Annotated in this window: 76 protein-coding genes, 1 tRNA gene, 1 rRNA gene and 1 riboswitch (2 of these 79 running past the window's edge); of the genes, 16 read left to right on the forward strand and 62 right to left on the reverse strand. The window is 51.6% G+C overall.

Going from position 1 to position 86,301, the window contains the following annotated elements:
- Nucleotides 1–880 carry the 5' portion of a 4-hydroxy-tetrahydrodipicolinate synthase gene (dapA, locus tag CXIVA_RS02780; protein ID WP_013976503.1) on the reverse strand. The gene continues 5 nt to the left of window position 1, outside the view, so the window shows 880 of its 885 coding nt (coding positions 1–880); its start codon is at nt 878–880; its stop codon lies beyond the left edge, outside the window.
- A gap of 102 nt (nt 881–982) precedes the next feature.
- Nucleotides 983–1,156: riboswitch (Lysine riboswitch) on the reverse strand.
- A 54-nt stretch (nt 1,157–1,210) separates the two neighbouring features.
- Nucleotides 1,211–1,711, reverse strand: coding sequence for an ATP--corrinoid adenosyltransferase (locus CXIVA_RS02785; protein WP_013976504.1), 501 nt, complete (start codon nt 1,709–1,711; stop codon nt 1,211–1,213).
- Nucleotides 1,712–1,961: 250 nt separating this feature from the next.
- Between CXIVA_RS02785 and typA the strand changes: the two genes are divergently transcribed.
- Complete coding sequence (typA, locus tag CXIVA_RS02790; RefSeq protein WP_013976505.1) at nt 1,962–3,800, forward strand: translational GTPase TypA; 1,839 nt, start codon at nt 1,962–1,964, stop codon at nt 3,798–3,800.
- Nucleotides 3,801–3,948: 148 nt separating this feature from the next.
- Here typA and CXIVA_RS02795 read toward each other — a convergent pair whose 3' ends face one another.
- Together CXIVA_RS02795 and hisA are read right to left on the reverse strand one after the other, a co-directional pair.
- Nucleotides 3,949–5,166 carry an LL-diaminopimelate aminotransferase gene (locus CXIVA_RS02795; protein WP_013976506.1) on the reverse strand — a complete coding sequence of 406 codons (1,218 nt, stop codon included), beginning with the start codon at nt 5,164–5,166 and terminating at the stop codon, nt 3,949–3,951.
- A 130-nt stretch (nt 5,167–5,296) separates the two neighbouring features.
- Complete coding sequence (gene hisA, locus CXIVA_RS02800) at nt 5,297–6,088, reverse strand: phosphoribosylformimino-5-aminoimidazole carboxamide ribotide isomerase (RefSeq protein WP_041728261.1); 792 nt, start codon at nt 6,086–6,088, stop codon at nt 5,297–5,299.
- 336 nt (nt 6,089–6,424) lie between these two features.
- Between hisA and guaB the strand changes: the two genes are divergently transcribed.
- The gene (guaB, locus tag CXIVA_RS02805; RefSeq protein WP_013976508.1) at nt 6,425–7,882 is read left to right on the forward strand and encodes an IMP dehydrogenase; all 1,458 of its coding nucleotides are present in this window, start codon (nt 6,425–6,427) and stop codon (nt 7,880–7,882) included.
- A gap of 155 nt (nt 7,883–8,037) precedes the next feature.
- On the opposite strand, the gene CXIVA_RS02810 is transcribed toward guaB, so the two are convergent.
- Both CXIVA_RS02810 and CXIVA_RS02815 read right to left on the reverse strand, forming a co-directional pair.
- Entirely contained in the window at nt 8,038–8,673 is a 636-nt protein-coding gene (locus CXIVA_RS02810; RefSeq protein ID WP_013976509.1) for a hypothetical protein, read from the reverse strand.
- A 148-nt stretch (nt 8,674–8,821) separates the two neighbouring features.
- Entirely contained in the window at nt 8,822–9,787 is a 966-nt protein-coding gene (locus CXIVA_RS02815) for an AraC family transcriptional regulator (RefSeq protein ID WP_013976510.1), read from the reverse strand.
- A gap of 134 nt (nt 9,788–9,921) precedes the next feature.
- Between CXIVA_RS02815 and CXIVA_RS02820 the strand changes: the two genes are divergently transcribed.
- Nucleotides 9,922–11,196: an ArsB/NhaD family transporter gene (locus CXIVA_RS02820; protein ID WP_013976511.1), complete on the forward strand. Its 1,275-nt coding sequence runs from the start codon at nt 9,922–9,924 to the stop codon at nt 11,194–11,196.
- A 113-nt stretch (nt 11,197–11,309) separates the two neighbouring features.
- The gene (locus CXIVA_RS02825; RefSeq protein WP_013976512.1) at nt 11,310–11,861 is read left to right on the forward strand and encodes a hypothetical protein; all 552 of its coding nucleotides are present in this window, start codon (nt 11,310–11,312) and stop codon (nt 11,859–11,861) included.
- 181 nt (nt 11,862–12,042) lie between these two features.
- On the opposite strand, the gene CXIVA_RS02830 is transcribed toward CXIVA_RS02825, so the two are convergent.
- The 12 genes from CXIVA_RS02830 to CXIVA_RS02885 form a co-directional block, all read right to left on the reverse strand.
- Entirely contained in the window at nt 12,043–13,041 is a 999-nt protein-coding gene (locus CXIVA_RS02830; protein WP_013976513.1) for a branched-chain amino acid ABC transporter permease, read from the reverse strand.
- Nucleotides 13,042–13,053: 12 nt separating this feature from the next.
- Nucleotides 13,054–13,920, reverse strand: a complete 867-nt coding sequence (locus CXIVA_RS02835) for a branched-chain amino acid ABC transporter permease (RefSeq protein WP_013976514.1) — start codon at nt 13,918–13,920, stop codon at nt 13,054–13,056.
- 64 nt (nt 13,921–13,984) lie between these two features.
- Complete coding sequence (locus CXIVA_RS02840) at nt 13,985–14,707, reverse strand: ABC transporter ATP-binding protein (protein WP_013976515.1); 723 nt, start codon at nt 14,705–14,707, stop codon at nt 13,985–13,987.
- Complete coding sequence (locus tag CXIVA_RS02845) at nt 14,700–15,431, reverse strand: ATP-binding cassette domain-containing protein (RefSeq protein WP_013976516.1); 732 nt, start codon at nt 15,429–15,431, stop codon at nt 14,700–14,702. Before CXIVA_RS02845 ends, CXIVA_RS02840 begins: the two co-directional genes overlap by 8 nt.
- Before the next feature lie 170 nt (nt 15,432–15,601).
- Nucleotides 15,602–16,870 carry an ABC transporter substrate-binding protein gene (locus tag CXIVA_RS02850; RefSeq protein ID WP_013976517.1) on the reverse strand — a complete coding sequence of 423 codons (1,269 nt, stop codon included), beginning with the start codon at nt 16,868–16,870 and terminating at the stop codon, nt 15,602–15,604.
- Between the two features lie 254 nt (nt 16,871–17,124).
- Entirely contained in the window at nt 17,125–17,844 is a 720-nt protein-coding gene (locus CXIVA_RS02855) for a hypothetical protein (protein ID WP_013976518.1), read from the reverse strand.
- 3 nt (nt 17,845–17,847) lie between these two features.
- The gene (locus CXIVA_RS02860; protein ID WP_013976519.1) at nt 17,848–18,495 is read right to left on the reverse strand and encodes a GntR family transcriptional regulator; all 648 of its coding nucleotides are present in this window, start codon (nt 18,493–18,495) and stop codon (nt 17,848–17,850) included.
- A gap of 46 nt (nt 18,496–18,541) precedes the next feature.
- A complete protein-coding gene (locus CXIVA_RS02865; RefSeq protein ID WP_013976520.1) occupies nt 18,542–19,105 on the reverse strand; it encodes a flavodoxin family protein in 564 nt (187 codons plus the stop codon).
- A 392-nt stretch (nt 19,106–19,497) separates the two neighbouring features.
- Nucleotides 19,498–21,255, reverse strand: coding sequence for an IS1182 family transposase (locus CXIVA_RS02870; RefSeq protein ID WP_347475636.1), 1,758 nt, complete (start codon nt 21,253–21,255; stop codon nt 19,498–19,500).
- Nucleotides 21,256–21,591: 336 nt separating this feature from the next.
- Nucleotides 21,592–22,422: a 4Fe-4S dicluster domain-containing protein gene (locus CXIVA_RS02875; protein WP_013976522.1), complete on the reverse strand. Its 831-nt coding sequence runs from the start codon at nt 22,420–22,422 to the stop codon at nt 21,592–21,594.
- Nucleotides 22,423–22,455: 33 nt separating this feature from the next.
- Nucleotides 22,456–25,056 carry a molybdopterin-dependent oxidoreductase gene (locus CXIVA_RS02880; protein WP_013976523.1) on the reverse strand — a complete coding sequence of 867 codons (2,601 nt, stop codon included), beginning with the start codon at nt 25,054–25,056 and terminating at the stop codon, nt 22,456–22,458.
- 660 nt (nt 25,057–25,716) lie between these two features.
- Entirely contained in the window at nt 25,717–27,285 is a 1,569-nt protein-coding gene (locus CXIVA_RS02885) for a sodium:solute symporter family protein (RefSeq protein WP_013976525.1), read from the reverse strand.
- A 419-nt stretch (nt 27,286–27,704) separates the two neighbouring features.
- On the opposite strand from CXIVA_RS02885, the gene CXIVA_RS13280 reads away from it, so the two are divergent.
- Nucleotides 27,705–28,622: a LysR family transcriptional regulator gene (locus CXIVA_RS13280; protein ID WP_013976526.1), complete on the forward strand. Its 918-nt coding sequence runs from the start codon at nt 27,705–27,707 to the stop codon at nt 28,620–28,622.
- Between the two features lie 105 nt (nt 28,623–28,727).
- On the opposite strand, the gene CXIVA_RS02895 is transcribed toward CXIVA_RS13280, so the two are convergent.
- Nucleotides 28,728–29,162, reverse strand: a complete 435-nt coding sequence (locus CXIVA_RS02895) for an MOSC domain-containing protein (protein WP_013976527.1) — start codon at nt 29,160–29,162, stop codon at nt 28,728–28,730.
- A 41-nt stretch (nt 29,163–29,203) separates the two neighbouring features.
- Nucleotides 29,204–30,241 carry a GTP 3',8-cyclase MoaA gene (gene moaA, locus CXIVA_RS02900; RefSeq protein WP_013976528.1) on the reverse strand — a complete coding sequence of 346 codons (1,038 nt, stop codon included), beginning with the start codon at nt 30,239–30,241 and terminating at the stop codon, nt 29,204–29,206.
- Between the two features lie 262 nt (nt 30,242–30,503).
- Between moaA and CXIVA_RS02905 the strand changes: the two genes are divergently transcribed.
- From CXIVA_RS02905 to CXIVA_RS02925, 5 genes are all read left to right on the forward strand, one after another.
- Nucleotides 30,504–30,995, forward strand: coding sequence for a MogA/MoaB family molybdenum cofactor biosynthesis protein (locus CXIVA_RS02905; protein WP_013976529.1), 492 nt, complete (start codon nt 30,504–30,506; stop codon nt 30,993–30,995).
- Between the two features lie 63 nt (nt 30,996–31,058).
- The gene (locus CXIVA_RS02910; RefSeq protein ID WP_013976530.1) at nt 31,059–32,087 is read left to right on the forward strand and encodes a molybdopterin-binding protein; all 1,029 of its coding nucleotides are present in this window, start codon (nt 31,059–31,061) and stop codon (nt 32,085–32,087) included.
- A 36-nt stretch (nt 32,088–32,123) separates the two neighbouring features.
- Nucleotides 32,124–32,471, forward strand: a complete 348-nt coding sequence (locus CXIVA_RS02915; RefSeq protein ID WP_013976531.1) for a hypothetical protein — start codon at nt 32,124–32,126, stop codon at nt 32,469–32,471.
- Between the two features lie 22 nt (nt 32,472–32,493).
- Nucleotides 32,494–32,976 carry a cyclic pyranopterin monophosphate synthase MoaC gene (moaC, locus tag CXIVA_RS02920; protein ID WP_013976532.1) on the forward strand — a complete coding sequence of 161 codons (483 nt, stop codon included), beginning with the start codon at nt 32,494–32,496 and terminating at the stop codon, nt 32,974–32,976.
- Nucleotides 32,977–33,029: 53 nt separating this feature from the next.
- Nucleotides 33,030–33,692, forward strand: a complete 663-nt coding sequence (locus CXIVA_RS02925; protein WP_013976533.1) for a 4Fe-4S dicluster domain-containing protein — start codon at nt 33,030–33,032, stop codon at nt 33,690–33,692.
- 47 nt (nt 33,693–33,739) lie between these two features.
- Here the strand turns inward: CXIVA_RS02925 and CXIVA_RS02930 are convergent, their stop codons facing one another.
- The 5 genes from CXIVA_RS02930 to CXIVA_RS02950 all read right to left on the reverse strand — a co-directional run bounded on the left by CXIVA_RS02930 (nt 33,740) and on the right by CXIVA_RS02950 (nt 39,709).
- Nucleotides 33,740–34,786 carry an ATP-binding cassette domain-containing protein gene (locus CXIVA_RS02930; protein ID WP_013976534.1) on the reverse strand — a complete coding sequence of 349 codons (1,047 nt, stop codon included), beginning with the start codon at nt 34,784–34,786 and terminating at the stop codon, nt 33,740–33,742.
- A gap of 4 nt (nt 34,787–34,790) precedes the next feature.
- Nucleotides 34,791–35,495 carry a molybdate ABC transporter permease subunit gene (modB, locus tag CXIVA_RS02935; RefSeq protein ID WP_013976535.1) on the reverse strand — a complete coding sequence of 235 codons (705 nt, stop codon included), beginning with the start codon at nt 35,493–35,495 and terminating at the stop codon, nt 34,791–34,793.
- A 78-nt stretch (nt 35,496–35,573) separates the two neighbouring features.
- Nucleotides 35,574–36,494, reverse strand: coding sequence for a molybdate ABC transporter substrate-binding protein (gene modA, locus CXIVA_RS02940; RefSeq protein WP_347475637.1), 921 nt, complete (start codon nt 36,492–36,494; stop codon nt 35,574–35,576).
- 206 nt (nt 36,495–36,700) lie between these two features.
- Nucleotides 36,701–38,134 carry an SLC13 family permease gene (locus tag CXIVA_RS02945; RefSeq protein ID WP_013976537.1) on the reverse strand — a complete coding sequence of 478 codons (1,434 nt, stop codon included), beginning with the start codon at nt 38,132–38,134 and terminating at the stop codon, nt 36,701–36,703.
- Between the two features lie 81 nt (nt 38,135–38,215).
- Complete coding sequence (locus CXIVA_RS02950) at nt 38,216–39,709, reverse strand: UbiD family decarboxylase (RefSeq protein WP_013976538.1); 1,494 nt, start codon at nt 39,707–39,709, stop codon at nt 38,216–38,218.
- A 456-nt stretch (nt 39,710–40,165) separates the two neighbouring features.
- On the opposite strand from CXIVA_RS02950, the gene CXIVA_RS02955 reads away from it, so the two are divergent.
- Both CXIVA_RS02955 and CXIVA_RS02960 read left to right on the forward strand, forming a co-directional pair.
- On the forward strand, nt 40,166–41,044 hold the full coding sequence (locus CXIVA_RS02955) for a MerR family transcriptional regulator (protein WP_013976539.1): 879 nt from the start codon (nt 40,166–40,168) through the stop codon (nt 41,042–41,044).
- A 31-nt stretch (nt 41,045–41,075) separates the two neighbouring features.
- The gene (locus CXIVA_RS02960; protein WP_013976540.1) at nt 41,076–41,633 is read left to right on the forward strand and encodes a UbiX family flavin prenyltransferase; all 558 of its coding nucleotides are present in this window, start codon (nt 41,076–41,078) and stop codon (nt 41,631–41,633) included.
- Here CXIVA_RS02960 and CXIVA_RS02965 read toward each other — a convergent pair.
- Complete coding sequence (locus CXIVA_RS02965) at nt 41,630–42,226, reverse strand: GDSL-type esterase/lipase family protein (RefSeq protein ID WP_013976541.1); 597 nt, start codon at nt 42,224–42,226, stop codon at nt 41,630–41,632. The genes CXIVA_RS02960 and CXIVA_RS02965 overlap by 4 nt on opposite strands.
- A 137-nt stretch (nt 42,227–42,363) precedes the next feature.
- Between CXIVA_RS02965 and CXIVA_RS02970 the strand changes: the two genes are divergently transcribed.
- Nucleotides 42,364–43,743: an MATE family efflux transporter gene (locus CXIVA_RS02970; protein ID WP_013976542.1), complete on the forward strand. Its 1,380-nt coding sequence runs from the start codon at nt 42,364–42,366 to the stop codon at nt 43,741–43,743.
- On the opposite strand, the gene CXIVA_RS02975 is transcribed toward CXIVA_RS02970, so the two are convergent.
- Nucleotides 43,740–44,165 (reverse strand): hypothetical protein, encoded by a 426-nt coding sequence (locus CXIVA_RS02975; protein ID WP_013976543.1) that lies wholly within the window; start codon nt 44,163–44,165, stop codon nt 43,740–43,742. The genes CXIVA_RS02970 and CXIVA_RS02975 overlap by 4 nt on opposite strands.
- Before the next feature lie 224 nt (nt 44,166–44,389).
- Here CXIVA_RS02975 and CXIVA_RS02980 point away from each other — a divergent pair, with 224 nt between their 5' ends.
- Nucleotides 44,390–45,040: a GDSL-type esterase/lipase family protein gene (locus CXIVA_RS02980; RefSeq protein WP_013976544.1), complete on the forward strand. Its 651-nt coding sequence runs from the start codon at nt 44,390–44,392 to the stop codon at nt 45,038–45,040.
- Nucleotides 45,041–45,197: 157 nt separating this feature from the next.
- On the opposite strand, the gene CXIVA_RS02985 is transcribed toward CXIVA_RS02980, so the two are convergent.
- Entirely contained in the window at nt 45,198–46,208 is a 1,011-nt protein-coding gene (locus CXIVA_RS02985; protein WP_013976545.1) for a uroporphyrinogen decarboxylase family protein, read from the reverse strand.
- A 227-nt stretch (nt 46,209–46,435) separates the two neighbouring features.
- On the opposite strand from CXIVA_RS02985, the gene CXIVA_RS02990 reads away from it, so the two are divergent.
- The gene (locus tag CXIVA_RS02990; protein WP_013976546.1) at nt 46,436–47,347 is read left to right on the forward strand and encodes a LysR family transcriptional regulator; all 912 of its coding nucleotides are present in this window, start codon (nt 46,436–46,438) and stop codon (nt 47,345–47,347) included.
- A gap of 5 nt (nt 47,348–47,352) precedes the next feature.
- Here CXIVA_RS02990 and CXIVA_RS02995 read toward each other — a convergent pair whose 3' ends face one another.
- The 10 genes from CXIVA_RS02995 to CXIVA_RS03040 form a co-directional block, all read right to left on the reverse strand.
- The gene (locus CXIVA_RS02995) at nt 47,353–49,113 is read right to left on the reverse strand and encodes an FMN-binding protein (protein ID WP_013976547.1); all 1,761 of its coding nucleotides are present in this window, start codon (nt 49,111–49,113) and stop codon (nt 47,353–47,355) included.
- 17 nt (nt 49,114–49,130) lie between these two features.
- Nucleotides 49,131–50,096 (reverse strand): FAD:protein FMN transferase, encoded by a 966-nt coding sequence (locus CXIVA_RS03000; protein WP_050979210.1) that lies wholly within the window; start codon nt 50,094–50,096, stop codon nt 49,131–49,133.
- Between the two features lie 212 nt (nt 50,097–50,308).
- Nucleotides 50,309–51,244 (reverse strand): LysR family transcriptional regulator, encoded by a 936-nt coding sequence (locus CXIVA_RS03005; RefSeq protein ID WP_013976549.1) that lies wholly within the window; start codon nt 51,242–51,244, stop codon nt 50,309–50,311.
- An 84-nt stretch (nt 51,245–51,328) separates the two neighbouring features.
- The gene (locus CXIVA_RS13285; protein ID WP_013976550.1) at nt 51,329–52,363 is read right to left on the reverse strand and encodes an alcohol dehydrogenase catalytic domain-containing protein; all 1,035 of its coding nucleotides are present in this window, start codon (nt 52,361–52,363) and stop codon (nt 51,329–51,331) included.
- A gap of 14 nt (nt 52,364–52,377) precedes the next feature.
- The gene (locus CXIVA_RS03015) at nt 52,378–53,721 is read right to left on the reverse strand and encodes a GntP family permease (RefSeq protein ID WP_013976551.1); all 1,344 of its coding nucleotides are present in this window, start codon (nt 53,719–53,721) and stop codon (nt 52,378–52,380) included.
- A gap of 15 nt (nt 53,722–53,736) precedes the next feature.
- A complete protein-coding gene (locus tag CXIVA_RS03020; RefSeq protein WP_013976552.1) occupies nt 53,737–55,194 on the reverse strand; it encodes a hypothetical protein in 1,458 nt (485 codons plus the stop codon).
- A gap of 268 nt (nt 55,195–55,462) precedes the next feature.
- A tRNA-Gly gene (locus CXIVA_RS03025) sits at nt 55,463–55,533 on the reverse strand.
- Between the two features lie 110 nt (nt 55,534–55,643).
- Nucleotides 55,644–56,432, reverse strand: a complete 789-nt coding sequence (locus tag CXIVA_RS03030) for a hypothetical protein (protein ID WP_013976553.1) — start codon at nt 56,430–56,432, stop codon at nt 55,644–55,646.
- A 151-nt stretch (nt 56,433–56,583) separates the two neighbouring features.
- Nucleotides 56,584–57,480 (reverse strand): LysR family transcriptional regulator, encoded by an 897-nt coding sequence (locus CXIVA_RS03035; RefSeq protein WP_013976554.1) that lies wholly within the window; start codon nt 57,478–57,480, stop codon nt 56,584–56,586.
- Nucleotides 57,481–57,493: 13 nt separating this feature from the next.
- Nucleotides 57,494–58,783 carry a M18 family aminopeptidase gene (locus CXIVA_RS03040; RefSeq protein WP_013976555.1) on the reverse strand — a complete coding sequence of 430 codons (1,290 nt, stop codon included), beginning with the start codon at nt 58,781–58,783 and terminating at the stop codon, nt 57,494–57,496.
- A gap of 206 nt (nt 58,784–58,989) precedes the next feature.
- On the opposite strand from CXIVA_RS03040, the gene CXIVA_RS03045 reads away from it, so the two are divergent.
- Entirely contained in the window at nt 58,990–61,026 is a 2,037-nt protein-coding gene (locus tag CXIVA_RS03045; protein WP_013976556.1) for a molybdopterin-dependent oxidoreductase, read from the forward strand.
- Nucleotides 61,027–61,166: 140 nt separating this feature from the next.
- On the opposite strand, the gene CXIVA_RS03050 is transcribed toward CXIVA_RS03045, so the two are convergent.
- The 24 genes from CXIVA_RS03050 to CXIVA_RS03160 form a co-directional block, all read right to left on the reverse strand.
- Nucleotides 61,167–62,228 (reverse strand): lysylphosphatidylglycerol synthase transmembrane domain-containing protein, encoded by a 1,062-nt coding sequence (locus tag CXIVA_RS03050; protein WP_013976557.1) that lies wholly within the window; start codon nt 62,226–62,228, stop codon nt 61,167–61,169.
- A 107-nt stretch (nt 62,229–62,335) separates the two neighbouring features.
- Entirely contained in the window at nt 62,336–63,262 is a 927-nt protein-coding gene (locus tag CXIVA_RS03055; protein ID WP_013976558.1) for an AEC family transporter, read from the reverse strand.
- 327 nt (nt 63,263–63,589) lie between these two features.
- Nucleotides 63,590–64,771 (reverse strand): iron-containing alcohol dehydrogenase, encoded by a 1,182-nt coding sequence (locus tag CXIVA_RS03060; RefSeq protein ID WP_013976559.1) that lies wholly within the window; start codon nt 64,769–64,771, stop codon nt 63,590–63,592.
- Nucleotides 64,772–65,005: 234 nt separating this feature from the next.
- A complete protein-coding gene (locus CXIVA_RS03065) occupies nt 65,006–66,502 on the reverse strand; it encodes an aldehyde dehydrogenase family protein (RefSeq protein ID WP_041727578.1) in 1,497 nt (498 codons plus the stop codon).
- A 343-nt stretch (nt 66,503–66,845) separates the two neighbouring features.
- Nucleotides 66,846–67,748, reverse strand: a complete 903-nt coding sequence (locus tag CXIVA_RS03070) for an ABC transporter permease (RefSeq protein WP_013976562.1) — start codon at nt 67,746–67,748, stop codon at nt 66,846–66,848.
- Nucleotides 67,741–68,757 (reverse strand): ABC transporter permease, encoded by a 1,017-nt coding sequence (locus CXIVA_RS03075; RefSeq protein WP_013976563.1) that lies wholly within the window; start codon nt 68,755–68,757, stop codon nt 67,741–67,743. Before CXIVA_RS03075 ends, CXIVA_RS03070 begins: the two co-directional genes overlap by 8 nt.
- Nucleotides 68,758–68,775: 18 nt before the next feature.
- Complete coding sequence (locus CXIVA_RS03080) at nt 68,776–70,815, reverse strand: ABC transporter ATP-binding protein (protein ID WP_013976564.1); 2,040 nt, start codon at nt 70,813–70,815, stop codon at nt 68,776–68,778.
- 10 nt (nt 70,816–70,825) lie between these two features.
- Complete coding sequence (locus CXIVA_RS03085) at nt 70,826–72,409, reverse strand: ABC transporter substrate-binding protein (RefSeq protein WP_013976565.1); 1,584 nt, start codon at nt 72,407–72,409, stop codon at nt 70,826–70,828.
- 82 nt (nt 72,410–72,491) lie between these two features.
- Entirely contained in the window at nt 72,492–72,917 is a 426-nt protein-coding gene (locus CXIVA_RS03090) for a C-GCAxxG-C-C family protein (protein WP_013976566.1), read from the reverse strand.
- A 55-nt stretch (nt 72,918–72,972) separates the two neighbouring features.
- Nucleotides 72,973–73,299 (reverse strand): metal-sensing transcriptional repressor, encoded by a 327-nt coding sequence (locus CXIVA_RS03095; RefSeq protein ID WP_013976567.1) that lies wholly within the window; start codon nt 73,297–73,299, stop codon nt 72,973–72,975.
- A gap of 78 nt (nt 73,300–73,377) precedes the next feature.
- Nucleotides 73,378–73,908, reverse strand: a complete 531-nt coding sequence (locus CXIVA_RS03100) for an FmdE family protein (protein WP_013976568.1) — start codon at nt 73,906–73,908, stop codon at nt 73,378–73,380.
- Nucleotides 73,898–74,743: a glycerophosphodiester phosphodiesterase family protein gene (locus CXIVA_RS03105; protein WP_013976569.1), complete on the reverse strand. Its 846-nt coding sequence runs from the start codon at nt 74,741–74,743 to the stop codon at nt 73,898–73,900. The genes CXIVA_RS03100 and CXIVA_RS03105 overlap by 11 nt, the downstream gene beginning before the upstream one ends.
- A gap of 12 nt (nt 74,744–74,755) precedes the next feature.
- Nucleotides 74,756–75,349, reverse strand: a complete 594-nt coding sequence (gene yfbR, locus CXIVA_RS03110) for a 5'-deoxynucleotidase (RefSeq protein WP_013976570.1) — start codon at nt 75,347–75,349, stop codon at nt 74,756–74,758.
- A gap of 19 nt (nt 75,350–75,368) precedes the next feature.
- Nucleotides 75,369–75,977, reverse strand: coding sequence for a bifunctional phosphoserine phosphatase/homoserine phosphotransferase ThrH (thrH, locus tag CXIVA_RS03115; protein ID WP_013976571.1), 609 nt, complete (start codon nt 75,975–75,977; stop codon nt 75,369–75,371).
- Between the two features lie 161 nt (nt 75,978–76,138).
- The gene (locus CXIVA_RS03120; RefSeq protein ID WP_013976572.1) at nt 76,139–76,807 is read right to left on the reverse strand and encodes an MBL fold metallo-hydrolase; all 669 of its coding nucleotides are present in this window, start codon (nt 76,805–76,807) and stop codon (nt 76,139–76,141) included.
- A gap of 4 nt (nt 76,808–76,811) precedes the next feature.
- Nucleotides 76,812–77,735: an alpha/beta hydrolase gene (locus CXIVA_RS03125; RefSeq protein WP_013976573.1), complete on the reverse strand. Its 924-nt coding sequence runs from the start codon at nt 77,733–77,735 to the stop codon at nt 76,812–76,814.
- Nucleotides 77,736–77,744: 9 nt separating this feature from the next.
- Nucleotides 77,745–78,476 (reverse strand): alpha/beta fold hydrolase, encoded by a 732-nt coding sequence (locus CXIVA_RS03130; protein ID WP_013976574.1) that lies wholly within the window; start codon nt 78,474–78,476, stop codon nt 77,745–77,747.
- Between the two features lie 5 nt (nt 78,477–78,481).
- Complete coding sequence (locus tag CXIVA_RS03135; protein ID WP_013976575.1) at nt 78,482–78,709, reverse strand: phosphopantetheine-binding protein; 228 nt, start codon at nt 78,707–78,709, stop codon at nt 78,482–78,484.
- Nucleotides 78,710–78,799: 90 nt separating this feature from the next.
- Nucleotides 78,800–80,395 carry a sodium:solute symporter family protein gene (locus CXIVA_RS03140; RefSeq protein ID WP_013976576.1) on the reverse strand — a complete coding sequence of 532 codons (1,596 nt, stop codon included), beginning with the start codon at nt 80,393–80,395 and terminating at the stop codon, nt 78,800–78,802.
- Nucleotides 80,392–80,514 carry a hypothetical protein gene (locus CXIVA_RS14460; protein ID WP_013976577.1) on the reverse strand — a complete coding sequence of 41 codons (123 nt, stop codon included), beginning with the start codon at nt 80,512–80,514 and terminating at the stop codon, nt 80,392–80,394. The genes CXIVA_RS03140 and CXIVA_RS14460 overlap by 4 nt, the downstream gene beginning before the upstream one ends.
- 37 nt (nt 80,515–80,551) lie before the next feature.
- Nucleotides 80,552–82,078, reverse strand: a complete 1,527-nt coding sequence (locus CXIVA_RS03145; protein ID WP_013976578.1) for an amino acid adenylation domain-containing protein — start codon at nt 82,076–82,078, stop codon at nt 80,552–80,554.
- A 20-nt stretch (nt 82,079–82,098) separates the two neighbouring features.
- On the reverse strand, nt 82,099–83,448 hold the full coding sequence (locus tag CXIVA_RS03150) for a hypothetical protein (protein WP_013976579.1): 1,350 nt from the start codon (nt 83,446–83,448) through the stop codon (nt 82,099–82,101).
- Nucleotides 83,435–85,036, reverse strand: coding sequence for an MBOAT family O-acyltransferase (locus CXIVA_RS03155; RefSeq protein WP_013976580.1), 1,602 nt, complete (start codon nt 85,034–85,036; stop codon nt 83,435–83,437). Before CXIVA_RS03155 ends, CXIVA_RS03150 begins: the two co-directional genes overlap by 14 nt.
- A 219-nt stretch (nt 85,037–85,255) precedes the next feature.
- Nucleotides 85,256–86,301, reverse strand: a 23S ribosomal RNA gene (locus CXIVA_RS03160) (it continues 1,848 nt past the right edge of the window).

Here is an 86,301-nt window from a genome sequence, read left to right on the forward strand (position 1 = left end):
GCAGGCCGAATCTGGTCATTTCTGTTTTTAACTGTTCTCTGTGTTCTGCAGACAGCTCATACAGGGGCGCCCGCAGCGGGCCTGCCTTCATGCCCATGAGATCCATGGCGGATTTCACCGGGATCGGATTTACCTCACAGAACAGCGCGTTGATCAGCGGGATGGCATCCAGCTGCATTTTCGCGGATTTTTTTACATTTCCCTGCAGAAATTCGGTAACCATATCATGGGTGTACTGAGGCGCGATATTGCACAGCACGGAGATCACGCCGAGGCCGCCCAGGGAAAGCAGCGGAACCACCTGGTCATCATTGCCGGAATACAGTTCCAGATTGCCGTCACACAGGTTCATCATCTGAGCCGCCTGGGACAGATTGCCGGTGGCGTCTTTGATTCCCACAATCGCGTCGTTTCTCTTTACCAGCTCGGCCACTGTCTCCGGCTGGATGTTGCATCCGGTTCTGGACGGTACATTATACAGAATGATCGGTGTTTTGACTTCCTCCGCAATCGCCGAATAGTGGCGGATCAGTCCGTTCTGTGTGGCTTTATTATAATAGGGGGTCACAATCAGCAGACCGTCCACACCGTCCGCTTCCGCCTGTCTGGACAGTTCGATGGCTGTCCGGGTGCAGTTGGAACCGGTTCCTGCCACAACGGGAATTCTGTGTCTGGTGAAATCCACGGCGGCTTTCACTACTTTCATGTGTTCTTCTTCGCTTAACGTGGAGCCCTCGCCGGTGGTACCAGCGATGACGATGCAGTCACACCCGTGCTCCACCTGGTAGTCAATGTTCTCCTGCAGACCGTCATAGTCCACCTCATAATTGTCTTTCATCGGTGTGACAATTGCGACTGCTGCTCCTGTAAAAATAGGCATTATTTTCTCCTCCTCCGGAAATATTTACATAAAAAAAACGGCACATCCATGTGCCTATCTATCAGAATATGACACCGCCTGCAAATGGCGGTATTTCCATAATCCTGCGATAGCGCTCCATCGATCTCGATGACAGTCACTGAATTATTCATCCAGTGCCCAAGGAATCCCATGACAGGCTGTTATCCTTTCGGCGCTTTCCCCTTTCGAAGAGCTTCTCCTGCACCTGCTGCATCCGCTCCCCTACTCTTGAATCGCGCGACCTCTATCCGTTTCTATTAATAAGATATAGTACAGAATATCACCAGGCCGCGCGGCTGTCAACCCGGATTATTCCACATCCTGTCCGTCCTGCCGGCAGGTTTTCAGTTCATAGACACAGGGGATGCGGGATTTTAACGCCTCATCCAGCTTCTGCCCCGTCACAATCACCTGCATGTGCTCTTCACCGGAACCGGCCAGTTCCAGCAGCTCATCCGCCGTAATGATTCCATGGTCCACCAGTCCCAGCACTTCATCCAGGATCAGGATGTCGCACTCGCCGATCTGAAGCACTTTTTTGGCATAATTCAGGCCGTTCTTCATATTCATTACTTCATCGTTCCGGCATTCCGGCGGAAGCTCTTCAAACAGTTCCTTTGATTTCTGAAAACGAAAACAGCGGATCTCCGGCTCCAGACGGGTCAGATAGTCGAACACTTCGTCATCTCTCTGTTTCAGAAAACCGATGATGATCACAGACGCGCCCCTGGCAGCCTGCGTCACGGCATAGCCAAGCGCGGCGGCGGTTTTTCCTCTGCCATTGCCGAAATAAGCTCTGATATTGCTCATGGTTCCTGCCCCCCATATCTCTCCTGCATTCACTGCTCCGGCTAAAGTATCACATTTTGCGCAAAAAGGCAACCGGAAATAAACATTGCCTTTCTGCAGTTGCGTGATATAATAAACCAGTTAGGCAACTGTCTGTCCGGAACTTCCGTCAGGGAGGCACAGCGCTTTTCTGTTCCGGCCCGGACCCGGCAGCCGCCTGGATTCCAATTGATCAACAATTCCTCAGCAGTCAGGAAAGAAGGTTAACGATATGATTCAGAAAAGAGAAGATGTAAGGAACATCGCCATCATCGCCCATGTCGACCACGGCAAAACCACCCTGGTGGACGAACTGCTCAAGCAGTCCGGCGTGTTCCGTGAAAACCAGGAAGTACAGGAGCGTGTCATGGATTCCAATGATATCGAGCGGGAGCGCGGTATCACCATTCTCTCCAAAAACACCGCCGTATTTTATAAAGGCACCAAAATCAACATCATCGACACCCCGGGCCATGCCGATTTCGGCGGTGAAGTGGAGCGTGTCCTGAAAATGGTCAACGGTGTCGTCCTGGTGGTGGACGCGTTCGAAGGCGCCATGCCCCAGACCAAATTTGTACTGATGAAAGCACTGGCCCTGGATCTGCCGGTTATCGTCTGCATCAACAAAATCGACCGTCCGGAAGCCCGCCCCACCGAAGTCGTGGACGAAGTCCTGGAGCTTTTAATGGATCTGGATGCTTCTGACGAACAGCTGGACTGCCCGTTCCTGTTTGCTTCCGCCAAAAACGGCTACGCAATGCGCAGTCCGGAAGATGAGCCTAAGGATATGGTTCCTCTTTTTGAAACCATCATTGACCATATCCCGGCACCGGAGGGTGATCCGGATGCCAGCACCCAGGTGCTGATTTCCACCATTGACTACAATGAATACGTCGGACGGATCGGCGTCGGCAAAGTAGACAACGGATGCCTCCGGATCAATCAGGACGCTGTCCTGGTCAACCACCACGATCCGGACAAACAGAAGAAAGTCCGCATCAGCAAACTGTATGAATTCGACGGATTAAATAAGGTAGAAGTCAAAGAAGCACGGATCGGATCCATTGTGGCAATCTCCGGAATTGCCGATATCCACATCGGCGATACCATCTGTGATCCGGAAAACCCGACGGCTATTCCCTTCCAGAAGATTTCGGAACCCACGATTTCCATGAATTTCATCGTCAACGACAGTCCCCTGGCCGGCCAGGAGGGAAAATATATTACCTCCCGCCATATCCGCGACCGTCTCTTCCGGGAGCTGAACACCGATGTTTCGCTCCGGGTGGAGGAAACCGACAGCCCGGACAGCTTCAAAGTATCCGGCCGCGGGGAACTGCATCTGTCTGTCCTGATTGAAAACATGCGGCGGGAAGGATTTGAATTTGCCGTCAGCAAAGCAGAAGTTCTCTACCACACCGATGAAAACGGCAAAAAAACCGAACCCATGGAGCTGGCGTATGTGGATGTCCCGGATGAATTCACCGGCGCGGTCATCGAAAAACTCAGCCAGCGCAAAGGCGAGCTTCTGAACATGGGCAGCATTTCCGGCGGATATACCCGTCTGGAGTTCCGGATTCCTTCCCGGGGACTCATCGGCTACCGGGGAGAATTCATGACCGACACCAAAGGAAACGGCATCATCAATACTATCTTTGACGGTTACGCCCCCTACCGCGGCGATATTTCCTACCGCAAGCAGGGTTCCCTGATTGCGTTTGAACCGGGAGAATCCGTCACCTACGGTCTGTTCTCCGCCCAGGACCGCGGTACACTGTTCATCGGACCGGGTGAAAAAGTGTACTCCGGTATGGTCATCGGCCAGTGCTCCCGCCAGGAGGATATCGAGTTAAATGTCTGCAAGAAGAAACATCTGACCAACACCAGAACTTCCAGCTCCGACGAAGCCCTGACGCTGACTCCTCCGAAAATCCTGAGTCTGGAACAGGCGCTGGATTTCATCGACACCGACGAGCTGCTGGAAGTCACACCGCAGAGCCTCCGGATCCGCAAGAAAATCCTGGATCCCACCCTGCGCAAACGTGCCTCTTTCAGCAAAAAGAACTCCTGACGCATGTACGTCTGTCCATCCAGTCTGTCCGGCTGATGCGGACAGAGCCGGAAACAGCAGAAAACCGGCGGCGCCGCTTCCTTCTGGAAGCCGGCGCCGCCGGTTTTCTGCTGTCTGAAATCATGTTCCATGATTCCGGACGGTTGATTTATTTCATTGCTTTGAACCGTTCCAGGGCTGCCAGCGTATTCTCATACGTACCAAACGCGGTCAGCCGGAAGTATCCTTCTCCGCTGGGGCCGAATCCGGATCCCGGTGTACCCACGATGTTTACCTCATTCAGCAGGTAATCGAAGAACTCCCAGGAAGTCATCTGATCCGGTGTCTTCATCCAGATATACGGCGCGTTGATTCCGCCATAGACCTCAAAGCCCGCATCTGCCAGACCTTTGCGGATGGTGGCGGCATTCTTCATGTAATAGCCCACCTGTTCTCTGATCTGTGCCTTTCCTTCCGGTGTGTAGACAGCCTCGCCGGCACGCTGTACGATGTACGGCGCTCCGTTGAATTTAGTCCCGTGGCGGCGTGCCCACATAGCATTCAGAGAAGCGTCGCCGCATTTTAAGTCTTTCGGCACTACCGTGAAGCCAAGACGCACGCCGGTAAATCCTGCGTTTTTGGAAAAACTGCGGATCTCGATGGCGCAGGTTCTGGCGCCTTCACACTCATAGATCGAATGGGGAACATTTTCTTCTGTAATATAAGCCTCATAGGCCGCGTCAAAGATAATCACAGCGCCCACGCGGTTGGCGTAATCCACCCAGTCCTGCAGCTGGTCTTTGGTCAGTGTGGTTCCTGTCGGGTTGTTCGGCAGGCACAGATAGATCAGGTCCGGTGTTTCCTTCGGGAATTCCGGAACAAAGCCGTTTTCTCTGGTGGTCGGCATGTAAATCACATTGCTCCAGGTCTCGGTCTCCGCATTGTATACCCCGGTTCTGCCTGCCATTACGTTGGAATCCACATAAACCGGATAAACCGGATCGCATACCGCGATACGGCTGTCTTCGCTGAAGAGTTCCTGAATATTGCCGGAATCGCTCTTGGCGCCGTCTGATACGAATACTTCGTCTTCGTATACTTCACAGCCTCTGGCTTTATAGTCATTGGCCACGATCGCGCTTCTCAGGAAATCATAGCCGAGATCCGGCGCGTATCCCCGGAATGTCTCCGCTTTGCCCATCTCATCTACCGCGCCGTGCAGTGCCTGGATAATCGCGGGCACCAGCGGCTGTGTCACATCGCCGATTCCCAGGCGGATCAGCTCTTTCTCCGGATGCGCCTCCTGATATTCCGCAACTTTTTTCGCAATTGTACTGAACAGATAGCTTCCCGGAAGCTTCAGATAGTTTTCATTTACCTTGAACATACGATTCTCCTTTACTCCGTCCTATTCGTATTTATACGCCACACATCTTAACACAGCTGTTCTGTGAAAAAAAGGCATACCGAAAATGTCTACCGGTATACAATTATACAATCCCGGCCTTTCCCCTGCCTCACGGTCTGACCACCGGCTCCCTGACTGCCCGAAGCACCTCGTCATAACGCATATTCCCGCCGAAGAGATCCAGGGCGCTGCCAATTGTCACATTGACATGGTTCTGTCCCAGTTCCTTCAGCCGGGCCAGGTCCCGGAAACTGCCGACACCGCCCGCGTAGGTAACCGGTATCCGGTTCCAGGCGCCAAGCATGGCTGCCAGGTCTTCTTCGATCCCGGATGCCCTGCCTTCCACATCCACCGCGTGGATCAGGAATTCATCCGCATATTCTGCCAGCCGGTCCAGAAGCTCTGCCGTCACCTTTTCCCTGGTAAACTTCTGCCAGCGGTCCGTCACGATATAATAGGCGCCGTCTCTTTTCCTGCAGCTTAAATCCAGCACCAGATGCTCTCTGCCTGTGACTGCCAGCAGTTTTTCCAGGTTTTCATAATTTACGGTTCCGTCATGAAATACATAGGAAGTGACGATCACATGGCTGGCGCCTGCCTCCAGGAATTCCCGGGCATTCTCCGGATTGATTCCCCCGCCCGCCTGCAGTCCGCCGGGATAAGCCCGGAGTGCTGCCAGGGCCTGCTGCTTCGTCGCTTCATAATATTCGGAATCCTTTCCATTCAGCAGAATAACATGTCCGCCACGGATACCGTCTTTTTTGTAAAAATCCGCAAAAAACACACTGTCCTGCTCCGCGACAAAATTCTCTGCCGCCCGGTCCCCTTCATCCCGCAGACTGCCGCCTACGATCTGTTTTACTTTCCCATTGTGAATATCAATGCATGGTCGAAATTCCACATCTGTCTCCTGTTCGTTTTCTGTTTGTTTTTCTCCCATTCTACCGTACCGCCGCGGCATGCGCAAGAGTTCCGTTCCCCGCCGTCTGTCCGCCTGCCGCGGACAGGGTGCCTCCTTCATGGACTTTTGGAAGATTGCATTATTTTCATAGGAAATGCAAAAAAAGCTTGTCCGATTTTTCCAATTGTTTTCAATAAAAAAACACAGTATACTAGAAGTAATACGAAGCGGACGGATTTTACCTGAATATTCACACAGCCGGACACGAATCATCGTTCCGGCAGAATAAAAAGCCGTCCTTCACTGACTGACAGGAGAATTTAGGAGGAATATAACATGGCAAAAATCATTGGCGAGGGAATTACTTTTGATGACGTTCTTTTAGTTCCGGCATACTCAGAAGTGACACCAAATATGGTAGACATCTCTACTTATCTCACCAAAAAGATCAAATTAAACATCCCTATGATGAGTGCGAGTATGGATACTGTTACGGAGCATCGTATGGCAATTGCCATGGCGCGCCAGGGCGGCATCGGCATCATCCACAAAAACATGTCCATCACTGCCCAGGCAGAAGAAGTGGACAAAGTAAAACGCTCCGAAAACGGCGTCATTACCGATCCTTTTTCCCTTTCCGCGGATCATACCCTGCAGGACGCAGATGATCTGATGGCCAAATTCCGTATATCCGGCGTTCCGATTACTGATAACGAAGGCAAGCTGGTGGGAATCATCACCAACCGTGACTTAAAGTTCGAAACCGACTTCTCCAAAAAAATCAGTGAATCCATGACCAGCGAAGGTCTGATCACCGCGCAGGAAGGCATCACCCTGGACGAAGCCAAAAAGATCCTCGCCAAAGCCAGAAAAGAAAAACTTCCCATCGTTGATGTAAACTTCCACTTAAAGGGCCTGATCACCATCAAAGACATCGAAAAACAGATCAAATATCCCCTTTCCGCCAAGGATGACCAGGGAAGACTGCTCTGCGGTGCCGGCGTAGGCATCACCCATGATATGATGGACCGTGTGGACGCCCTGGTGGGCGCCAATGTAGACGCCATTGTCGTGGATTCCGCCCACGGACATTCCAAGAATATCCTGGACGCTGTATCCCGGATCAAAAACAAATATCCGGATCTTCAGATTATCGCCGGCAACGTTGCCACCGGCGAGGCAACGGAAGCCCTGATCCAGGCAGGCGCTGACTGTGTCAAAGTCGGCATCGGCCCCGGCTCCATCTGCACGACCCGTGTGGTTGCCGGTATCGGTGTGCCGCAGATTTCTGCCATTATGGACTGCTACGCCGTAGCCAAAAAATACGATATCCCGATCATCGCGGACGGCGGCATCAAATACTCCGGCGATCTGACCAAAGCCCTGGCAGCAGGCGCCAGCGTATGCATGATGGGTTCCCTCTTCGCAGGCTGCGACGAGGCTCCCGGCGAATTCGAACTGTATCAGGGACGGAAATACAAAGTATACCGCGGTATGGGTTCCCTGGCTGCCATGGAAAACGGCTCCAAAGACCGGTATTTCCAGGAAGACGCCCGCAAGCTGGTTCCGGAAGGCGTCGAAGGCCGTGTCGCTGCCAAAGGCAGTGTGGAAGATACCATCTTCCAGATGATCGGCGGTATCCGTTCCGGTATGGGCTACTGCGGAGCCAAAGATATTCCTACTCTGACAAAGACCAGCCACTTCGTCAAGATCTCCGCGGCTGCGCTTCGTGAATCTCATCCTCATGACATTCACATTACGAAAGAAGCACCGAACTACAGCATCGAAGAGTAATCAGCCGCTGTGCCGATTCCTTCCCGGATCATAGACAGGGGCTGTGAGAAATCACAGCCCCCAAAAATAAAGGGCATGGGAAAAATGATTTTTCCCATGCCCTTCGTTATTATTTTATTTACCTTCGAAATCTTCCGGCCGCCAGAACTGTCGCATTATGAACCGCTGCTGTCTGAGCTGCTGCCCGAACTGCTCCCACTGCCGGAGCTGCTTCCGCTGCCGGAACTGTTTCCGCTGTCAGGGGCAGTCGGTGCTTTTCCCGATGGTTTTTCCATCTGAATCCCTTCTTTTACCGATTTTACATCATCGCCGTCCATGGTAATCGTAACATAATCGCCCCTGGCAATATCACTGATATCAACGCTGTCACCCACCGTCACTTTCATCGTTTCATCCGACAGTGTCACCATGTCGCTGGGATCCATCGTTCCCGGCGCTTTTCCATCTGTGTTTTTTCCTGATTTTCCGGTATCTGAACTGCTGCTGTCCGAGCTGCTTCCGCTGCCGGAGCTGTTACTGCTGTCCAAGCTGCCTTCCTTTGCTCCGTTCGGGGCGTCTTTCGGTTTGTTCAGTTTCGCCACCTGGATGGTAATGGTACTGCCGTCAACTTTTGTGACTTTTCCATACACGGTATCAGAATCCGATGTCTTCTCTGAAGAAGTTTCGCCGGAAGAGGAAGCGGATGTGCCTCCGGATGAGCCGGAAGAGGACGAGGCCGTTCCACAGCCTGCGGCCAGTATTCCCACCAAAGCGGTACATCCGATGAGAGCAAATGCTTTTTTTAACTTCATAGGTATCTCCTTTCCTCACAGGAATGTATAATTCCTTCCTGTAATCATGAAATCTATCGGGTGAATGCCTACAAAGTACTACCGGAATATGGAGCAGAAGTGATAAAAGTGTGAGGATTCTGAGAACGCTCCTTTCCGGTTCCGCCGTTTACTGCCCGGCTGACCCGGTCCTTATGGCTGTACGCTCCGGTTCCGGCCGTTGATTGCCCGGCTGATCCGATCTTCCGGCTGTACACTCCGGTTCCGGCCGGTCTTCCGCCGGCCGACCGTCTGTGCGGTTCCCGGAAGGATCCTCCGGTAACGGATCTGTTTCCGGCTGATTTTCTTTCAGAAGATTCCGGTATTCCCTGGGAGACCGGTGATAGACCTCCTGAAAGGCGCGGTTAAACGTCCGCTGGCTGCCGAATCCTGACCGCATACAGATATCCGTAACGGAATCATCGGTATAGGCCAGCAGGCTCAGCGCGTATTCCAGACGGATCTCATTGACATACTGTTTGAAATTCTTGCAGATCACCTTGGAAAATACCCGGGACAGGGTATAGGGGCTGACGCCCAGCTCATGTCCGATGCTTTCCAGGGACAGATTGCTCTGAAAATGATCCAGAACATACGCAATCACCTGACAGAGCAGGCTGTTGTCCTCATTCTGCCCCCGTTTCCGAAGGCCAAGGGAATCCACGCTGCGCTCGATGATAATCGATACAAATGCCTGACCGATAACGGAATCTTCCTGTTTCAGCGGATACTCCCGCATGCTGTTCATTGCGTAGCGGATGTCCGGATGCAGGTCCCGGGCCCGGATCACCGGGCCGACGGTCTCATAAGCCTGTATCATCGGCAGAAACCGCTGCAGGGAAGAGGGAGATGCCCATACAAAAATACCGGAACCGTTCTCCAGTTCAAAGTTCTGGAACGAATGGATCTGGCCCGGAAACAGGATTGCGAAATCTCCTGCTTCCATATGATAAATCTGCCTGCTGACCGCCAGTTCAAAAGAGCCGCTTTCCACCAGAAAGCACTCCAGGGAATCGTGCAGATGAGGCGGCGCCTGATGCGGATGCCGGGCCACAACCTCAACTCCCCTTCCTTTTTTTCTGAAAAATGGAATCATATCTTCTTCATCTCCCGCAATTTTTGTCTACTTATTCCCGCCTTTTGGCACGAATTATAGCAATAACAAGCGTAGAATACAACAAGATTTTGATAAAACACTTCGTTTATACGATAAGGAAAGGACGTGATCCTATGACTCAGGAAATCATTGCCCTCGTGATTTTCATCGTTGTAATCACGCTGATCATCTCAGGCAAAGTCCATGAGACGACCGCGGCTTTGGCCGGCGCTGCCGCGCTTCTGATTACACACATCTTTACCATCACAAAGGCAATCTCTTATGTGGACTTTGATACCATCTGTGTCCTTGTGGGCATGATGATGTTCGTATCTGTAGTCAAGCACTCCGGATTATTTGAATATGTAGCCATTAAATGCGCCAAAATGGCAAAAGGCGATCCCTGGAAAATCATGGTTGCCTTCATGATTCTCACCGCAGTCTGCTCTGCGTTTCTGGACAACGTGACTACGGTCCTGCTGGTGGGACCCATGGCAATCATTATTGCCAAAATCCTGAAAATCAACCCCATCCCCATGCTGCTGGGACAGATCTTTGCCTCCAACATCGGCGGTACCATGACCATGATCGGCGATCCGCCAAATATCATGATCGGCAGCGCTGCCCATTTAAGCTTCCTGGACTTCATTGAAAACACCGGCGTTGCCTGCGTTATCGGACTGATCGCAGTCATCTTCGCCATGAAGATCGCCTATAAGAAAAAACTCAAGGCTGACGCCAAGGCGATTAAGAAAGTCATGGAGCTGGATGAAAACAAAGCCATCTCTGACAAACGCCTCTTAAAGATCAGCGTAGTAATGATCCTTCTGATTATCATTGCCTTTTTCTTCCATGACAAACTGGGCATCGAAAGCGGTACTGTAGCGCTGACCGCCGGTGTGGTGATGCTGCTCATCGGCCGGCAGGATGTGGAAGAAACGATTCATGATGTGGAATGGCCGACCATCCTGTTTTTCATCGGACTCTTTGTCTGTGTCGGCGGTCTGGAGGCCACCGGATTCATTTCACAGCTTGGCAGCCTGATCATGAAAGTATCCGGCGGTCATCTGGTAGCCACCATGCTGATTCTTCTGTGGGCTTCCGCGCTGATTTCCGCAATTCTGAACAATGTGCCGTTTATCGCCACACTGATTCCGCTGGTTCTCGCCCTCGGACATCAGGGAATGAACATTACCCCTCTGTGGTGGGCAATCTCCCTGGGCGCTTGTCTGGGCGGCAACGGTACCCAGATCGGAGCTTCCGCAAATGTGGTCTTAAGCGGTATCGCCGGCAAAAACGGCTATCCCATCTCCTTCTCGCGCTATACCAAAGTCGGAATGCCCGTCATGCTGATCACGATCCTCATTGCCACCGGATTCCTGCTTTTAAAATTCGGTCATTTAAGCTGATTTCTGCCGGAAGGCAGAACCGCGGCGGCAGGCCCGGAGGGTCTGCTGCCGGTTCTCCTTGCGGATCCCGGCCAATTGTCCTATAGTTTATAATAACAGGGAGGAATACAACCATGAAATATACGATAAACCCCATATCCGATGATCTTGTCAATACGGTGGTGCGTCAGCTGGGAGCCATTTCCGTCAAAACAAAAAGCGCCAATGTAAATGTCGCCACCTTTCAGCTGTCCGAAAATATACGAATCAAATATAAATACGAAATGAAGGAAGATGAGCCATTCTATCTGCAGCGGATCTCTCCGTATCCCCTGCTGATCGGCACATGCGAAACCACCGACCAGCTTCTGGCGATGCTGCGCAAAGATCTGAAAATGTTTCAGCGCGCTTACAAAAGCAGCAATTTTCCTGAGTTTCTGGCCATTATGACCAAACTGACGGAAGCGCGCCGCCGGACAGAAGATCTGTTCCTTCACTACAATATCCCCGCGGAAAGCCTGACACAGATCGACCAGGATCTTCTGGCGATCTTCCATGGTCTGCGGGACGCCAAACGCAGCGCCGCCCCCATCGCCGAGCCTGTTTTTCCGGATGACGATTTTCTGATGGAAGCCCCGGATCCTGCGGATACCGGTGATTCCGTCAGAGAAAGGGAATCAAACTGAATCTCGCTGCTGCATATCTGCAGAGAAGCTGCCTGATTTCTCTGCTGCCGCATATCTGCAGGAAAGCACCTGATTTTCCTGCTGCCGCATACCTGTACAGAAAGCCCCCGGGAAAATCCCGGGGGCTTTCTGCAAGGAATTGTATGTCAATCACCTGATTGATATCTGTGATTGGAGGGCTTTATTTGGATGCCTCCCCCTTTGCCGGAGCGGAAGGCTCAAAGTCCGGGATACTTCGTCTGGGCGACAGAAGCAGGAACCCGGTGTGCTCGTAGATGAATCCCATGATTCCCTGAGGAGCTGCCATAATAACTACAATGGCAATGATACCAAGCACGATATTGGACATACCCGGATAGTTATACATGATCTGGGTGATGATAACATAGAGAATCGATCCGATGATGGGGCCCTCCATGTATCCCAGTCCGCCGATAATTACCGCGAAGGTCATGGCAATGGTCCAGTTGATGGAAAATCCTGTGGACGGATTGATGTAAGCGGTCTTCATATACTGAGCGCCGCCGATCAGTCCCATCATGGTGCAGGCGATGACGTAGCATTTCAGCTTGGTTTTGTACAGCTCTACACCCATAACCTCTGCCGCGGATGTGCTGTCACGCATAGCCATCAGCGCAAGTCCTGTCTTGGAACGAAGCAGGCCGTATACCACCAGGGTGGCCAGCACCGCCACCACCAGAGCCGTCAGATACAGCACGGTGGGGGACATCAGGAATACGGATCCGATGGACCAGTCCTGGGCATATCCCACAAACTTCCAGTTTGAGAAGAAGATCGTCAGCGCTTCCGCTACAATCCAGGTACCGATGGCAAAATACACACCGCTCATTTTAAAGACTGCCGGTGACACCGCCAGGGCAAACAGTCCGCAGATCACCGCGCCGATAATGATGGACAGGTACACATTCATGGTATATTTCACGGACAGGATGGTCAGACTGTATCCGCCGATACCGATAAATGCCTGCATACCAAGGGACAGCATGCCGGCGTAACCGCCCAGCAGATTCCACATCTGACTCATGGCCAGATACAGACAGATCAGTGTCAGTACATCAATCAGTTTTGCATTGCCCGTTACCGGCACTGCGACAAACAGCAGCAGCAGAACAATGACCAGTATAATCAGACTGGATTTCGAATGGCTTTTTGCTTTCATTTTCACCCCTCCTTATTTACGTACTGCAGAAGCTGCAAACAGACCGTTTGGACGGGTTGCGAGGATGACCAGAAGCACGATATAAGCCACCAGCATCTGAACGCCGGATCCGAAGATATGGCCGCCTACCAGCTGTGCCACACCAAGGATAATACCGCCAACCAGCGTACCGAAGAGACTTCCCATACCGCCGATAACTACCACACCGAAGGCGATGATCAGGTACTGTGTACCGGAGGAGGGATAGAATGTAAAGGTAGAGCCTACCAGCGTGCCTGCGACTGCCGTGATGCCCATGCAGATTACCATAGCTACCGCGAATGCCAGTTTGGTGTTTACACCCATCAGCTCGGCTGCCATCGTGTCATCTGATGTGGCACGGATCGCACGTCCGTAATTGGTATACTTCATAAACAGCGACAGACCGATGATGATTACACAGGCAATGATAAATGCCATCAGATAGCTGGCGGATACCGTCAGATACTCTGTGGTAATCACGTTCTTTGAAGTCAGCGCATTGTTGATGGACTGGTTGTCCGCTGAAAAAATCTTCAGCATCAGGTTGGACAGGAAGATGGACAGGCCGAAGGTTACCAGCAGCGCCGGCGCCTCTCCTTTATCCATAACCTGGTTCACCAGGAACTGCTGAATCACGAATCCCAGCACGCACATAACGATGACGGAAATAATGGTTGCCAGAACCAGCGGGAGGCCCGCTGCCCGCGTAATAACAAGTGTAATGTATGTACCCAGGATCATCAGATCACCATGGGCCAGGTTGGTCAGCCCCATGATACCGAATACCAGAGACATGCCGACACCGATCATAGAATACAGACCTCCCAGGAGGATACCTGTAATGATAACTTGCAGCATACGAATCTACTCCTTTTCTTTTTAATTTTCATAACTGTCTGCGCGAAACATTCCGCTGCAGCCGTCAGGACGCGAAATCATTCATACCAAAGTATGCGTCATTTACATCATCTACATTCAGTTCCGATGTCTTGCCCTGCATCACCACACGGCCTTCCAGGATCACATACGCGTAATCCGCCACGGAAAGGGAGCGGTTTACGTTCTGCTCCACCACCAGCATGGTCAGGCCGGTTGCCGCGATCTCCTGCAGTCTGTCATAAATATCATTGATGACTACCGGTGCAAGTCCCAGGGAAATCTCATCCAGCAGCAGGATCTTCGGCTGGGTCATAATTCCCCTTCCGATGGCCAGCATCTGTCTCTGTCCGCCGGACAGGTAGGTCGCTGTCTGATTTTTCTTTTCTTTCAGAACCGGAAACAGGGTATAGACCTGCTCCAGCCGGCTGCTGCGTTCAGAGCCTTTGGCCAGATACGCGCCCATCAGCAGGTTGTCCTGTACCGTCATTTTCTCAAAGCAGTGGCTTCCTTCCGGGGACATGGACAGCCCCAGGCGGGCGATCTGATTGGTTTTTTTATGGGAAATGTCTGTTCCGTCGAAAACAATGGTTCCGTTTTTCGGGTGATTGATTCCGCAGATGGTATTCATGATTGTGGATTTGCCTGCGCCGTTTGCCCCGATCAGGGATACGATCTGGCCGGGTTCCACATGAATGCTTACATCTTTGATCGCATGGAAGTCACCATAGAACACGTCGATATTATTTACTTCCAACAGCTTACTCATCGTCGTCTCCACCTCCCATGTATACGCGTTTTACTTCCGGAGAATTCATGACATCCAGCGGTTTGCCGGTGATGACATCCACGCCGTCTGCCAGCAGCATCACCCGGTCGGTTCCTTCCAGCATCGTGCGGATGATATGCTCGATCCAGATCACGCTTACGCCCCGCTGTTTGATCTCCTTTACCAGATTGATGATCAGTCCTACTTCCGATTCTGTCAGGCCGCCGCCTACTTCATCCAGAAGCAGCACTTTTGGTTCTGTCGCAAGGGCCCGGCCGATTTCCAGACGTTTCCGGTCCAGCAGGGCCAGTTTGCCTGCGAACAAATCCAGTTTGTCATCTAACTTTATGATTTTCGATACTTCGATTGCTTTCTGTTTTGCCTGTGATTCTGACATTCCCGCGCCGAATACGCCGCCGACCATGATATTCTCAAATACGGTCATCTGTTCAAAGGGTCTCGGAACCTGGAATGTACGTCCGATGCCATCCCGGCACCGCTGCGTCACACCCTCATCACCGATGGGTTTGCCGTTAAAGACCACCTGTCCTTTGGTGGGTTTCAGCAGTCCGGTGAGGATGTTCAGCAGTACTGTTTTGCCTGCACCATTCGGGCCGATTACACCAAGCACCTCATTCTCACCCAGCTCGAAGTTGATATCCTTCAGTACGTGGTTGCTTCCGAATGAGATTCCCAGCCCGCTGGCTGATAAGATTGCACTCAATATGATACCTCCCTGAAAAGCGTAAAAAAGGCCGCTGCCGCCCCGGTGCCCGGTACTTCAGACACCGAGGGGGTCACAGCGGCATTTCTTGTATCTCTCTTTGTGTCAACGCCATTGGCAGTCTGCCTTGCGGAACCATTCTGCCGATGGTATCACTGCCGCTTTCTGTATTATTTCAGAAGCTGGATATCAGCAGTTGTCTTTGCATCCGGGATCTGGCTGTTGGCGATAATGTTCTGTGTCCATTTACCGTCTTTGTAGATCCACTGTCCTGTGGTCAGAGCCTGTACGGAATAGTGCTTGTCATTGTATTTGATCTTGCCGATTACGGTATCCAGATCAAGATCAGCGGCTGCGGCTGCCAGTTTGTCTTTATCCATGGAACCGGCTTTGTTGATGACAGCGGCAAGGATCTCAATATTGGCGTAGTCATAACCTGCGGTCGGCACTGCATAGGAATCACCGGTTACTTCGATGTATTTCTTGCCCAGATCCTTGCAGTTCATGCCGTCCAGAGAAGATTTGTAAGGATAATCATCTCTCCACCATACTTCGGAGCACAGGCCGCTTGCCAATCCGTTTGCTCCGATGGAGTCCACATCGGCCTTGAACAGGGTAGCCTTTGCTACGGTAATTACTTTCGGCATATAGCCGGAAGATTTCAGCTGTTTAAAGAATGTACCGTAGTCAGAGGTAAGCATAACGCCGGCAACTACTTCACATTTCTGGCTCTTGATGTTGCTGATGATGGAAGAGTAATCCGTTGCGCCGGAAGTATAAGCGCCCGGGTCATAAGCGGTGTAGCCATTGGATTTAGCGAAATCCGAGAACGCGTTGATCATGGTCTGACCTTCTGTATCGGTTGCGTGCATAACGGCTACCTTCTTATTGGTATCGCCAAGATCCCAGGCATCCTTGAATGCGGACAGCTCGTTCTTGGTATTGAATCCTGCGTGGAACGCATATTTGTAATCTGAGGTTGCCCATGCTTCATCCGGTGTATCTACGGACAGACATACCACGCCGGCACGTTCGCAGGCTGCCGCAACAGGTACGGTGGTATCTGCCGTCTTGGATGTGATCATGATATCCACTTTCTTGGCATTGATCAGGTTGTTTGCTGCCTCAGAAGCCTTTGTCGCACTGGATTCTGAATCCGCAGCCACCAGCTGTAATTTCACATCTTTGCCGTCTACCTTAATGCCCTTCTTGTTGGCTACGTCAATGGCGTATTTGGTCCAGTCTTCCGAATGGGCACCGAAGGCTGCCAGGGCGCCTGTCTTCGGATATACGAAACCTACGGTAATCGTGTCGCCGGAAGATCCGCCTTCCTTCGCTGCAGATCCGCCGCCTTTGCTTCCGCTGCCGCAGGCCGCCAACCCTACTACCATGACACCTGCCAGAGACAGTGCCGCCAACTGTGAGATTCTCTTTTTCATGTTGCTTCCCTCCATTTGTTTTTTATTTGCTGCAGGCAAATGTATCAAAGATTTCCCGGGAATTTCCAGGCGTCCGTATACATTTTGCACAACAGCCACGCTCCTTTGAACAATTGTATTGTACCATTCGCATATTCTGTACGCAAATAAAAACGAAGGTTTTACCGTTCTGCTGTAAAACCTTCGTATGATTACCCCATAGTTTTGTATTTTTCATATAGTTACTTGAAAGTAACCTGTTTATAAAATCTTTCTTAACTTTTTGAAATCTCTTCCGTTCTTTCCTGTCGATTTTCCTCGCAGAGATCCATTGTGCGCGCAATTAACGCCACCGTACTGGCCACCGGATAGCCGAACAGCAGCCCCACCGTGGCAAATTCCTCACTGCCGGTGCAGAAATGGATGGGAATCGGACATTCTTCCCTGCCGAACCAGTTCAGTTCCCTGGAAAAATATTCTTCCATCTGTCCCCGGTCCAGCGCAATCCCGCAGTCGCTGTAGATCTGCAGCAGGCGGTCCAGGTCGAAATAATCCCTCAGGGTGCCGGTCCGGCTTAAATACAGCAGATAGCGGTATTCCTGCGGATGATAGGGATAGCAGTAATACCGGTCCGGCTTCTGCTCCACTTCTGCAAGAATACTCATATATTCCTGGGCAGATGCCGGGTAAATCGTGGCCGCCACCTTGCGTCCCTTCTGCACTGCGCGGTTCATATACGGAACCACCGGAACCGGTCCGTAATTGTTGCTGCAGCAGATCAGATTATACCAGCTTAAATACGGGCTTTCGTAATCCTCTGCCCGCAGGGGATAAAAGATCTTTCTGCAGGTGATCTCTTCCGGTCCCTGGGAAGGGAACCTGTACTTCAGGGACACCGTGACGCGTTCTTCCTGCTGCTGCCGGTACAGGGCGAAAATCACCGGTTCCCCCACATCGTATTCCTGCGCAAACAGCTGTGTTTCCTTCTGGGTCATGGGTTATATGTTGTACCTTCCTGTAATCAGCTTCTCAATATAATACTGTTTGATGTATGCTTCATGGGCGCGGACCGCGGCAATGGCCCCCTCCATATCCCTGGCTTTCAGAGCCGCAAAGATCTGCTCGTGCTGGTCATTGGTCTTTTTTCCATGCTCCACATCGTGAAAGGAAGTGATGTCAAACCTTCGTTTCTGATTGACCAGTGTTTCAAATATGGAATTCAGCCGCCGGTTGTGCACATTGTGAATGATACAGTCATGAAAGCGGATATCCCACTGCATCCGCACATCCAGCCTGTCTTCTGAAGTGTTTTTCCGCGTTTCCTCAAGGATTCTGCTCATTTCCTCGTCAATCGCTTCGTCATAATTCTTCAGGGACATCTGGATCGCGTAAATCTGCAGCACTTCCAGCAGATCATAGACTTCCAGTATATCTTCCAGCGTATAGACCGGCACCATGATGCCCTTGCCCGGTTCCCCGGTCAGAAGTCCGTCCTTTACCAGAAGCCGCAGCGCATAGCGCACCGGCGACCGGCTTACCTGATATCTTTCTGTCAGTTTTCTCTCTACCAGAACAGTGCCTGCCGGAAATTCATTATTCAGAATGTCCTGCTTGATCTGCTCATAGATCATATCTTCTTTTGTCATTATACGATCTCTTTCCCATGTGTTTTTGTGTATCCGCAGGCTGCCGTCAGGCATTTGCGATCTCACGGCCCACATTGTAAGCCTGCTGCATCAGCTCTCTGTTATCATCGGCTGACTGCGGATTGTTGGCATTGGTGCATACGATCCGCTTTTCGTTGACAAATCCGAACCCCGGAAACATTGTCCCCGCCAGGAAATCAAAATAGGAGTCATGCATATGCGGATCATCCATTTCCTGTGTGTACACGGTTACAATCTGCTTCTCCCCGCAGCGGGGCCGGCCGTCATTGCCCAGCAGCGGAAACATCCGGTCATACAGATTTTTTACCATGCCATTAATCTGCATAAAATAAATCGGGGATCCGATCACAACCGCGTCCGCTTCCTTGACCTGCTCGATGGCCTTTGTCAGCTCATCGTTCAGAGAACACTTCCCGTCGTTGATCCGGCAGCCGAAGCAGCCCTGACAGGCGGACATTTTCAGTTTAAACAGGGTATAACTGTTTACCTGCGCATTGTGTTCTTTTGCGCCGCGCTCAATCATATTGCAGATTGTGGCAGTATTTCCGTCAAACCGCGGACTGCCGTTAAAAATTACGACTTTTTTCATGAATCTTATCCTCCGTTCTTCCTGCTGTGTGGTACGGATTCCTGTCCGGCCGCCATCCCCTGTGACCGGATCCTCGCCTGTGATACGCCGGCAGACGGGGAATCCATCAGTCAGATTCATTTTAACGGAGGACTCTGTATGGTGTTATTCTATTTAAGCTACCATTTATGCGGAAATCGGTCAACCCTTTGTATTCCATTGGTATTCTTTTTAAAAAAGGGGTTATCGGATAATACCGATTTCAGCCCCTTATCACTGAAACAGACAGGATCCCTGATATATTCAGCACTTCTTAAGAAGCTGCATTATAGCAGGGATCCTCTTTCTTTGATATCATCCGGATTTTGGCGCAGACTATCCCCATAATCCTTCTTTTTGCGGGGGCTTTTCTTTTACGCTGCAGAACTCTCTGTTTTTGGCTCGAATTCCTTCAGCTGCCCTGTCTGGAACCTGTGGTATTTATTGATGTTCCGTCCGATCACAAACAGCATGAATTCCTTATACACTTTTTTGGATGATCGGTAGTTGAACCGGCGGAATCCCTCGTTTTCCTTAATGTCGCCAAAATGGCCTTCCGTCTGGATCGATCGGACCTGACGGTTATAGATGCCGTGATCACTCTGGATGTTCCTGTGGCTCTCTGCTTTCAGCTCCTCCCAGGACTCATTGATCTTCATCATCTTGTTTTTGTCAGCATCCTGACCGGCATCATATTTATACAGGCATCTTCCTTTATGCGCGCATCCGCTGCAGTCCGCACATCCGTACACTTCCATGGTTTGTGTATAACCGTCCCGTTTATGTCTCTCTGTCCGGATATGCCGGAGGCTGCGGCCGTCATGGCAGCGGTAGTAAACCCCCTCATCATCTGCGCATTTCTCCATGTTGTAATGCCTGCCGATGTCGTTTTTATATGCGCGTGTTTTCATCTTCTCGTGTTCCTGCAGCTTGATGTAGCTGGTGATCCCGTTTTCTTTCAGATACAGGAGGTTCTTTTCGCTGCAGTATCCGCTGTCCGCAGTGAACTCTTCTGGATATCTCCCAAAGGCTGCTTTGTGTTTTTCCGCCACCGGGATCAAAGTATCATAGTCTGTCCGGTCGTTACTGACATAACTGTGGATAATGAAGTAGTTTTCCACTGCGATCTGTACATTATATGCCGGCTTTAACTGGCCGTTGAGCATGTGGTCTTCTTTCATCCGCATGAATGTTGCTTCCAGGTCTGTCTTGGAATAGCTGTTCCTGTCATCACCCATGATCTCAAAGCATTCCTTGTATTTCATCAAACGCCTTCCGCAGTCTTCCAGTTCCTCGTATAGCTTCTGGAGCTCCGTCCTGCGTTTCCCTTTTCCATTGGCAAAGATGATGTCCTCACCGTCTGCGATCTGCTTTAAGTTCTTCTGGAGCGTCAGCATCTCCAGCGGGGAGCAGTTGCTGATCCGGATCCGTGTATTGTTGGGAAGCTTTTTGTGTTTTGTGAGCTTTCTCTTCCTGTTCTTTTCAATGACTTCACGGACTTTGCCCATCCCTTCGATGGCAAACATCTTTACATTGTCTAATCCGTACTTTTCCTTATATCCTTCCTGATCCAGCAGCGTATTGTACCTTGCATAGAGCATATCAATCGTATCGAGCAGGCCGGCCAGATGGTAATTGATACTCCCCCTCCAGACGAACGTATACCGGTTGGCATTCGCCTCCAGCTTTGTCCCGTCCAGGAACAGGGTATCCAGGCTGATCAGGCCTTCCTTATGCAGGCGCAGGATGAACTGATAATGCAGATCATCCAGGATATCACCCGTCAGCTTCTTTCCGATGAAGTCGTAAAAGGCATCACGTTTCGGCTTCTCGCCTTTTGTCAGCCAGATGAAAGCGACATCCCGTTCACAGAGTTCAACGATCCGGTCCACGGAACGTATGCCCCGCATGTTCGCGTAGGTGACGACAGCAAACATCATGATCGGATTATACCCGGTTCTTCCCTTGGCAGAATAACGGCCGAGCAGACCGGAATAATCAAGATCCTCCATCACTTTTTTAAGGGTATAGACGGGGTCGTCGGCGGGTATGCCGATCTGATATAAGCTGAAGTTAATCTTCAGTTGCCCTTTTTCGAAAAAATCGTTATAATAATGATGTTTTTTTAGCATAGTTACATTATACAATGTAACGGGAGAAAGGTGGTCAGAAACGGCCATCTTTTTTCTTTTATTTCAAAGATGTCAGTCCTATCTGCGGACGCCAGCCCTGACAGCCGCTTTCGCGGTGGCTGTTTGCCAGAGTCAATATGATCAGTTCGGGGAGAACTTGGGATATCAGCCTTGCGGGATCCATCCTCTGGTGATGTCATACATTCGGCACGCAAGGTTTATGAGCCAGATCATATGAACAGAAAAGGATCCGACCAAACTCATTTCGAGTCTGGACGGATCCCGTTTTTAGCCGTCTATTTCCCGACAGCCCCTTCCGCTTATTTCCGCAAGGAATTAATTCATTTCTGTGTATTCCAGATTCAGGGACTCCCCTGCGATTTCGAATTCCAGATCCTTCTTTCTTCCGTCCGCATTGATGCTGATGACATATTTGCCGTCATCCAGGCCGTCGAACTTGAAATCTCCGAAGAAATTCGTCTTCTGTACTTCCAGAACCTTATCGTCCTGTTTCAGTTCGCAGACCGCATTTTCAAAGCAGTCTCCGTCCACGAGAATTCCGCCTGCGGCGAAGTTCTTGGTAAACCGGTACAGGTTCTTGTAATATACATGGGGCTTGGTGCCCAGTTCCGGCCGGTAAACTTCCAGGCCTTCTGCCTCGATCATCGCCTGCATCTCATCCGGCTCCAGGTTAAACGCCTTCAGCGCTTTGGTCGGACAGTTGTGCGCGCAGCGCGGGATTCCAGGAATCCAGTCCGGATCATCCAGCAGATGTGCGCACATGGTGCATTTCTGCGGTACATCCGCGTCTTCATTGTAATAAATCGCGCCGTACGGACAGGAATCTACCAGGGCCTTGTTGCCTTTTGCCTTCTCCATATCGATCATCACAATACCGTCTTCCCGGCGTGTCACCGCACCGTTGCCTGCCGCGATACAGGGCGCGTTTTCACAGTGCTGACATGGCATCGGCAGATAGCTGTAATCATTCCGCGCGTATTTGCCGCGCTCTCTCCGCTGAATGTTCATCCAGCGATGGCCGTGGCGGGGCTGCGCGTTGGTATATCCGGGCCACTCATTTCCCACGTGTTCATCTTTGCAACCCATAAAGCAGTTGTTGCAGTCATGACACCATCTGACATCTATCACTAAATACCACTGTTTCATCTCGATTCTCCTTTCAGGCCGTATCCGCGAGACTTAGTAAATCTCGTAAATACCTCCATCCCATTTTTCTACTTCTACCTGAGCACTGTTCGGTGCCATACCGCATGCATATTTGGACATGTAGCGGTCCGGTGTAAGGATATTGACGCAGCCGCCCCGGTCAGCCGAGCAGCCTGGTTTGCCAAGAGGAGCATACTCTGCGCTGGACTCATAGGAATGAACCGTACCCGGCTGGACACGTTCTCCCACCTGGGCGCAGAGGATGACAGAACCTCTGTCGTTGAAGGCGCGTACCAGGTCGCCGTCCTTGATGCCGCGGGCCTCGGCGTCTACTGTATTCATACGGATGATCCAGTAATACCAGCCGTCTACCAGCACGCGGTGATCCTTGATATCCAGCATGAAGGAGTCTTTTGCGTCACCCATGGTATGCATGGAAAATCTGGGATGAGGGGAAAGCATACCCAGAGGGTATTTCTTAGCCACTTCCGCATGCCAGCTTTCCCATGCCGGCACATATTTATGCATGGACGGACGGTACTCGTCCACAAATCCCTGTTCCTCGAAACGTTTCAGTGAAGTTGAGATGAATTCCACCTTGCCGGTGGTCGTCTGCAGCCCCTTCAGGCCTACGGTCTGGTTCGGAGCCGGACCCCAGTCAGGTGTATCACGCACACGGTCCTCTGCAAACCAGCGGAGCGCAGGTGTTTTCTTTCTGTTCGGATTGTCCGGAACAACCAGATAGCCCTTCTTGAAGAATTCTTCCCATGGCATTACTTTCGGGCAGTCGGTTGCGTTGTAGTACTGCTCTACCCATGCCAGTTCATCTTTGCCTTCGGTAAAGATATCGTAAATTCCCAGTTTCTTGGCCATCAATGCGTAAATTTCGTAATCCGACTTGGATTCTCCCAGGGGTTCGATACATTTTGCCTGCAGGGAGATGACACGGTTATTGGCCATCTGGAAGTTGTCCGGAATATAACCGGAGCAGTTGGCAAACTCGGAAATATCCCATCTCTCATAGTTGGTGCAGGCCGGAAGGATCACATCCGCGAAGGGAACCTCTCCCTCGAACCAGATGGACTGAGATACCACGAACTCCAGGCTTTCCGATGTGTACATCTTCGCGTAACGGTTTGTGCCTGTCATGGTTCCGATATGCGGTCCGCCGTATTTCCAGTACATCTTGATCTTGCCGTAGCCGGGAGCCGGATACTGGTACGGATGCATCTGCGCCTCAATGGTGGGTCCGCAGAAGCCCTTGCCATACCACTCAAACTTGCCGTTCATGATGCACTCCGGAATCTTCAGACGCGGAATATGCTGGCCTGCTTCCCAGTTTACCTTAACCGGAGCCGGGAATGTGGTCTTGCCGTCAAACATTCTCCAGGCAAACTTGAAACCGGCCGCGGAGTTTGCGCAGTCACCGGAAATGCCACCTTCTGCATAACCCGGGAAGTAGAATTCATAATCCGTAGGAACGCCCTGTGTGGTGGACCAGATGTTGGAACCCGGTTTGCCAAGACCCTGCATGGTTGCGAGGGCGATCATGCCGCGTGTCCACTCAATTCCGTGAGTCGCACGGCAGGCTCCGCCCCAGCCGCCCATACCGCCGGCTGCAAGGTAGGTGTTTTTCTTTGCCCATTCACGGGCAAGCGCGCGAATTTCGCAGGCAGGAACACCGGATTCCTTCTCTGCCCATTCGCAGGTCTTCGGAATGCCGTCTTCGCCGTTGCCCAGTACATATTCTGCCCACTCTTCAAATCCGTACGCGTGGGTCTTTACATATTCTTTGTCATATGTGCCTTCGGTCAGCCAGGTGTATGCAATCGCAAAGGAGATAGCATGGTCGGTGCCGACTTTCGGTGAGAACCATTTCATTCCCCACATATTGGCGGAATGGTTGAAGAACGGGTCAATGAAGACCATCTTTACGCCCAGCTCATCCAGCCAACGGCGTCTGATGTGTGATTCATAGGCTGCGTAGATTCCGCTGTTTACTTCCGGATCCGAGGACCAGAACACGATCATCTCCGCGTATTTCAGGCCGTCCTCCAGCAGATCATACTGCTCCGGACATCCGAGTCTCCAGGAGAAGCCCCACATATGCATGCCGCCCCAGTGCCATCCTTCCCAGCTGTCCGGGTTGTGATCCGCATAGGTGAATCCCATCAGGTTCATAAAACGGAAGTAGGTGGAATGACGGTAGCCTACATTTCCCCATAAATGATGAGAGGAAGGCGTGGACATGATGGATGCCGGACCACTCTCTCTCTTAATTCTGTTGATTTCCTTTACAACGATATCTGTCGCCTCATCCCAGCTGATTCTCTCATAGCCGGAAATACCACGGTTCTGAATATTTCTTTCCCCGTCCGGATCGAAATCCACACGTTTCATCGGATACAGAATCCGGCGATCCGAGTAGATCATGGATTTCTGACCTGCGGTAAACGGTGCAATCGTTGTATAGCGCGGCGCCTTGAATTCTCTGCCACGTGCTTTGATTGTCCAGCCTTCCGGATCTGTCTCGTCGAAGTCCATGGGTGTGATACGAACGATCTTTCCATCTTTCACATAAACGAACACCGGACCTCCGGTACTGGAGTTTGTCAAACGAATTTCGCCTTTCATGGCTAAACCTCCTTTTTACTAGTGATTCATGACCATCCTGCCTGCTGTGCCTCCTCCGCGCTCTGTGCCCTGAGTAGAGGGAAAGGCCTTCGCCCGTCAGAAACTGCGCAGACTTTGAGAGAGACATCCCCGCCTCTCACATACCTGAATTATAAAGTGTAGTCTAACAACACACTCAAGCACTTTTTTTTATTTTTCCTGTTTTCTTCTGCCCGTTCTGTTCGTTTTTATCTGTCTGCCCACTGCACTCTCATTGTTTTTATGCAGAATGTACAATGATTTTCCCTGTGGGCGGAAAATGACTCTGGTGATTTTGCACACCGGGCCGTTTCGCCCCATTCCCGCTGCCCCAGTTTCCGTATCAGACAGAATGAGCCGCGGCACCCGGACAGATCCGGAGCCGCGGCTCGCTCATGCTTTTTTATTTCTTATCTTCGATCTGATTCTTCTTTCCGCCGACAAAGCAGATAATCAGAAGTACAAATGCTACACACAGAAGATAAACCGAGACAATTGTAATTGCCATAATCCGTACTCCTCCTTACAGTTTTTCGCCTTTGTGCGTCAGTTTCCAGATAATCGTAATAATCGCGCACAGAACAATTCCGATTACATACTGTGTTACAATATCCTGTAAAATCCACATAATCCTGCCTCCTTTTATACTTCTGCCTTCGGAGCGATATTTGCCGCGATGCGGTCCGCATGGGTCTTCTTCCATGCAGGCTCACCCTTGAAGATGAGATGGAACACAATACCGCATACCAGAGATACTATCATAGTGGCATACATATTCATGCTCCATACGCCTGGGATAATCTTTCCCATCGGGCAGAAGGTCCAGATGCAGTCCACTGCGTAGGATACAATAATGGTCGCCCATGCCGCTTTTTTGCTTACTTTGAAATTGTAGCCCGCTACCAGCACAATAAATACCGGCATACCGAAGGAGAATACCCACAGGAACAGATTAAACACAAACTCATGGGCCATAATAAGTGCTCCCGGGAGCAGAAGTCCGGCTGCGATGATAATGCAGAGCTTGTTGATGCGGAGTTTTTTCTTTGGTTCCGCGTTTGGCATGCAGCATCCGATGATAATATCATTGGCAATGACATTTGAGTTCGCCAGTACGACGCCGCCGCCGGTGGACAGAGTTGCCGCCAGCAGTGCCACCATTAAAAGACCGATGGCCGGTACCGGCAGGCCTGCCTGGGCGATGGTAGGTACCGCTTCCAGACCGTTGGGTCCCACCACTTTTGAAATAGCCGGAATTGCCATAGCCGCAATTCCGAGAAAAATCCAGGGCAGGGACGACATGATATTAAAGGAGCATCCCAGGAATACGCCCTTCCGGCAGGCATGTTCATCCTTTGCCGCAAAGAAGGGCTGCATCATGGTCTGAGATACCGCGCCGGCAGTGGTATGAAGGACAATAACCGGAATAATCACTCCCAGCCATACGCCCGGGATTCCCAGAGTACCGAACTGTGTCAGATTCTGCTCCAGCTGAGCTGCCTTGTATGTTTCAAACACACCCGTCCATCCGCCGATGGTGGTGCCCAGATAATTTACCGCAATGATGGCGATCGCGCTGTAAGATGCCGCTATCATAACCACTGCGTTAATGCAGTTAAGCCATGCCATCTGCAACATGCCGCCGAAAAATACATAAAATACAATGAGTACAAATCCCAGAATAATGGATTGATAGATATTCAGCGGAATTCCGCTGGCGTTGCAGAGTGTAAAGATCGCTGTTCCCGTTGCCACCAATTCGGAACATCCGATTCCGGTCCAGGTCATCGTCTGGAAAGCCGCATGGAACCATCCCATTTCCTTTCCGTATATCTCAGACAACGCGCCCGGCGCTGTCGGCGCGCCGATTTTTTTATACAGTGGCCCGATCCACAGCATCGCAATCGGTAGGAACACTGCACCGGCACCAATCGCCCACCACATCGCTCCGGCGCCGATACCGGTATACTGCTGATGGGTCACCGCTTCAATTAATGAAGTAAAACCGCCGCCGCCGGCCGCCTTCTCCCAGAGAGACATGGTGTGACCGGATCCCAATGGAGCCAGGACAAAGGAAAACGTAACCATTACCCAACCGAGGCCGCCGCCCGCATTGGAGAAATCTTCCGCAGACGTAATTTTCTTTCTTGAGTACAGGCTGGCCGCGATAATCAGCACAGCAAAGTACACAATCGCAATGACAAGAGCCATGAAAAAACCCTCCTTAAAAAAACACTTTCACCTGTTTTTCAGCTACCATTTCGCTTGATACAACCCTCTACTCGGGTTTAACTGTAAGGTGTATGGCCGCTATACAGTCAAGGCAAATATAAAAATATCGGGAATTTTCTCTAAATATTTTATGTATTTCTTATAAGATATCTGATTCTCTCTTGTTCTATTTCTCCAATTACTTCTGTTTATTCTCTGTTTTCTTGTGTATTTCCTCCATATCACCCGCTGTTTTCGCCGCGATCTCCTTGACATCCGGGCGGTTCCTTCGGTACAATGCAAGACAAAGAACAAGTAATTCATCTGTTTTTCAGCACCGGCCGCAGTTTCTGCCGCCCTGCCTGCTGTGATACCAGACCCTCAGTATTTCATTCAGCAGAGAATACAGAGGATTACTTATGACAGATTTACAATTGAAATGTTTTATCGAAGTAGCACACAGTTTAAGTTTTACCAAAGCCGCGAAGAGCCTGTTTATCTCTCAGTCCAACATCAGCCGCCAGATCGCCTCACTGGAAGAAGAGTGGGGTCTGGTTCTCTTTGACCGCAACACCAAGGGCGTAAAGCTCACCCGCCAGGGGGAGATGCTGGTAGAGACTCTGGAAGAGCTGCTCCCGAAATGGAACGTGGCCATGGAGCAGGCGCGCAATTCCGTGAAAAAATACGCCGGATGCATCAGCCTCGGCTGTCAGACCCACATCAAGGCCAACAGTTACTTATCCCAGCTCCTCTTCGGCTTTCACGAGAGCCGGCCGGAAATCAAGATCACCAAGGAACGGGTCAACCAGAAACAGCTGGTGGAAGGTCTGATGAACGACTACTATGACGCGATTCTCATCGCGGACCACGATGTGAAAAAAGCCGAAAAGATCGAAAAACTCACCCTGTTTTACTCCCGGGTGGGAATCGTCCTGCATAAAAAGAACCCCTTTTTCTATAAAAAGGATGTCTCACTGGCCGACTTCAAGGACAGCGTATTCCTGCGGTATAAACCGACGGATATTCTGCCGGCGGATGATTATCTGATCAATATCTGCGCCGCCTATGGTTTTTACCCGAAGATTTCCGCGGAATTTGAGGATTTTGATGAATTTCTCTTTAACCTGGAAATGGGAGAAGGCATCTCCCTGGTTTTCGAAGAAGCGGAAGTCACTTCCAACCTGAACCTGCGGTTTATCCCGATCGAAGAGGATGTCCCCCAGAAATACCTGCCGATGCAGCTGGTGCGCAAGTCCAAAAACAAGTCCACCCTGTTAAACGACCTGTTCAGTTTCGCCAAAAAATATTCCAGCCTGCATGTCAAAAAAGATTTCTGATAACAGACAGCGCCCCTGTCCGGCCCGGCTCTGCAGCCGAAGGCTTCGGACAGGGACGCTGTCTGTTTTACTGATTCTTCCGGGACTGTTCTGTCCCATGCTTTTTCAGTCCACCTTTTCGATGGAATCCCCTACTTTGATTTTTCCGCCTTTTAAGACTTTGGCAAATACGCCTTCCCGGGGCATAATGCAGTCTCCCATGACTTTATAGATTTCGCAGTGGCTGTGACATTCCTTGCCGATCTGTGTCATTTCCAGCAGCACATCCTCGCCGATGCGAAAACGGGTTCCTACCGGAAGCTCCTTCATATGGTAGCCTTCCACGATCAGGTTTTCACCGAAGGCGCCAAATTCCACTTCTGCGCCCCGGGCGCGGAATGCCTCGATTTCCCCCAGGCCCAGCAGGCTGATCTGCCGGTGCCATTTGCCGGCATGGGCGTCTCCCTCGATGCCCCAGTCTTCAATCAGTGTCGCTTCCCCTACTTCTGTTTTCTGGATTCCTTTGCGGTCACTTGTGCAAATTCCTCTGATTACTCCCATAGTACTGCTCCTTCTCTTGTTTGTTTTCTTTTTACCTGCAGTTATCCGCCGATGGATACCATCCGTTTGTCTTCCGAAATTTCATCCGGTTCCTCAAAACAGTGGGAGGACGGCTTCCGGTAAATCGCCTCCGACAGGATCCGCCGGACTTCTTCCTTTTCCCGGCGGCGCAGCGCCGGCTTCAAATCAAACGTGTCCGCATAGCACAGACAGGGTTTGATCTTTCCGGTGGCACTCATGCGGATGCGGTTGCAGCCTGCGCAGAACTTGCCGTGCAGCGCCTGGATCATACCCACCGTGCCCGCAAATCCGGGGATTTTATAATACACGGCGGGTCCGCTGCCATGCACGGTATGATCCTCCCGAAGCTCCGGATACCGGTCTTTCAGCATCTGCAGCGCATCCGCTCCGCTGATCTGGTAATACTGCCTGCCTTCCCCGATGGGCATCAGTTCAATAAAGCGCAGGTCCACCGGAAGTGTCCGGGCCAGCTCCAGCATGGACCACCAGTTTTCCGCGGCCGTCTCCGCGCCCCTGTCTCTTTCCGGACATTCCCCGGCTTTGCAGAACGCTTCTCTGGGAGCGAAGAAATCATCCGGAATCAGCACGGTGTTCACCTTCGTCTGCAGCCCCCGGTCCAGACAGGCATGGATGCTGTCCAGCACCTGATCCAGCGCGTCCACTCCCGTAATGTTCCGGAACCGTTCCGGATCCAGGGTGTCCAGGCTGATGTTTACTCCGCTAAGCCCAGCCTCCAGCAGTTCATCCAGATGCTGCTTCAGCAGGATGCCGTTGGTCGTCATGGTCACACTGTCAATTCCGTCAATCTGCCGAAGCATACGGACCAGCTTCGCCACTTCCAGCCGCACCAGAGGCTCCCCGCCGGTGAGCCGGATTTTGCGGATCCCCATATCCGCCGCGATCCGGCAGACGGTTTCGATCTCTTCATAGGACAGCAGTTCTTCCATCGGAATGGTCGAAATCCCGCCCTCCGGCATGCAGTATCTGCACCGCAGGTTGCAGCGGTCCGTCACTGAGATTCTCATATATTCGATTTCACGCCCGTACTGATCCTTCATAATGCCTTCCCCTTCTGTATGTCTGTTGCCGTCTCTGCACCCCTCGCAGCGTAATTATAACACATGCTCCTATTATAGATAAATTCCCTCTGCAGATTTATCCATATTCTGCCGGACACCATTCCTATCGCGCATAACCCGAAGATGTTGTATACTTATTCCGATACCTGATTAACCACTCTCAAATTCTGATGAACAAACCTCTTAACAGATGATAAAATAATACCATCGATTGCAACGATCGGAAAGGACAATATCCATCATGATAAAAGCAGGAGTAATCACAGCCAGCGACAAAGGCTACGCCGGGCAGCGGGAAGACCTCAGCGGCGCCCGCATTGTTTCCATACTGGAAGAGTCCGGCTACGAAGTGGCCCGCAGGGTAATCCTGCCGGATGACCGGCAGATGCTTGCAGATGAAATGATCGCCATGTGCGATGCGGGAATTTCACTGATTCTAACAACCGGAGGCACCGGATTTTCCAAACGGGACGTGACGCCGGAAGCCACACGCATGGTAATCGAACGGGAAGCCCCGGGCATCCCCGGCGCGATCCTTCATTATTCACTTTCCATCACCCCCAGGGCTATGCTTTCCCGCGCCGTAGCCGGCCTGCGGGGCAATACCCTGATTGTCAATCTTCCCGGCAGTCCGAAGGCCGTACAGGAGGCGCTGGATTATATCCTCCCGTCGCTGAAGCACGGACTGGAGATTCTGCTGGGGCTGGACAGTGAATGCGCCCGCCGAGACTGAACAGAAAGCAAACGAAACAGGCAGACCTTTCTGCCGCTATCATACAACTAGGAGAAGACTATTATGAAACTGATCAAAACAGAAGACGCAGTAGGACAGGTTCTGTGCCAGGATATTACCCAGATTATCCGTGGTGTGACCAAAGACGCCGTGTTCCGCAAAGGGCACATCGTCCGCGAAGAAGATATCCCTGTTCTGCTTTCCGTAGGCAAAGAGCACCTTTATGTCTGGGAAAACGACGACTCCATGCTCCACGAAAATGAAGCCGCGCAGATTCTCTATGAAATCTGCGCCGGCGCAAACATGCACGGCTCCGAGGTAAAAGAGGGAAAAATCGAACTGATCGCCGACATGGACGGTCTGCTGAAAATCGACCGGGAACATCTCCTGGCAGTCAACCGGCTGGGAGAAATGATGATCGCGTCCATCCACGGCGATTTTCCTGTCAGAAAGGGGGACAAACTGGCCGGCACACGCATCATCCCTCTCGTCATTGAAAAGGAAAAAATGGAACGTGCCCGCCGGACAGCCGGCAGCACTCCCCTGTTTCAGGTGCTCCCTTTCCGCCACAAAAAAATCGGCATCGTCACCACCGGCAGTGAAGTGTTCAAGGGGAGGATCAAAGACACCTTCGGCCCCGTGATCCGCGACAAAGTGGCGGAATTCCCCACAGAAGTCATCCGCCAGATCTATGTGGACGATGACAAAGAGGGCATCCGCGAAGCCATCCTGCAGCAGATCAGCGACGGCGCGGACTGCGTGATCTGCACCGGCGGCATGAGCGTGGATCCGGACGACTGCACGCCGGGCGCTATCCAGGCCACCGGCGCCGAAGTGATTACATACGGCGCGCCGGTTCTCCCCGGTGCCATGCTCTGCGTCGCGTATTACCGGGCGGCGGACCGCACGGTTCCGATTCTCGGACTCCCCGGCTGCGTTATGTACGCGAAACGCACCGTATTTGACCTGGTTCTTCCACGCATCATGGCCGACGATCCCATCTCGGCAGAAGATATTGCCTCCATGGGAGAAGGCGGTCTGTGCCTAAACTGCGCCGTATGCACTTTTCCAAACTGCGGATTCGGCAAATAACCGCCGACACCGCTTTGCCGCAACAAGGAGACTGTTATGTCAGAATTAAAACCCGTTACCTTCCACTGGGAAGAAATCGAGAAATACAGCGTATTTAAAATCATGCGCTTCGAAGTCAGAAACAACGGCAGCCTCATCGGCTACTACCGTATCTGGCACGATCCGGACACCGAAAACATCGCCTTTTACAGCGAACACGACAAACACGGTGTCCTGCCGCCGGGCACCTACAAATCCATCCCAAAGAATCACAAACTGATCCAGTATATCGAGGATGATTTAAACCGGATGGGTTATACGATTCCGGATGCCCATTCCCGCATTACCGACGGCATGCTGATCGGCACCGAACGGTTTCCGTCCGACTGGGAAGCCATCTATTAATACAGACCGGAGGTAGAATTCCATGGAATTAACACATATGAACGAACAGGGACGCGCCCGTATGGTGGATGTATCCGCCAAGGCAGACACCCGGCGCATCGGGGTGGCGTCCGGACGCATTTCCATGCAGCCGGAGACATTCCGTCTCATTACAGACGGCAAAATCAAAAAAGGCGATGTGCTGGCAGTGGCCCAGGTAGCCGGTATCATGGCTGCCAAAAAGACGTTCGACGCCATACCCATGTGCCACCCGCTGCTGATCACCGGTGTGGATATCCATTTTGAACTGCATCCCGAATGCTCGGAAATCGAGGCCGTGGCATCCGTAAAGACCACAGGAAAAACAGGCATCGAAATGGAGGCACTGCACGCGACAGCCGTTGCCCTGCTGACCATCTATGACATGTGCAAGGCAGTGGACCGGGGCATGGTCATCAAAGATATCCTTCTGCTGGAAAAAGACGGCGGAAAATCCGGCCATTTTATCCGCAGCAGAGAACAGTAGCACCGTTTCCGCCCGCGCCGGGCGAAGCGACAGAAAAGGAGTCACCGTTTGCCATGAAACAATACGCTTTTGTTGTGGAACTGGACCGCTGCATCGGCTGTATGCAGTGTGAAACCGCCTGTGAAATGGAAGGTTCTTCCCTGCTGGATGCCTCACGCATCCACGTCTGCCAGGTACTGCCGGATTCCGACGGCGCATCGCAGGAACGGTATTTTCTTCCGGTGATGTGCCAGCAATGCGCCAATCCGGCCTGTGTCTATGTATGCCCCTCCGCCTCCCTCACAAAAGACCCGGAGGACGGAATCATACGTTTCGACCCCTTTACCTGTATCGGCTGCCTGGAGTGCACAAAAGCCTGCCCGTATCACGCCATGAATACCAGCCAGGACAAGCCCCGGGTAGACAAGTGTACCCTCTGCATGCAGGCCGTGCAAAAAGGCGAAGTCCCTCCCTGTGTCACTGCCTGTGCGGGAGAAGCACTGTCCATCGGCAACATCAGCGATCCGGACAGCGAAGTATCCCGCCGACTCACCCGGGCCGGGGGAAGCGCAGTGTTTACGCTTCCGAACCGCCGGGACTGCCGGCCGTCCACCCGCTATATCCTGAGCGAAAGCGAATGGCAGGACCGGCTGCCGGAAGATCTTCTCCGCGGTTCCCGCACCCTTCCGGCAGACACGCCGGAGGACTGCAGCAAGGCATCGCCTGCCGGCAGCTGACACCTCCGGCCGTCCGCTGTGTACACAAAAAATACTGCGGGGTATGTTTACCCCCGCAGCATCATCAGCGCATGTTCCGGAATATGAATATGCAGATATTCCCTGGCAGCCAGTTCGGCTGCCTTTTTTTTATCCATCAGCAGACGCATCCGCGCCGGCGTCCCGTCCTGGCAGTCCAGGATCAGCTCCGACTCAAACTGCTGCTCGATCAGCCGGTCCACCTTCATAGTTCCGTAATTCGGCTGATTCCGCGCTTCTTCCATCACTTCCACATAGTGGGCACGGATTCCCACATATTTCAGATCTTCGGGCACCTTCTGGGTGAGACGAAATTCCATGCCCCATCCTTTGGCATACAGGCAGTGTTCGGATTTTCTTTCTGCTTTGGTAATATTGCGGCACCCTGACAGGCGGGCCGCCACTACTGTCTGCGGATTGTCAAAGAAATCCATTTTTTCCTGTACGGTTTCCATATGACCCTGATCCAGCACACAGACCCGGTCACAGAGATGATAGACCTCATCCCGACTGTGGGAGACAAACAGAACAGGCTTTTTCACCTCCGCCAGAAGCTCCATCAGCTCCTCCTCCACCTGCCACTTCAGATACGTATCCAGGGCAGACAGCGGCTCATCCAGCAGCAGCACATCCGGATCCGAGGCCATCATCCTGGCCAGCGCCACCCGCTGTTTCTGTCCGCCGGACAGCTGCCTGGGCAGATGGTTTTCCAGTCCCTGCAGCTGAAATCTGGCCATATAGTCACGGACCACTTCCATGGAAGGATGCCTCCCCATCCCTGCCATGATGTTCTTCTCGACGGTCATATTCGGAAAAAGCGCATAATCCTGAAACATATATCCGGTGTGACGCTTCTGGGGAATCAGATTGATTTTTTTCTCCGAATCAAAGAGCACCCGGCCGTCCACCGCAATCCTGCCTTCATCCGGCCGTTCAATTCCCGCAATACATTTTAACGTCATGCTTTTTCCGCAGCCCGAGGCCCCCAGCAGGGCAAAAATCTCATTTTCCGCCCGAAAACAGACATCCAGATGGAAATTTCCTATTTTTTTTCTGATATCAACTTCAACTGCCATAGGTCTACCAACGTTCAATATTCTTCATGTTCTTTCCTGCAATCAGATTCATGGCCACAATAATGCCAAAGGCTATGATCAGAATAATGATCACCCAGATTCCCGCCGTGAGATAATCCCCGTCCTGAATCACCATGGCGATCCGCTGGGAAATCGTCGCCGTCTTATGGGGAATATTGCCGGCCAGCATGGATGTGGCGCCGTATTCTCCCAGTGCCCGGGCAAACGTGAGAATCGTGCCGGAGATAATCCCGGGGCCTGCGTTTGGTACCGCCACCCGCCAGAAAATCTGCGCCTCTGACATGCCGAGGGTTCTGCCTGCGTAAATCAGGTTCGTATCCAGCTGTTCAAAGGCGGCCCTGGCATTGCGGTACATCAGCGGAAAGGCAATCACGGCTGCCGCCAGAATACATCCCAGCCAGGTCTGCACCACTTTAATATTCAGTTCGGCATATAAAAAGGATCCCAGCGGCCTGCGCAGGCTGAACAGCAGCAGGAGGAAAAAGCCTGCCACAGTCGGCGGCAGCACCATGGGAAGCGTCAGTACGCCATCCGCCACCGCCCGGACTTTCGGTCCGGCATGCACAATTTTCCCGGCTGCGAATATGCCAAGAAAAAAGGAAACAACGGTTGCCACCACACCGGTTTTCAATGAAATAAACAAAGGGCTCCAGTCAAGCCCTGCCAGAATCTCATGCAAACTGTTCATTGATTCTGTCCTTTCCGGGCAGCAGCAGACAAGCCGCACACCTTGATGCACGGCCTGTCTGCTGCTGCCGTCTGTAAATCAGTCTTTTACGTCTGTATCAAAGTAATACTTCTGGAATACTTTCTTTGCCTGGTCCGAGCTGACATATTTCACAAAGTCCGCAGCTGCCGAGGATTCCGCCTCGTCCGCTTCTTTGTTCTGTACCTGGGCGATCGGATAGATCACGTCGCCGGTCAGATCATAGCTCACCACTTCCAGAATCTTCAGTTTATCTTCCAGACCGTAAGTATCGGATTTGTATACCGTGCCCACTTCGTTGGAGCCTTCCGCAACGGCGGAAGTAACGGCGCTTACATTCTTGCACTCGTTGATTTCCACACCGCCCAGGGCTTTGGATACCTGCTCCGTGGTAATCGCGGATACATCATCCGCCTTTTTCAGGATACCTGCATTTACCAGTGCCTGCCGCGTATATTTGCCCACCGGAACGGAACCGTCTGCCAGTGCAATGCTTTTTGCGTCTTTCAGGGTCCTAAGCCCGGTGACTTTTGTCTTGCTGTCTTTCTGCGTTACTACACACACCTGGTTGTTTACCACGTTATGGCGCGTGCCTTCTACTACCATTTTATCTTTGTCCTGCAGCTGATCCATCTGCTTCTGAGCCGCCGAGAAAAACACATCACAGGCAGCCCCTTCTTCAATCTGGGTCAGGAGCGTGCCTGAGCTGTCATAGCTGGCCTGTACCTTTACATCCGGCTGGGTCTTATTATAGTCCGCAATCAGTTCATCCAGCACTTTATTCAGGCTGGCTGCCGCAAATACATTGATCGTAGCCGACTGCTTCTGATCTCCGGACTCTCCGGAGGCTGATGTGTCTGCTGCCGCAGCGGATCCTGCAGAGGTCTGCTGACTGTCGGTTTTGCTGCTTCCGCACCCCGCAAGTATCGCTGCCCCCATTACAGCAACAAGCGCAATGCTTAATACCTTCATTTTCATCATTTTTCTCCTTGTTTTGTTTATTTATAAAATGTTTTGTACTACTTTGAACATTTTATTATAACGACATATCGCTGTCAACTTTTTTCCCATGCAGCTTCCCCCCCATTCATGCAGGATCCGCATGAATGAAAAAAGGAGGTTCCCGCCAGCGGAAACCTCCTGAACATAAACATATTTCTGATACATCACTGCAAAAGAGCCGTCGCTTATCCGATGATCGCAGTTGCCAGCGGAACACCGATGAATGCGCAGACCACAAAGCAGATAACCACGAATGCCAGGTTTGGCTTGATGGTCGTCTTCATGGTAACGTGCCCCGGGCCAAAGAAGAACGGGGACGGAACCGCTGCAGAAGGTGTTACGGTAGCCATACCGGACGCGATACCGATGATTAAGCAGAACGCCGCGATACTGTAGTTGGATCCGGCCAGCAGCACAGCGCCGATATTAAAGAACAGCACCTGTGTTACGGTATTGGACAGGAAGTTGGTCATCAGAATTGCCAGCGCAATCAGCACGACAACGATTGCGGCAGTAGGCAGCTGTCCGATGGACGGACGCAGCACGTTGCCCAGCCATACGGTGATTCCTGTGTTTTTCGCGGAAAGAGGAACCGCGAAGCAGGAAACGGTACCGGCGAAGATAACCGGAGGAAGCGGAACCTGTTTCATTGCCGCAGGCACATTCAGGACTGCCTTTCCGTCAAAGCGAACCAGAGCCAGTACCACAATGCCCAACAGTGCGGGAACCACTACGCCCCAGGTATTCAGTGTGCTGAAGAACGGTACTGTTTTCAGGATGGACGGAGCCAGCACGAAGAAAATAACCACGACAAAGATAAAAGCTGAGAATTTTCCGTCTTTGCCAAGGGGTTTTGCTTCTGCTTTTACTTTTTCCACATCATAGTTCTGGAAAGCAGATGTATCCGGATTCCAGATACGGATGATAATCATCATAGCCACAAAGATAATTGCCGCGTAGATCACACCAAAACCAAGCCACTGGGCGTAGGTAATGGTCAGGTGGCACTGGGTTTCCAGCAGACCCATCAGGATATTCGGCAGCGCGTGAGCGATTGGCGAACAGATGGAAAGCAGCACATTGCCCCACATAACGCCGGTAAAGATTACGGTGTACATCGGATCGCCCTTTTTCAGCCCCATGTGTTTGCAGAGCACTTCGGCAATACCGATGTAAATAACTGCCAGGGACAGGTTGTCCATAAAGAGGCCGATGATTACGTTTGACGCGAAGAACATGGTCATAAACGCATACGGTTTTCCCTGTACAAACGGCCGGGTAACAAACCACATGGCGATCTTGTCAATGACACCCGTTTCTTTCAGGCATACATTCAGGATCATGTAAGTAATAACCGTGATAACTACGAAATGACCCATGGAACCGGCCCATACTTCATTCGGCTTCATGGCGCCGGTCATAACCAACAGGGCCAGCGCAAGCAGGCAGGTCCAGTGTGTATTTGTAGTCAGCCACAGATACAGCACAGGAATCAGAATCGCGATGACACGGACGCCGATAGCCGTCAGCCCGTTTCCGGGATGCAGCACCAGGGCAATCACCACGCCGATAATCAAGGCAATCAAATAATGGATATATTGTCTGTATTCAGCTTTCATTTCATTTACCTCATTTCCATATCTGTCCCGTGCACCGACTTTCCTCCCCAAAAGCCGATGCAGCGAAACATTTACTCAATCTCATTTTTTGTTGTAGTCCTCATCAAACAGTTCCGGCACCCAGTGTCTCGGATCCACATCCAGGAACTTGGAGCGTTCAAAATGCTTTTTCTGTGTGAAGGGCATCGTACAGTCAAAGATTGTCTTGCAGGAAATTCCATTGTCCCGAATCATGGGATTATATCCCGGCTCCTGCGTATGATCCAGCGGATGACACCGAACCCCCGGAATAAATACCGTATCAATATCTCCCTGATATCTGGTGTTCAGCGCCCAGAGCACATCATTGGAATCGAAGGGATCCACATCCTCATCCACCAGAATCACATGTTTCAGTTCGCTGAAGGCCGAAAATGCCAGCAGGGCAGCCTGCCGCTGTCTTCCCTCATCACTGGGCATGCTCTTCTTGAACTGGATCACTGCCATATACTTTCCGCCTCCGGAGGGATGGGCGTATACATTCATCAGTCTGCCCGGCATCGCCCGCTCTACCATATTGATGATGCTGGCTTCTGTCGGCAGTCCCGCCATATGCACATGTTCCTCGGAGGGTCCGATGGTGGTCTGCATAATGGGGTTTTTCCGATGGGTCACGGACAGCACTTTGATGATGGGCACCATAGGCGCCGGTCCGGTCTGTCCCGGAAATTCCGGCATCGCCTTGCCGGTTCCCGTGGAGCGGTCTTCCGGCACCCGGTCATGGGGCATCAAAAGGCCTTCAATCACATACTCCGCATTGGCCACTGCCTTTTCGCCAATGGTGACGCAGTCGCACAGTTCCACCGGTTTCTGGCGGATCGCGCCGGCACAGGCCAGCTCATTATATCCGATGGGTGTTGTGGGCGGTTCAAACCCGGCTGCCAGATATACCGCCGGATCCAGGCCGATGCTGACGGATATCGGCAGCGGTTTGTCCAGTTTCTCCGCTTTTTCATAAAACGCGCCGATATGACGGGCTCCCGGTGTGATCCACATGGACATCTCGTCTTTGCTCTGCAGGCAGAGTCTGTGAATCGTAACATCAGACACCGAGGGATCTTCCGGATCGGAAGCATAGCAGAGCCCCATGGTGACATACGGGCCGGCGTCTTCCGGTGTATTGGTCGGGGCGGGAATCAGATCCCGGAGATCAAATCCCTCTTCGGAAGCCAGATGCACCACTTCCTGGCAGGGCGGCTGTTCTCCCTGAAACGCCACCGGATCGATCGGGTTCTGCACGGCATCCCGCAGGAAAAATCCGAGTTTTTCCGGGCTGGTCCCCAGCAGGGCTGCTACCCGTTTTCTGCTGGCCAGCATACCGATAATCACGCGGGCACCCGGATGTCCTTTGACATTGTTAAACATCATTGCCGGACCGATTCTGGTAGGACGCATCACCGTCCCTCCTGCTCCCACATGGCGGTACACACCGGAAAGCTCTGCCTTCGGATCTACCTCCACGTCGGTTTCCACATATTCACCCGGCATAGATTTGATCCGTTCCAGTGCGGATCGTAAATCGTGCACTTCGTTCATAGACGCTACCTCCTTCATCTATCACTTCAGATACCTGTACGGGAGTCCTCTACTCGTACTGCCTCCCTGCAGCATATGCCCGGCCGCACCAGAAGGCCCGTACACTCCCGCACAGTACCCATTTGGTAATCAGCCTGCTTTTATTTTTCACTGTATAGCTGATATAAGGTCAATCTGATTTTTAATAAATTATTCACAAATTTTTTAGAATTCATTTGTATAATTTTCGTATTCTGAAAACTTCCCCTTTATATTCCTTAAATTTTTCGCTGTTTTCCCTGGCGAAACCATTGCCCCCCCCGCCATGCATTGACTGTATAACAGCTATACAGTTTATACTGAAACCCGACACATACCGACACCGTATTACGGCACACGCTGCCTGTACTTCACTGTTTCCGTACCCATGAACCGTATGGGATTCCTGCGTTTTTACTGTATAGGGGTGACTGATTTATGAAAAAAGACAACACAAGACTATCCATCAGCGAGATGTCAAATATCTGCCGGATCAGCCGTCAAACCCTGATCTACTATGACAAGCATAATATTTTCAAGCCGGATTACATCGACGCCAACGGCTATCGCTATTATTCCGTCTATCAGATTCCGTTTCTGCGGGAAATCTGCGCGCTGAAGGATAACCGGCTGCCGCTGAAGGAAATTGTAGAAAATTTTGAAAACCGCAGTGTGGACAGTGTTCTCAATCTGCTGCACGGACAGAAGGTGAACCTGCAGAAGGATATTGAGGAACTGAGGGAAAAACTGCGCAGTGTGGAAGAACGAATGGATTACTACCGCAGCGCCAAGCGGGAAGTCGAGCATGCCTACCAGCCCTATGTCTGTCAGAAGCCCGCGCGGCAGATCCTGTTCTGCAAGTGGGAGCCCAAGGGAAAAATGGACCGGCCCACCATGCATATCACCCATATGAAGCTGCGAAACCGGATCAACGACCTCCGCATGACTACCGATATGGGCTGGGGCGCCATGCTTCTTCGCGCGTCCCTGGACACGGATCACCCGCTGGAAGGCGCCGGTGCCTATGTGAATCTTCCGGCGGATTTTACGAATACCTACGGCATTCCGGAAGAAAACCTGATTACCATGCCGGAAGGCTTCTATGTATGTATGGGAAAATACGGCATGCCCTATGAAACCAAGGACATCTATGCCCTGAAAGAATGGATTGATTTAAATCATTACACCATCATCGGTGATATTTTTGATGAATGTCTGCTGGATACCACCTTTTATACGGAAGACATTCAGCGGGACTTCTGCCTGCTCCAGGTCCCGATCCGCATGCCCGGTGTAAATGTGGGCTTTGACCTCTGAACCCTGTAACCGTTCACTAGGAGAAACAACTATGAAAAAAATTGTAATCGGCGTAAGCGGCGCCAGCGGAATCCCCATTGCGGAAGCGGTTCTGAAAAACCTGAAAAAAAATCCGGCCTATACCTCACTTCTGGTTATGACGGAAGGCGCCGTCCGAACCCTGGAAACCGAATCCGAGTACACGGCGGAAAGCTTTCAGGCACTGGCAGACCAGGTTTTTGATATCAAGAACATCGGCGCGTCCATTGCCAGCGGAACCTTCCAGACAGAAGGAATGATCATTGTTCCCTGCAGCATGAAAACAGCAGCCGGAATTGCCAGCGGCTATTCCGACAATCTGCTGCTGCGGGCGGCAGATGTCACCCTGAAGGAGCGCCGTCCCCTGGTGCTTGTGGCCAGAGAGGCTCCCTTTCATTCCATTCATCTGCGCAATCTGTATGAACTGTCACAGGCCGGCGCCATTATTCTCCCCCCGATGCTTACCTATTACAACCATCCGGAGACCATACAGGATATGACCAATCATATCGCCGGCAAAATCCTGGATATCTTCGGCATCGAAGGGGAAGATTTCCGGCGCTGGCGCTAACTGAAATAGGCAAGGATTTCCCGGAAAAACAGTTCATGCCCTTCCGGGGAAAAATGGGCTCCGTCATGCAGCAGCGGAATACCGAATCCGGCGGCATCCAGGAACTCGATTCCCAGTTTCCGGGCCAGCCGCCGGTACTGACCGCCCAGTTCCCCGGACACCCGGGTAATGCGTTCTTCATAGCTTCCAAACGGTTTTGTCAGCGGCACCGGGGAAACCAGGACCGTTCTGCGTCCTTCCTCCCGGAAATGCCTCAGATAAGGCGTCATCACAAACATCTGCTCCATCCGCTGCGCCACCTGCTCCGCCGTTACCCCGGCAATATCCGCCAGATCATTCGTTCCCAGCATAATGAGCAGAATATCCGCGTCCGCATATCGGTGAAGCACGGCGTTCAGATTTCCATATTCCCAGGCACTGTGAGGAATTTCTCTTCCGTTTTCCCCGCAGTTGTACACCTGCCAGTCCGGCATTGCGTCCAGCCGTCCGGTCCAGCGGATCTCCTTCGGATAACGATAGTCCGAGCCCACCCGCGGATCAAATCCATACGTATTGGAATCTCCGTAACACAGCAGTTTTCTTATTTCCTTCACAGACAGCACTCCTTTCCTGCTCTTAACAGCTCTCCTTTTCTGCTCTTATTTGACATTTTTCCTGTATTGTTACACAATACTCATGGCTGCCGCCCAGCGGCGCCCTCCCTGATCGATGCTGACAAAGGAAAAATGATATGTCTGACACAACTGCCTCCCACAAGAAAAAAAGCGCCCGCATGGACATGCTCCACGGTCCGCTGCTGAAAAAAATATTTCTGTTTGCCATGCCCCTGGCCGCCACCAGTATTCTGCAGCAGCTGTTTAATTCCGCGGATACCGCCGTCGCCGGCCGTTTTGCAGGCAGTACCGCTCTGGCCGCCGTCGGCGCCAACAGCGCGGTCATCACCCTTCTGATCAATCTGTTTCTGGGACTTTCCGTCGGTGCCAATGTGGTTATCGCCAACCAGATCGGCCGCGGCCGGGCAGACAAAGTCAACGAAACGGTCCACACCGCCATTTCCCTGGCTCTGATCTGCGGATTTCTTCTGCTGGGTCTGGGGCAGTGCATCGCCCGTCCGCTGCTTTCGCTGATCGGAACCCCGGACTCTGTCCTGGACCCGGCCGTTCTGTATCTCCGCATTCTGTTTCTCGGCATGCCCTTTTTCATGCTCTACAATTTCGGCTCTGCCGTACTCCGCAGCATCGGGGATACCAGACGCCCGCTGTACGCCCTGATCGCAGCAGGTCTCATCAACGTGTGCCTGAATCTCCTCCTGGTTATTGTCTTTCACCTGAGTGTGGCCGGCGTCGCCATCGCCACTGTGATCTCTGACGGGATCAGCGCTCTGCTGATTCTGGTATTTCTGACGCGCAGCGAGGACATCATCCGTCTGCATCTGAAAAAACTGTCCCTGAAGAAAGAGTATGTCATCCCGATTCTGAAAATCGGCATTCCGGCAGGACTTCAGGGCGTCGTATTTTCGATCTCCAACGTATGCATCCAGACCGGAATCAACAGTTTCGGCCCGAAGGCCATCGCCGGCTCTGCCGCTGCGCTGAATTTTGAATATTTTACCTTTTTCATGACCAATGCCTTCAGTCAGGCGGCCGTCACCTTCACCGGGCAGAATTTCGGCGCCGGACTCTTTGACCGCTGCAGGAAAATCGCCTGGATGACTGTTCTGTCCGGTATGCTCATGACCGGGATCATGGTTACGGTATTCATATCCCAGCGGGGATTTTTTATCCATTTCTTTACCACGGATCCTGCCGCAGTCTCCTATGCCATGCAGCGGATGATGCGGGTGGAGATTCTGGAATTTTTCCCGGTGACTTATGAAGTCACCGCTTCTCTTCTCCGGGGAATGGGGCGTTCCCTGCTGCCTTCCGTGCTTACCGTGATCGGCACCTGTCTCCTGCGGATTGTCTGGGTATATGCGGTCTTCCCGCTTCATCCCACTTTTTCCCTGCTTCTGGACATCTATATGCTGTCCTGGTTTGTCACGGCTGCCCTGATGATCTCCGCTTATCTCATCGTCCGGAAACGGCTGTTTGCAGCCCGCGGCGCGGCCTAATCCTCCAGCTGGTCCATCAGCTGCCCGCGGATCTCCTGCACCCGGGAAATGGCTGACGCCACCTGCCACTTGGCTTCATTGATCTTCTCCTGCACCAGCCAGTCCGCAAGCAGTCCGTCAAAAAAGTAATCCGCAAAATGCAGAAAATCCCCGATATTTACCAGTGTCACTTCCTGATCCACGTCCCTCAGCTCCCGGCTGAAGGCCCGCAGCGCGTCTCTGGCCGCGCGCATTTCCTCTTCCGCGTCATGAATCCGGGAATGCTTCAGCATCGTGGTGAACAGGCCGCCGCCCAGCATATCTACGATTCCCCACCGGCCGGCGCTTTCCAGGCTTTCCTGCACATTTCTCAGCCGCCAGAGTGCCTCATCTGCTGCGCGGACCGCTTCCTGCAGCTCTTTCTGATACTGCGCTTTTTCCATTCTGTCTTCCTTTCTGCCTGTATCCCGGCATTGCTTTTCCTGTGTTTCTGTGTTCACAGTATCAGCAGTCATTTCGGCTGTCAAGTATCCTCCTCCCATAGACTTCCTCTGTTTCCTGCCGTCAGATTTTTTTTCGGAGCCCTTGACATTTCTCTTTTTTATAGTATAGTTAATTCATAGGTTAACAGAGTTAATAAGTGCAGTCAAAAGGAGATTGGAATAAAATGAAAGAAATCTTATGCTTTGGGGATTCCAACACCTATGGGTGGATTCCCGGCGGCAGAGGCCGCTATGATTACAATACCCGCTGGACCGGCCGTCTGGAGCAGAAGCTGGCGCCATACGGCTACCGGATTGCGGAAGAAGGTCTGGTAGGACGGACCGTTTCCTTTGAAGATGCCGTACGACCGGGCCGCAATGGACAGAAGCTGTTTCCTGCCATTCTGGAATCTCACCTCCCGCTGGACGCCATAATCCTTATGCTGGGCACCAATGACTGCAAGACTTCTTATCATGCCAGCGCCCCATCCATCGGCCGTTCCATCGAGAAACTCATCCATACGGCGCGGCAGTATGATCCGGAACTGGAGATTCTTCTGGTTTCCCCGATTTTTCTGGCGCATCAGGTGGGGGCAGAGGGTTTTGACCCGGAGTTTGATGAAGATTCCGTGGCCAAATCCCGCCAGTTCAAATCTGTCTATTCGGAGATTGCCCGCCGGACAGGATGCGCGTTTCTGGCCGCTTCCGATTATGCCGGGCCCAGCAGGGCAGACCGGGAACACCTGGATGCCGCCGGCCATGCGGCTCTGGCGGACGCGCTGTTTGACAAGCTCTGCGCCATGAAATCCCTCCAGGCCTGGCGGCAGATCATCTGACCGATTCTGCTGACGGCTCATCTCCTGCATCTGCGCCGCAGAGCGCACTGCAGCAAAAATCCGCGGGAAACCCGCGGATTTTTCTGTGCGGCAGAAGTTTTTTCTGCCAAAAGCTGCGCTCCGGCAGCTTTTCAGGGTTGTATCACATCGGCAGCTGTCAGCAGATGCCGAATGTTTCCTTATTGTAGCGGCCGATTTCATCATAGACGATCTTCGCCGTATCGGGATAGATGGTTCCGAAGGGATCTCCATAGGTAATGCTCGGCACAAACATTTTCAGATCCCCATAGGCCTCACAGGCTCTCCGGGCTTCCCTGCGGATTTCTTCTTCTGTGGCATCTGCCCGGTCAATACTGGAAGAAATCCCGCCCATTAAGGCCATCCGGCCGTTCAGTTTTTCTGAAATTGCCCGGATATTATTTTTCGGCACCACGCCCTGCCAGATGTCCACGCCGATTTCCGCCATATCTTCCGCAATCGGTTCGCAGTAGGAATCCGAATGATGCATGACAATGATGTCATTTTCATGCAGATAATCGTAGATCTTCCGGTAAGGCTCCTTGAAATAATCCCGCCACATCTCCGGATCCATCAGCATCTGGTCTTCACTGCCCCAGTCATCATGGGATATGATCAGATCCGGATGCAGATTTTCCACGATCAGCTTAAAATAGGTCATCCGGTAATCATAAATACAGTCAATCAGTTCTTTCGTTTCTTTCGGATACATCACCATATTCACCAGCGTATCCTCAAAAGTCATCAGCATGTGCATCTGCTCAAAAATCCCGGTGCCCATGATTGTAGCCGCCACATATCCTTCGTTCCGTATGCTGTCTTTCAGCTGATTAGCCGCTTCCCAGCCTTCTGAGCAGTGTCCGGTCAGATCCGGCACTTTCACATAGCTTCTCCACTCTTCGATATCCTGAATCACCTGATTTTCAGGTGTGACAATCGGAATTGCCGCCGGCTGGTCTTCCGGAAAAGAAATAAAAGTTCCCCACTGGTCATAAGAATCGGTTCCTTTGATCCGGTTTCCGCGGATAAACTTATTGCAGGGATCGCCGGTTATGGCACGCATCGCCGACCAGCCTCTGGGCAGGCGGTCCGGTTTTCCCCCATTATTTTTCTTCACCGTTTCCAGAAAAACTTCTTTTTCCGTCATCATTTCACTTTTCCTCCTTCGTGCTGTCCGCTGCTTATTCTCTGAATTAAGCATAGCACAACCGAAAGTTTCAGAAAAATTCCCGATAGGGATATCATATATTCCTCAGAAGAATGGTTTTTTTCCTGAATTGTTCGTACTATAATAAAAACAGATGGACGAAACATCTGTCTCTGTACCAGGCTTTGCCCCAGCAGTCAGCCCCAAATAAAAAGAGAGGATACTGTGCCATGTACGAATTTCATTTAAATAATCTGCAGCTGCAGGATTTTCAGCTGTTTCTGGCCGTAGGCAGATACGGAAGCTTTACCCGGGCGGCGGAACGCATGCATGTCACCCAGTCCTGGGTCAGCAAACGAATGAATCTGATGGAAAGCGAGCTGGGCCTCCACCTGTTTCTGCGGGGAAGCCGCCGCATGGAACTGACGCCTGCCGGCAAGCTGCTTCAGGAACGGCTGGAATCCATCAACCATTCTCTGACAGAAGCCATCACGACTGCCCACCAGGTGCAGACCGGTGTGTCTGGATTCCTTCGGATCGGATTTCTGGAATGGGCAGCCACCACCCTTTTTGTTCCCATCCAGCGATTTATCCGTGACAATCCACAGATCTCTGTGGATATTCTGTGCCAGCAGTTCCAGGACCTGCGGGCTTCCCTGGAATCCGGCCATACGGATCTGATCCTGACCATGGAATACGACAATACCTCTTTTCTGAAAGATTCCATCCACAGCGCGCGCGTCCGGGAAGTCCCTATGATGGCCTATATCAGCTGTCACAATCCCCTGGCAAAACGGGACACGCTCACCATCCGTGATCTTCAGGCCGAACCCATGCTGCTTCTGGATCCCCGCTGTTCACTCGGGTACACCGACTACATCGGCTGGCTGTTTCACCAAAACGGCATACGGCCGCTGATCGCGCAGTACGCGCCCAACGGCCGTGCCCATATGGCAAATATTCTGCTGAACCGCGGCATTCTCATTGCCAGCAGCTATTTTCTGGAAAATGAATTTCACAAGGAAATCCATGCGGTTCCGCTGGAAGGGGTCTCCACCCATATCACCGCCGTCTGGCAGAAAGACAACCAAAACCCCATTCTTCCCGCCTTTCTGCAGAAACTGATGGAAGATACGGAATAGCCTGCTTATCCCCTTGCGGAATAGCCGCTGTAATCGCCGTTCCCTTCAAAACTTCCGCCATCTCCATGGCCGCCATGCCCATGGGAGAATTCGCCGGATGAACTGTCGTTCGGATTGTCGAAATCCACCTGCAGGGCGTCTGCCACTGCTTCCAGGATTCCATTGCTGCTGAAGGTGGCTCCGCTGACTGTGTCTACAGACAGACTCTGCTGCTGCAGGATTTCGCTGATCATTCCTGACTGTGCCGCCTGGAAATACTGTTCATCATCTTCATAGGATTCAATGGTAATTTCTGTAATTTTATGGCTCTTCACCGTCACACTGACCTTTGTCTCCCCGCGGAGCCCTGTTCCAGTCCCGGTATAAGTTCCGTCTTTCACCGAACTCAGATCCAGGGAATCGGAGGTACCATCGCTGTCATTTTCTGAACTGCTGTCGGTACTGTCGTCTGAACTGCTTCCACCGTCGCTGCCGGAACTGCCGTCCGAACTGTTTCCGGTAGTGTCATCCGAACTGCCTCCGCTGTCACTGCCGGAACTGCCGCTGCCGTCCGTCCGGGCGGAATCAGAAGAATCCGTAATTCCCAGGGCGTCTGCCACCGCCTGAATAATTCCGTTGCTGCTGAAGGTGGCGCCGCTGACCGTGTCCACGCCTTTCGTTGTCTGTTCGGATAAAATCTCCTGTATCACAGTATTTTTGGCTTTATTGAAAAATTCCGCGTCATCTCCGGTGCTTTCAATCGAGATGTCCGTAATATTTCCGTTTTTCACAGTCACTGATACCGTCGTGGTTCCGCGGTACCCTTGCGCGCTTCCGGTGTATGTGCCGTCCTTATACTGTCCCTGTTCCGAAGACATCTCTGTCTGCCCTGCAGGTGACGTTCCCGCCACCGCATAGGTTCCGGCAAAATAGATGCCTCCCACCGCCACAGCCGCTGCCGTACCGGCGATCGCCGGTGCCGCGAAAGACGTCATATTCGAACGCGGACAGACATCCATACAGCGGAAACATGCAATGCACTCACTGTCTTTCACACGCTCCGTCTGATTCAGTGAAATCCCCATGCTGCAGTGTATGGTGCACATCCGGCAGGAACCGCAGGCTTCCGGCTGCTTCTTAAAGATGCGGAACAGCCGGATCCTGGACACCAACGCGAATACTGCGCCCAACGGGCACAGATATCTGCAGAAAAACCGGTCCACCAGGAGAGACCCTGCCAGAATCAGCGCCAGCAGAACCATGCCCACCGATGCAAGGCTCTGGATATTTCCGCCTTTCCATAGGGTTACCAGCACGCCGAATACATTCCACGGACTGACGGAAGTGTCAATCGACATACCCAGCGTCCATACGGCAATCACCAGGAATGCAAGCACCCCATACTTGACGAATTTCAGCGCCCGGTCCGCCTTTGGCGGCATCTGCAGCGGCTTTTTGCGGATTTTGGAAGAAATCCAGCCCATAAGGTCTCCCATGGCGCCAAAACTGCAGAGATACCCGCAGAAAAATCTGCCCCAGATCACTGTGACCGGGAAGACTGCCGCCAGCACCAGCAGCTGACTGCTGAGTCCGGAAAGAGTAAAGCTTCCCTTCAGCACCGCCTGCCAGACATCCCGCAGCGCGGAAAAAGCTGTGATAAACAATCCCGGCATCAAAATCAGCGCAATCAGCTGAATCACATGCCGCAAAATCTGCGTCAGATGAATCTTCTGCCTTCCTGTCTGCCTCCGCTCCTGCGCGGCGGTCCCCTGTACCTGTTTTTTCATACGCTTCTCCTTATCCGTTACAGAACTGTAAGCTGATCTTTCAACCCATCTGTCGCGTACAGTTCCCCGTTTTCCATAAAAAATACTGCTTCCAGTCCCTGCTGTCTTACCAGCGCAGCCCCCTCCTCCAGTCCGAGTACAAAAACTCCTGTGGCAAGCGCGTCCAGCTCAGTTCCGGAACTTCCCACCAGCGTCACACCGGTCAGTCCGCTTTCTGCCGGGCGGCCGGTCGCCACATTCAGAATATGCGGATAACGGATACCCTGCCGCGTAAAATACTTCTCATACGCTCCCGACGTCACCACTGTGCAGTCAGTTCCCTGAAGGATTGCTGCCACGGATCCGCTGCCTCCATACGGTTTCTGAATACCGATTTTCTTCGGCTTCCCAAAAACGGAAACTGTTCCGCCCAGATTAATCACCGCATCTGTAACCCCATATTCCATCAGGATTCGCTTCGACTCATCCGCCGCAAATCCCTTGGCGATTCCGCCCGGATCCACTGCCTGACCGGTCCGGAGAAGCTGGACTGTCCCCCTGGTTTCATCAATCATGATTTGACGGTAATCCACCAGACGGCGTCTTCTGCGAATCTCTGCCTTCCCCGGAAGATTTTCTCCGGCTGCCGCCTGCCGCCACAGATCCGTCAGAGGCTGTGCCGTGATGTCATAGGTCCCGCCGGAAAGCGCACCGTACTTCTGCCCTTCACGAAGAATCCGAATCGTATCCCCGCTCACTGCCACCGGTTTTCCACCGGCCGCCTGATTGATTCTGCTGATTTCACTGTCCGGCCGGAAAACCGACCACCTGTCATGCAGCTCCAGAATTCGTTTTTTCACCTGTTCCAGCGCTTCCGGATTTCTCTCACGAATGGTAATGGTATTCATGGTCCCCAGCGCCGGAAATGACCGGCTCATCATAAAAATCACCTTCCTCGGCAGTTCACTGGTCTCCGATGTTTCATAGATTACTATCCATAACATACCGGTTAATTGTGTCCGTTCTTTGTCCTCTTATTTAATAAAGTTTGTTTTTTCGGGGCAGAGAGGAGACCTATGCACGAATATCGGAAAAAGTCGGAAAAACAAAAAAACCGCGAAATCATGCGGCTGCATGCGCGCACTGTTTCACAGTTTTTGTTTTCGGTGATCTGCTGTATTTTTCAGAGGGCTGCCTGATCGGATGAAAGCCCCGGTTACAGGGAAAGCTCATTTTTTTCTGCCAGGAGAAAATGTATTTTTTCAATAAACGTATCCAGCACCGGATTTCCTGACTGGGCATTGTAGTAGATTCCTTTTTTGTACTTGGATGCACCCGCAATCTCTATCACACGTATCTGGGGATCCGCATAAAAAAGATTGCTTTCGTTTGTAATAGCAAACCCCTGTTTTGCAATGATATTCATTGGAACAGACAGGGGATTGCTTTCAAAGATATGCCTGATTTTCATTCCTTCAAATGATATTCCCATGGCCTTACTCAGTTCTTCCAGAGGATCAAAACCAGCCGGCATTTTGATTTTCGGCAATATCAGGGGATGTTGATTGAATAATTCTCCAAGCAGTTCACGGGAGATAATATCCGGCAGATCCGCAGATAATGAACGGTGTATGGCAATATAGGTGCTTTCTTCTGCAAGGAGAAGAAACGGAAAACAACTGCTGTCCAGATTGTCCTGGGGCATTTTCAGCACATTGATCAGAGAGCAGGTCCCTTCCAAAAGTTTTTCCACAAGCACTGCGTGTCCTTCCCTGTAGAAATGATACATCACATCCGGATTCTGCATTCGAAGCTGGTTCAGTACCAAAAGGATCTCTGTGTTCATGATCTGCTCATCCATAACTCCGATATTCAGGCTCTGATAATTTCTCTGATACAAATTGCGGATTTCTTCTACGGAACTCTGCAGCTGCCCGTAGAAGGGAAGTATTTTTTCATAGAACAGTTTTCCTTCTGCGGTTAAAAAAACCCGGTTTTTTTCCCGGGCAAACAGCGGAAATTCCAGCTCAGTTTCCAGATTACTGATCTGTCTCGAAAGCGTCGGCTGCGTAATAAAAAAATAATTGGCCACACTGGTAAAATTCAGGTCTTCCGCAAGTTTAATAAAATACTGGATCTGCTGAGTTGTCATATCTGTTCCTTTCCATAAGAAAAAATCTCCTGTGCTTTAGTTTATCGCACAGGAGATCCCTTCGGAACCCTTTTTATTATTTTTTTACGGCTTTAACAGTACGCGCGCTACATCCAGTTTGCCAGATGCCAGTTCTTCTATTTTCTCAATGGCCTGATCCAGATCTGCTATTTCCGTAGTATAGATATCTGTCTTCCACATTCCGGATGCCATCATTTCAAACAGCATGTGAATTTCTTCTTTTGTATAAGTAAAACTCAGCTGAAAATCCAGTTCTCTCGGTCCCAATGCAGCAGACACCAGCTCATAAGGCCGTCCGTCACTGCCAATCACCATAATCTGGCCATTTGCCATAGTCAGATCTGCGCATAATGCCATTGTCGCAGGATTTCCAGCTGCTTCATACGTGACATGGGCGCCGCCTTCATGGACTAGAATCGACTTTGCTTCCTGTATGCCTGACTCCGTTGCATCAAAAGCATAATCTGCTCCCGCCTGCAATGCCATTTTTCTTCTTGCCGGATTGACATCAAAAGCAATCACTGTTCTGGCGCCCGTCAGTTTTGCCGCCTGAACCGCTGAAAGCCCGATGGAGCCGCAGCCTGCTACTACTGCATTTTCCCCCAGTTTCAGTCTGGATTTCCGCACAGCATGAAAACCTACACCAATTACATCAAACAGAACTGCCTGCTCATCCTTTACCGTTTCCGGAATCAAAAACAACTCATTTTGCGGATGACGGGACAAAATATACTCCGCATATGCCCCTTGGGTATTCGGACCGATTCCCAGTGTTTCCGGAAATGCATTGGCACATGTATTCGGATGTCCTGTATTGCAGGAATAGCAGGAACCGCAGTCTCCCGGAGGGCCGACTGCTACACGGTCTCCCACGTGTACATTTTTCACATGGCTGCCTGTTTTTTCCACAACACCGACTGTCTCATGCCCCAGTACTAATTCATAATCAAAAATCCCCGGCATTTTATAGGCGTGAACGTCTGTTCCACAGATTCCACAGTAACGCACTTTAACCAAAACCGTATCATCCGTCACTTCCGGAACGGGAATCTCCACAAATTCCAGTTCCCCCGGTCCATGATATTTTACAGCTTTCATTCATTTCCTCCTCACTAAGCTAATCCAGGCGCCACTGTCAAAAGTAACGCAACAATAAGCGTTCCAATAAACGTATATAATACTGTTGTTCGAAATACCAGCGGATAGCCTTCTTTGTATTTGATCCCGGTGATCATGAACAAAGTCACCACTGCAGCATTGAACGGCAGGGTATCCAGTACCGTATTGGTGCATAACAGGACACGGTATACCGCGTCCGCATCCACTCCGACATAGGGGATATAAACAGATGCCGCAACCCCCAGCGCAATAATCAATCCGGACATGGATGCAGAGATTCCCAGCATCACGATTCCAATAATTGCAAGAATCAGTAACGGCGGTCCCGCCAGAGAAGTAAAGAAATTTTGCAGTACTTTGAAGGAAGGTGCTGCCTGCACCGCATACCCCAATGCAAAGTTCAGCAAAATAATCGCAGGAATACCGGCGAGGGTAACACCATCATTCAGACTGTTAATCACTGTACGAATACGGCTGGTTCCTTCAAATTTTGGAATATATCTTCCAAAACAAATGCATGCTGCCACACATCCGATTGCCATGGCTGCCCATGCATATGACTTGCAGATCGTATTGGCACACAGCGGAACAATTACCAGTGGAATGATTGTTAATAGAAACGGCGGATAATTGGTTTTGTCGATTTCTACCGGCGGTTTCAAAGGTCCATATTCAAACCTCAGCCCTTTTCCTGTATCCATAATAATCTGCTTTCTGAGATAAACAAAAGACACAGTAATCAAAAAGACGCAGAATACCACACCCGGGAACCACGCGGACAAAGAGGATGTTCCCTTCAAAAAGTTTGCGCAAATTACGTTTTGAGCACTCAGGGAACCCGGCAGCGCCCCGGATAACGTGGTACCCAAAATCAGCATAACCGGCAGATATCTTCTTGGAATATCCGCTTCCTCACACACGCCGGTTGCAATTCCAATCATAATGAACAAAGTCGCATAGGGATCAATTCCGATAAAACCAAACAGAGCCCCGATAACCACTACAATAATGACTCCGCGAAATCTTCTTTTTACCACATCATCTTTTTTGCAGAACAAGTCCAGCAGTACCTTTGACAGTTTCTGTGATGCCCCGGAATCCAAATACAGTTTCCCCAAAATTCCGCCAAACAGATACAGCGGCAGCAGGGAAGGTATCTGTGTCGCAACTCCCGAAAAAACCGGATCTGCAAAACTCTTTAAAATTGGCATACCATTTGTCACAAATACAACTAAGCATGCAATAATTACCACATAGGCCAGATTCATGCCCTTATAGGTAAACAGCGTCACAATAATAAACGCCGCGATCAATCCCAAAACCCCTATTACTGTCATCTTCTCCCTCCTTTTTTATGCTCGATGCGGTAACTCTACCTCCGCACTTCCTTCAATCCAGATGGAACCATTGATGTCTTTGATCCACCAGATTAACTGCACCAGATATTTTCCATTTCGAACATACTTATTTGCTACTTCCGAACAGACTTCTGCCACATCTCGGGTCAGGCCATGGGAGGTAATCTCTGCGTCCTTCATGGACGGCGCTTTTACCAGCCACTCATGATAATACGGAGTTTTTGGTACCGGTTTTCCGAATTTCGCATGTGTGCCGGCCGGCATAATGGACCAGTAAATGCTGTTGATTCTTCCTGCATCACCCATCCAGTTATTTATGTGATGAATTGCGATATCCCGGCCGCAGAAATTGATAATCGCAGCACGCTCATCCCCTTCTGTTCCATGAATATCAGAAGTATCGATTTCACTTTCCACAGCATCTAATTTTTCATTCAGTTCGCTTTCCCGGCCATCATCAATTGTAAATGCGGGACGTGCACCATCCGGAATAACCGGTGTGTAATCTTCTTCATTTTCCAGACGATAGATTCCATGTCTGTCCCGTTTCATTGTCGCAAAAATTTCCGGATCCAAAATTTCCTTTTTCATGGTTCGCGTACCGCCAATTCCCTGTCCGAAAGGCGCAGGCAGCGCGCACGCAATCAGCGGTCCATCCAGTGTATGCTTCGGCTGATCTCCTATCTGCACCTCTTCCCAGTACCGAGGAATGCTTCCCCTGATTTCCTCCTGTTTCCATACTTCTTTCATATACGCATAGTCTTCCTCTGTATAGAAATGGTCTTCTTTTGACTGCCAGTCCGGATCCTCCCAGATATCAGCAAATCCGTTACTCCCAAAATTCTCTGGTCTGCATTCCGGTTTATATGTTTTCAAACTTTCCATGTAATGGAAGGAAACTTTATTTACCAGTTCTCCTTTCTGGTTATAAATGGTTCCGGCATTGTACAGCGAAACATGTCGGTAGACACTGCCTTCCGGAGGAGTCAGATCCAGCATAGTTCGTTCATCAAACACCAGGTACAGCACATCTCCCGGATAGATATCTGCAAACCGTTCCACATGATGGCTTGCCTGGGATACAAGCACCGTGTCTCTGGATTCCTCAGGGAATGGTGACGTATAGGAATCATCATGCGCGCCAAACACAAAATATGCCGGTATACCCTCATACCCCGCTTTCTTTGCATATTCTGAATCATGAAACAGCGGATTTTCCTGTTCGTATTTGGAATGGTTATATTTTACCATTGCCTCAGTCACGCGAATCACCGGTCCGACCCCAGGTGTTCCCTCCGGTAAAGTTCCATGTACCAGCGCATCTACATCAATAGCTCCACGATCATTAATCGCATTGGCTTCCGCCCAGAACTTTTTCAATCCCTCCTTTTCTTTTTCATCGTATACTCCCGGGTATCGAATGATAAAATCCTCTGCACGATAATCTCTCATTTCCTTATCCTTTCTCACCAACTTTACAGCAACTTTTATTTGTATTTATTATAAAAAGCAGCGGATTCTCCGTCCAATTGATATGATGTATCCGCAAATACTGATTTTCTATTGTTTCATTTTTTTCTCTATTTTCAGGACTGTAACTGCGTGAAAAAGTTAAATTATTCATATTATGCTGCACATTGGTTATGTGAACTTTCCTGCAGGAAGATATAAAAAAAGCCGGAATCCCTGCATATTTAGGGATTCCGGTCTATAAGCAAGAAGCAGGCAACGGGAATCGAACCCGCCTCCCCAGCTTGGGAAGCTGGTGTTCTACCAATGAACTATGCCTGCTTACAGCGAAAACCGCCGTTGAAAAGTATTATATCACGTAACATTTTTTCTGTAAATACGTTTTCCGCTGTATCACTTCTCCATTTTAGACAGACATTTCCAACTGCACATCAGTAATACAGCGGAGAAAAAGTCTTGGTGAAATCCGCGTCCGGGGATTCCAGAAGAAAGGTATGAATGAAATCATCCCCCGGTTTCAGGAACGGGAACTGATCAGAAGTCGCCCAGTCCGGACGGGTAAATGTCGGCGGATTTTTGATCAGCGCATTGGTCCAGTCATCATTGCACTCAAACCAGAGTTCGGACAGCCGATCCCAGTGGCGCATCAGATTGGCCAGTTTTTCGCTGCCTTCCGCTTTGTTGTCATCCGTTGTAATCGGAAGAGCGCTTCCCTCGAATTCGATTGCTTTGTGGCTGAAGAAGCGGATCAGTCCCGGCATCTGCATAATCTCTTTTGCCTGTGTCTCCAGGAAGAACCGGTCGCAGGCCTCCTTGTCCGCCCCTTCCGGATAACGGTAAGCGATCACCCAGCGAAGAATCGGATGCTGTTCATAGGACCATTCCGCGCCGAGAAAGTCTTCCGTCGGTTCCGCCGGGATATGTATGATATCTGCTTTGATGACATTTGGCACCGGCTCCGGGTTCATGCCGATCAGTCCCTTTCCGCCGCGCCGCTGACTGATATCATAAGCCCAGTTTTCATGAATCCTGTAGGTATACAGTCCTTCATTTTTTGCGCCTTCCGGTGCCGGAACCGGACGGTACATAAGATACCGGTTGGTCCAGGGGTACTGGGTCAGCACATCCGGCACATGGGATCTGCGAAACCAGCGCTCCATGGCGGGTCTGGCGTTCTCATCCAGTAAATTGTGAAAAATAACCATTTTTTCCATTGTCATTTTTTTCATCTCTCCTTAAAACAGTTTATGAATTAATCATACCCTGCCCGGTACCGATCTGTGAAATTTGTTTTCTGTATCTTTGCAATTCTGAATCTGTATCTTTTTGATACAGGTCATCTTTCCGCATTCCTCTGCGTCCGCCTGCTGCTTACTGCCGGATGTTTTTCTTGTTCTGATTGACATACTCCAAAAACAGCGGCAGCGCCGGATTCCAGTTGTCTTTTTTCCAGACTGCGGAAAACATGACGGTTCCAAATTCTTCCGGAAGCGGAAAAGTCACATAATGACTGGTATCCAGCTGCCTGGTAACCGGATCAATAAATAACACGCCGTTTCCCATGCGCACATTGACCAGACTGGTATCAAAATTTTCCACTTCCCGGATTTTCCAGCTTTTTACCCCCAGGTGCTTATAGAGTTTCTCAATCAAAAGCGCCTGTTTTTCTTTTGGAAACGCGGTCCAGATTTCAGATTTTTCCAGTATCTCCGGATCCAGAAATCCTTTTTTTGCCAGCGGATGGTTTTTTCCGCATACCAGGCTCATCTGGGCAGTGAAAATAACATCAGCCTGCAGCTCCTCATGAAGCGCCGCGTCATACAGCAGAATCACCAGATCATAGTCTCCGTTCCGCAGCCGTTCCAGCAGTTTCTTTTCTGTCTGACAGCAGTCATAAGAGAACCGGATATTGCTGTGTTTTTTCTGAAATCCCGGAAGGATATCATCCCACAGGACATCCAGATCCGTTTCACTGACAAATCCCATTTTAATGGTCCCGCTGTATCCGTTATAAATATTCCTTGCCTGTTCCAGTCCCTTCTGAAATTCCTCCATCTGACGGCTGAGCAGTTCATACATTACTGCGCCGGAGGCTGTCAGGCGGACTTCCTTATGGGTCCTGTAAAAAAGCGGAAACCCCAGTTCCTCCTCCAGACTGCTGATCAGTCTGCTGACTGTGGGCTGGGAACTGTACATTTTTCGGGCAGCGTCTGTAAAATTCTGTGTCTGCGCCACAATGCAGAAGCATTCAAACTGCCGGTCATTCATATTATTTCTCCTCTTACTCTTTTATCCTGCATGGTTCCATCTCATAAAACGTCCGGGAAAAATCCAGCAGATACTTCGGATCTCTGCTCCCTCCGGTTTCATAAGAAGAATGCATCGCCCACTGGGGCAGGCCGATATCGGCGGTGCGCACGGAAACCTGTGTATTTGAGATATTTCCCAGTGTGGAGCCTCCGTTCATATCGGACCGGTTGGCAAAGGTCTGCCATGGCACACCGGCCTTTCGGCAGACGGTTTTGAAATATGCTTCCGACACGCCATCCGTAGTATACTTCTGATTGGCATGATATTTCAGCACAATTCCCCCATTGATCACCGGGCGGTTCGTCGGATCTGCCTTTCCCAGGTGTCCCGGATGGGCAGCATGGGCATTGTCCGCCGATATCATAAAACTTCCGGCCAGGATTCTCCGGTAATCGGAGCCGCTCATGCCAAGGCCCTCCGCAATGCGCTGCAGCGTATCTGCCAGAAATGTGGAAGCTGCGCCCTGACGTGTCGTGCTGCCCACTTCCTCATTATCAAATACCGCATGCACCGTCAGGTTCTCGGAACGGCTTTCCAGAAAGCCCCACTGTGTCAGATACGCGCACTCCAGGTCATCCAGTTTCGGTGCGGCCAGAAACTCCTGTTCCGCCCCGATCCATGCCGGCTGCTGCCGGTTTACAAGAAACAGATCCGTTCCCAGAATCTGTTCTTCTGCCACGCCGGCCTCTTCCGCCATCAGCTGGAAAAACGAGGTGCTGCTGCCTTCCAGCGAAAACACCGGAAGCATATCCTCCTGCGGATTCAGGGTCAACCCGCTGTTGGCCGTGCGGTCCATATGAATGGCCAGAGAAGGGATGATCAGCAGGTCTTTATCCGGCGCCACCAGGCGCTGGCAGATTCCTTCTTCTGTCTCGCAGAGAAGCCTGCCGGCTACCGACAGCGGCCGGTCCAGCCAGGTATGGAGAATCATTCCGCCATACTTTTCCATATTCAGACGGACGCAGGATCCGCCGTTCACCTCCGGCGCGGGTTTGATTTTAAACGTAGGGGAATCGCTGTGGCTTGCCATCAGATGCATGGCCGAAAACGGGCGCTCCGGAATCCGGAAGGCCAGTATGGAAGAGGCATTTCGCGTGACGTAATAGTTTTTCCCCCGGGCAAGGTTCCAGTCCCGGTCTTCCCGCAGCTTCTCGAACCCTGCTTCCCGAAACCGCTGCTCCATATTGCGGATCACGTGAAAGCAACTGGGACTCTTCCGAATTGCCTCCATCAGTGCTTCCGCTGTCTGTCGTTCTTCCATTCTTCTGCTCCTTTCAAAATGCAATCCAAATTAAATGCAAAAATCTGAGGTTTTTCCTAGACACAGCCTCTGTTTTTTTCTTATACTATCTGAAAATAATACCATTTACCCGCAGAATCCGGAACGAAACATTGGTTTCTGAAACGGACCGCTGTTTTTTCCGCAATTCTGCAGAAGCATCTGACCCACCCAGGGAGGTATCTCTTATGTCCGAACCTAAAACTTATGAAATCATCTGTCCCTATGACTGCCCGTCCACCTGCGGACTTCTTGCCGAAGTTTCGGAGGGAAGGATACAGTCCGTATCCAATAATCCGGACCATCCGGTTTCCTGCCGGACCATCTGCCAGAAAATGCAGCACTATGAACAGTCCATTCACTCTCCCCGGCGAATCACGGTTCCCCTGAAACGGGCCGGCCGCAAGGGCGAGGGACGTTTTGTGCCGATCACCTGGGAAGAGGCGGTCCGCACCATTACAGACCGCTGGAAGGAAATCTGCCGGCAGGAAGGTCCCCAGGCAATCGTGCCTGCCATCTATTCCGGTGTCATGAGCGATATCCAACGCAACTGCGGAGACGCCTTTTTCCACCGTCTGGGCGCCTCCGAAATCATCAAAAGTCTCTGTTCTTCCGCCAAGGGCGCCGGTTATGAATCCGTCATGGGAGAAACCGGCTGTCTGGATCCCCGGGAATTGTCCGACAGCGACTTCTATCTGATCTGGGGCAGCAATCTGGCCGCCACCCGCATCCAGACTCTGACAGATCTTCTGAATCAGCGGACTTCCGGTTCCCGCAAACCAATGATCCTGCTGGATACCTATGCCAATCCCACCGCCCGGTTCTGTGACGACGTGATTCTGATCCGCTCCGGCAGCGACGGCGCCCTGGCGCTGGCCATGATGCATGTCCTGCTGGAGCAGGGACTGGCCGATGAGGAATATCTGCGGACCTATGCCGACGGCTATGAGGAATTCCGCGCTTCCCTTCCTCAGTATACCCCGGAATGGGCGGAACAGGAAACCGGGATTCCCGCAGAAAAAATCACCGCCCTGGCAATTGCCTATGGGAAAGCCTCCGCGCCTGCCATTATCCTGGGCAGCGGCCCTTCCCGCCATATCAATGGCGGCATGAACACCCGTCTGGTAACCATTCTCTCCCAGTTTACCGGCGCCTGGAAAGTACCCGGCGGCGGTCTGTGCGGCTGTGACCCCAGAGGCGGTTCCTATGTGAACCAGAATCTGATCCGGCATCCGGAATTCCGTCAGTCTCCGCCCCGCCGTGTCAATATCAACCAGCTGGCCAGTGCCCTGAACCGCACCGGCAGCGAGATCGTCCGCAGCCTCTATGTCTACGCCCTGAATCCGGCAAATACCGTCAGCAACCAGAATCTCCTGCTGAAAGGTCTGATGCGGGAAGATCTCTTTACGGTTGTACACGAACGTTTTCTGACGGACACCGCCCGCTACGCGGATATTATCCTGCCGGCCACCTTTTCTGTCGAACAGGCAGATATTTACCGGGCATACGGCTACTGCACCTTAGCCACCCAGCACAAAGTCGTGGACGCGCCGGGTGAATGCAAAAGCAACTGGGACACCTTTTCGCTTCTGGCAAAGGGCATGGGATTCACAGAGCCGTATTTTCAGATGAGTGAAGAGGAAATCCTGTCGGAAATCCTGGATCATCCTACGGAAATCATTGCCGCTCTTCCACCGGAAAAACAGCAGATTCTGCGGCAGGGCGGTTCGGTGTCCGTACCTTTTGCCGATCATATGCGGATTCTCACTCCCACAGGAAAAATACAGATTCTGAATCCGGACTGCCCGATTCCGCTGCCTTCCTATCTGCCGGATGATTTCTGCAGCACCTGCTTTCACGGAAACACCCCCCTGCGTCTGGTGGCCGGTCCCAGCCGTCTCAGCCTGAACACCACCTTTACTGACCGTTCGGATCTGATGGAGCGTCGGGGCGAAGAAACCCTCTGGCTGCATCCTGCAGACGCCGCTTCCCGGGGAATCACAGACGGATCAGCCGTCATCGCTTGGAACGATCTGGGCGAAGTCACTTTCCGGGCCTATATCACAGATCAGGTCGCGCCGGGCAACGCCATTTCCGAAGGTGCCTACCATCTGGACCAGTCTCTGGCCGGCCGTACCTTCAATGCGCTGAATCACGAGCGGATCTCCGATATGGGGGAAGCCACCACCCTCAATGACAACGCCATCGATGTCCGCCCGGCATAAGCAGTGCTGAACCTCGACAGGGCAGGGCGGGCTTCTTCCCGGCATAACACGATCCCAGCTGACCATCCACGGGACGTGCGGACTGCTTCACAGCACAGCTGTGGTCAGCCCCTGCTCCTTCGATCGGTGTGCGGACGTGGTCAGCGCCTGCGCGCGCGCCGGGTCAGCGTTCGCTGTGTCAGGACTGAAATGATGATTCCATTGATAATCACAATCAGATACAGGCTGATCATACGGCTTAACAACATGGCGCTGGCCAGTATCCCGCCGGGGAACAGCAGCCGGAAAATCAGAAGAAACGTACCTTCTGATACACCGCTGGCTCCCGGAATCGGAATAAATCCCACCGCTACAAACAGCACTGCCTGCAGAAGCTCCACCTGTATCAGATTGCTGCCATGAAGTCCGAATCCTTTGTACACCAGGAACGGAACCATATACATGCAGAAAAACTGTATAAAAGAGGTCACCACTGTCTTGGCGATCATATCCATATGTCCGTGAAAACTCCCGGACAAGTGGCCGTAATCATCAATGATTTTTTGCAGCCGGCCGGCGATTTTTCCTTTTCCCTTCCGGTCAAAGAACCGGATGATCCGCATCAGAATTCTGCAGATCAAACGAATTGCTTTTTCTGAAAACAGACAAAGAAGAATAAACAGAAGAAATAAAATGTTGATGACAATTCCCACCAGGAGCAGATACTTATGCCGCCCCAGTGCCTGGGTCAGCATCGGATTCATCACAAAATATCCTGCGACAGCCAGCGTTACCGTGGCCGTCTCAAATCCCAGAAGCTGTACCAGAAGCGCCAGGACACCATGAGAAACTTTGACGCCGTCTGTATGCATATAATACAGCTGCATCGGCTGTCCGCCGCTGGATGAGGGCGTGATGGAGCTGAAGAAAAAACCGGCCATGGCATACTTTAGGCCATGCCGGATGCTGAGCGGATAGCCGAACAGCCGCAGCGGCCGGATCAGATTCATTCCTTCTCCGATCTGATAAATCAGCATCATGACCAGTCCCAGCAGAAGCCAGAGGGGATTAACCGACTGCACTGCGCTCCACATTTCTGCCGGACTAACTTTGCGGAATACAAACGCAAAGGTCAGCACGATCACTGCCGCCATAATCAGAATTCCTGTTCCTGCTGTTTTTCTGGAGGTCTTCGCAGGTGCCTGCGTTTCATTTGCTGCCATACTGTTTTTTCCTCTCTGCTGCTGTCCCGCGTCTGCGGCGGTCAGCCAATCCTGTTCCCGGAATCTGCCGCTTATACATATGCCCCGGTCCTTACTTCCGGCGTCAATCAGAATACCACATACACCAGAACCAGCATCAGCACAAAGCTGATCAGCACGGATACGGAGTTCAGAAAGCTGGACAGCGACGGGTCCGCGCCTGCCTGTTCCGTGAAAACCGGAGAAATGGATCCTGCCGGAGCCACCATGCAGATTGCCGCCACTTTTCTCTCCAGCTCAGGGAACGGCAGAAAACGATAGGCCAGCAACCCCAGACTTACGCCGAAAATCACACGAAACGCCACGGTAAACTTCACATCTGTGATTTTTTCTTTATTTTCCCTCTCAATATGGAACATCAGTCCCAGCATAAACATGGAGACAAAGCCGTTCGCATTGGCAATCGGCTCTGTAATGGTTCCGGCCAGTTTCGGAATCGGCACCCCGCAGAGGAGCAGCACCAGCAGAATCAAATAAGCATCCAGAGAGACCGATCCGAACAGCTTCCGGCAGAAGCTGCCGACCCTGGAAAGACCGGATCGGGGCACGTCTTCGTCCAGCCGCAGCAAAGAAGCCGTCAGCGCATATCCGCCGCCGCACATTACGACTGCATTGCCCAGATCAAATACGCTGGCAAACACCGCGCCCTGGGGGCCATAGAACAGCTGCACAATCGGCATGGCAAATCCTCCGATATTGCATCCGGAGGCGTTGATCATACAGAAGGCCCTGGAGGTATGGTTATGCTTCCGGCGCATCAGATACATCAAAAATACCGGTACCACGCCAAACCCCAGTCCGATGACCGCAAGAAGATACGTGGACAGAGCCGGCAGAAAGCCCGCAAACGCGTGTACAATATTGGCCGGCAGCGTCACATTCGTAAATATGGCGCTGAGTACCCGGTAATCCCGTTCACCAAAATATCCTCCCCGCCGCAGTCCCGCAGCCAGAAATATAATTCCTATATAAATCAGTGGTCTGATCAGACTCATCCTACACCTGCTCCCTGTTACATACGACCTATATTGTATCGAATTTCCGGATATTCTACAACCGCGAGTTTTTCTGCTGTATCCCAAAAGACCGATGCCCCCAAAAGGGCATCGGCCTGGTATTGCCGGCGGCGGCCGGCACTGCGTAAACTTCAACGAATACCGGGTACTGCTGCCTGCTGTTGCCGGCGCAGCCGGGCATCGCCGAATTATGAGAATGGATCAGAGAAATCTATGGAAAAAAGAAATCCTGACATAAGGTGAGGGAGCTGCTTTAAAATGCAGCTCCCTCTGTTGTGGCATAAACAAATTTCTTTGGAGTCTTTCTTATTCGTTGAATGTAACAACTTTTGCCTGACCATCATATGCACGCTGGTACAGTTCGATAATCTGACTCTTGGTTGCTTTGCGGGGATTCGTCAGCGCGCAGGCATCTTTCATCGCGTTTTCTGCCATGATTTCAAAATCTTCCGGCTTTACGCCTAATTCTTTCAGGTTGGCCGGGATACCCAGCTGCTGACCTAAAAATCTCATAAAGCAGATGGATTTATGTGCCGCGTCACCGGTAGAAAGTCCGCTGATCTGCTCACCCATAGCATCTGCAATATCACGGAACCGGTTCAGGTTGCCGATCAGGTTGAATTCCTCTACAAACGGAAGAAGAATTGCGTTGCATACACCATGGGGAAGATTGTAATAGCCTCCCAGCTGATGTGCCATAGCATGTACATAACCCAGAGACGCATTATTGAAAGCGATACCGGCCAGATACTGTGCATAAGCCATCTTGTCACGGGCACGCATATATTCACCATTGGCAACTGCCTTCGGCAGGTATTTTGAGATCATACCGATCGCCATCAGCGCTGCGGAATCTGTCAGCGGATTGGCTGCTGTGGATACATATGCCTCAATCGCATGGGTCAGAGCATCCATACCGGTTGCTGCTGTCAGAGAAGCAGGCATGCCTTTCATCAGTTCCGGGTCGTTTACCGCGATCTGCGGGGTAACTCTCCAGTCAATGATGGCCATTTTTACCTTTCTGGAAGTATCGGTAATGATACAGAAACGAGTGATCTCAGAAGCGGTGCCTGCGGTTGTATTTACAGCCATCAGCGGAACCATCGGATTGCTGGACTTGTCGATTCCTTCATAGTCATGGATTCGTCCTCCATTGCTGACGATCAGGCCGATTCCTTTCGCGCAGTCATGAGAAGAACCGCCGCCTAAGGAAATAATGGAATCTGCGTCATGCTCCTGATAGAAAGCAACACCGGCCTCAACATTTTTATCCGTAGGGTTGGGCTCTGCGCCTCCGAAAATGGTAGGATTCAGTCCGGCGTCTTTCAGGATCTGCGCGATCCGGTCTGCCATTCCGCATTTTGCGAGAAATGCATCTGTAACAATCATCGGCCGCTTGCCGCCTAAGCTGGACATCAGTGTTCCAACTTCATTGACAGCTCCTTCGCCGAATACGTTTCTGGTAGGTAAAAAATAATAAGTTGACATAGCTGCTTTTCTCCTTCTCTTTTTTGTAATATCCCCAAATACTCGTTTGCTTTTGTAACTCGTTGCTTTTCTGGTGCACCATCGACAGGTTCATGCAATTTTTGTTCCTGTCGATGGGTACAGTATAGAATCGATTGTATTTTTTGTAAAACAATCAATAGTTGTTAGATCACATCCGGAAGTTGTGTTTTAATCCCGATACATTTTTAACAGATCCCGTTCCCCAACGGATTCCTATTTTTTCGGGTAAAAACCGCTGGGCTGACCGGACAGATTGATCATGATATTCTTCATCTGTGTATAATGCTCCAGCATTACTTTATGAGTCTCACGTCCGATGCCGGATTTCTTGTATCCGCCGAAGGGAGCGCCTTCCGGAATCGCATTATAGGTATTGACCCACATACGGCCGGTCTCAATGGCTCTTGCCACTTTGATGGCACGGTTGATATCCTGTGTCCACACAGCGCCGCCCAGGCCGTATTCACTGTCATTGGCCATGGCAATCACATCTTCTTCATCTTTGAATTTGATTACGACTGCCACCGGTCCGAAGATCTCTTCCTGTGCCACACGCATATCGTTGGTCACATTGGTGATCAGCGTAGGTTTCATGAAATATCCGTCTGCCAGATCCCCTTCTGTCGCAGCTTCTCCGCCGCATGCAATCTCTGCGCCTTCCTGTTTCGCGATATCGATATAACCCAGGACTTTTTCAAGCTGACGTTTGTAAATAGAGGCGCCCAGCTGGGTATCTTCTTCCCAGGGCATGCCGATTTTCACACTGTTAAACCGTTTCACTGCCTCTGCTACAAACTTGTCATAAATGTCTTCCTGTACAAATACACGGGAACCTGCACAGCATACCTGGCCCTGATTAAACAGAATGCCTAACTGAAGGCCGTCCATGGCCTGCTCCCAGTTGCAGTCGCTGAAGAAAATATTTGCGGATTTTCCGCCTAGTTCCAGAGTTGCGGGAATCAGCTTGTCTGCTGCCGCTTTGGCTACATTCAGTCCCACTTCCGTCGATCCGGTAAATGCCAGTTTCGCGAAGCCCGGATGATCCAGAATATACTGGCCGGATTTGGAGCCTGCGCCGGTAATTACATTGAATACGCCTGCCGGCACCACGTCCTGAATCAGCTCTGCCAGTCTCAGAAGACTTAACGGTGTGGAGCTGGAGGATTTGATTACCGTACAGCAGCCGGAAGCCAGAACCGGAGCCAGTTTCCAGGCAGCCATCAGAAACGGAAAGTTCCACGGAACAATCTGACCGACTACACCGATGGGCTCACGGAGAATCAGGCTCAGGGTATCCTTGCCCAGCATATTTGCGCTGCCCTCATCCGCGAGAATGGCTCCCGCAAAATACCGGAAATGGTCTGCAGACATGGGAACATCAATTGCTTTGGTCTCCCGGATCGGTTTTCCGTTGTCCAGTGTCTCAATCAGCGCAAGTTCTTCTGCGTTTTCATCTATAATATCCGCGATTTTATTCAGGATTGCCGCTCTTTCCTGTACTGTAGTCTGTTTCCAGGATTTGAAGGCTTCCCAGGCGCCTTTTACCGCTTCATCCACATCTTCTCTGGTAGCTTCTGCGCAGCTTGCCAGCTTCTCACCGTTTGCCGGACAAAATGTATCAAAGGTCGCGCCGTCAGATGCGGGTTTCCACTGTCCGTTGATAAATAACTGATACTCTGGTTTTAAATTTACTTTTGGTAATACTGCCATAATACTAAGCCCTTTCTCACACATTATTTTGCTTTTTGCCACATATTTTCTTGGAACAAAACCAAGTATAAGCCAGATTGTATTTATTGTAAAACAATGCATGGTTGCAACGTACCAACTGATAGTTGTAGGAAAGTTTCTTGCAGTTGTACCGGTTTTTTTCTGTATATCGCAAAAACCCTGCAGAAAAAACTGCAGGGTATTGCGATTTGCCGTTTGATTCGTATCTGTCTTGGGGATGGTCAGGATACAATTGTTCGTTTTGTGAATATGATTCTCACATCAGGTATCCTATCACATCCTTCGCCAAAGGTGCGTTGCATTGGCAACATATATGAAATTTTTACAAATTGGACTCCCCGTGATTCAGACTCTGCCGGATGTAATTGCCGATATTGGTAATACACATCAGGGTGACCACCAGAAAAACCCCGGGAATGAGAATGACCCACCAGGAATGCGTCAGCAGCGCTTTCTGGGACAGGGACAGCATGCTTCCCCAGGATACCGTCTCCACCGGCAGGCCGATGCCCAGAAAGCTCAGGGTGGACTCCGCCACAATGGCCCCCCGGATATTCATTACCACCATAAACATAATCGAAGACACATAATTGGGCGCCAGATGCCAGCGCAGAATGTGAAAAAATCCGCCGCCCATGCTTCTGGACAGTTTCACATATTCACTGGCGCGGACCCGGCGCACCTCAGTCCGTATCATCTTGGCTACGCTCATCCATCCGGTCACTCCGATGACCACTGCAATCGCGGTTACACTCTGCCGGCCGATGACCGCCTGCGTAAATATAATCAGCAGGATGGAAGGGATACTCATGAGGATCTCGGAAAACCGCATCATCACATCATCGGCCCATCCGCCCAGAATTCCGCTGACTGTGCCGTAAAGCACCGCTATGGCCGTGGAGATAAGCGTGGCCAGAAATCCGATGATCAGCGAACTGCGTCCGCCGTACCAGATCATGGAAAAAACATCCCTGCCCAGAGAATCTGTCCCGAACAGGAAGGTGCGGTCCGGCGCCGTATCATAATGCAGCAGATCCATGTAGGTCGGATCATGTGTCATAATCAGCCGGCAGAATACACAGCCCAGTACGATGCAGGCCAGGATCACCGCCGATACAACCGGACGGCGGATCCGGCGCAGGGACGCTGCCGGTCTGCAGGACTCCCCGCGGACCACTTCTGCTCCCACCACTTCAAAATACTGTTCCGGCAGAATCTTATTCACGGGAAGTCACCTCCTCTCCGATTTCCGGATGCCGCTCCGGTTTCATACGGGTATCGATCCGTTCACTGACCGCTTGTCCGGTGATATTCCCCAGGATCACCAGGATGCCGGTGAGAATCACCAGTACCATCAGCATATTGTAATCATGATACTTCGCGCTTTCAAAAGACAGGGTCCCCAGTCCCGGATAGGAAAACACCATTTCGACGATGTAGGTTCCCTCCAGCACATGGGGCAGCGATATGGCCATGATGCTGATGTAGGCCGGCAGGATATTCCGCACACAGTGGCGGTTCATAATCTGCCGGCGGGTCAGTCCCATGCTTTTGCCCAGCAGCACATATTCCATCCTGGTTTCCTCCAGCAGGCGGTTGCGGATCAGATAGGCATAGTACCAGAGATGGCTCAGCACAATCACCGTCAGCGGAAGAATCATATGCAGAATCCGGTTCTGTACCGATCCCTCCTGTCCGTAGGAAAACGCGCCGCTGCTCGGAAGCAGCCGGAAGGTTACGCTGAACACGAGAATCAGGATCAGGGACAGCCAGAACTCCGGAATACAGCTGGTGACCGTCCCTGCCCTGCACAAAACCGTATCGGCCGGTCCGCCTTCCCGTCCGGCGCAGAACACCCCAAGAAGCAGCGCCAGAAGAAACGTAAGGACAAACCCTACCCCGCCCAGAATCAGCGTGTTGGCCAGGCGGCCGCTGATGACCTCCATGACATCCTGCTTGTATTTGTAGGAAATACCGAAATTTCCCTGCAGCGCATGCCGCACCCAGATGGCATACTGTTCCGGAACCGGTTTTTTCAGGCCCAGTCTGTCCATCGCAGCATCTCTCTGCTCGGTAGACATACGCTCCGCCTGGTCTCCGTAATAGGAAACCAGGGGATCTCCCGGCGCGGCCCGGGACATGGCAAATACCAGCATGGACAGGGCAACTATGGATATTACAAATAACAGAATCTTCTGTATCACGAAAACCGCGAAGCTTTTTTTTCTCTTCATAAGCCGATGTTCTCTCTTTCAGTTTCCCTCATTCCCGACGGCCGGATTCTGCCCCTTCGCAGCATCCAGCAGCACAAAATGCCCCGGGCATACCTCTGTAAACGTTCCGGAAAGAGGCCCCTGCGGACGGTAAACCTCCAGTTTCTTTCTGCGCTCCGCTTCCGGATCCGGCACCGGCATGGCGGACAGCAGGGCCCGGGTATAGGGATGAAGGGGGTTGCGGTACAGTTCTTCGGTGTCAGCCAGTTCTACCAGATGGCCCCGGTACATCACCCCTACGCGGTCGCTCAGGAACCGTACCATCGACAGGTCATGGGCAATAAATAGAAGTGTGCTTCCATGTTCCCGGACCAGATGACGGAACAGATTCACAATCTGCGCCTGTACCGATACATCCAGCGCAGCCAGCGGTTCGTCAGCAATCAGAAGCCGCGGCTTCATGGCAAAGGCACGCGCGATGCTCACCCGCTGCCGCTGTCCGCCGGACAGCTGGGAAGGATACCGGTTCAGAAGCTCCGGTTCCAGTCCCACCGCTTCCATCATTTCCGTAAGATAGCGGTTCCGCTCGCGCCTGTTTTTGCAGCGGTGATGGATTTTCAGCGGTTCCGCAATGATATCCTTCACTTTCATGCGCTGATTCAGCGCGGAAGAGGAATCCTGAAGAATCAGCTGAATTTCCTGCTGAATGCGGCTTCTGTGGGCCCGTACCGCTGCCGGGTCTGTCAGATCCACCCCGTCATACGTCACCTGTCCGGAAGTAATCGGGTAAATATGCATCAGGCATTTCGCCACGGTGGACTTGCCGGATCCGGACTCCCCGACCAGGGAGAAAATCTCCCCCTGCCGGATCTGAAACGACACATCGGTCAGTGCATGGAGCACATGGTTCCGGCTCATGGGAAACAAATGGTTCATGTGAGAAACGCAAAGCAGAGGCTCTGCCGCCTCCTTCTCCGGCGGTTTCTGCCGTTCTTCCGGTTTCTCATGGTTTTTTTCCAGAATCGCCTCCATGGGCGGCTTATGGACGTGGGGCTGCTCCGCCCCCCTGTGTCCGGGACTGAAGGCCGGCATCAGTTTCGGCGCCCGGGGATCTTCCAGCCAGGAAGCCACCTGATGGGTGGGACTGACCGGGAAAAAGGGCGGCGCCTGCACATAATCAATGCCCAGGGCCTGCGGATTGCGCGGGGCAAAGGCGTCTCCGGGAATCGGGTCGATCAGATTGGGGGGAAAACCGAGAATCGGATGCAGGTGCCCCTGATGCGCGTTTGACGGCAGTGCCCCCAGCAGCCCGCAGGTATAGGGATGTCTCGGATCGTGGTAAATTTCACTGCTCTCGCCGATTTCAATCACTTTTCCCGCATACATGACTGCTACACGATCCGCAATTTTTGCCACCACTCCCAGATCATGGGTGACAAAAAGGATGCTGATTCCTGTCTGTTCACGAATTTTAAGCATCAGATCCAGGATCTGGGCCTGCACAGTGACATCCAGCGCCGTCGTCGGCTCATCCGCAATGAGGATCTCCGGCTCGGAGGCCAGTGCTGCCGCCAGCACACAGCGCTGCCGCATGCCGCCGGACAGGTTCCAGGGATGCATCCTGCAGCGCGTTTCCGCCTCCGGAATCCCGACCAGCTCCATCAGCTCCACCGCCCGTTTCCGCACCTGATCTCCCGTCAGCTCCGGATGATGGCAGCGGAGCGCTTCCCCGATCTGGCGCCCTACCGGCATGGTGGGATCCATGGACATCATGGGGTCCTGAAAGACCATGGAAAACAGCTTTCCCCGCAGTCCGCACAGCTTCCGCTCAGGCATTGCCGTAATTTCATAGCTGCCGGCCTGTATGCTTCCTCCGGTGACTGACGCGGTTCTGGGCAGAAGTCCCATAATACTGCGGCACAGGATGCTCTTTCCGCTGCCGGATTCCCCTACAACAGCAAGAATCTCCCCCTGCCTCACAGACAGGGAGAGATCACGCACCGCATGAACCGTGCCCGTTTCCGACCGGATATCCACAGAAAGATGTTCGATTTTCAGTATCGGCTGCTCTTCGGTCATTCCCGGCTCCTTATTCCAGTGTCCAGTCCTCAACGTTCCAGAAGATCCCGACTCCATGATGTCCCAGCACCGTGTCTGTCGTGATTCCATGGATTTTCACATTGGATACGTAATTGGCATCCACATAACACAGGAACGTATACGGCGGATTTTTCGTCAGTTCTTTCAGAAATTCGCTGTAATATGCTTTTCTTTTTTTCCGGCTGTCTGTCTGCCGCGCCCTGGTCAGCGCCTGATCCACCGCCGGATCCGAATAGTAATTAAAATTGCTGCCCTGGCCGGTTACAAAAATCTTGTAGGTATGGTCATCCGCGTCAAAGGGACTGCCCCAGCCTACCAGAAATGCCTGCTGGTTTTCCCAGTCAATTTCGGAGGCAATCTGACTCTTGCAGAGAATACCCACTTTTTTCAGCTGCTGGGAAACCACACTGGCCAGATCTGCCCGGACCTGATCCCCTTCTTTTACTGTAATGGTAAAGCTGAGTTTTCTGCCGTTTTTCTCACGGATGCCGTCCTTTCCCGCTTTCCATCCGGCCTTTTCCAGAATCTGTTTCGCTTTTTCCGGATTGTAGGAGAATTTTTCGATGGAAGTATCATTGTACTGATTTCTCTGCAGCGGACTGTAGGCAACGTCTCCCTCTCCCAGAAGCACACTCTTCACCATGGCCTCCCGGTCTACCGCATAGTTAATCGCCGGAATCACGTCTTTGTTTTTCTTCCAAAAACTGTTATTGAAATTGTACATGATGCCGCGGTAATCCGCTGTCTTCATCTCATAAACGGTATACTGGCTGTCTTTCTCAAAAGATGCCAGATCTTTCGGCGTTACCTGGGCCAGGTTCAGTTCGCCCGACTGCAGCTGCATCGCCTTCGCATTGTCATCATTCACAATCTTGAACACAATCGTTCCGATATGCGGCGCACCTTTGTAATACGTGTCATTCTTTTTCAGAACAATGCTCTGTCCCTGGGTCCAGCTGGACAGTTTATAGGGACCGGTGCCGATGGGATGGCGGAAAAAGTCATCGCTCTGCATATCCTTACCCTTCAGGCAGTGTTCCGGCAGAATACCGATGGTCATATAATCCAGAAATGCCACATTTTTTTCTTTCAGGCGAAACTGGATGGTATACGGATCCTTTACCGTTATTTTCTCAATATCTTCATAATTGGATGCAATCTCCGACTGATTGTCCGGATTTCGGATGGCATCGATGGTAAATTTCACATCTGCCGCGGTAAATGCCTTTCCATCGTGCCATTTGACGTCTTTGCGAAGATAAAAGGTATAGGTATGGGTTTTTTCATCAATTTTCCAGCGTTCTGCCAGTCCCGGCTTCACACTGCCGTCCCCGTCATGGGCGGTCAGTCCGTCAAACAGAAGCAGGTTGATCTCCCCATGCTCATCCATGGCCGGATTGATTCTGGTATAATCTCCGCTGCCGTATACCAGTGTGCTGCCGTCTGCGGATGTCTCCGCGGCGGTGCCTGATACACTTCCTGTCCCGGAAGAGTCCGTCTTGCTTCCGCAGCCCGCAAGAAGCGACAGCCCAAGCGCGCATACCATTGCCAATACAGTCAGTTTTTTTCTCATTGCTTCACACTCCCCTTGTTTTTTCTGTAATAACCATAGCATCTGGGTTTTATGCATACAAGCGGGGGTGGGGGTTCTTTTTTTAATTTTCCAGTTCCAGTATACGGCCGGCCAGCTCAATGGCATCCAGGATGCAGTCGTCACAGGACCGCAGTATTTTTCCGGTATCTGCACCCTTTAATTCCCTGCAGATAATAGAAGAATTGCGGGCAGCAAATGCTTCTTTGATTTCCTTGCCCAGCTGAAACGTCCCGGGTACCGTCCGTTTTCCCTGAATTGGGATTCCGCCGCTGTTCTTTAAACCGGCCAGCATCAGCGCGCCGGATACCGCGCCGCAGATACCGCTCATATCACCGGTTCCCAGGCCGAAGGCCTCCGCCATCTGAAAGGCAGCGTTTTTGTCTGCTCCCAGCTGTTCGCAGTACCAGGTCACAACAATCTGGGCACAGTTATATCCGCTTCTGTGCAGTTCCTTTACTTTTTCCATGCGTTCTTCTCTTGTCTCCATCCTTTGCCTCCCTGTCTGTTTCGCAAAAAACTGCTGCCGGAAAACGGCAGCAGTCTTACTTTACAAATGAATCAATCGCGCGGTTTAACGCCTCAATTTCTGCTGTATCTCCGGATGCAATGGCGTCCGCGATGCAGCTGTTTAGATGTTCTTTCAGAATCTCCTTGCCGGCGCTGTTGAGGGCCGATTTGACCGCTGCCAGCTGAACCAGAATTTCTGCGCAGTCCCGCTCATCTTCTACCATCTTTTTGATGGATTCCAGATGACCGATGGCTTTTGCCAGCCGGTTGCGGATTTTTACGGTTTCCTCGTGGGAGTGGGTATGCATATGCAGCTGTCCATCTGGTCCCTCATGGGCGTGTATTCCGGTATTTTTCTTCAAAACTGGCTCTCCTGCTTCCGGTAAAAAAAGTTATTCACAGTTTACCCACGGAACGGTATCCCGTCAGGTCCGTTTCCGTCAGATGTCATAGCGCTGGTAAGGCTTCCAGCAGTCCGGACAGTACTTCTTCCCATGGTACAGCTTCAGATAATTCTCTGCCGTCAGCTCTCCGCAGCCATCACAGTGGTAAGAATCAAAACTCCGGGCATATTCCGGCAGCGCCAGTCTGACTTCTGTCAGATCAAACAGCTCTTCCGGATCCCTCGATGCGTAATATGCCCTGGATTCTCCTTTTTTCACCCAGTCCGGCTTGTCTTTCAGAATCATGCGGACGGATTTGCCGGTTTTCCGGTTAAAAAAGGTAAATGCCTGTTTGCCGGTCAGATGGAACATCAGATTTCCTTTTCCGGCGCTGCATCCTAACAGATACTGAATGGCATCCACCCCGCAGGCATCATTCTCGGAAATACATGCCGTCTCCTCATCGGAGGCATGCTCCAGATCCAGCAGCCGGGCCGCGTATTCTGCCGCCTGAAACCCGATCATCAGGCCGCCGCAGGAATGTCCGTGAAATGCTGTGCATGCGTTCCATTTTTCCTCATTTATCATCGTTTTTCCCTCCGGGAACAAAACTGTCAAAAATAATTATCTGGAACCGGTCTTTTACCCGGTCAAATTCCTGCCGGGACTTCACTGTCCAGGCCGCCCATTCCGTGGGGAACAGACGTCGGATCACCCGCAGGGTCCCTGTCTGTGCCGCGTATACGTGATTGTATGCGATAAAATCCGGACGGCCCGCCCAGTTTCCCAGCAGATTGGTCAGAAGAAACCGCTGGATCCAGGGCGCCTTCTGCCCGTTTTTCAGGAAATTGTCTGCCAGCTGTCCGCGGAGTACCTGGGGACGGTTCTTCCGCATCCACCGGACCGCCAGCGGATGAAAGGATTCCATGCACCATTCTCCTTCATAGTGATCCATCCGTTCCGCCAGAAGCCGGGTGGCTTCTTTCCATCTGCCGTGATACTTCACTTCCACAATCAGGGGAACCCGTCCCCCGATCACTGCAAGCACCTGATCCAGTGACGGAATCCGCTCGTCGGAATAAGCCAGCGGCAGCTGCTGAAGTTCCTCCCAGGCGCAGTCGGACAGGCGTCTGGAATCTCCGCACATTCTGCGCAGGGTCTCATCGTGAAAAACGGCCAGACGGCCGTCTCGGGTCAGCTGTACATCCAGTTCAATGCCGAATCCCGCTTCCGCCGCCCGCCGAAAGGCCGGCAGGGAATTCTCCGGATGATCCGAACGGTTGTCAAACAGCCCCCGATGAGCGATTGGCCTCTCTTCATACGGGCGCATCCGATATCTCCGGTCTCTGCCCGGAGCAATGGCAAACAGATACAGTCCTGTTATGCCGCCGGCAAGCAGAAGCGGTTTGATTGCTTTTTTCATCTTTACTCTCCTCTACAGCAATTCGTCCAGCGTATTGCCGTACGGTTCCATAAAGTCCCGGATAAAGTCCCGCACTTCCGGATGGGTCTGTGCCATTTCCTTCACCGCGGTAAAAATTGTCTGTTTTGCTGTACGGAACTCTCCGTTGCCGGCATTTTCCTCTTCCATGCATTTGATCAGGGCGGACAGTTTGTCCGCTGCCTTCACCAGTTCCCTGAGTTCCCGGTCCGCTTCCTCCTCCCGGCTATGAAAAACCGCTTCATAGGACGGCTTCAGATCCTCCGGAAGGCCTTCGAGAAGCCGCTGCCGAGCCATGGTTTCCACTTCCCGGTAGGCGCTTCGGATCTCCGGATTAAAGTACTTCACCGGTGTCGGCATGTCCCCGGTAATGATCTCCGTCGCGTCATGGTACAGTCCAATGACTGCCGCCCGCTCCGCAGACAGTTGTTTGCTGTAGCGTACGTTCCCGATGGTACACAGCGCATGGGCGATCATGGCCACCTCCAGGGAATGCTCGCTGAGATTCTCCGGGCGGGAGCTGCGCATCAGGGCCCAGCGTTCGATGTATTTCATGCGGGATATTGTCGCAAAAAAGTTATATGCCATAGGTCTGTTGTGCCGGAACTTACTCGGCTTCAATCACTGAGCGGATGGCAGCGAGCAGTTCGTCATAGGTTTCATATGCGGGAATCTGCGGGTAGTCTGCCTTGATCTGATCCGTGCTGCGGAACAGGAAACCGGCCTTGCTCTGCTGAATCATGCCGAGATCGTTAAAACTGTCACCGCTGGCAATGGTGTCAAATCCGATGGACTGCAGGGCCTTTACCGTATGATACTTTCCGTTCGGAAGGCGCAGTTTATAGCCGGTAATGGCGCCGTCTTCCCCTACTTCCAGCGTATTGCAGAAGATCGTGGGCATACCCAGCTTCTTCATCAGGGGCGCGGCAAACTGGGTAAATGTATCGCTTAAGATAATTACCTGGCTGAAGGAACGCAGTTCATCCAGGAACTCTCTGGCTCCCGGCATCGGGTCAATCTTCTCGATGGTAGCCTGAATCTCCTTTAAGCCCAGTCCGTGTTCTTTCAGGATATCCAGACGATACTGCATCAGTTTGTCGTAGTCCGGTTCGTCCCTGGTGGTGCGCTTCAGTTCCGGGATTCCCGTCTCCTCTGCAAACGCGATCCAGATCTCCGGTACCAGTACACCCTCTAAATCCAAGCAGGTAATAAACATAGTTTTCTCCTTTTATCTCACAATCATCTCATGTCTCTATCGCTGCTGTCCGGATGATAAAATCCGGACAGCAGCTGCATTTATTTTACAATGACCGGACCGCAAAAACAAGCTGGCCCAGCTGCTCCGGACAGAAGAATTTTGCCTCTGTCTTCCCTTTCTCACTGCAGTTCCACCTGATCCTCCAGATGGATCCGGTCCCGATAGGGAAGCAGGCGGGGATCCTTCAGATATTCCCTGACTTCCGGCAGCCGGTCCCAGTAATGCATGGGGAACAGGTCCCGGCAGTCTGCCAGTTTCATAAATTCCTCAATGGCCATGGGCGCATGTTCTTCCAGCCGCGGATCCAACGGCAGGAATGCCGCGTCGATCTTTCGGCCGGACAGCCTGCTGATTTCTTTTCGGAACGTCAGCAGCTGCTGCCGGTTGTCTTCTGCAGGCTCTCCGTTCCAGTACCAGACATTCAGGTCTCCGGAATGATAGATCTGTCTGCCTTCCGCCTCCACGTAAAAGGCAACGCCCTGATCGGTGGAAAGAAGCGTATCTATATGAAGCAAACCTATCTCATAACTTTGATCCGGCTGTACCCGGTACACACCATTGACACCGGGTGCCGTATCCCGGTCCATGATATAGTACACCTCATGAAACCGTTCCCGCAGCTCCCAGATACAGGTTCCGTAATGGTCCGGATGGCTGTGGGATACAAACACGTACAGCGGTTTGTCTGCCGGCAGTTCCGGCAGTTTGCCAGTATACCAGTCAAAAATCAGATTGCTGTCCTTCAGTTCCACAGCAAAACCGCTGTGATAGATATGTGTGATTTTCATCCTTTTACTCCTGTTTTCTCAGACAGTCCTGCATAAATTCGTCCGCCAGATCCAATACCGGCTTCGACCAGAACTCCGGCCCGCCGTGATCGGCTCCCTCCAAAAGATACAGACGGACATCTCTGTGCTGCTGCTTCAGTTTTTCATAAAGTCTGACGCTCTGCCGGGTATTCACAATCCGGTCCTTGGTCCCGTGAATAATAAACACGGGCGGCAGCTCCGTGTCCTCCCGGATGTAATTCACCGCGGTGGCATTGTGCTGTTTTTCTTCCTGTGTCTCTCCCGGGATCTTACGGAAATAGAGATTGGCTTCACTGCCTTCCGTGTCATAATCCGTCGTACTCGGAAAATCATCCGGATACAGAAACGACACCGCCCCGTAATAGTCCAGAACCCCGCAGACCTCTGCGGATACTCCGGGATACAGATTCCGGTCCAGGGGACTGTCCTCTGTCAAAATTGCCGAAAATAACGCTGTATGCCCGCCGGAAGATGTGCCGCCCACAAAGATCTGTTTCGGATTGACATGCAGTTCTTCCGCATGCAGACGCACAAAGCGAATGGCATTTCTGGCATCCTGAATCTGCGCCGGAAATCCCGCCTGCCCGGAATGCCGGTATTCCGTGATGGCAATCACATATCCCCGTTCCGCCAGTTTGGCGATTCTGCCGATGTTGTGATAGACATCCTGCTTCGCCCAGCCGGAGCCCTGCACATACACCAGCGCCGGCGCTTCCATGACCGGATGATTCCTGGAAAGGGGAAGCAGAATCTGCAGATGCAGCGGTATGCCGTCCACTTCCGCGTACTGCACATCTTTGATATAAAAGGTTCCCATCTCGTCTCCCGTGGTCGGCAGACACCGGGCTCCCTCCGGAACATCCGTATATTCCGGAAATTCCTCATATTCCCACGCTTTACATTCCATCCTGACTCCTTACTTCTCTGCGTCGGTCTCCCTGAGCATATCACGCATCCGCAGAATCATTCGTTTTCGGTTTTCCTCCTCATTCAGAAAGAAATGGCTGCCCTCCAGGACTTCCATGGTGAACTGGTTCAGTGTGTATAATTCCCACTGTCCCACCTCCTCCGGCGAAAACAGCTCATCCTGACGGCCGGCAAAGGCGCAGATCGGCTCTTCCACCGGCTCCTCCTTTTCCATACAGCGGAATTTTCCCATCAGGCGGAAATCATGGAGGATCACCGGCAGGAAATATCTGCGGAACACCTGGCTGTGGAGTACCCGTTCCGGGATTCTGCCGGTGGATTCCAGATATTCCCAGACCTTTTCCTCACTGCCGAGCTCACCGCAGCGGGCCGGAAACACCTTGGGATCTGCCACACCGGAAATAAACAGACACTTCGGCCGACGCAGATACTTTTCTTTCAGCAGACGAAAGGTGTACCAGGCGGTCATTCCGCCCATACTGTGCCCGAATACAGCAAAATCCGGATTCCCGTGTTCGCTCAGGTGGCAGTCGATCTGCTCTGCCATATCTGCTGCCATCTCGAAAACGGTGTGATCCGGACTTTCATTCTGTCTGAGACCGTGCCCCCTGTAATCCAGCGGGCAGAATCGGTATCCTTCCGGAAAGTCCCAGCCGACATAGCTCATGGAACTGCCGCCGGCATAGGACAGCGCGTAAATCACGGTCTCCTGATTGTTCACTTTTTCTATTCCTCCTGCAGACGCTGCACCATAGCCCACATGCTTTTGGCACTGTTGAAATTAGCCGGAATGATGTCCGCTGCCGGAATCGATATGTCAAATTCGTCATTCAGCGCGGAAATAATCTGGAGAATATCCAGAGAATCCAGATACCGTCCGTCTACCAGATTGTCAATATGTTCAAAATCCACATCTTCTTTGATGTCTTCCAGTACTTCGATTAATTCATCCATACGTACACTCCTTTCCCTTTTCGGATCTGTCCGATCCGCATATCAGCTTCTAGTATATACTCTGCCCCTTTTTTAATCAAGAACCTTCCCTCATCCGGCATGGGCTCCCACCAGGTAGGGAATCACCCAGAAAACAAGCAGAAAGGCAATGGTTCCCGGCCCGATCAGCAGCGCCCGTTTCGATATCCGCAGGGTTTTCCACATCTGTTCCGGATCTTTCTCGGAATCCGGCATTACAAACATCCGCGCCCGCGCCGCTTTCTCTTCTTCTGTCACGGATGTCACTTTTGTGGCAATGCACATGGCCGCTATATTGGCAAGGATTCCCACTACGCTCGGATCCAGATAAACCGGCAGGGTGACACCCGCCAGCGCAGTATACAGCCGCAGGAAAAAGCAGACCAGAAAGCCGCAGAGGATTCCGGCAAATGCGCCCGCTTTTGTCAGACGTTTGCTGAATACACTTCCCAGCGCCACCGGCATCCAGGAGGCTGATACAATCGCCCCGCCGAGAAACATGATCCAGAAGATGGACGGCGGATTGAAAATTGCCACCAGCAGCACCACAACACTGACAACGCCCATGGCAATCTGCCCCACACGAATCGGATTCTTCCACTTCGTTCCGACGATATCATTGGCTACCGACGCGCCAATCAGTGACAGGAACGTGGTGGCGGAAGAAATTCCCGCTGCAAGCACACCGGTCAGGAGAATCACGCCCAGCAGTTTCGGCATCAGATGCATGGCTGCCCAGATCATGACCTGGGAGCTGTCCTTCATGCCCGGATTCTTCATGTTGACAAAAACCGCCGCGCTGGACACCAGAAATTCCAGTGCAAAGACACCGATTGCAGCAGGAATGGAAGCGCGCACCGCGGTGTGTTCATCTTTTGCCATCAGATAACGGCTGGACTGCCAGGGGCCCACCATACAGACAGACATCCACACCACTCCGTAAATCAGACCCCAGAGCAGATTCTCAATGGCCTTCTGATAAAGAACGCCGGGCTGTCCGCCCCAGGACATAAACAGATGAAAGCGGGGGCTGGAAGCCAGGCTGCTGACCGTATGAAACCATCCGCCGGTCCGATGTGAAATGACAATCGTCGCCACAATCAGGGCGCCGGTAAAAATCCCTGCCATCAGAGTATCCGTAATCAGTACGCCGCTGGACCCGGCCTTGATGGTGATAAAGGCAAATACCACCAGGGCGATGACGATGCACAGCCGGTAATCCACACCGGTTATACTTTTCATCAGGGTCCCGATTCCCTGCATAACGGACAGCAGATATACCGTCATCATAATTATGGCCGTAATGGCGGACAGATTGCGGACCGCCCGGGAATGAAAACGCTTCCCGAAAAATTCCGGAATGGTAAGCACATTGCTGCGGCGCAGGTACCGTCCGAAAAACACCGCCCCCAGAACGTACCCTGCGGACTGCATTCCGGCAAAAGTAATAATCGAGGTAAAACAGCCGCTGTAACTCTGTGCCGCGTCCCCCATAAACATACCGGTACTGGTATAGGAAGCAATCAGCGATCCCGCAATTAAAATCATGGGCGCTCTTCTTCCTGCCACATAATAATCATCCACGCCGCGGATTTTCCGGCTGACCACGATACCGATTACAATGTAAACTGCAAGGGAGACACACATTCCCGCAAAATAAATGTTCATTTTTTCTTCTCCTTTTCCTCTTTCAGATATGGAGCGAAATCTTTTTTCATCTTTCGGTAAGCCAGCCAGCAGCCTGCACCCAGCCAAAAGCCAAGAAATACCGCAACCACAAGTTCCATACGCAGTTCCTCCGTTTTTTTGGATCCGGAATCCGGATTATTTTCTGTGTTTTCTCTGTGCGGCCAGTTTTTTCAGTTCCGCGCGGTCTACTTTTCCGTTTAAGTTGTGGGGCATGGGATTCATCACGATCCGCTTATTCGGCAGCATATAATCCGGCAGCAGTTCTTTTAACCGTTCCGCCACTTCCTCATCGGATACTTTGCCGCTGTAAAACAGTACGATTTTCTGCCGTTCACTGTCATAGACACAGCAGTTCTCGTCAATACCGGAAATAGAAGAAACATTTGCCTCAATTTCTCCCAGCTCAATCCGGTGGCCCATATGTTTGATCTGGAAATCCTTGCGGCCTACATATTCCAGTTCTCCGTATTCATTGAACTCCACCAGATCACCGGTGCGGTAGATTTTCTCTTCAAAATACGGATTGACCGGATTCTGCACATAAACTTCCGCTGTCTTTTCCGGATTGCGGTAATAGCCGTAGGTCAGGGATGTGCTGCGAATGCAGTACTCGCCGGTGCCTTTTCCCTGGATCGGATGATTCTCCGCATCCAGCACCAGTATTTCATTATTCTTAAAGGGAATGCCAATCGGCAGACGGGCAGTTTCCGGGAATTCCCGGTCAATGACATAGTAGGTGGATCCGTCTGTTCCCTCGGTCGGTCCGTAGGAATTGATAAATACGGTGTCCGGCAGATGTTTCCGCCACATATTCAGCTGACGGACCGGCATCACTTCTCCGCCGAAGGATACCATTTTCACACAGGAAATATCCGCGCAGTCAAAGGCATTCAGATTGGCCACCATATTCAGGGCCGAAGGCACCCAGTACAGGAAATTGATCTGTTTTTCCTCGATGTATTTCATCAGAAGCGCCGGGAACGCAAAATGCATATGCGGAATAATGTACATGGTGGAGCAGTTTCTCAGCGTACCGAAGATCTCCACGATGGACATGACAAAATAAAACGGCGTCTGGTTGCCGGAAATCGTATGCTCATCCAGATGATACGCTTCGCTGACTGCCTCGATATAATTGATCACATGGGCATGGGCAGTCATGACTCCCTTGGGATTTCCGGTGGAACCGGAAGTAAAGAGCACATACAGAAGATCCGATCCCATGATCTTTGCGCCGACGGAGGCAATTGCCTCCGGATCCGCCGGATGATCCAGCAAATCTTCCAGAAGCAGGATTTCCGCCTCCGGAGCGAACTCCGCTACCTGCTCCCGATAGGCGGACACTGTCAGTACCGCCGCTGGCTCCAGCGTTCCCACAATCTTTTCAATCCGCTCCACCGGCATCTGGGTGTCAATCACAGAATAAAAACACCCGCTGTATGCTGTACCCAGCATAGCTGTGAGACAGCCGGTATTCTTATCCAGAAAGATTCCCACCGGCCGGCGGAAAAAACCGGCATCTATCAGTCCCTGCGCAATGCGGTGTGCCTCTTCCTGTACCTGCCGGAACGTAAGTGCCCGTTCTTCATCTGCGTAAGCGATTTTGTCCCCATGGGACAGCACTGCCTGATCCAGATAGTCCGTAATAATTCTGGTTGTCACTGTATTTTCTCCTTTTTCTGCTAGGCCCAGTAGGCCGCCTGCTTGGTATAGAACCGCTCAAAAGGCGCGGTAGATCCGATGGTTCTGGCATAGACACGAATTTCATAGTTTCCGGAAGTTTTCGGGTAATACACTGCCGTCCGTCCGGAACCGTATTTCCGGAAAATATGGAACTTCTTTTCCCCGGTCCGGCGGACCGCAAACTGGTATTCCGCCTGCACGCCGCTGCCGTAGTAGGCATAGGCTCCGGCCCGGATGCCTTTGCCTTTTTCTGCTTTTACTTCCAGATTCACCGTATCAATATAGGAAACGGATGCCAGGAAATCATCTCTGGAATAAAAATATCCGGATACGTCCTTTCCTTCCCTGCTTTCTTTGATCAGACGGCCCAGTGCTTCTGAAAAAGCTTCCGCGCCCCTGACATTTGTGTGATCCCAGTCTTTGAATCCTGTGGCGTCCCGGTGATAAAGCCGCTGATCCGCCAGATTCATATCATAAAACGGCACATCGTATTTTTTGAAAAATTCCTTCAGATACGTATAACGCTGAAAATAATCGCCGCCGTAGCTTAATACATAACTGATGGGCACCGGCGCGCCGACCACCGTAAGCCGGATTCCGCGGCTCTTACAGAAGCTGCAGATCTCTTTCAGGGTATCCATGGATTCCTTTGACAGATCCCTGCTGTTCCAGGTGGTTCGCTCCTGTCTGGAGACCGTATTGTAATTAATCGTCCGGTCGAAGGTCTTGAACCCTTTTGCGGTGCGCAGATAATTCTGATTATCCGGCCGGATTTTTACCAGTCCCAGCTTTGCTTTAATATTAAAGGGAATTGTTTTCGGAAACTTGTTCGTATTGTTCAGCCATGGGAAGAAAAAGGCAATGGATTCCGGTTTGCCGAAATACCGCTTGTCAAACACGAAACTTGCGCCGTTTCGGATTCGTTTTCCAAGACTCTGTCCCCGGTTTTCCGCATAGACAAACGTGGCCTCCGGTTTTGCGTATCGCTCCGTACCGGACATCATATACATGTAGTCGATGACAAAGACCACTTCCTTGATCCTGTGGTCTGCCGCCGCTGCACGGATTGCGCGTTTGCTGTCCAGGAAGGACTGGGCATTCGTTCCCATATTCTGGGAGGACAGCCCTGTAATACGGTCCGTGATATCCGGATCAATTCCCTCATAGCACTGGGACGTGCCGACATAAATCATATCGATTTTCTGTCCTTTTCTGGCACGATATTTATCCCACATTTCCGAACTGGGAGACGCGTAGGGCGTCAGCAGAAACGTGGCGATGCAGTTGACAATCACTGCCACCGCAATAAACCCGATGACAGTCAGGATTCTTTTTTTAGAAGTTCGCATATAAAAATCCTCCGGATCCATTTGAATAAGATACCGCAAACAATGTCATGATTGCCAGAAACAGATACAGGGTCCAGCGTACTGCCGGACGGCGGTCATGCAGTTTCGCGTAGACATCCACGCCCCGCTCCTGAAGGACACTGTTGATGAACACAACCACCAGGGCCAGCACGACCACGACGGGAATCAGCGGCATCTTGCCAAACTGGCTGCGCATGAAATAACGCACCGTCAGAAGTGACCAGTCCGGTCTGGTAATTGTATTCCGGAAGCAGATCCATACACTGCTGAATTTTTCAATACGGTCAAAATACCAGCCGATATTCACAATAATAAAAGTGCGGATCACGCGCCAGACATACATGCCCCGGGACTGTGTATTAATATGAAGCACTTCGTTCCAGCGCTGGAATACCGGCTGCAGAATATCGCTGATGGCTATCACGATACCATTGTACAGACCCCACAGAATAAAGTTGGAATAAAATCCGTGCCATACACCGACCACAAAGAACACCAGGATATTCGCGATCGCTGCCGGCAGGACTCTGCCCAGATGCTTATTCAGATGACGGCCGCAGAATTTCGCGAACCGCTGCATGGGCTTCGTAAGGGCAAACGGATAAAAAATGTAATCCCGCATCCAGGCGCCCAGGGAAATGTGCCATCTGCGCCAGAAATCCCCCAGGGAAACCGAAAAATACGGCTGGCGGAAGTTCTGCATCATGCGGATGCCAAACAGCTGTGCCACAGCCATCACCATGTCAATGCCGCCGGAAAAATCCCCGTAGAGCTGTGCGGAATACATGAGAATTCCCAGTATGATCATCGGACTGGACAGATTGTCCACCGGTCCGTCAAAAATCGCGCCGATTTTTCCCACCAGCATCTCCGCGATGACATATTTCTTCATGGCTCCGAACAGAAACAGCAGCAGCGCTCTGCCGCAGCGTTCCAGATCCAGATGGTGCCGTTCATAAAGCTGCTCCGCCATCTGATCAAACCGGTTGATCGGTCCCTGCAGCATCTGAGGGAAGAAGGATACAAAAGTCAGGAACTTCAGAAAGTTTGTGGAAGGCTTGCTCTTCTTATTATATACATCCACCAGGTAACCAATGGACTGAAAGGTATAAAAGGAAATGCCCAGCGGCAGCAGCAGCCCGCTGATATGATAGACGGCATACACTGATCCGGTTCCCACATGGCCGATACCGACGATGGCATCCAGAATGTCGTTCCAGTATTTAAAATAACCCAGAATGCCAAAATTAAGTAAAAGAAGCACGATCAGAACGATACGCTTTTTTTTCTGGCACTGGTTCTTCAGTTTCTTTTTCTGTTCTTTCGTAATTCCTTCCTGCTTGCGGGCAAGATTGCAGGCAGTCTGAAATTTCTGCATGACAATCGCCCCCAGCCATACGCTGAAGGAAGTGATCAGAATATAAATCAGACTTTTCGGGCCATAGCTGATATAAAATGCAATACTGCCGATCAGCAGGCAAACCCACTGTATCTTCCGGAATACGGTATAGTACAGAACAAAGAGAATTGCCACAAACATAAGGTACTGTATAGATAACAGCTGCATATTGTTTCCCCTTTAAAATCAAAATTCACCGGCCTATTATAGCATACCTGCAGATACTTATGGGTTTATCCCAAAAAAATTAAAGATTATTAAGGAACGAAAAACTGCATCTGACAGGCAGTATATGAAAAAAGGCGAAGTCCCATGGACTCCGCCTGCTTCTCTGCATACCTTCAAAACTTCATACAGAAGAGATGCTTCCCTTTATGATCCGCTTGCTTGGATAAGCCCTCGAACGATTAGTAACAGTCAGCTCCATACATTACTGCACTTCCACCTCTGTCCTATCTACCTTGTACTCTTCAAGGGTTCTTACTTCCTTTTGGAATGGGATATCTTATCTTGGGGTGGGCTTCACGCTTAGATGCCTTCAGCGTTTATCCCTTCCGGACTTGGCTACCCTGCGATGCGCCTGGCGGCACAGCAGATCCACCAGCGGTCCGTCCAGCCCGGTCCTCTCGTACTAAGGCCAGCTCCCCTCAGATATCCTACGCCCGCGCCGGATAGGGACCGAACTGTCTCACGACGTTCTGAACCCAGCTCGCGTACCGCTTTAATGGGCGAACAGCCCAACCCTTGGGACCTGCTCCAGCCCCAGGATGCGATGAGCCGACATCGAGGTGCCAAACCACTCCGTCGATGTGAACTCTTGGGAGTGATAAGCCTGTTATCCCCAGGGTAGCTTTTATCCGTTGAGCGATGGCAATCCCACTTTGTGCCACCGGATCACTAAGTCCTACTTTCGTACCTGCTCCACCCGTCGGTGTCGCAGTCAGCCTCCCTTCTGCCTTTGCACTCTTTAGATGGTTTCCAACCATCCTGAGGGAAACTTTGAGCGCCTCCGATACCCTTTCGGAGGCGACCGCCCCAGTCAAACTCCCCGCCTGGCATTGTCCCACCGCCGGATTACGGCGGCTGGTTAGAAGCCCAATACTGCAGGGGTGGTATCCCAACAGCGACTCTGCACAGACTGGCGTCCATGCTTCTTTGTCTCCCACCTATCCTGTACGTGCAGTACCGGACCCCAGTACCAAACTGGAGTAAAGCTCCATGGGGTCTTTCCGTCCTGGCGCGGGTAACCAGCATCTTCACTGGTACTTCAATTTCACCGGGTGCATTGTCGAGACAGCGCTCAAATCATTACGCCTTTCGTGCGGGTCGGAACTTACCCGACAAGGAATTTCGCTACCTTAGGACCGTTATAGTTACGGCCGCCGTTTACTGGGGCTTGAATTCAAAGCTTCGCTTGCGCTAACCTCTCCTCT

The organism is Clostridium sp. SY8519, from assembly GCF_000270305.1.
GTDB lineage: Bacteria > Bacillota > Clostridia > Lachnospirales > Lachnospiraceae > SY8519.

What these genes read in the sequence shown, in the direction of transcription:
- CXIVA_RS02785 (WP_013976504.1), bottom strand. Translation starts at nt 1,711, where the DNA reads ATGAGCAATATCAGAGCTTATTTCGGCAATGGCAGAGGAAAAACCGCC.
- typA (WP_013976505.1), top strand. Translation starts at nt 1,962, where the DNA reads ATGATTCAGAAAAGAGAAGATGTAAGGAACATCGCCATCATCGCCCAT.
- CXIVA_RS02795 (WP_013976506.1), bottom strand. Translation starts at nt 5,166, where the DNA reads ATGTTCAAGGTAAATGAAAACTATCTGAAGCTTCCGGGAAGCTATCTG.
- guaB (WP_013976508.1), top strand. Translation starts at nt 6,425, where the DNA reads ATGGCAAAAATCATTGGCGAGGGAATTACTTTTGATGACGTTCTTTTA.
- CXIVA_RS02810 (WP_013976509.1), bottom strand. Translation starts at nt 8,673, where the DNA reads ATGAAGTTAAAAAAAGCATTTGCTCTCATCGGATGTACCGCTTTGGTG.
- CXIVA_RS02815 (WP_013976510.1), bottom strand. Translation starts at nt 9,787, where the DNA reads ATGATTCCATTTTTCAGAAAAAAAGGAAGGGGAGTTGAGGTTGTGGCC.
- CXIVA_RS02820 (WP_013976511.1), top strand. Translation starts at nt 9,922, where the DNA reads ATGACTCAGGAAATCATTGCCCTCGTGATTTTCATCGTTGTAATCACG.
- CXIVA_RS02825 (WP_013976512.1), top strand. Translation starts at nt 11,310, where the DNA reads ATGAAATATACGATAAACCCCATATCCGATGATCTTGTCAATACGGTG.
- CXIVA_RS02830 (WP_013976513.1), bottom strand. Translation starts at nt 13,041, where the DNA reads ATGAAAGCAAAAAGCCATTCGAAATCCAGTCTGATTATACTGGTCATT.
- CXIVA_RS02835 (WP_013976514.1), bottom strand. Translation starts at nt 13,920, where the DNA reads ATGCTGCAAGTTATCATTACAGGTATCCTCCTGGGAGGTCTGTATTCT.
- CXIVA_RS02840 (WP_013976515.1), bottom strand. Translation starts at nt 14,707, where the DNA reads ATGAGTAAGCTGTTGGAAGTAAATAATATCGACGTGTTCTATGGTGAC.
- CXIVA_RS02850 (WP_013976517.1), bottom strand. Translation starts at nt 16,870, where the DNA reads ATGAAAAAGAGAATCTCACAGTTGGCGGCACTGTCTCTGGCAGGTGTC.
- CXIVA_RS02855 (WP_013976518.1), bottom strand. Translation starts at nt 17,844, where the DNA reads ATGACCCAGAAGGAAACACAGCTGTTTGCGCAGGAATACGATGTGGGG.
- CXIVA_RS02860 (WP_013976519.1), bottom strand. Translation starts at nt 18,495, where the DNA reads ATGACAAAAGAAGATATGATCTATGAGCAGATCAAGCAGGACATTCTG.
- CXIVA_RS02865 (WP_013976520.1), bottom strand. Translation starts at nt 19,105, where the DNA reads ATGAAAAAAGTCGTAATTTTTAACGGCAGTCCGCGGTTTGACGGAAAT.
- CXIVA_RS02870 (WP_347475636.1), bottom strand. Translation starts at nt 21,255, where the DNA reads ATGCTAAAAAAACATCATTATTATAACGATTTTTTCGAAAAAGGGCAA.
- CXIVA_RS02875 (WP_013976522.1), bottom strand. Translation starts at nt 22,422, where the DNA reads ATGAAACAGTGGTATTTAGTGATAGATGTCAGATGGTGTCATGACTGC.
- CXIVA_RS02880 (WP_013976523.1), bottom strand. Translation starts at nt 25,056, where the DNA reads ATGAAAGGCGAAATTCGTTTGACAAACTCCAGTACCGGAGGTCCGGTG.
- CXIVA_RS02885 (WP_013976525.1), bottom strand. Translation starts at nt 27,285, where the DNA reads ATGGCTCTTGTCATTGCGATTGTGTACTTTGCTGTGCTGATTATCGCG.
- CXIVA_RS13280 (WP_013976526.1), top strand. Translation starts at nt 27,705, where the DNA reads ATGACAGATTTACAATTGAAATGTTTTATCGAAGTAGCACACAGTTTA.
- CXIVA_RS02895 (WP_013976527.1), bottom strand. Translation starts at nt 29,162, where the DNA reads ATGGGAGTAATCAGAGGAATTTGCACAAGTGACCGCAAAGGAATCCAG.
- moaA (WP_013976528.1), bottom strand. Translation starts at nt 30,241, where the DNA reads ATGAAGGATCAGTACGGGCGTGAAATCGAATATATGAGAATCTCAGTG.
- CXIVA_RS02905 (WP_013976529.1), top strand. Translation starts at nt 30,504, where the DNA reads ATGATAAAAGCAGGAGTAATCACAGCCAGCGACAAAGGCTACGCCGGG.
- CXIVA_RS02910 (WP_013976530.1), top strand. Translation starts at nt 31,059, where the DNA reads ATGAAACTGATCAAAACAGAAGACGCAGTAGGACAGGTTCTGTGCCAG.
- CXIVA_RS02915 (WP_013976531.1), top strand. Translation starts at nt 32,124, where the DNA reads ATGTCAGAATTAAAACCCGTTACCTTCCACTGGGAAGAAATCGAGAAA.
- moaC (WP_013976532.1), top strand. Translation starts at nt 32,494, where the DNA reads ATGGAATTAACACATATGAACGAACAGGGACGCGCCCGTATGGTGGAT.
- CXIVA_RS02925 (WP_013976533.1), top strand. Translation starts at nt 33,030, where the DNA reads ATGAAACAATACGCTTTTGTTGTGGAACTGGACCGCTGCATCGGCTGT.
- CXIVA_RS02930 (WP_013976534.1), bottom strand. Translation starts at nt 34,786, where the DNA reads ATGGCAGTTGAAGTTGATATCAGAAAAAAAATAGGAAATTTCCATCTG.
- modB (WP_013976535.1), bottom strand. Translation starts at nt 35,495, where the DNA reads ATGAACAGTTTGCATGAGATTCTGGCAGGGCTTGACTGGAGCCCTTTG.
- modA (WP_347475637.1), bottom strand. Translation starts at nt 36,494, where the DNA reads ATGATGAAAATGAAGGTATTAAGCATTGCGCTTGTTGCTGTAATGGGG.
- CXIVA_RS02945 (WP_013976537.1), bottom strand. Translation starts at nt 38,134, where the DNA reads ATGAAAGCTGAATACAGACAATATATCCATTATTTGATTGCCTTGATT.
- CXIVA_RS02950 (WP_013976538.1), bottom strand. Translation starts at nt 39,709, where the DNA reads ATGAACGAAGTGCACGATTTACGATCCGCACTGGAACGGATCAAATCT.
- CXIVA_RS02955 (WP_013976539.1), top strand. Translation starts at nt 40,166, where the DNA reads ATGAAAAAAGACAACACAAGACTATCCATCAGCGAGATGTCAAATATC.
- CXIVA_RS02960 (WP_013976540.1), top strand. Translation starts at nt 41,076, where the DNA reads ATGAAAAAAATTGTAATCGGCGTAAGCGGCGCCAGCGGAATCCCCATT.
- CXIVA_RS02970 (WP_013976542.1), top strand. Translation starts at nt 42,364, where the DNA reads ATGTCTGACACAACTGCCTCCCACAAGAAAAAAAGCGCCCGCATGGAC.
- CXIVA_RS02975 (WP_013976543.1), bottom strand. Translation starts at nt 44,165, where the DNA reads ATGGAAAAAGCGCAGTATCAGAAAGAGCTGCAGGAAGCGGTCCGCGCA.
- CXIVA_RS02980 (WP_013976544.1), top strand. Translation starts at nt 44,390, where the DNA reads ATGAAAGAAATCTTATGCTTTGGGGATTCCAACACCTATGGGTGGATT.
- CXIVA_RS02985 (WP_013976545.1), bottom strand. Translation starts at nt 46,208, where the DNA reads ATGATGACGGAAAAAGAAGTTTTTCTGGAAACGGTGAAGAAAAATAAT.
- CXIVA_RS02990 (WP_013976546.1), top strand. Translation starts at nt 46,436, where the DNA reads ATGTACGAATTTCATTTAAATAATCTGCAGCTGCAGGATTTTCAGCTG.
- CXIVA_RS02995 (WP_013976547.1), bottom strand. Translation starts at nt 49,113, where the DNA reads ATGAAAAAACAGGTACAGGGGACCGCCGCGCAGGAGCGGAGGCAGACA.
- CXIVA_RS03000 (WP_050979210.1), bottom strand. Translation starts at nt 50,096, where the DNA reads ATGTTATGGATAGTAATCTATGAAACATCGGAGACCAGTGAACTGCCG.
- CXIVA_RS03005 (WP_013976549.1), bottom strand. Translation starts at nt 51,244, where the DNA reads ATGACAACTCAGCAGATCCAGTATTTTATTAAACTTGCGGAAGACCTG.
- CXIVA_RS13285 (WP_013976550.1), bottom strand. Translation starts at nt 52,363, where the DNA reads ATGAAAGCTGTAAAATATCATGGACCGGGGGAACTGGAATTTGTGGAG.
- CXIVA_RS03015 (WP_013976551.1), bottom strand. Translation starts at nt 53,721, where the DNA reads ATGACAGTAATAGGGGTTTTGGGATTGATCGCGGCGTTTATTATTGTG.
- CXIVA_RS03020 (WP_013976552.1), bottom strand. Translation starts at nt 55,194, where the DNA reads ATGAGAGATTATCGTGCAGAGGATTTTATCATTCGATACCCGGGAGTA.
- CXIVA_RS03030 (WP_013976553.1), bottom strand. Translation starts at nt 56,432, where the DNA reads ATGACAATGGAAAAAATGGTTATTTTTCACAATTTACTGGATGAGAAC.
- CXIVA_RS03035 (WP_013976554.1), bottom strand. Translation starts at nt 57,480, where the DNA reads ATGAATGACCGGCAGTTTGAATGCTTCTGCATTGTGGCGCAGACACAG.
- CXIVA_RS03040 (WP_013976555.1), bottom strand. Translation starts at nt 58,783, where the DNA reads ATGGAAGAACGACAGACAGCGGAAGCACTGATGGAGGCAATTCGGAAG.
- CXIVA_RS03045 (WP_013976556.1), top strand. Translation starts at nt 58,990, where the DNA reads ATGTCCGAACCTAAAACTTATGAAATCATCTGTCCCTATGACTGCCCG.
- CXIVA_RS03050 (WP_013976557.1), bottom strand. Translation starts at nt 62,228, where the DNA reads ATGGCAGCAAATGAAACGCAGGCACCTGCGAAGACCTCCAGAAAAACA.
- CXIVA_RS03055 (WP_013976558.1), bottom strand. Translation starts at nt 63,262, where the DNA reads ATGAGTCTGATCAGACCACTGATTTATATAGGAATTATATTTCTGGCT.
- CXIVA_RS03060 (WP_013976559.1), bottom strand. Translation starts at nt 64,771, where the DNA reads ATGTCAACTTATTATTTTTTACCTACCAGAAACGTATTCGGCGAAGGA.
- CXIVA_RS03065 (WP_041727578.1), bottom strand. Translation starts at nt 66,502, where the DNA reads ATGGCAGTATTACCAAAAGTAAATTTAAAACCAGAGTATCAGTTATTT.
- CXIVA_RS03075 (WP_013976563.1), bottom strand. Translation starts at nt 68,757, where the DNA reads ATGAAGAGAAAAAAAAGCTTCGCGGTTTTCGTGATACAGAAGATTCTG.
- CXIVA_RS03080 (WP_013976564.1), bottom strand. Translation starts at nt 70,815, where the DNA reads ATGACCGAAGAGCAGCCGATACTGAAAATCGAACATCTTTCTGTGGAT.
- CXIVA_RS03085 (WP_013976565.1), bottom strand. Translation starts at nt 72,409, where the DNA reads ATGAGAAAAAAACTGACTGTATTGGCAATGGTATGCGCGCTTGGGCTG.
- CXIVA_RS03090 (WP_013976566.1), bottom strand. Translation starts at nt 72,917, where the DNA reads ATGGAGACAAGAGAAGAACGCATGGAAAAAGTAAAGGAACTGCACAGA.
- CXIVA_RS03100 (WP_013976568.1), bottom strand. Translation starts at nt 73,908, where the DNA reads ATGATAAATGAGGAAAAATGGAACGCATGCACAGCATTTCACGGACAT.
- CXIVA_RS03105 (WP_013976569.1), bottom strand. Translation starts at nt 74,743, where the DNA reads ATGAAAAAAGCAATCAAACCGCTTCTGCTTGCCGGCGGCATAACAGGA.
- yfbR (WP_013976570.1), bottom strand. Translation starts at nt 75,349, where the DNA reads ATGGCATATAACTTTTTTGCGACAATATCCCGCATGAAATACATCGAA.
- thrH (WP_013976571.1), bottom strand. Translation starts at nt 75,977, where the DNA reads ATGTTTATTACCTGCTTGGATTTAGAGGGTGTACTGGTACCGGAGATC.
- CXIVA_RS03120 (WP_013976572.1), bottom strand. Translation starts at nt 76,807, where the DNA reads ATGAAAATCACACATATCTATCACAGCGGTTTTGCTGTGGAACTGAAG.
- CXIVA_RS03125 (WP_013976573.1), bottom strand. Translation starts at nt 77,735, where the DNA reads ATGGAATGTAAAGCGTGGGAATATGAGGAATTTCCGGAATATACGGAT.
- CXIVA_RS03135 (WP_013976575.1), bottom strand. Translation starts at nt 78,709, where the DNA reads ATGGATGAATTAATCGAAGTACTGGAAGACATCAAAGAAGATGTGGAT.
- CXIVA_RS03140 (WP_013976576.1), bottom strand. Translation starts at nt 80,395, where the DNA reads ATGAACATTTATTTTGCGGGAATGTGTGTCTCCCTTGCAGTTTACATT.
- CXIVA_RS14460 (WP_013976577.1), bottom strand. Translation starts at nt 80,514, where the DNA reads ATGGAACTTGTGGTTGCGGTATTTCTTGGCTTTTGGCTGGGTGCAGGC.
- CXIVA_RS03150 (WP_013976579.1), bottom strand. Translation starts at nt 83,448, where the DNA reads ATGCGAACTTCTAAAAAAAGAATCCTGACTGTCATCGGGTTTATTGCG.
- CXIVA_RS03155 (WP_013976580.1), bottom strand. Translation starts at nt 85,036, where the DNA reads ATGCAGCTGTTATCTATACAGTACCTTATGTTTGTGGCAATTCTCTTT.